Annotated in this window: 104 protein-coding genes and 1 riboswitch (1 of these 105 only partly in view); of the genes, 55 read left to right on the top strand and 49 right to left on the bottom strand. The window is 66.3% G+C overall.

The window, feature by feature from the left end; translation table 11 throughout:
- From LRK53_RS04640 to LRK53_RS04610, 7 genes are all read left to right on the top strand, one after another.
- Positions 1-108, top strand: the 3' portion of a protein-coding gene (locus LRK53_RS04640) for an HVO_A0114 family putative DNA-binding protein (protein WP_008434569.1). It extends 243 nt beyond the left edge of the window; 108 of the gene's 351 nt are visible here — the last part of the coding sequence; its start codon lies off the left edge, out of view; the stop codon is at positions 106-108.
- The gene (locus LRK53_RS04635) at positions 87-911 is read left to right on the top strand and encodes a M20/M25/M40 family metallo-hydrolase (protein ID WP_338109855.1); all 825 of its coding nucleotides are present in this window, start codon (positions 87-89) and stop codon (positions 909-911) included. The genes LRK53_RS04640 and LRK53_RS04635 overlap by 22 nt, the downstream gene beginning before the upstream one ends.
- A 183-nt stretch (positions 912-1,094) precedes the next feature.
- The gene (locus LRK53_RS04630) at positions 1,095-1,964 is read left to right on the top strand and encodes a hypothetical protein (protein WP_027492833.1); all 870 of its coding nucleotides are present in this window, start codon (positions 1,095-1,097) and stop codon (positions 1,962-1,964) included.
- Between the two features lie 499 nt (positions 1,965-2,463).
- Positions 2,464-4,065 (top strand): peptide chain release factor 3, encoded by a 1,602-nt coding sequence (locus LRK53_RS04625; protein WP_008434581.1) that lies wholly within the window; start codon positions 2,464-2,466, stop codon positions 4,063-4,065.
- A 52-nt stretch (positions 4,066-4,117) separates the two neighbouring features.
- A complete protein-coding gene (locus LRK53_RS04620) occupies positions 4,118-5,014 on the top strand; it encodes a CPBP family intramembrane glutamic endopeptidase (RefSeq protein WP_008434583.1) in 897 nt (298 codons plus the stop codon).
- 69 nt (positions 5,015-5,083) lie between these two features.
- Entirely contained in the window at positions 5,084-7,924 is a 2,841-nt protein-coding gene (locus tag LRK53_RS04615) for a response regulator (protein ID WP_027492831.1), read from the top strand.
- 74 nt (positions 7,925-7,998) lie between these two features.
- Positions 7,999-8,991: a diguanylate cyclase domain-containing protein gene (locus LRK53_RS04610; protein ID WP_027492830.1), complete on the top strand. Its 993-nt coding sequence runs from the start codon at positions 7,999-8,001 to the stop codon at positions 8,989-8,991.
- 18 nt (positions 8,992-9,009) lie between these two features.
- Here LRK53_RS04610 and LRK53_RS04605 read toward each other — a convergent pair whose 3' ends face one another.
- From LRK53_RS04605 to LRK53_RS04595, 3 genes are read right to left on the bottom strand one after another with little or no spacing between them, the layout of a single operon-like run.
- Complete coding sequence (locus LRK53_RS04605) at positions 9,010-9,483, bottom strand: hotdog fold domain-containing protein (protein ID WP_027492829.1); 474 nt, start codon at positions 9,481-9,483, stop codon at positions 9,010-9,012.
- Between the two features lie 51 nt (positions 9,484-9,534).
- Positions 9,535-11,985: an acyl-CoA dehydrogenase gene (locus LRK53_RS04600; RefSeq protein ID WP_027492828.1), complete on the bottom strand. Its 2,451-nt coding sequence runs from the start codon at positions 11,983-11,985 to the stop codon at positions 9,535-9,537.
- Positions 11,976-12,914, bottom strand: coding sequence for an alpha/beta fold hydrolase (locus tag LRK53_RS04595; protein ID WP_027492827.1), 939 nt, complete (start codon positions 12,912-12,914; stop codon positions 11,976-11,978). Before LRK53_RS04595 ends, LRK53_RS04600 begins: the two co-directional genes overlap by 10 nt.
- A gap of 139 nt (positions 12,915-13,053) precedes the next feature.
- Between LRK53_RS04595 and LRK53_RS04590 the strand changes: the two genes are divergently transcribed.
- The 5 genes from LRK53_RS04590 (at position 13,054) to LRK53_RS04570 (ending at position 17,595) form a co-directional block, all read left to right on the top strand.
- A complete protein-coding gene (locus LRK53_RS04590; protein ID WP_008439619.1) occupies positions 13,054-13,632 on the top strand; it encodes a TetR/AcrR family transcriptional regulator in 579 nt (192 codons plus the stop codon).
- A gap of 127 nt (positions 13,633-13,759) precedes the next feature.
- On the top strand, positions 13,760-15,544 hold the full coding sequence (locus LRK53_RS04585) for a phosphoenolpyruvate carboxykinase (GTP) (protein WP_027492826.1): 1,785 nt from the start codon (positions 13,760-13,762) through the stop codon (positions 15,542-15,544).
- A gap of 130 nt (positions 15,545-15,674) precedes the next feature.
- A complete protein-coding gene (locus tag LRK53_RS04580) occupies positions 15,675-16,220 on the top strand; it encodes an RNA polymerase sigma factor (protein WP_008439617.1) in 546 nt (181 codons plus the stop codon).
- A complete protein-coding gene (locus tag LRK53_RS04575) occupies positions 16,217-16,675 on the top strand; it encodes a hypothetical protein (RefSeq protein ID WP_027492825.1) in 459 nt (152 codons plus the stop codon). The genes LRK53_RS04580 and LRK53_RS04575 overlap by 4 nt, the downstream gene beginning before the upstream one ends.
- Before the next feature lie 17 nt (positions 16,676-16,692).
- Positions 16,693-17,595 (top strand): DUF4097 family beta strand repeat-containing protein, encoded by a 903-nt coding sequence (locus tag LRK53_RS04570; protein ID WP_008437139.1) that lies wholly within the window; start codon positions 16,693-16,695, stop codon positions 17,593-17,595.
- Positions 17,596-17,669: 74 nt separating this feature from the next.
- Here LRK53_RS04570 and LRK53_RS04565 read toward each other — a convergent pair whose 3' ends face one another.
- Entirely contained in the window at positions 17,670-18,578 is a 909-nt protein-coding gene (locus LRK53_RS04565; protein WP_027492824.1) for a hypothetical protein, read from the bottom strand.
- Between the two features lie 237 nt (positions 18,579-18,815).
- Here LRK53_RS04565 and LRK53_RS04560 point away from each other — a divergent pair, with 237 nt between their 5' ends.
- Positions 18,816-21,716 carry a bifunctional diguanylate cyclase/phosphodiesterase gene (locus LRK53_RS04560; protein ID WP_235642530.1) on the top strand — a complete coding sequence of 967 codons (2,901 nt, stop codon included), beginning with the start codon at positions 18,816-18,818 and terminating at the stop codon, positions 21,714-21,716.
- 18 nt (positions 21,717-21,734) lie between these two features.
- Here LRK53_RS04560 and hslO read toward each other — a convergent pair whose 3' ends face one another.
- On the bottom strand, positions 21,735-22,634 hold the full coding sequence (gene hslO, locus LRK53_RS04555) for an Hsp33 family molecular chaperone HslO (RefSeq protein ID WP_027492823.1): 900 nt from the start codon (positions 22,632-22,634) through the stop codon (positions 21,735-21,737).
- 108 nt (positions 22,635-22,742) lie between these two features.
- Here hslO and mtgA point away from each other — a divergent pair, with 108 nt between their 5' ends.
- From mtgA to LRK53_RS04540, 3 genes are all read left to right on the top strand, one after another.
- Entirely contained in the window at positions 22,743-23,483 is a 741-nt protein-coding gene (mtgA, locus tag LRK53_RS04550; RefSeq protein ID WP_027492822.1) for a monofunctional biosynthetic peptidoglycan transglycosylase, read from the top strand.
- Between the two features lie 62 nt (positions 23,484-23,545).
- Positions 23,546-24,484: a glycosyltransferase family 2 protein gene (locus LRK53_RS04545; protein WP_027492821.1), complete on the top strand. Its 939-nt coding sequence runs from the start codon at positions 23,546-23,548 to the stop codon at positions 24,482-24,484.
- Positions 24,485-24,579: 95 nt separating this feature from the next.
- Positions 24,580-25,008 carry a CBS domain-containing protein gene (locus LRK53_RS04540; protein WP_027492820.1) on the top strand — a complete coding sequence of 143 codons (429 nt, stop codon included), beginning with the start codon at positions 24,580-24,582 and terminating at the stop codon, positions 25,006-25,008.
- 54 nt (positions 25,009-25,062) lie between these two features.
- Here the strand turns inward: LRK53_RS04540 and LRK53_RS04535 are convergent, their stop codons facing one another.
- A complete protein-coding gene (locus tag LRK53_RS04535) occupies positions 25,063-26,295 on the bottom strand; it encodes an NTP/NDP exchange transporter (protein ID WP_037089748.1) in 1,233 nt (410 codons plus the stop codon).
- Positions 26,296-26,439: 144 nt separating this feature from the next.
- Between LRK53_RS04535 and LRK53_RS04530 the strand changes: the two genes are divergently transcribed.
- Positions 26,440-28,038: a GMC family oxidoreductase gene (locus LRK53_RS04530; protein ID WP_027492818.1), complete on the top strand. Its 1,599-nt coding sequence runs from the start codon at positions 26,440-26,442 to the stop codon at positions 28,036-28,038.
- Positions 28,039-28,150: 112 nt separating this feature from the next.
- On the opposite strand, the gene LRK53_RS04525 is transcribed toward LRK53_RS04530, so the two are convergent.
- Positions 28,151-30,034, bottom strand: a complete 1,884-nt coding sequence (locus LRK53_RS04525; protein WP_027492817.1) for a M48 family metallopeptidase — start codon at positions 30,032-30,034, stop codon at positions 28,151-28,153.
- A gap of 44 nt (positions 30,035-30,078) precedes the next feature.
- Positions 30,079-30,666, bottom strand: coding sequence for a LemA family protein (locus LRK53_RS04520; protein ID WP_027492816.1), 588 nt, complete (start codon positions 30,664-30,666; stop codon positions 30,079-30,081).
- A 57-nt stretch (positions 30,667-30,723) separates the two neighbouring features.
- Between LRK53_RS04520 and LRK53_RS04515 the strand changes: the two genes are divergently transcribed.
- Positions 30,724-32,043, top strand: a complete 1,320-nt coding sequence (locus LRK53_RS04515; RefSeq protein ID WP_027492815.1) for a serine hydrolase domain-containing protein — start codon at positions 30,724-30,726, stop codon at positions 32,041-32,043.
- A 72-nt stretch (positions 32,044-32,115) separates the two neighbouring features.
- Here the strand turns inward: LRK53_RS04515 and LRK53_RS04510 are convergent, their stop codons facing one another.
- The 7 genes from LRK53_RS04510 to LRK53_RS04480 form a co-directional block, all read right to left on the bottom strand.
- Positions 32,116-33,144, bottom strand: a complete 1,029-nt coding sequence (locus LRK53_RS04510) for an energy transducer TonB (protein ID WP_235642529.1) — start codon at positions 33,142-33,144, stop codon at positions 32,116-32,118.
- 327 nt (positions 33,145-33,471) lie between these two features.
- On the bottom strand, positions 33,472-34,005 hold the full coding sequence (metJ, locus tag LRK53_RS19345; protein WP_027492813.1) for a met regulon transcriptional regulator MetJ: 534 nt from the start codon (positions 34,003-34,005) through the stop codon (positions 33,472-33,474).
- A 609-nt stretch (positions 34,006-34,614) separates the two neighbouring features.
- Positions 34,615-35,010 (bottom strand): glycine cleavage system protein GcvH, encoded by a 396-nt coding sequence (gene gcvH, locus LRK53_RS04500; protein WP_027492812.1) that lies wholly within the window; start codon positions 35,008-35,010, stop codon positions 34,615-34,617.
- 91 nt (positions 35,011-35,101) lie between these two features.
- Positions 35,102-36,202 carry a glycine cleavage system aminomethyltransferase GcvT gene (gene gcvT / locus LRK53_RS04495; RefSeq protein WP_027492811.1) on the bottom strand — a complete coding sequence of 367 codons (1,101 nt, stop codon included), beginning with the start codon at positions 36,200-36,202 and terminating at the stop codon, positions 35,102-35,104.
- 88 nt (positions 36,203-36,290) lie between these two features.
- Complete coding sequence (gene cysC, locus LRK53_RS04490) at positions 36,291-38,183, bottom strand: adenylyl-sulfate kinase (protein WP_027492810.1); 1,893 nt, start codon at positions 38,181-38,183, stop codon at positions 36,291-36,293.
- On the bottom strand, positions 38,183-39,100 hold the full coding sequence (gene cysD / locus LRK53_RS04485) for a sulfate adenylyltransferase subunit CysD (protein ID WP_235642528.1): 918 nt from the start codon (positions 39,098-39,100) through the stop codon (positions 38,183-38,185). Before cysD ends, cysC begins: the two co-directional genes overlap by 1 nt.
- A gap of 434 nt (positions 39,101-39,534) precedes the next feature.
- On the bottom strand, positions 39,535-40,932 hold the full coding sequence (locus tag LRK53_RS04480) for an amidase (protein WP_027492808.1): 1,398 nt from the start codon (positions 40,930-40,932) through the stop codon (positions 39,535-39,537).
- A gap of 166 nt (positions 40,933-41,098) precedes the next feature.
- On the opposite strand from LRK53_RS04480, the gene LRK53_RS04475 reads away from it, so the two are divergent.
- The 13 genes from LRK53_RS04475 to wecB all read left to right on the top strand — a co-directional run bounded on the left by LRK53_RS04475 (position 41,099) and on the right by wecB (position 54,590).
- Positions 41,099-42,709, top strand: coding sequence for an electron transfer flavoprotein-ubiquinone oxidoreductase (locus LRK53_RS04475; RefSeq protein ID WP_037089743.1), 1,611 nt, complete (start codon positions 41,099-41,101; stop codon positions 42,707-42,709).
- A 102-nt stretch (positions 42,710-42,811) separates the two neighbouring features.
- Complete coding sequence (locus LRK53_RS04470; RefSeq protein ID WP_027492806.1) at positions 42,812-43,090, top strand: type II toxin-antitoxin system RelE/ParE family toxin; 279 nt, start codon at positions 42,812-42,814, stop codon at positions 43,088-43,090.
- Entirely contained in the window at positions 43,090-43,383 is a 294-nt protein-coding gene (locus LRK53_RS04465) for a HigA family addiction module antitoxin (RefSeq protein WP_027492805.1), read from the top strand. The genes LRK53_RS04470 and LRK53_RS04465 overlap by 1 nt, the downstream gene beginning before the upstream one ends.
- A 124-nt stretch (positions 43,384-43,507) precedes the next feature.
- Positions 43,508-45,487, top strand: a complete 1,980-nt coding sequence (locus LRK53_RS04460) for a glycosyltransferase (RefSeq protein WP_051257573.1) — start codon at positions 43,508-43,510, stop codon at positions 45,485-45,487.
- A gap of 157 nt (positions 45,488-45,644) precedes the next feature.
- Positions 45,645-45,932 (top strand): toxin-antitoxin system TumE family protein, encoded by a 288-nt coding sequence (locus LRK53_RS04455; RefSeq protein ID WP_037089741.1) that lies wholly within the window; start codon positions 45,645-45,647, stop codon positions 45,930-45,932.
- Positions 45,929-46,270, top strand: coding sequence for an HVO_A0114 family putative DNA-binding protein (locus LRK53_RS04450; protein ID WP_068098599.1), 342 nt, complete (start codon positions 45,929-45,931; stop codon positions 46,268-46,270). Before LRK53_RS04455 ends, LRK53_RS04450 begins: the two co-directional genes overlap by 4 nt.
- A gap of 143 nt (positions 46,271-46,413) precedes the next feature.
- On the top strand, positions 46,414-48,474 hold the full coding sequence (locus LRK53_RS04445) for a glycoside hydrolase family 99-like domain-containing protein (RefSeq protein ID WP_235642527.1): 2,061 nt from the start codon (positions 46,414-46,416) through the stop codon (positions 48,472-48,474).
- A gap of 111 nt (positions 48,475-48,585) precedes the next feature.
- Entirely contained in the window at positions 48,586-49,332 is a 747-nt protein-coding gene (locus LRK53_RS04440) for an electron transfer flavoprotein subunit beta/FixA family protein (protein WP_027492977.1), read from the top strand.
- Positions 49,333-49,448: 116 nt separating this feature from the next.
- The gene (locus LRK53_RS04435; RefSeq protein WP_027492976.1) at positions 49,449-50,393 is read left to right on the top strand and encodes an electron transfer flavoprotein subunit alpha/FixB family protein; all 945 of its coding nucleotides are present in this window, start codon (positions 49,449-49,451) and stop codon (positions 50,391-50,393) included.
- 145 nt (positions 50,394-50,538) lie between these two features.
- The gene (locus LRK53_RS04430) at positions 50,539-51,585 is read left to right on the top strand and encodes a glycosyltransferase family 2 protein (protein ID WP_051257578.1); all 1,047 of its coding nucleotides are present in this window, start codon (positions 50,539-50,541) and stop codon (positions 51,583-51,585) included.
- A complete protein-coding gene (locus LRK53_RS04425) occupies positions 51,582-52,436 on the top strand; it encodes a dTDP-4-dehydrorhamnose reductase family protein (RefSeq protein ID WP_027492974.1) in 855 nt (284 codons plus the stop codon). The genes LRK53_RS04430 and LRK53_RS04425 overlap by 4 nt, the downstream gene beginning before the upstream one ends.
- Positions 52,437-52,453: 17 nt before the next feature.
- Positions 52,454-53,470, top strand: a complete 1,017-nt coding sequence (locus LRK53_RS04420; protein WP_027492973.1) for a polysaccharide biosynthesis protein — start codon at positions 52,454-52,456, stop codon at positions 53,468-53,470.
- A gap of 4 nt (positions 53,471-53,474) precedes the next feature.
- Positions 53,475-54,590 (top strand): non-hydrolyzing UDP-N-acetylglucosamine 2-epimerase, encoded by a 1,116-nt coding sequence (wecB, locus tag LRK53_RS04415; RefSeq protein ID WP_037089808.1) that lies wholly within the window; start codon positions 53,475-53,477, stop codon positions 54,588-54,590.
- Positions 54,591-54,806: 216 nt separating this feature from the next.
- Here the strand turns inward: wecB and LRK53_RS04410 are convergent, their stop codons facing one another.
- Genes LRK53_RS04410 through LRK53_RS04400 form a run of 3 tightly spaced genes read right to left on the bottom strand, consistent with a single transcriptional unit; the run spans position 54,807 to position 59,025 of the window.
- Entirely contained in the window at positions 54,807-55,184 is a 378-nt protein-coding gene (locus tag LRK53_RS04410) for a DMT family transporter (protein ID WP_027492971.1), read from the bottom strand.
- Positions 55,181-56,374: a glycosyltransferase gene (locus LRK53_RS04405; protein WP_027492970.1), complete on the bottom strand. Its 1,194-nt coding sequence runs from the start codon at positions 56,372-56,374 to the stop codon at positions 55,181-55,183. The genes LRK53_RS04410 and LRK53_RS04405 overlap by 4 nt, the downstream gene beginning before the upstream one ends.
- On the bottom strand, positions 56,371-59,025 hold the full coding sequence (locus LRK53_RS04400; protein ID WP_185754643.1) for a DUF7657 domain-containing protein: 2,655 nt from the start codon (positions 59,023-59,025) through the stop codon (positions 56,371-56,373). The genes LRK53_RS04405 and LRK53_RS04400 overlap by 4 nt, the downstream gene beginning before the upstream one ends.
- A gap of 262 nt (positions 59,026-59,287) precedes the next feature.
- Here LRK53_RS04400 and LRK53_RS04395 point away from each other — a divergent pair, with 262 nt between their 5' ends.
- Positions 59,288-59,863, top strand: a complete 576-nt coding sequence (locus tag LRK53_RS04395) for a hypothetical protein (protein WP_185754642.1) — start codon at positions 59,288-59,290, stop codon at positions 59,861-59,863.
- Between the two features lie 84 nt (positions 59,864-59,947).
- Here the strand turns inward: LRK53_RS04395 and LRK53_RS04390 are convergent, their stop codons facing one another.
- The 6 genes from LRK53_RS04390 to LRK53_RS19200 all read right to left on the bottom strand — a co-directional run bounded on the left by LRK53_RS04390 (position 59,948) and on the right by LRK53_RS19200 (position 67,745).
- Entirely contained in the window at positions 59,948-62,281 is a 2,334-nt protein-coding gene (locus LRK53_RS04390) for a glycosyltransferase family 2 protein (protein ID WP_221174211.1), read from the bottom strand.
- A 119-nt stretch (positions 62,282-62,400) separates the two neighbouring features.
- Positions 62,401-64,287, bottom strand: a complete 1,887-nt coding sequence (locus LRK53_RS04385) for a class I SAM-dependent methyltransferase (protein ID WP_221174210.1) — start codon at positions 64,285-64,287, stop codon at positions 62,401-62,403.
- The gene (locus tag LRK53_RS04380) at positions 64,277-65,626 is read right to left on the bottom strand and encodes an ABC transporter ATP-binding protein (protein WP_027492966.1); all 1,350 of its coding nucleotides are present in this window, start codon (positions 65,624-65,626) and stop codon (positions 64,277-64,279) included. Before LRK53_RS04380 ends, LRK53_RS04385 begins: the two co-directional genes overlap by 11 nt.
- Positions 65,616-66,473: an ABC transporter permease gene (locus LRK53_RS04375; protein ID WP_081666618.1), complete on the bottom strand. Its 858-nt coding sequence runs from the start codon at positions 66,471-66,473 to the stop codon at positions 65,616-65,618. The genes LRK53_RS04380 and LRK53_RS04375 overlap by 11 nt, the downstream gene beginning before the upstream one ends.
- Entirely contained in the window at positions 66,470-67,636 is a 1,167-nt protein-coding gene (locus LRK53_RS04370) for a cystathionine gamma-synthase (protein WP_027492964.1), read from the bottom strand. Before LRK53_RS04370 ends, LRK53_RS04375 begins: the two co-directional genes overlap by 4 nt.
- Positions 67,611-67,745 (bottom strand): hypothetical protein, encoded by a 135-nt coding sequence (locus LRK53_RS19200; protein WP_255324876.1) that lies wholly within the window; start codon positions 67,743-67,745, stop codon positions 67,611-67,613. Before LRK53_RS19200 ends, LRK53_RS04370 begins: the two co-directional genes overlap by 26 nt.
- Positions 67,746-67,908: 163 nt before the next feature.
- Here LRK53_RS19200 and rfbB point away from each other — a divergent pair, with 163 nt between their 5' ends.
- The 7 genes from rfbB to LRK53_RS04335 all read left to right on the top strand — a co-directional run bounded on the left by rfbB (position 67,909) and on the right by LRK53_RS04335 (position 74,090).
- Positions 67,909-68,979: a dTDP-glucose 4,6-dehydratase gene (rfbB, locus tag LRK53_RS04365; protein ID WP_027492963.1), complete on the top strand. Its 1,071-nt coding sequence runs from the start codon at positions 67,909-67,911 to the stop codon at positions 68,977-68,979.
- Positions 68,976-69,866, top strand: a complete 891-nt coding sequence (rfbA, locus tag LRK53_RS04360; protein WP_027492962.1) for a glucose-1-phosphate thymidylyltransferase RfbA — start codon at positions 68,976-68,978, stop codon at positions 69,864-69,866. Before rfbB ends, rfbA begins: the two co-directional genes overlap by 4 nt.
- On the top strand, positions 69,863-70,420 hold the full coding sequence (gene rfbC / locus LRK53_RS04355; protein ID WP_027492961.1) for a dTDP-4-dehydrorhamnose 3,5-epimerase: 558 nt from the start codon (positions 69,863-69,865) through the stop codon (positions 70,418-70,420). Before rfbA ends, rfbC begins: the two co-directional genes overlap by 4 nt.
- Positions 70,417-71,367: a dTDP-4-dehydrorhamnose reductase gene (rfbD, locus tag LRK53_RS04350; protein ID WP_027492960.1), complete on the top strand. Its 951-nt coding sequence runs from the start codon at positions 70,417-70,419 to the stop codon at positions 71,365-71,367. The genes rfbC and rfbD overlap by 4 nt, the downstream gene beginning before the upstream one ends.
- Before the next feature lie 190 nt (positions 71,368-71,557).
- Positions 71,558-72,970, top strand: coding sequence for a mannose-1-phosphate guanylyltransferase/mannose-6-phosphate isomerase (locus tag LRK53_RS04345; protein WP_027492959.1), 1,413 nt, complete (start codon positions 71,558-71,560; stop codon positions 72,968-72,970).
- A gap of 317 nt (positions 72,971-73,287) precedes the next feature.
- A complete protein-coding gene (locus LRK53_RS04340) occupies positions 73,288-73,566 on the top strand; it encodes a type II toxin-antitoxin system TacA family antitoxin (RefSeq protein WP_027492958.1) in 279 nt (92 codons plus the stop codon).
- Complete coding sequence (locus tag LRK53_RS04335; protein ID WP_027492957.1) at positions 73,563-74,090, top strand: hypothetical protein; 528 nt, start codon at positions 73,563-73,565, stop codon at positions 74,088-74,090. The genes LRK53_RS04340 and LRK53_RS04335 overlap by 4 nt, the downstream gene beginning before the upstream one ends.
- Positions 74,091-74,885: 795 nt before the next feature.
- On the opposite strand, the gene LRK53_RS04330 is transcribed toward LRK53_RS04335, so the two are convergent.
- The 7 genes from LRK53_RS04330 to LRK53_RS04300 all read right to left on the bottom strand — a co-directional run bounded on the left by LRK53_RS04330 (position 74,886) and on the right by LRK53_RS04300 (position 81,078).
- Positions 74,886-75,053: a type II toxin-antitoxin system RelE/ParE family toxin gene (locus LRK53_RS04330; protein ID WP_235642526.1), complete on the bottom strand. Its 168-nt coding sequence runs from the start codon at positions 75,051-75,053 to the stop codon at positions 74,886-74,888.
- Positions 75,050-75,334, bottom strand: coding sequence for a type II toxin-antitoxin system ParD family antitoxin (locus LRK53_RS04325; protein WP_027492956.1), 285 nt, complete (start codon positions 75,332-75,334; stop codon positions 75,050-75,052). The genes LRK53_RS04330 and LRK53_RS04325 overlap by 4 nt, the downstream gene beginning before the upstream one ends.
- A gap of 301 nt (positions 75,335-75,635) precedes the next feature.
- The gene (gene glmS, locus LRK53_RS04320) at positions 75,636-77,465 is read right to left on the bottom strand and encodes a glutamine--fructose-6-phosphate transaminase (isomerizing) (protein WP_027492955.1); all 1,830 of its coding nucleotides are present in this window, start codon (positions 77,463-77,465) and stop codon (positions 75,636-75,638) included.
- Positions 77,466-77,765: 300 nt separating this feature from the next.
- Positions 77,766-79,136, bottom strand: coding sequence for a pyridoxal-phosphate dependent enzyme (locus LRK53_RS04315; RefSeq protein ID WP_235642525.1), 1,371 nt, complete (start codon positions 79,134-79,136; stop codon positions 77,766-77,768).
- A 146-nt stretch (positions 79,137-79,282) separates the two neighbouring features.
- Positions 79,283-79,510, bottom strand: a complete 228-nt coding sequence (locus LRK53_RS04310) for an HP1242/YdcH family protein (protein ID WP_027492953.1) — start codon at positions 79,508-79,510, stop codon at positions 79,283-79,285.
- 363 nt (positions 79,511-79,873) lie between these two features.
- On the bottom strand, positions 79,874-80,515 hold the full coding sequence (locus tag LRK53_RS04305; protein WP_027492952.1) for a hypothetical protein: 642 nt from the start codon (positions 80,513-80,515) through the stop codon (positions 79,874-79,876).
- Entirely contained in the window at positions 80,512-81,078 is a 567-nt protein-coding gene (locus LRK53_RS04300; protein ID WP_037089804.1) for a DUF4398 domain-containing protein, read from the bottom strand. The genes LRK53_RS04305 and LRK53_RS04300 overlap by 4 nt, the downstream gene beginning before the upstream one ends.
- 85 nt (positions 81,079-81,163) lie before the next feature.
- Here LRK53_RS04300 and LRK53_RS04295 point away from each other — a divergent pair, with 85 nt between their 5' ends.
- Entirely contained in the window at positions 81,164-82,270 is a 1,107-nt protein-coding gene (locus tag LRK53_RS04295) for a PilT/PilU family type 4a pilus ATPase (protein WP_027492951.1), read from the top strand.
- 125 nt (positions 82,271-82,395) lie between these two features.
- On the opposite strand, the gene maiA is transcribed toward LRK53_RS04295, so the two are convergent.
- Entirely contained in the window at positions 82,396-83,058 is a 663-nt protein-coding gene (gene maiA / locus LRK53_RS04290) for a maleylacetoacetate isomerase (RefSeq protein WP_027492950.1), read from the bottom strand.
- 171 nt (positions 83,059-83,229) lie between these two features.
- Here maiA and LRK53_RS04285 point away from each other — a divergent pair, with 171 nt between their 5' ends.
- On the top strand, positions 83,230-84,414 hold the full coding sequence (locus LRK53_RS04285; RefSeq protein WP_027492949.1) for a phosphoglycerate kinase: 1,185 nt from the start codon (positions 83,230-83,232) through the stop codon (positions 84,412-84,414).
- On the top strand, positions 84,414-85,052 hold the full coding sequence (locus tag LRK53_RS04280) for an HAD hydrolase-like protein (RefSeq protein WP_027492948.1): 639 nt from the start codon (positions 84,414-84,416) through the stop codon (positions 85,050-85,052). The genes LRK53_RS04285 and LRK53_RS04280 overlap by 1 nt, the downstream gene beginning before the upstream one ends.
- 133 nt (positions 85,053-85,185) lie before the next feature.
- Here LRK53_RS04280 and djlA read toward each other — a convergent pair whose 3' ends face one another.
- Positions 85,186-85,992, bottom strand: a complete 807-nt coding sequence (djlA, locus tag LRK53_RS04275) for a co-chaperone DjlA (RefSeq protein ID WP_027492947.1) — start codon at positions 85,990-85,992, stop codon at positions 85,186-85,188.
- Complete coding sequence (locus LRK53_RS04270; protein ID WP_027492946.1) at positions 85,989-86,297, bottom strand: c-type cytochrome; 309 nt, start codon at positions 86,295-86,297, stop codon at positions 85,989-85,991. The genes djlA and LRK53_RS04270 overlap by 4 nt, the downstream gene beginning before the upstream one ends.
- 127 nt (positions 86,298-86,424) lie before the next feature.
- Between LRK53_RS04270 and LRK53_RS04265 the strand changes: the two genes are divergently transcribed.
- The 3 genes from LRK53_RS04265 to LRK53_RS04255 all read left to right on the top strand — a co-directional run bounded on the left by LRK53_RS04265 (position 86,425) and on the right by LRK53_RS04255 (position 88,383).
- Positions 86,425-87,321 carry a phosphoribosylaminoimidazolesuccinocarboxamide synthase gene (locus LRK53_RS04265; RefSeq protein ID WP_027492945.1) on the top strand — a complete coding sequence of 299 codons (897 nt, stop codon included), beginning with the start codon at positions 86,425-86,427 and terminating at the stop codon, positions 87,319-87,321.
- A gap of 166 nt (positions 87,322-87,487) precedes the next feature.
- Positions 87,488-87,979, top strand: a complete 492-nt coding sequence (locus LRK53_RS04260; RefSeq protein WP_027492944.1) for an Mpo1 family 2-hydroxy fatty acid dioxygenase — start codon at positions 87,488-87,490, stop codon at positions 87,977-87,979.
- A complete protein-coding gene (locus LRK53_RS04255; protein WP_027492943.1) occupies positions 87,976-88,383 on the top strand; it encodes a hypothetical protein in 408 nt (135 codons plus the stop codon). The genes LRK53_RS04260 and LRK53_RS04255 overlap by 4 nt, the downstream gene beginning before the upstream one ends.
- A 45-nt stretch (positions 88,384-88,428) precedes the next feature.
- Here LRK53_RS04255 and LRK53_RS04250 read toward each other — a convergent pair whose 3' ends face one another.
- The 3 genes from LRK53_RS04250 to LRK53_RS04240 form a co-directional block, all read right to left on the bottom strand.
- Positions 88,429-88,857: a hypothetical protein gene (locus LRK53_RS04250; protein ID WP_027492942.1), complete on the bottom strand. Its 429-nt coding sequence runs from the start codon at positions 88,855-88,857 to the stop codon at positions 88,429-88,431.
- A gap of 118 nt (positions 88,858-88,975) precedes the next feature.
- Positions 88,976-91,111 carry an alpha-amylase family protein gene (locus LRK53_RS04245; protein ID WP_027492941.1) on the bottom strand — a complete coding sequence of 712 codons (2,136 nt, stop codon included), beginning with the start codon at positions 91,109-91,111 and terminating at the stop codon, positions 88,976-88,978.
- A 109-nt stretch (positions 91,112-91,220) separates the two neighbouring features.
- Positions 91,221-92,552, bottom strand: coding sequence for an APC family permease (locus LRK53_RS04240; RefSeq protein ID WP_027492940.1), 1,332 nt, complete (start codon positions 92,550-92,552; stop codon positions 91,221-91,223).
- 173 nt (positions 92,553-92,725) lie between these two features.
- Positions 92,726-92,801, top strand: a riboswitch (S-adenosyl-L-homocysteine riboswitch).
- Between the two features lie 17 nt (positions 92,802-92,818).
- Here LRK53_RS04240 and LRK53_RS04235 point away from each other — a divergent pair.
- The 4 genes from LRK53_RS04235 to LRK53_RS04220 all read left to right on the top strand — a co-directional run bounded on the left by LRK53_RS04235 (position 92,819) and on the right by LRK53_RS04220 (position 96,231).
- Positions 92,819-93,733: an ATP-grasp domain-containing protein gene (locus LRK53_RS04235; protein ID WP_027492939.1), complete on the top strand. Its 915-nt coding sequence runs from the start codon at positions 92,819-92,821 to the stop codon at positions 93,731-93,733.
- Positions 93,723-94,685, top strand: coding sequence for a putative bifunctional lysylphosphatidylglycerol flippase/synthetase (locus LRK53_RS04230; RefSeq protein ID WP_051257577.1), 963 nt, complete (start codon positions 93,723-93,725; stop codon positions 94,683-94,685). The genes LRK53_RS04235 and LRK53_RS04230 overlap by 11 nt, the downstream gene beginning before the upstream one ends.
- Positions 94,686-94,731: 46 nt before the next feature.
- Positions 94,732-95,826 carry a DNA polymerase IV gene (gene dinB / locus LRK53_RS04225; protein ID WP_235642524.1) on the top strand — a complete coding sequence of 365 codons (1,095 nt, stop codon included), beginning with the start codon at positions 94,732-94,734 and terminating at the stop codon, positions 95,824-95,826.
- A 126-nt stretch (positions 95,827-95,952) separates the two neighbouring features.
- Positions 95,953-96,231, top strand: a complete 279-nt coding sequence (locus LRK53_RS04220; RefSeq protein WP_027492936.1) for a hypothetical protein — start codon at positions 95,953-95,955, stop codon at positions 96,229-96,231.
- A gap of 77 nt (positions 96,232-96,308) precedes the next feature.
- Here the strand turns inward: LRK53_RS04220 and LRK53_RS04215 are convergent, their stop codons facing one another.
- Entirely contained in the window at positions 96,309-96,935 is a 627-nt protein-coding gene (locus LRK53_RS04215) for a trimeric intracellular cation channel family protein (RefSeq protein ID WP_027492935.1), read from the bottom strand.
- A gap of 57 nt (positions 96,936-96,992) precedes the next feature.
- Complete coding sequence (locus LRK53_RS04210; protein WP_027492934.1) at positions 96,993-97,319, bottom strand: DUF6249 domain-containing protein; 327 nt, start codon at positions 97,317-97,319, stop codon at positions 96,993-96,995.
- Positions 97,320-97,442: 123 nt separating this feature from the next.
- Here LRK53_RS04210 and LRK53_RS04205 point away from each other — a divergent pair, with 123 nt between their 5' ends.
- Both LRK53_RS04205 and LRK53_RS04200 read left to right on the top strand, forming a co-directional pair.
- Complete coding sequence (locus LRK53_RS04205; protein WP_027492933.1) at positions 97,443-98,021, top strand: RNA polymerase sigma factor; 579 nt, start codon at positions 97,443-97,445, stop codon at positions 98,019-98,021.
- Positions 98,018-98,494, top strand: coding sequence for a hypothetical protein (locus LRK53_RS04200; RefSeq protein ID WP_027492932.1), 477 nt, complete (start codon positions 98,018-98,020; stop codon positions 98,492-98,494). Before LRK53_RS04205 ends, LRK53_RS04200 begins: the two co-directional genes overlap by 4 nt.
- Before the next feature lie 78 nt (positions 98,495-98,572).
- Here LRK53_RS04200 and dapB read toward each other — a convergent pair whose 3' ends face one another.
- The 3 genes from dapB to aceF are packed head-to-tail and all read right to left on the bottom strand — an operon-like array spanning position 98,573 to position 102,668.
- Positions 98,573-99,373 carry a 4-hydroxy-tetrahydrodipicolinate reductase gene (gene dapB, locus LRK53_RS04195; RefSeq protein WP_027492931.1) on the bottom strand — a complete coding sequence of 267 codons (801 nt, stop codon included), beginning with the start codon at positions 99,371-99,373 and terminating at the stop codon, positions 98,573-98,575.
- 49 nt (positions 99,374-99,422) lie between these two features.
- Positions 99,423-101,237, bottom strand: coding sequence for a dihydrolipoyl dehydrogenase (lpdA, locus tag LRK53_RS04190; RefSeq protein ID WP_235642523.1), 1,815 nt, complete (start codon positions 101,235-101,237; stop codon positions 99,423-99,425).
- 15 nt (positions 101,238-101,252) lie between these two features.
- A complete protein-coding gene (gene aceF / locus LRK53_RS04185) occupies positions 101,253-102,668 on the bottom strand; it encodes a dihydrolipoyllysine-residue acetyltransferase (RefSeq protein WP_027492930.1) in 1,416 nt (471 codons plus the stop codon).
- 227 nt (positions 102,669-102,895) lie between these two features.
- Between aceF and LRK53_RS04180 the strand changes: the two genes are divergently transcribed.
- On the top strand, positions 102,896-103,780 hold the full coding sequence (locus tag LRK53_RS04180) for an ABC transporter ATP-binding protein (protein WP_027492929.1): 885 nt from the start codon (positions 102,896-102,898) through the stop codon (positions 103,778-103,780).
- Positions 103,781-103,927: 147 nt separating this feature from the next.
- Positions 103,928-107,545 carry an ABC transporter permease/M1 family aminopeptidase gene (locus LRK53_RS04175; RefSeq protein WP_037089796.1) on the top strand — a complete coding sequence of 1,206 codons (3,618 nt, stop codon included), beginning with the start codon at positions 103,928-103,930 and terminating at the stop codon, positions 107,543-107,545.
- Between the two features lie 160 nt (positions 107,546-107,705).
- Here LRK53_RS04175 and LRK53_RS04170 read toward each other — a convergent pair whose 3' ends face one another.
- The 7 genes from LRK53_RS04170 to LRK53_RS04140 all read right to left on the bottom strand — a co-directional run bounded on the left by LRK53_RS04170 (position 107,706) and on the right by LRK53_RS04140 (position 112,109).
- Positions 107,706-108,572: a mechanosensitive ion channel family protein gene (locus LRK53_RS04170; protein WP_027492927.1), complete on the bottom strand. Its 867-nt coding sequence runs from the start codon at positions 108,570-108,572 to the stop codon at positions 107,706-107,708.
- A 70-nt stretch (positions 108,573-108,642) separates the two neighbouring features.
- Positions 108,643-108,951: a DUF2845 domain-containing protein gene (locus tag LRK53_RS04165; protein WP_027492926.1), complete on the bottom strand. Its 309-nt coding sequence runs from the start codon at positions 108,949-108,951 to the stop codon at positions 108,643-108,645.
- Positions 108,952-109,072: 121 nt separating this feature from the next.
- Entirely contained in the window at positions 109,073-109,648 is a 576-nt protein-coding gene (locus LRK53_RS04160; protein ID WP_235642522.1) for a DUF924 family protein, read from the bottom strand.
- A 12-nt stretch (positions 109,649-109,660) separates the two neighbouring features.
- Positions 109,661-110,101 carry a ferritin family protein gene (locus tag LRK53_RS04155; protein WP_027492925.1) on the bottom strand — a complete coding sequence of 147 codons (441 nt, stop codon included), beginning with the start codon at positions 110,099-110,101 and terminating at the stop codon, positions 109,661-109,663.
- A gap of 97 nt (positions 110,102-110,198) precedes the next feature.
- Complete coding sequence (locus LRK53_RS04150) at positions 110,199-110,951, bottom strand: DUF2884 family protein (RefSeq protein ID WP_027492924.1); 753 nt, start codon at positions 110,949-110,951, stop codon at positions 110,199-110,201.
- A gap of 67 nt (positions 110,952-111,018) precedes the next feature.
- Complete coding sequence (locus tag LRK53_RS04145) at positions 111,019-111,492, bottom strand: hypothetical protein (RefSeq protein WP_027492923.1); 474 nt, start codon at positions 111,490-111,492, stop codon at positions 111,019-111,021.
- A gap of 158 nt (positions 111,493-111,650) precedes the next feature.
- Positions 111,651-112,109 carry a hypothetical protein gene (locus LRK53_RS04140; RefSeq protein WP_027492922.1) on the bottom strand — a complete coding sequence of 153 codons (459 nt, stop codon included), beginning with the start codon at positions 112,107-112,109 and terminating at the stop codon, positions 111,651-111,653.
- A gap of 221 nt (positions 112,110-112,330) precedes the next feature.
- On the opposite strand from LRK53_RS04140, the gene LRK53_RS19195 reads away from it, so the two are divergent.
- Both LRK53_RS19195 and LRK53_RS04130 read left to right on the top strand, forming a co-directional pair.
- Complete coding sequence (locus tag LRK53_RS19195; RefSeq protein ID WP_275113423.1) at positions 112,331-112,789, top strand: glycine zipper 2TM domain-containing protein; 459 nt, start codon at positions 112,331-112,333, stop codon at positions 112,787-112,789.
- 49 nt (positions 112,790-112,838) lie between these two features.
- On the top strand, positions 112,839-113,255 hold the full coding sequence (locus tag LRK53_RS04130) for a universal stress protein (RefSeq protein WP_027492921.1): 417 nt from the start codon (positions 112,839-112,841) through the stop codon (positions 113,253-113,255).
- The last annotated feature ends 117 nt before the right edge of the window (positions 113,256-113,372 follow it).

The raw sequence follows: 113,372 nt of genomic DNA, 5'->3' as shown, positions 1-113,372 counted from the left end.
CGGACGCTCAAGACGATGGAACGGTATGGCCTGGTCGAGATGCGCCGCACGCTGCGCAACGTGCAGCCCATCGCCACGGCCAGCGAATTCGTGATTCAGGCGGCGTAGCTTGGCTTGTTAAAAAGTCGACTCTGACCCCTGGCCCTAAAATCCAGGCCGCCGAGAAGACCTACGCGGACTTTCGCATCAGCCTCACCTCACCTGGCGGCCACTCCAGCGAGCCCACCGCGGACAACGCGATCTACCGCCTGGCGCGCATCATCGACCGCGTCGCCGGCTACCAGTTTCCGCCGCAGAGCAACGAGATCACGCGCGCCTCGCTGCGTGCGCTCGGCGCGCACACGCCCGGACCGCTCGGTGCGGCGATGACGCAGTTCGCCGCCCACCCCGACGATGGCGCCGCCGCGGCCACCATCTCGGCCGACCCCGCCTACGTCGGGCAGATCCGCACCACCTGCGTGGCTACCATGCTCAACGGCGGCCACGCGCTCAACGCGCTGCCGCAAAGCGCCAGCGTCAACATCAACTGCCGCATCTTCCCCGGCACGCCGGTCGACAGCGTGCGCGACACCCTGGTCAAGGTGATCGACGACCAGTCCGCCAGCGTGACCGTACTACAGCCTCCGCCGGTGGCCAGCCCCGCCTCGCCGCTGCGCCAGGACGTAATCGCCGCCGTCACCGACGCCGTGCACCAGCGCTACCCCGGCGTGGACGTGGTGCCCGGCATGTCCGCCGGCGCCTCCGACAGCATGTACTTCCGCAACGCCGGCGTTCCCAGCTACGGCATCGACGCCGCCTTCACCAAACCCGACGACACCTTCGCCCACGGCCTCAACGAAAAGCTGCCCGCGTCGGAAGTCGAGGCGGGGCTGGAGTTCTGGCATCGGGTGCTGGTGCAGTTGGCGAAGTGAGGCAGATGGCCGAGCCGCTGTAACGTCTGTTCTCCTCCCGAAGTAACCGCTCAGAAGTGCACTCTGACCCGGGTTTTGGAGCAAACTTCATTGCGGCTGCTAAGCGTGTGGGGCTCCTGCCTAACAACTCGTTCAAGGCGGACGGCTTCGCCGCCGCCTAACTCCAGCGTCAGGCGTCGCACCATGACAAAGAAGATCGTCCTCACCTTCAAAGATGATGCAAAAGACGAACTCTTCGCCCGCTCGGAGAGAATGGTAAGAACAGGACCGCCATTCAAACTTGCGGGCACTGGCCGTTCCGTCCAATTCCTAAGAGGCGTATTTTCTCGCGCCTCTCTTTGTGTCCCAGCTTTCTACTATTTCCTTGGCGCCGCTTCCGCACATGACGCCGCAAAAGAATCGAACGATTACCCGTTCAAGGTTGCTCAGAGCTACTCCGCATTCTCGGATCTCAACACGCTGACTCTTAGCTGTCGAAAGCTCTTTGATAGCGCCTCAAAACCAGACCTCACCGGCGCCAATTTTTCCAAAACATCTGATGTCACTCTTACTGAGCACGCAGAGTACTGGGCAAAGATTTCTACGCGCAGCATGGAAGAATGCTATACGGCCCTAAGTTTTCTGCGTCGATTCTTCTCTGAGTGCTCAAAAAGCGAAACGGAACTGCTTCGATCCGACGGTCAGCTCCAGAAGCGAATTGGACTTCTAGTTCAACACGCCAACCGCGCTGCCGCGCACCTTTCACTGGAAGATTACTCGCTGGACATAATTGACCTCGCGCATTTCGCCGCAGCGTGTACCGTCATTGGCGAGATCGTGAGAAGTTTCGATAGCCCAGACCTGGGGCCGGACTACTTCAACAAGCTGGACACCGCCTCATATCAGGCCGCGCAGCGCGTCTTCCCACAGATCGCCAAGTTTCAGATGTTCGTATCCTGGAATATCGAGCAACAAGCACGTCTTTATTGGCAGTGGGGGGAGGACAATGGTCTGCACATGCTGCTCAATCAGATTCAACACGCTATCGGCGGCGAACCCAAAGGCGACGCCTAACATGTCGTTCAGGCCGAACCCGCTTCGCGGGTCGGCTTAATTCTGGTGTTGACCGTCCGCTTCTGGCCGAACTGAGACATTCGCACGCTCGGGGAATGGCACTCAAGAAACTGAACTCTGGCAACCGGCTCTTTCGCCACCGCGCAGCGGTGGCGTACCGAGTGCGCGCCAGGATGGCGCGCTGCTCTACCCGGGGCCCCTGTGCGGCGGTGAGGCGGGGACGACAGGCCGCCTAGCGGGCGTTGCCAGGGATGGCAACGCCTTTTCGCACGGGCAGGATGCCCGTTCGAAAAGTCCGGCCCCGCCTCACGGACTTGCCGGGCAGGATGTCCGGCAAGCGCCAAGCGGGGTGGCCTTTCTCTTTGGTTACTTTCTCTTTGGCCACGCAAAGAGAAAGTAACTCGGGCGCCAACGGCGCACGAAAGCTCTTGCTTTCAGCAAGGGCCACCCCTGATCCACGCTACAATTACCGGTTCGCGCTCAAGCCGACCCACTCCCCATGCCCTCGCATCTGCAAGAAACCCGCCGCCGCCGCACCTTCGCCATCGTCAGCCATCCTGACGCGGGCAAGACCACGCTGACCGAGAAACTGCTCCTGTTCGGCGGCGCGATCCAGATGGCCGGCTCGGTGAAGAGCCGCAAGACGTCGCGCAGCGCCACCTCGGACTGGATGGCGCTGGAGAAGGAGCGCGGCATCTCGGTGACCTCGTCGGTGATGCAGTTCCCGTACGAGGGCAAGATCGTCAACCTGCTGGACACGCCGGGACACGCGGATTTCTCCGAGGACACCTACCGCGTGCTGACCGCGGTGGACTCGGCGCTGATGGTGATCGACTGCGCCAAGGGCGTGGAGGAGCGCACGATCAAGCTGATGGAGGTGTGCCGCCTGCGCGACACGCCGATCATGACCTTCATCAACAAGCTCGACCGCGAGGGCCGCTCGCCGATCGAGCTGCTGGACGAGGTGGAGTCGGTGCTGGGCATCGCCTGCGCCCCGCTGACCTGGCCGATCGGCATGGGCAAACGGCTGAAGGGCGTGTACCACCTGGCGCTGGACGAGGTGCACATCTTCGAGCAGGGCAAGAATTTCACCCGGCAGGATTCGACCATCTTTCAGGGGCTCGACGCGCCCGGTCTGGCCGAGAAGATCGGTGCCGAGGCGATGCGCGAGCTGCGCGAGGAACTGGAGCTCGTGCAGGGCGCCGCACCTTCGTTCGATATCGACGAGTACCTGGCCGGCCGGCAGACGCCGGTGTTCTTCGGCTCGGCGGTGAACAACTTCGGCGTGCAGCTGCTGCTGGACTTCTTCGTCGAACACGCGCCCAGCCCGCGTCCGCGGGCCACCACCACGCGCGAGATCCAGCCGGAGGAAGAGAAGCTCTCCGGCTTCGTGTTCAAGATCCAGGCCAACATGGACCCGGCGCATCGCGACCGCGTGGCGTTCATGCGTGTGTGCTCGGGCACCTACGCGGCCGGCATGAAGATGATCCAGACCCGCACCGGCAAGGAAGTGCGCATCGCCAACGCGCTGACCTTCATGGCCAGCGACCGCGAGATCGTGGAGACCGCCTACCCCGGCGACGTGATCGGCCTGCACAACCACGGCACCATCGCCATCGGCGACACCTTCACCGAGGGCGAGAACGTCAGCTTCACCGGCATCCCGAACTTCGCTCCCGAACTCTTCCGCCGTGCGCGGCTGCGCGACCCGCTGAAGATGAAGGCGCTGCACAAGGGCCTGGCGCAGCTCTCCGAGGAAGGCGCCACCCAGTTCTTCCGTCCGCTGATGTCCAACGACCTGATCCTGGGCGCGGTCGGCGTGCTGCAGTTCGAGGTGGTCGCCTACCGGCTGAAGGACGAATACAACGTGGACGCCAGCTTCGAGCCGGTGACGGTGACCACCGCGCGCTGGGTGCACTGCGACGACCCGAAGAAGCTGGAGGAATTCCGCGAGAAGAACGCGATGAACCTCGCGCTGGACGCAGCCGGCGAACTGGTCTACATCGCGCCGACGCGGGTCAACCTGCAGCTGGCGCAGGAGCGCTGGCCGCAGGTGCGCTTCGCCGCCACCCGCGAGCACGCGGCGGCGGTGGAGCTGTAGCCGCAACGCCACCGCACTGCTAACGTGCGGGGCTTTGCCGGGGGAGCCACGCATGCACGACCACGCCATCGCCTTCACCACGCCGCCCGGAGCGCCACGCCAGCGGCGCTGGCTGCTTTCCCCGCCGGGGCGGATTGCGATCTTCGTGGCCTGGCTGGTCGGCCTCATGGTGATGCTGCGGTTCGGCTTCCTCGCGCTGGGCATGGGCCAGGGCACGCCGATCCTGCAGCAGAACCTGGCGCAGTTCGTCGCCCGTGCGCTGGTGCCGCTGGCGGCTTACCTGATCCTGGTGAAGCTGGTCGAGCGCCGGGCGCTCATCGAGCTGGCGCCACGCTCGCTGTTGCCGCAGGGCCTGCTCGGGGCGCTGGGCGGGCTGCTGCTGTTCAGCGCCGTGGTGGCCGTGCTGTGGCTGGTCGGCAGCTACCACGTGAGCGCGTTCCAGCCGCATGCGCCATGGTTGGGCGCGTTGCTGGTGGTGGGTCTGGGCGCGGGCATCGGCGAGGAGATCGTCTTCCGCGGCGTGCTGTTCCGCATCGTGGAGGAAGGCCTGGGCACCTGGTGGGCGCTGGGCATTTCCGCGCTGCTGTTTGGCGCCATCCACGCTGCCAACCCCGGCGCCACGCTGTGGAGTTCGGCGGCCATCGCGATCGAGGCCGGTCTGCTGTTCGGCATGGTCTACCACGTGACCCGCTCGCTGCCGGTGTGCATGGGCCTGCATGCAGCATGGAATTTCGCCCAGGGCACGATCTACGGCATTCCGGTTTCCGGCACCGCGGCCGACGGCTGGCTGGTCTCCACCCGCAGCGGCCCGGACTGGCTTACCGGCGGCGCGTTCGGTGCCGAGGCATCGGTGGTGGCACTGGCGCTGTGTACCTTGGGCACGACCGGCCTGCTGGTCGTGGCGCGGCGGCGCGGCTCGATCGTGCCGCCGGTCTGGCGCCGCCGATGAGCCGGTGACTGCCCATGCCAGCCCTGGCGCCAGCCATGCAACAGGCGCGCAAACTGCGATGATTCCTGCATGCCCGTGAACCGAACACCCAATACGTGGCTGGCCAACCAGCCGCTGCAGCACAAGATCATGCTGGCCATCGGCCTGCTGCTGGGGCTGTTCCTGCTGGCCAACGCGCTCACCCTGCACTCGCTGCGCCAGCAGGAGGACGACCGGGGCTGGGCGACGCATACCTACCAGGTGCTGCTTCAGCTGGACCACGTGCTGCAATCGATGCAGGCCAGCCAGGTGGGCGCCCGCGGCTACCTGCTGACCCAGGATGCCGCACAACGCTACGCCTTCGAGAGCGCCAACCGGGATCTGGGCACCGATCTCGCGCGGCTGCGTGGACTGATGTCGGACAGCCCACTGCAGCTGTCGCGCATCGACAAGGTGGAGGAAACTGCACAACTGTGGCAGCGCGAGTTCCGTAGTGGAGTGATCGATGCTCTTGCCGGTCTGGGCACGCTCGACCCCGCACAGGCCGCGCTGCAGCGGCAACGCATCCAGTCCGACTACCTGAAACACCGCAGCATCAGCGCGAAGGAGATCGAGGACGTCATCGCGCAGATGACGCTGGACGAGGAGGCGCTGCTGTCCACGCGCAACCAGCGCCTGGACCGGACCATCGCCATCACCCGCACGGTCGACATCGTGGCGGCCGTGCTCGCCATCCTGTTCGGCCTGGCGGTGATCCGGCTGACCCTGCGCCTGGTCACCCGGCCGCTGCGCGCCCTGACCAACCAGCTGACCCGGCTGGCCAACCACGACCATGATTTCGAGATCCGTCGGCTCGAACGCCGCGACGAGATCGGCGAGATCGCCCGTGCACTGCAGGTGTTCAAGCAGATGTCGGTGGACAACCAGACGCAGAGCTGGATCAAGGAGCAGGTGTCCGACGTGGCCCACCTGCTGCTGCAGGCCACCACGCACAAGGAGTTCGCGCAGTGGCTCACCAGCGCGCTGGTGCCGTTGTGCAAGGCCGGTGTGAGCCTGTTCTATTCCTACGACGACGCGCGCCAGCGGCTCGACCTGATCGGCAGCTACGGCCTGCGCCTGAGCAACCGTTCGGCCGACCAGTACCTGCCGGGCGAGGGCCTGGTCGGCCAGTGCGCGCTCGAACGCAAGCCGATCATCCTGGACGACGTGCCCGCCGACTACCTGCACATCGACTCCGGCAGCGGCGCGGCGCTGCCCGGCCATCTGGTGATCCTGCCGGTGCTGTACCGCGACACCCTGATCGGCGTGCTGGAACTGGCCGGCTTCACCCCGCCGAGCCCGGTGGTGCACCAGCTGCTGGACGAGCTGCTGCCGCTGGTGGCGCTGAGCCTGGAAAACCTCAACCGCACGGTCAGCGTGCAGGGTCTGCTGCTGCGCACGCAGGAACAGGCCGACGAGCTGCGCGTGTCCGAACTGGTGATGCGCCAGCAGAAGGAGGTGCTGCGCGACAACAACGACGCGCTGCAGGCGAAGACGGAGGAACTGGAGGAACAATCCCGGCGGCTGATCGCCTCCGAAGAGGAGCTGCGCATCCAGGCCGACGAGCTGCAGGCGTCGAACGAGGAACTGCGCGAGATGACCGAGAGCCTCAACCGGCAGAAGTACGTGCTGGAGGACCTGCAGCAGGAAACCGCGGACAAGGCCGCCGAACTGGCGCGCGCCAGCCAGTACAAGTCCGAGTTCCTCGCCAACATGTCGCACGAGCTGCGCACGCCGCTGAACAGCCTGCTGATCCTGTCGCGCGACCTGGCCGGCAACGCCGGCGGCAACCTGGACGCGGATCAGGTCGAGTCGGCACGGATCATCCACGACGCCGGCAACAGCCTGCTGCACCTGATCAACGACATCCTCGACCTGTCCAAGATCGAGGCCGGCAAGATGGAGTTGGTGATCGACGAGCTGCCGCTGGCCGAGCTGGCGCAGCGGCTGCGCCGCACCTTCGGCCATGTCGCTGCGCAGAAATCGCTGGCGTTCGCGCTGACGATCGGGCCCGACCTGCCGGCAGCGCTGCGCACCGACGGCGCGCGGCTGGAACAGATCGCCAACAACCTGCTCGGCAATGCCTTCAAGTTCACCACCGAAGGCGCGGTGAGCGTGCACGTCGGCCGCCCCGATGGCGAGGTCGACATACCCGAGCTGCTGCATGGCCAGCCGCTGCTCGCGCTGACCGTCAGCGACACCGGCATCGGCATCCCCGCCGACAAACTCGAGCGCATCTTCAACGCGTTCGAGCAGGTGGATGCCGGCACCAGCCGGCAGTTCGGCGGCACTGGCCTGGGCCTGGCCATTTCGCGGCGGATGGCCAGGATGCTGGGCGGCGACCTGGTGGTGCGCAGCGAACCGGGCCACGGCAGCCGCTTCACCGCGCTGTTGCCGGAGGAGCCGCCGGCGGCCGCGTCGATGCAGTCGCAGGCCATGTCCGAACAGCAGGCCACCGCGCCGTTCACCGCGGTCGTCACCACCCCTGACCTGCCAGCAGCGGCAGCCGGCGGCGAGCTGGCCGGCCGCCGCGTGCTGCTGGTGGACGATGACATGCGCAACCTGTTCGCGCTGTCCAGGGTGCTGCGCGGCTGGGGCATGCAGGTGAGCCTGGCGCAGGACGGCGCCAAGGCGCTGCGCATGCTGGCCGAGGAGGCCGCGCCGGAACTGCTGCTGATCGACATCATGATGCCGGGCATGGACGGCTACGAGATGATCCGCACGATCCGTGCGCAGCCGCACTACGGCGCCCTGCCGATCATCGCGCTGACCGCCAAGGCCATGCACGGCGACCGCGAGAAATGCCTGCAGATGGGTGCCAGCGACTACCTGTCCAAGCCGCTCGACCTCGACCGCCTGGCAGTCACCCTGCTGGCCTGGCTGCGGCGCTGAGTACGCCGGGGTTCATGCCCGTGGTAGGTGGCAAGGGTTAAGGTAAGCCCATGCCTGCCGGTCTGGTGAACACGATGCTGCCGAAGATCCTTGTCGTCGACGACACCGTCGCCAACCTGGTCGCCATGCGCCGGCTGCTCGCCGGCAGCGGCGCGGAGCTGTTCGAGGCGCGCAGCGGCAACGAGGCGCTGGCACTGTGCCTGGACCATGAGTTCGCGCTGATCCTGCTCGACGTCAACATGCCGGACATGGACGGCTTCGAGGTGGCCGCCCTGCTCGGCAGCGCCGAGCGCCTGCGCGACACCCCGATCATCTTCGTCACCGCCGCCTACGCGGACGACATGAACCGGCTCAAGGGCTACCGCTCCGGCGCGGTGGACTACATCGCCAAGCCGATCAACGACACGATCCTGCAGTCGAAGGTGCGCGTGTTCCTTGATCTGTACACGGCACGCATGAAGCTGCAGCAGGCGCTGGACGAGCTGGCCGAGCGCAACGAGCAACTGACCCGCGAGATCGCCGAACGCAAGCTGATGGAGACGATGGTGCGCCATCAGGCCCAGCACGACCCGCTGACCGGCCTGCCGAACCGCATCCTGTTCCAGGATCGCCTGTACGGCGCGATCCAGCGCGCCAACCGCCACCACGGCAGCTTCGCGCTGGCCTGCATCGACCTCGACGGCTTCAAGCAGGTCAACGACAGCCACGGCCATGCCGCCGGTGACGCCCTGCTGCAGGAGATCGCCGCGCGGCTGTCGACGCAACTGCGCAGCAACGACACGGTGGCGCGACTGGGCGGCGACGAATTCGCGCTGCTGCTGGAGGACATCGAGGATCCCCGGCTGGCGCTGCAGCTGGGCGAGAAGTTGTGCGCGGCGCTGAGCGAGCCTTGTGCGCTCAGCGTTGGCGGCCAGCCGATCGAGGTGCGTGTCGGCGCCAGCATCGGCATCGCGCCGTACCGGCCGGATGCGGCCGACGATGCCGACGAGCGGCTGATGCAGGCGGCCGACCACGCCATGTACGCAGCCAAGCGCGGCGGCAAGGGCCGCTGCGTGCTGGCGGACTGAGCCGCGCGGACTGCCGCTTCAGCCGCGCTTGCGCGGCGACACCCACATCAGCACGCGGGCCCGGAACACCGTCTCGCCGGCATCGTCCGCCACCTCCACCCTGACCGGCCATTCGCCGCCATCGCCCGCACCGGGCATGGCGGCTTCCGGCGTGGCGATACCATGCATCGTGCCCCGGGCTTTCTTCAGGTACTCGACGCTCATGCCTTTCGGAATCCAGCGCATGTCCGCTGGAATCGTCGCGTCGGTCATCACCCCGGCGGCCAGTTCGGCCAGGTTGCACAGCGCGATCGCATGCACGGTGCCGATATGGTTGTGCACGCGGCGACGGTCGCGGATGCGCACCTCGCAGCGCCCCGGCTCCAGTGTCACGAAGCGCGGCGCAATGGTGGCGAAGTACGGCGCCTTCAGGCAGATCAGCCGCGAGAAGATCCAGTGGCCTGCCGGCCAGCGCGTGATGCGGTGGTACAGCGACAACACCGAAGCGCTCATCGATTGCCCCCGGGAAAAGAACCGGCCCGCAAGGCGGGCCGGTCGATCGATTTACGCGGCGTCCGCCCGCGTCTTGAACGCGCGCAGCTCGTCGGTATCGAAGTCGTCCACCGAGATGAACTCGAACACGCCTTCGCGCACGTGCCTGAGCAGGTTTGCCTCGGCTTCGGAAATCACCCCGGCCTGCTGCGCCTCGGCCAGCTGGTCCAGGTAGTCGTGTGCCTTGAACTGCCCCGCCTTCTGCGCCTTGCCGAACTTGCGATCGACCGGCTCGGCGGCGATCACGTCGGGCAACAGCGCCTTCATGCGGCCGATCGTGTTGTTCGCGGTGGGCGTGGTGTAGACCCAGTCGGTGAGGCGATCGAGCGCGTCGTTCGGCGCGGTGAGCAGCGCGGCGACGCGGCGGCCGAGGCGATCGGACGGCGGCACCTCGCGCCGGCCCAGCGGGAACACCAGCCCACGCAGCAGCCACGCCACCGGACGCACCGGGAAGTTGCGGATCGCGCCATCCAGCGCGTTCTGGATCAGCCACATGCACTGGTGGAAGCCCCAAGCCAGGAACGGGCGATCTGCCTCCGGCCGGCCGGTGTCCTCGTAGCGCTTGAGCATGGCGCTGGCGATGTACAGGTAGCTCAGCACGTCGCCCAACCGCGCGGAGAGCTTCTCCTTGAACTTCAGCTTGCCGCCGAGCACGCCCATGAACACGTCGGCGGTGAGCGCCAGCGCGGCCGAGTAGCGGTCGAGCTTGCGATAGTAGCGGCGGGTGTAGGCATCACCGGCGGTCTCGCCCAGGCGTGCACCGGAGAAGCCCATGGCGAAGCTGCGCACCGCGTTGGAGATGCCGAAGCCGATGTGGCTGAACAGCAGCCGGTCGAACGTCTTCAGCTGCTCGCCGCGATCGGCGATCGACAGCGCCTGCATCTCCTTCAGCACGTACGGGTGGCAGCGGATCGCGCCCTGGCCGAAGATCATCAGGCTGCGCGTCATGATGTTGGCGCCCTCCACCGTGATCGCGATCGGCACCGCCGACCAGCCGCGGCCGGCGTAATTCTTCGGACCCAGCTGCACCGCCTTGCCGCCGTGCACGTCCATGGTGTCGGCGGCGATCTGCCGCGCCCACTCGGTGGCGTGGTACTTGGCGATCGCCGACGGTACCGCCGGCTTCTCGCCGCGGTCGACCGCCGCCGCGGTGGCGCGCGACAACGCGGCGGTGGCGTAGGTCAGGCCACCGATGCGCGCCAGTGCTTCCTCCACGCCCTCGAAGCGGGCCACCGCCAGGCCGAACTGCTTGCGCATGCGTGCATAGGCGCCGGTGGCCAGCGCCGAGGCGCGCATGCCGCCGGTGGCGTTGGACGGCAGCGAGATCGCGCGGCCCACCGACAGGCATTCGACCAGCATGCGCCAGCCGTGGCCGGCCATCTGCGGACCGCCGATCAGCACCGACAGCGGCGCGAACACGTCCTTGCCGCGCACCGGCCCGTTCTGGAACGGGATGTTCAGCGGGAAGTGGCGGCGGCCGATCTGCAGCCCCGGCGTGGAGCGCGGCAGCAGGGCCAGGGTGATGCCGAGGTCTTCCTTGTCGCCCAGCAGGTGCTCGGGGTCGTACATGCGGAAGGCCAGGCCGACCACCGTGGCGATCGGCGCCAGCGTGATGTAGCGCTTGTCGAAGCTGAGCCGGATGCCGAGCGTTTCGACGCCGTCGACCACTTGCCTGCAGACGATGCCGATGTCCGGGATCGAGGTGGCGTCGGAGCCGGCGTACGGACCGGTCAGCGCGAAGCAGGGAATCTCCTCGCCCACCGCCAGGCGCGGCAGGTAGTGGTTCTTCTGCTCCTCCGAACCGTAGTGCAGCAGCAGCTCGGCCGGACCCAGCGAGTTCGGCACGGCCACCGTGGAGGACAGCGTGGCCGAGACGGTGGACAGCTTCTGCAACACCGCCGAATGCGCCAGAGCGGAGAACTGCAGGCCGCCGTACTGCTTCGGGATGATCATGCCGAAGAAGCGGTTCTTCTTGATGAACTCCCACACGTTCGGCGGCAGGTCGGCCAGCTCGTGGGTGATCTGCCAGTCGTCGATCATCCCGCAGAGCTGTTCCACCGGGCCGTCCATGAAGGCTTGCTCCTCCACCGAAAGTTCGGGCTTGGGCTGCTTCAGCAGCTCGTGCCAGTCCGGCTTGCCGGAAAACAGCTCGCCCTCGAAACCGACCGTGCCGGCCTCCAGCGCAGTCTGCTCGGTCTCGGACAGTTTCGGCGTGACCTTGGCGAACAGCTTCAGGATCGGCAGGCTGATCTGCTTGCGGCGGAAGTCCACCAGCAGCAGCGGCAGCGCGATCGCCAGTTCGATCACCAGCAGGATTGCCGTGGTCCACGGCGCATGCACGACCAGGCCGACCACCAGCGTGGCGGCGATGGTGGCGATCGCCCAGGTGCGCAGGCTGCTGCGGTGGTAGGCACAGGCGCCGGTGGCGACGAGCGCCGCCAGCAGGGTCAGTATCACGGACATCTCAACACCTCATGGCGATGGAACGGCGCCGGCGACGCGCCGGCCGGTGGGTCAGGGGCAAGGCTCTGCGCGAAGCGGACCACCTCGCGCGTAAAAGCGTCATTCGCGTCGCCGGCCACCATGTGCGTGGCGTGCGGCAACTCCACGTGCTGCGCGTGCGGCACCAGTTGCAGGAATTCGTCGACGGTGGCGCGCGACACCACGTCGCTGCGCCCGCCGGACAGCAGCAGCACGGGCAGTTCGATCTTCCTTGCGGCGGCCTGCAGGCGTGGCTGGTAGCGCTCGCTCTCCTGCACCAGGTCGCCGGCCAGCAGGGCCGGATCCCAGTGCCAGCGCAGCCGGCCGTCGGCGCCTTCGCGCAGCAGCGGGCGCAACTGCTGCTCGCTCTTGCGTTCGCGCCGCTGTGGCAGGTAGGTGGCGATCTGCTCGGCAGCCTCGGCGTAATTGGCGAACCCGTGCGGGTGCGCCTGCATGAAGGCGAGGATGCGTTCCACCCCGGCGGTTTCCCAGCGCGGCGTGATGTCCACCAGCACCAGCGCACGGAACGGCGAGGGCCGCACTTCGCCGGCGAGCACGATGCCGAGCAGTCCGCCCATCGAGGCGCCGACCAGGATCGGCGGCTGCGGCTGCGCCGCGGCCAGCCGGCGCAGGTCGTCGGCGAACTGGTCCATGTGGTAGCCGGTGCGCGAATCGGCGCCAGCTGCCATCCACTCGCTCTGCCCGTGGCCGCGCGCGTCGAAACTGACGCAGCGGCAGCCCGCCTGCGCCAGCGCCGCGGCTGTGCTGTTCCAGGCGCCACGGGTCTGACCGAAGCCATGCGCGAACAGCAGGGCCGGACCGCCCTCCGGGCCACGCGTTTCCACCGCCAGGCGCAAGTCGGCGGTGGGGAAGTGGCTGACGGTCGGGGACAGCGGGATATTGCTCACCATACGGATGAGTATGGATTGCCCCGGCAAGCGGCGTCAACCGTGCCCTCGAGGCTGCGGCAGCGGGCTTGGTCCGCCCGGAGATTCCGCCGAGCGGCTTGCCGCATTACAAAAATGCGCGGGCTGCCGCTACCATACGCAAATGAATGTCAGCAGCAAGCCAGAACGTACCCGGCTGTCGGCCGAGGATTGGGAACTTGCCGCGCTGCAGCTGATCGCCGAGCACGGCGTCGGCGCACTCGCGGTGGAAGCGCTGGCACGCCAGCTGGGCGTGACCAAGGGCAGCTTCTACTGGCACTTCCGCACCCGCGAAGCACTGCTGCATGCCGCGTTGGAGCGCTGGGAGCAGTACGGCGAGCGCGAGGTGCTGGGCCAGATCGAACAGATCAGCGACCCGCGCCAGCGCCTGCCCGAGCTGTTCCGCCGCGTCGCCCACGAGCTGCAGCCGCACCGCGTCTACGCGGCGCTGCTGAAAGCATTGGACCATCCGCAGGTGGTGCCGGTGATGGCCCGCGTGTCGCAGCGGCGTATGGAATTCCTCACCACCGCCTACCGTGAAGCCGGCCTGCCGCCGGCCGAGGCGCTCAACCGCGCGCGGCTGACCTACGCCGCCTATGTCGGCTTCCTGCAGCTGAACTTCACGCTGGGGCTGCCGCGGATCAATCTCGAAGAGTTCGACGCCTATGTCGAACACATGATCGCGACCCTGATCCCGGCCTGAACCGGCCCCCGCGCAACACCCCGAACGGCGCCATCCGGCGCCGTTTTTGCTGCGCCAAACCTTGCAATACCAGTGCGCGCAAACTAGCGTTCCAACTCTTTTTTTCCACAAGACCTTAGAGGACATGATGGCCAGCACGCTGGAAGCGCTTGATCGTTGGGTCGCCGAAGTGGCGGCGCTGACCCGCCCCGACCGGATCCACTGGTGCGACGGTTCGGAAGCCGAATACCAGACTCTGGTGCAGCAGATGCTGGCCGACGGCACCCTGATCGAACTGAACCAGCAGACCCATCCAGGCTGTTACCTGCACCGCTCGCACCCGCAGGACGTGGCCCGCGTCGAGCACCTCACCCTGGTCTGCCACCCGAATCGGGAAGATGCCGGCCCGAACAACCACTGGATGGCCCCGGCCGAGGCGCACGCGAAGATCGACGCGCTGTTCGACGGCTGCATGGCCGGCCGCACCATGTACGTGATCCCGTACTGCATGGGCCCGATCGACTCGCCGCTGGCGCGTTGCGGGGTGGAGATCACCGACAGCCCGTACGTGGTCGCCAACATGAAGATCATGACCCGCATGGGCGCGGACGCGCAGGCGAGGATCGAGCGCGAGGGTTCGTTCGTGAAGGGCCTGCACTCGATCGGCGAGCTCGACCCCGAGCAGCGCTGGATCATGCACTTCCCGGCCGAGCTCAGCATCAAGTCCTACGGCTCCGGCTACGGCGGCAACGCGCTGCTGGGCAAGAAGTGCCATGCGCTGCGCATCGCCAGCAATCAGGCGCGCAGCGAGGGCTGGCTGGCCGAGCACATGCTGATCGTGGGCATCGAGAATCCGCGCGGCGAGACGCACTACATCGCCGCGGCATTCCCTTCCGCCTGCGGCAAGACCAACCTGTCGATGCTGATCCCGCCGGAAGGCTACCGGCGTGACGGCTGGAAGGTGTGGACGATCGGCGACGACATCTGCTGGATGCATCCCGGCCCGGATGGACGGCTGTACGCGATCAACCCGGAGGCCGGCTTCTTCGGCGTGGCGCCGGGCACCAGCGACGTCACCAACCACAATGCCATGCGGAGCATCTCGCACGACACCATCTTCACCAACGTCGCCGTCACCGCCGACAACCAGCCGTGGTGGGAAGGCCTGCCCGGCACGCCGGTCACCGACTGGCAGGGCCGACCCTACGACCCGGCCAATGGCCCGGCCGCGCATCCGAACTCGCGCTTCACGGTCAGCGCGAAGCAGTGCCCGACCTGGTCGGCGCAGGCCGAGGCGCCGCAGGGCGTGCCGATCAGCGCGATCGTGTTCGGCGGCCGCCGGCCCTCGCTGCTGCCGCTGGTGATGGAAGCGCGTGACTGGAGCCACGGCGTGCTGATGGGCGCCGCGATGGGCTCGGAAACCACCGCCGCGGCCACCGGCGCGGTGGGCGTGCTGCGTCGCGATTCGATGGCGATGAAGCCGTTCTGCGGCTACCACTACGGCGACTACTTCGCGCACTGGCTGTCGTTCGACCGGCCCGGCGCGAAGCTGCCGAAAATCTTCCACGTCAACTGGTTCCGCAAGGGCGCCGACGGCAAGTTCCTGTGGCCGGGCTTCGGCGACAACCTGCGCGTGCTGCAATGGATGATCGACCGCGCCGAGGGTCGCGTGCAGGGCGTCGAGACGCCGATCGGCATCCTGCCCGGCGAGGGTGAACTCCAGCTCGACGGGCTCAAACTCGAGCGCAGCCGGCTCGACGAACTGCTCGACGTGGACAACGCCGGCTGGCAGGCCGAGCTGTCCGCCATCGACGACTATCTCGCCAGCTTCGCCCCGCGCCTGCCCGAACGCCTGCGGCGGGAGCAGCAACGCGTGGCGCAGGCATTGGAGAGCGACGCCGGCCCGTCGCGCCGCGAGGCCGCCGCCTCCTGAGCCAACCGCACCGCGCGCAGGTCGTCGCGACTTGCGCGCGGTCCCCGCAGGCCGCCGTGCAAACCCTTTCGTGCCACGGCGCATCCAAGCTGGCAAGATGATCGCCGCCTGCCCCGCCCCTGGAAGCTCCATGTCGCCTGCCCCAGCGGGAGCCAACGACAGCGATGACGTGCGCGCGGCGGCCGCTGGCGACCGCCAGGCCTTCCAGCGGCTGTACCGGCTGCACGTGGGCCGCGTGCACGGCGCGGTATGCCGGCTCGCCGGCTACGACCATGCCCGCGCCGAGGACCTCACCCAGGACGCGTTCATCCGCGCCTGGCAGAAGCTGCCGGGCTTCCGTCACGAGAGCGCGTTCGGCACCTGGCTGTACCGGCTCGCGGTGAACGTGGCGCTGATGGACATCCGCGCGCGTGGCGCCGACCCGGTCAGCATGCTCGACGACGAGCATCTGCCGGATACCGGCCAGACCCCGTTCTGCGCCGCCGAGCGCGAGGAGCTGGAACGCGCCATCGCCCGACTGCCGCCGCGCGCCCGCGCCGTGCTGGTGCTGCACGACATCGAAGGCTGGCGGCACGAGGAAATCGGCGGCGAGCTGGGCATGGCCATCGGCACCTCGAAAGCGCAACTGCACCGCGCACGCGCGCTGCTGCGCAAGATCCTGGGAGAAAGCTCATGAACGAATTCGAATGGCGCCGCCAGCTGCGCGACCTGCGCCAGCCGCTGACGCCACGGCGCGACCTGTGGGCCTCGATCGACGCCATGCTGGAAGACGCCGGGCGCACGCAGGCGCCCGCGGCGCCGCACCCACGCGAGCCGCGCCCGGCGCCGCGCCATCGCCGGCTGCTCGCCGGCGCCGGGATCGCCGCCTCGCTGCTGCTCGCCGCCGGCATCGGCTGGCGCCTGTGGCAGCAGCCCGTGGCCGCGCCTGTGGCGGAACCCACGCAGGCCAGCGTCCACTGGAAACCTTCCGACCCCCGTTTCGCCGGTGCCGCGATCGAACTGGATGCCGCCCGCATGGAACTGCAGCTGGCCCTGCAGCAGGCTCCGGATTCTCCGGCGCTGCAACGCCTGCTCGGCCGCACTGAACAGCAACAGACGCAACTGCGCCAGCTGGCCCATCAGGCCGGCTGAGATCACCAGGAACCACCATGAAACCCGTCCGCTATCTTCCCCTGCTGCTGTGCCTGTGCATCGGCCAGGCGCTCGCCGACTCGCCGATCCAGCTGCGCCACGACGCCACCCCGACCGCCCGCATCGGCATCGGCAACGTCGCCGGCACGGTGAACGTGACCGCGTGGGACCGCAACGAAGTGGAGGTCAGCGGCCGACTCGGCGACGGCGCCAAGCCACTGGCGATCACCGGCAGCAACGGCGACCTGGAGATCCGGGTGGAACCGCAAGGCGGCTCCGGCTGGTTCAACCGGGGCGGCGACAGCAGGATGGCGCCGACCACGCTGGAGCTGCGCGTGCCCAGGGCAGCCTCGCTCGACGTCAACGTGGTCAGCGCGCCGCTGGTCATCGACGGCATGGACGGCGGCAGCATCCAGGTCAGCACGGTCAGCGGCAAGGCGCGCATCAATGCACGCACGCCCTCGCTGAAGGTGCACAGCGTCAGCGGCGGCATCGAGCAGGCCGGGCATGCCGACCAGGCCGACCTGCAGACCGTCAGCGGCGAGATCCTCGCGCCGGCGCTGGGTTCCGAGGTCGAGCTGCAGACCATTTCCGGCCACATCCAGGCCAGTGGCGGGCCGTGGCGCAAGCTCACCCTCAGCACCGTGTCCGGCGACGTGCAGCTCAGCGGCGGCGTGGCCGCCGGCGGCAGCATCGGCATCGACAGCATGAGTGGCGACGTGCAGCTCCAGCTGCCTGCGACGACTTCGGCCAGCCTGCATGCCAGCAGCTTCAGCGGCGACCTGCGCAGCGATTTCGGCACGCCGAAGAAACCCGAGCACGGCCCCGGCAGCTCGCTGGACGTCCGTCTCGGCGACGCTGCCGGCAAGATCAACATCGAGACGTTCAGCGGCGACCTGCGCGTGCGCAAGCGGGACTGAACGCACGCGCGAACGAAAAACGCCGTCGCATGGCGACGGCGTTTTTCCTCATGGGACCGGCGGAAGAAAACCGCTCAGAGATCCTGGTGGTACTGCACGTACGGCGTGCGCGACTGATCCGGTTCCGGGCCGGCCGGCGTATTGGTCGAGGTGCCGGACGACCACAGGTTCTGCGCGCCGACGCTCAGCGAGCCGCGCCACGGCAGGCGCCAGGTCACGCCCAGGTCGATGCTGTTCCAGCGCCGGTCGGCGTTCAGGCCACCGGGGATGCCCGCCTGCGGCTGCATCGTGCGGCCGGTCACCACGCCGCTCAGCGGGCCATGGTCGACGCCAAAGCTCAGCGCCTTCTGGTCCAGCGTGTCGACGCCGAGCAGGTTGCCCGGCAGCAGGTGGACGCGGCCCACGCTGGCGCCAAGGTCGATGCCGCTCTTGCTGCCCAGGGCCAGTCGACCGTGCGCATTGAGCTGGGCGCTGCTCTCGAAACTGGACAGGCCATCCACGCCCGGCGCGGCGCCCGGCAACACGCGCGGCAACGCGTTCCTGTTCGGCGTGGTGGTACTGCCGACGCTGACGCCCACGCTGTAGCTGCCGGCGTCATAGGTGGCACCCACTTCACTGCCGAACACGCGCAGACCCGGGTTCGTCCAGGTCTGCTCGCTCACCGCCGCGTGCGCCTGCAGCCGCGGGCCCAGGCCGTATTCGACGCCGGTGGTCATCACCGTGGAGGCGTCCACCACCCGCAGCGTCAGCGGCGCATTCTTGCGCAGCGCTTCGGCACCGGTGCTGCGATCCGCCTTGATCGCCAGCAGCCGGCCATCGGCGCCGCGCCAAAGCGGCACCACGACACCCGGCTCGACCTCGGCCGTCTGCTCCGGCGGTTGCGTCAGCAGACGCTGCGCCAGGCTGTTGTCGCCGCCCACGGACTGCCCGGCCGCCGCAAGCGGCAGCGAGAGGGTCAGCAGCAGGACGGACAGGCGACGCATGGGGACGGACCGAAGACTCGTTCGATGGTGGATACTTGGCGCGCAGTATACCCTGCTTTACGTTTTGCTAACACCCTGAAAACCCGCGCCAACGCACAAATGCGGGCACCCGGCACAGCTTCGACCCCCGGGCCCGTCACGGGTTCCCACCCCGGCAGGAAACTGGCGAGGGGGCAGACTTACACGATATAAAGACGCGTCAACCCGCCAGATCGCACCGGAACCAGTCGCAGCCCCATGAGCGCCACACCGACGATCCGTTCATCCCAGCCGCCGCCGGTGGCCAAGGATCTTGCGGCCCTGCATGCGGCGGTCGAAAGATTGTTCGAGGCTTCCGACGCCGCCGGCGTCATGGAAGTGTGCGAGCTGATGCTGGACAACCTCGGCATCCACGGTCGCCTGCGCTGGCGGCGCATGGATGAGCAGCCCGGTCATCTGGCCGGGCAGCTGGTGCTGGCCGAAGATCCGCAAGGCCCGCGCAGCCTGGTGCTGGAATGGGCCGACCTGCCGCTGCCCGAACCCCTGCGCGAGCGCCTGGACTGGCTGGGCCGGCTCGCCGACGTCCGCCTGCACCAACTGGCCGAGACCAGCCGCCTGTACGAGGCCATCTCGCGGCTGGCACAGGCCGAGCGACTGCAGCGCGCGCTGTACGCGATCGCCGAGCAGGCCGGCGCCGAACACGACATGCCCGAGATGATACGCTCGCTGCACGCCATCGTCAGCAGCCTGATGTACGCGGAAAACTTCTACATCGTGCTCTACGACGCGGTCACCGAGACGGTGCGCTTCCCCTACTACGTCGACATCAAGGACACCGATCCGCCGCCGCCGGAGCAGAGCGTGCCGCTGCAGGACATGCTGCACAGCCTGACCTGGAACCTGCTGCAGGAAGGCAGGCCGCTGATGGGTTCGATCGACGAGTTGCGCCAGCAATTCAGCAACCGGCTGGTGCCGCTCGGTCCCAGCTGCGAGCACTGGCTGGGCGCGCCGCTGCTGCGCGCCGGCCGCGTCGTCGGCGGCATCGTGATGCAGAGTTACCGCGCCGATACGCACTATTCCCGGCACGACCTGGAGCTGCTGAACTATGTGGCCCAGCACGTGCAGACCGCGCTGGAGCGGCGCGAGGCGCACCTCGAACTGGGTCGCCGGGTGACCGACCGCACCGCCGCGCTGCGCGAGGCGAACCGCGTGTTGCGCCAACAGGTGCTGCAGCGCCAGCGCGGCGAGCGCCTGCAGGCGGCGCTGTTCCGCATCGCCGAGCTGTCCAACACCTCGGACAGCCTGGACAAGTTCTACGCGGCCATGCATCAGGTCATCAGCGGCCTGCTGTACGCGCGCAACTTCTACATCGCGCTGCTGGACGAGGAGAGCGGCCACCTCACCTTTCCCTACTCGGTCGACGATGTCGAGAACGTGCGCCCGTCGCGCGCGCACGGTCGTGGCGCCACCGAATACGTGCTGCGCCATGCCAAGCCGCTGCTGGCCACGCCGGCGGAGATCGACCGCCTCAGCGCGCAGGGCGAGATCAGCCATTTCGGCGCGCGCTCGGTGTGCTGGCTCGGCGTGCCGCTGATCTGGGGCGGCAAGGCGATGGGCGTGCTGGCGCTGCAGAGCTACTCGCCCGAGCACACCTACAACGAGCGCGACCAGGAACTGCTGACCTTCGTCAGCTACCACATCGCCAACGCGCTGCAGCGCAAGCAGGCCGCCGCGTCGCTGAAACACGCCTATGCCGGGCTGGAACGCCGCGTCACCGAGCGCACCCGCGCGCTGGCGCTGGCCAACCGCGACCTGCGCGAACAGATCGCCGAGCGCGAGCGCGTCGAGCGTCGGCTGAAGTACGAGACCCTGCACGACTCGCTGACCGGCCTGCCGAACCGCACCCTGCTGCTGCAACGGCTGGAACAGGCCATGCGGCGCTATGCTGACAACCCCGACGAGCAGTTCGCCGTGCTGTTCATCGACCTGGACCGCTTCAAGGTCATCAACGATTCGGTCGGCCATCTGGTCGGCGACGACCTGCTGTTCCAGGTCGGCGGCCGCATCCGCGCCTGCCTGAAGACCCGCGACGTGGTCGCGCGGCTCGGCGGCGACGAGTTCGCGGTGCTGCTGGAAGGCATCGTCGAAACCGACAAGGCCACGCTGATCGCCGAACGCATCATCAGCGAGCTGCAGACGCCGTTCCGGCTCGGCACCAAGGAGATCTTCACCTCCGCCTCGATCGGCATCGCGCTGGCCCGCCCGCATTACCGCCAGCCGGAGGAACTGCTGCGCGACGCCGACGCGGCGATGTACAACGCGAAGGACGGCGGCCGCCATCGCGCGGCCATGTTCGACGACCGCCTGCGCCGCGAGGCGCTGTCGCTGCTGGACATGGAGAGCGACCTGCGCCACGCGCTCAGCCGCAACGAGTTCGAGCCGTTCTACCAGCCGATCGTGGAACTGGCCGATGGCCGCGTCACCGGCTACGAGGCGCTGCTGCGCTGGCACCATCCCGAGCGCGGTCTGCTGCCGCCGCACGACTTCCTGCTGATCGCGGAGGAATGCGGCTGCGCCGAGGCGATCGACTGGCAGATCTTCGAGCAGGTGTGCACCCAGGCGGTGCGGCTGATCGGCACGGACGGCTTCATCAGCATCAACGTGTCCGGTCGGCATTTCCGCTCGGCCGACCTCGACCAGCGGCTGCTCGCGCTGTTCGAACAGTACGCCGTGCCCACGCGCTGCATCCGCATCGAGGTCACCGAGCACGCGCTGCTGGAGAACCCGACCCAGGTCAAGCAGATGCTGCAGAACCTGCGCAGCCACGGCGTCGGCATCGCGCTGGACGATTTCGGCACCGGCTATTCCTCGCTCAGCTACCTGCACCAGTACCCGTTCGAGACGCTGAAGATCGACCGCTCGTTCATCACCGAACTGCCGCCGGACGACACCGAAACGCAGGGCCTGGCGCTGGTGCGCGCAATCCAGGTGCTGGCCGATTCGCTGCAGATGAAGGTGATCGCCGAAGGCATCGAGGACGAATCGCAGCGACAGGCGCTGCTGCGCGTGGGCTGCCGCTACGGCCAGGGCTTCCTGTTCGCCGAGGCGCAGCCTGCCGCCACCTGGCTCGGTGCCGGCAGGCCGCTGCTGCTCAACTGAACGGGGAATCCGCGCGCCTTACTGCGCCGTACCCGGTGCGCCGGGAGCCGCACCTTCGCTCAGCAGGTGCTCGGCATCGATGCGGTCGAAGTGGTAGCGCTGCGCGCAGAACTCGCAGACCACCTCGATCTCCCCGTCGCGCGCGGCCAGCGCCGCCTCCACCTCGTCGCGACCGAGCGAGCGCAGCATCGCGGTGACCCGCTCGCGGCTGCAGCTGCAGCCGAACGCCAGCGGGCGCGGCTCGAACAGGCGCACCGATTCCTCGTGGTAGAGCCGGTACAGCAACTGCTCCGGCGCACTGGCCAGCAGTTCCTCCGCGCCCAGCGTGGCGGTCAGGTGCACCACGCGGTTCCAGGCATCGTCGTCCTGCACGACGGCATGGCCACCCTCGCCCGGCATCTTCTGCAGCATCAGGCCGACCGCGCGCTCGCCATCGGCGGCCAGCAGGATGCGCGCCGGCAACTGCTCGGACTTGGTGAAGTAGTCTTCCAGCGAAGCGGCCAGGTCGGCGTGGCGCAGATCCACCAGGCCCTGGTAGCGCTGGCCACGATCGACGTTGCCGATGGTGATGGCCATGATCGCGTCAGCCAGCGCATCCAGCGCCAGCGGCGCGGGCAGCGGCTCGTTCCAGCGCGCCAGCCCGCGCAGGCGGCCCTGGTCGCTGCATTCGGCGAACAGCAGGCGCAACGCGCCGGCGCTCTTCAATTCGATCGACAACGCGCCGTCGAGCTTGATGCCGCCGGTCAGCAGCGCGCTGGCCGCCAGCGCCTCGCCCAGCAGGGCGTGCAGCGCCGGCGGGTAGTCTGCGCGGCCGGCCACTTCGCGCCAGGCCGGCCCCAGCCGCACCAGGGTGCCGCGCACTCCGGCGCGCTCGAGCAGGAAGCGGTGCAACACGTCATCCACAGGCAGTTCGTCCACGGCAAAACTCTCTTCGGGTCAAGCGCCACAGATGGGGGCACCGCGGCGTCCGGACAACGTCCCGGCGGCGGGCCCCTATACTGCCTGCCTCCTTCCGCGCGTACCGCCATGCCTGTTCCGTTCCGCCGCGCCCCGCTGACACGCCTGCTGCGCCTGCTGGCGATCGCGCTGCTGGCCTGGCTGGCGCTGAGCTGGCTGGTGGTGCTGGTGCTGCGCTTCGTGCCGCCGTGGACCTCGGCGGTGATGCTGGAGCGCCAGCTCGGCGCGTGGATCCACGGCGAGCACGACTTCCGGCTGCGCCAGCACTGGGTGCCGTGGAGCCAGGTGTCGGGCTGGGTGCCGCTGGCGATGGTGGCCGGCGAGGACCAGAAATTCCCCTACCACCACGGCTTCGACCTCCATTCCATCCAGGACGCGCTCGACGCGGCCGATGACGGCGGGCGCCTGCGCGGCGCCAGCACGATCAGCCAGCAGACCGCCAAGAACCTGTTCCTGTGGAACGGCCGCAGCTTCGTGCGCAAGGGGCTGGAGGCGTACTTCACCGTGCTGATCGAACTGAGCTGGCCGAAGCAGCGCATCCTCGAGGTGTACATGAACATCGCCGAGCTGGGCGACGGCGTCTACGGCGTGGGCGCGGCCAGCGAGGCGTACTTCCACGTTGCGCCGGCCCAGCTCGGCCCGGCCCAGGCCGCCCGCCTCGCCGCGGTGCTGCCGAGCCCACGTCGGCTGCACGCCGACCGCCCCAGCGCCTACCTGCAGCGCCGCGCCGGCTGGATCCAGCAGCAGATGGTCCGGCTCGGCGGCCCCGGCTATGTCGAGGGCCGCGCGCCGCTGCATCCGCCGCATTGAGCGCGGCTCGCCTCGCCGCAGCCAGTTGGTTAGCATGACGCCGACTTTCGCAGGTTCCACCCATGCCGCAGCTCACCGTCGTCGTTCCCGCCTACAACGAATCGGCCGTGCTGCGGTCGTTCCACGAGCGCCTGTGCAAGGTGCTGGACGGCCTGCCGCTGGCGTGTGACGTGCTCTACGTCGACGACGGCAGCCACGACGACACCTGGTCGATCATCGAGTCGCTGGTCGCCGCCGATCCGCGCACCGGTGCGCTGAAGCTGTCGCGTAACTTCGGCAAGGAGGCGGCGCTGACCGCCGGACTCGACGCCGTACTCGCCGATGCCGCGGTGGTGATCGATGCCGACCTGCAGGACCCGCCCGAACTGATTCCCGCCCTGGTCGAGCAATGGCAGGCCGGCTACGACGTGGTCTACGCCACGCGCAGCGCGCGCGAAGGCGAGAGCGGTTTCAAGCGCCTCACCGCGGCGGCGTTCTACCGCAGCATGGAGCGCCTGTCCGAGACCGCGATCCCGCGCGACACCGGCGACTTCCGCCTGCTCTCGCGCCGGGCGCTGGACGCGCTGCAGCAGTTGCGCGAACGGCAGCGCTTCATGAAAGGCCTGTTCAGCTGGATCGGCTACCGGCAGACCGCCGTGCACTACCAGCGCGAACCGCGCCAGGCCGGCACCACCAAGTGGAACTACTGGCGGCTGGGCCAGCTGGCGATCGAGGGAATCACCTCGTTCTCCACCGCGCCGCTGCGGCTGGCCACCTGGGTCGGGCTGGCCGCGGCCGGGGTGTCCTTCGCCTACGGCGCCTTCGTGCTGCTCAAGGCCCTGCTCTACGGCGACCCGGTGCGCGGCTACCCCACCCTGATCCTGGTGGTCCTGTTCCTCGGCGGGGTGCAGTTGCTGGCGCTCGGCGTGATCGGCGAATACCTCGGCCGCAACTACGCCGAGAGCAAGCAGCGGCCGCTGTATTTCATCGAGGAACGACGCCCGCCACGCACGCCGCGCTGAACCCGGCAGGGCTTCACAACTTCGCTACACGCCAGCCCGGCCGCGGCGCTAGACTCATTGCGGGCGGCCCGTCCGGGCCGATGGGAGAGTCCAGCATGAGCCAGGTCAAGCATCTGCTGCAGGGCAAGGGCAACGCGGTCTACAGCATCGCGCCGGAAGCGCCGGTACTCGATGCGATCAAGCACATGGCCGAGCATCGGATCGGCGCGCTGCTGGTGATGCGCGGCGAGCAGCTGGTCGGCGTGATGTCCGAACGCGACTACGCGCGCAAGGTGATCCTGCAGGGCCGCTCCTCGTCGCGGACCGCCGTGTCCGACATCATGAGCGGCACCCCGCTGACCGTGAGTCCGGACACCGACGTGTTCGACTGCATGCGCCTGTGCACCGACAGCCGCATCCGCCACCTGCCGGTGGTGCAGGGCGGCAAGGTGGTCGGGGTGATCTCGATCGGCGATCTGGTCAAGGCGGTGATCGACGCGCAGGCCGAGCAGATCGAGCACCTGCAGCGTTACATCACGAGCTGAGATTCGGGATTCGGGATTCGGGATTCGGGATTCGGGATTCGGGGAAGCATCGGCTCAAACCGGTGCTTGCGTATCCTTGTCCGCTGGCGCACGGTCGTCCGGCGTCAGATCCGGCGACCAGCCGGCACGCCGCGCCACCACGGTCGCCAGCGCAGCGACGCCGGTACCGGCCAGGGCCAGGCCGGCCACGCCCCAGCCCAGCAGGCGCAGGCCGCTCACCGCGCTGGTCACCACCAGGTCGCCGAAGCGCCACACCGCGGTCTCCACGAAGTTCTTGCCCTTGTAACGCGTCTCGCGCGGCACCCGCGTGTACAGCGCGTCCACCGCCGGCTTGGTCATGCCGTAGGCGAAGCCGCGCGTGATCACCTGCATCACAGCCAGCAGCGGCACGCTGTAGCCGAAGAACGCAAAACTCCCGCCACCGATCAGCGCCACCCCGGCCAGCAAGGCCAGATTCACCAGCGATGGGACGACCAATCCCCAGCCCGCGCCGCAACGCACCAGCAGCCACGGCGTCACGCTCAATTGCAACACCGCACCGAGCAGGTTGGTGGCCAGGTCGAGGTCGTTGTAGAACGCCGTGCGCGACACTGCGTCGGCAAAGTGCGCCTTGGCATAATCGGCCACCAGCGCATAGGCCAGCGTGCCGATGCCGTCGCCGAACAGCATCAGCAGGGCCATGTAGCGCAGGAACGGACGCGACCACAGCTCCCTGATGCCGGCCCACAACGAACCGCCGATGGCCTCATCACCATGACCGCCCGGTTGGCGTTCATGGTTCGTCGAAAGCCGCAGCAACAAGGCCAGCGACAGCGACAATGCCAGCGCCGAGACCAGCAGCAGCGGCGCCACCCCGATCGTCCGCACCAGCAGCTTGGTCACCAGCGGCCCGAACAACGCCCCGCCCATGCCGCCGAGCGCAATCAGCGAGAACACTCGCCGCGCCTGCCCGCTGGAGAAGATGTCCGCCATGAAGCTCCAGAACAGCGACACCACGAACAGGTTGAACACGCTGACCCAGACGAAGAACAGCACACCCAGCTCGCGCGCGCCGATGCGCTCCTGCGCCATGAATGCGGGCACGAACGCGAGCAGACAGACGATGAAGAAGCCGTAGCTCCAGGCCAGCAGCGGCCGGCGCCGGAAACGCGCCACCAGCATGCCGAACAGCGGCGTCAGCAGCAGCATCACCACGAACACCGCGCCGTAGAACAGCGGCAGCGACTGCGAACCGACCGCCCCGCTCAGCTGGTCCCGGACCGGCCGGATGATGTAGTACGAGGTCATCACGAAGAAGAACGCCAGCGCGGACAGCGCCGGCGCAGCGGCTTGTTCCACTGGCGATGAACGGGGCAAACTCACGGGGGCATCCGGCGTGGGGCGCGGCAAGCCTAGCACGCGGCCACATCGAGCCAGCCAAGCGGGGACGTCTTGAAAAACTTCGACTACATCATCGTCGGCGCCGGCTCGGCCGGCTGCGTGCTGGCCAACCGGCTAAGTACCGACCCGGGCAAGCGCGTGCTGCTGCTGGAAGCCGGCCCCGCCGACTGGAACCCGCTGATCCACCTGCCCGCCGGCATCGCGCGGCTGGCCACCAACCGCGCGCTCAACTGGAACTACCGCACCGAACCGGAGCCGACGCTCGGCCAGCGCCGCCTGTGGTGGCCGCGCGGCAGGACGCTCGGCGGTTCCAGCTCGATCAATGCGATGTGCTACGTGCGCGGCGTGGCGGCCGACTACGACGGCTGGGCCGAGGCCAGCGGCGACCCGCGCTGGTCGTGGCGCGAGGTACTGCCGTGGTTCCTGCGCAGCGAGGACAACAGCCGCGGCCCCAGCGCGCTGCACGGCGTCGGCGGCCCACTGGGCGTCGCCGATCTGCGCCACCACAACGTGCTGTCGGAAGCGTTGCTCGACGCGGCCGCGAGCGCCGGGTTCGCGCGCAACGACGACTTCAACGGCGAACCGCAAGCCGGCTTCGGGCTGTACCAGGTGACCCAGCGCGACGGCGCCCGCTGCTCCAGCGCCACCGCCTTCCTGAAGCCGGCGCGCCGGCGCGCAAACCTGCACGTGCGCACGCACGCGCTGGTCGAGCGCGTACTGCTCGAGCACGGCCGCGCGATCGGCGTGCAGCTGCGCCGCGGCCAGCACGGCGCCGAGCGGATCGAGGCGGGCGAGGTGATCCTCGCCGGCGGCGCGATCAATTCGCCGCAGCTGCTGATGTTGTCCGGCATCGGCCCGGCCGACCACCTGCGCAAGCACGGCATCGCCGTGCTCGCCGACCTGCCCGAGGTCGGCGCCAACCTGCAGGATCACCTGGACGTCTGCACGCTCGACGGCAACCCGAACCGGGTCAGCTACGACCACCTCAACGAGCTGGCTGCCGGCTGGCGCTGGCTGCGCCACCGCGACGGACCGGGCAGCTCCAACGTGGCCGAGGCCGGCGGCTTCGTGCGCAGCCGCCACGCCGCGGACGCGCGCTGCGACCTGCAGTTCCATTTCGTGCCCGCGCTGCTCGACGACCACGGCCGCCATCGCCTGCCCGGCTACGGCTACACCCTGCACGCCTGCTACCTGCATCCGCGCAGCCGCGGCCGGCTGCGCCTGCACTCGGCCGACCCGGCGCAACCGATCGCGATCCACGCCGGTTACCTGAGCGATCCGGAAGGCCACGACCTGAAGCTGATGATCGAGGCCGCACGGCTGTCGCGCGAGATCCTCGACCAGGCCGCGTTCGCGCCGTACCGCGGCGCGCCGGTGTTCCCCGAGCGGCGCATCACCAGCGATGCCGAGTACGCCGACTTCATCCGGCGCAAGGCGGAAACCATCTACCACCCGGTCGGCACCTGCCGCATGGGCCGCGACGGGCGCGCGGTTGTCGACAGCGAGCTGCGCGTGCGCGGCGTGACCGGCTTGCGCGTGGTGGATGCCTCGATCATGCCGAGCCTGCCGACCGGCAACACCAACGCACCCACGATCATGATCGCCGAACGCGCGAGCGCGTTGATCCTCGACGAAGGACGAACCCTGTAGGAGCGCACCCCCGGATCGAGTCCGGGGCAGGCTCTGTGCGCGATGCTTTCCGTCACGTGACCAAGAGCATCGCGCGCGACCAAAGGAAGTCCCTTGTGGACAAGGCGCGCTCCTACAAAGGCAGCGGGGAATGCAGGCTGGCGCAGATCACCCGCAGCAGTTCCACCTCCTCCACGCTGACCTGGCCGTCGGCGCGGATCGCGCGCAGCAAGGCCTGGATCACCCGTTCCTTGGCCATCGGGCTCAGGCCGTCCAGATCGTCCAGCGCGCGCTCGAACGGCGCCTGCCAGGCCGCCGGCGGCGGCGTCCACTCGATGGCCTCGCCGGGGAACGCCTGCTGCATCGCGAACAGCCATGCGCGCCTTGCGCCGGCCTCGTCCGAGCAACCGGCCGCGGCGACGATGGTGCACACCAGGACCACGCTGTCGCGCACAGCCGGGAGCTTTTTCACGCCATCGACCGGCGCGCGGCGCGGCGCGCGCGCCTCGCTCAGCTGAATGCGCAGCAGCCGCGCCAGGCAGTACTCGTTGATGTCGACCCGGCCGTCCACCTTGACCAGGTCGTCGAGAGCGCGCAGCAAAGTCTGCTGGCGTCCGTCAGGCAGTTGCCTGAGTGCAGGAAACGCCAGCGAGACCAGCGGCAGACGCGCAACCGGCGTCAATGCGGCCAGGGTGGAAGCCTGCGCCTGCACGGCGCGCTGCACGTCGTCGCCAAAGGCATCGGCGACGATCCGGCGCTGCGCCGGCTGCAGCTCTGCCTCCAATGACAGCGCCAGCGCCAGCATCACCGTCAGTGCGGACTCGGGCTGCTGCACGGCTACGCTCAGGCTCGGCGGTATCGCCTGCTGCACGGCCGCGGCACGCTGGAACGCTGGCGCAGCCGCGGCAACGCCGCCGGCCAGCACGCCCGTCGGTATCGGTGGCAACGGCAAGCCCGGCATGCCGGAGGAGGCGGCCGCGGCGTTCGCCCGCACAGGCGGTGGCGACGCCGCTTCGCGCGGCATTCCTGCCGCCATGCGGGTCAGGTCAGCCTCGTTGAAGCCAGGCTCCAATGCGCGGATGCGCTCGAGCAGGGGCGGATGAGTGGCGAACAACGCGTTGAACCGCCCGGCTTCGCCGAACAGCATGTGCGCCACCTCCTGCCGGTTCGCCACCTGCAAGGCGGAGCCCTCGACGTCGATCGCGATCTTCTTCAGCGCGCCGGCGAGACCGTCGGTCTGGCGGGTGAACTGCACCGCCGAGGCATCCGCCAACGCTTCGCGCGAACGCGCCACCGCGGCCTGGATCAAGCGCGCGAAGAAATAGCCGATGTAGCCGACCACCATCAGCGCCACACCGATCAGCAGCACCTGGCTGCCGCCGCGACGACTGCCGCGGCCGCCGAACTGCAGCAGCCTGCGCCCCGCCACCGCCAGCACCAGGATGCCGAACAGCAGGCCCATCAGGCGGATGTTGAGCCGCATGTCGCCGTTCAACACGTGGCTGAACTCGTGCGCGAGCACGCCCTGCAACTCGTCGCGGCTGAGCTTGTCCAGGCAGCCCCGGGTCACGCACACCGCCGCGTCGGAGCTGGAGTAGCCGGCGGCGAACGCGTTGATGCCTGCTTCGTCGGCCATCAGGTAGATGTCCGGCACCGGCACGCCGGAGGCGATCGCGACTTCCTCGATCACGTTGCGCAGCCGGCGCAGCTGCGGGTCGCCGGTGTCCGGCGGCACCGCCACCGCGCCGACGCTTCCGGCCACGGCCTTGCCGCCGCCGGACAGGCTCATGCTGCGGAACAGCGAACCCAACCCGATCCCGACGACCACCGCGGCGCTGCTGACCAACAGCAGCGGCAGGTTCGACGCCGCCGGCTCGCCGTCGGCCGGATAGCGGCCAAAGGCAAGCCACACCGCCGCGTCGATCGCCGCCACGATCGCCGCCACGGCCAGTGCGAACAGCAGCACCAGCCGCCGGCTGCTGCTGCGTACGCGCGCCTGTTGCGCAAAGAAATCCATGCAAGCTCCCGGAGTGCGCCGCGGCGCGCGCCGCGACGCCGCGATCAGCCGAAGGAAACCTTCGGCGCGTCGCGCACGGCCGGGTTGTCGATCGCCAGCGGTTCGGCGGCGGCGAAGCCTAAGCCGTTCGCCACCAGCGCGGCGGGAAAGACCTCGCGCCGGTTGTTGTAGGTCAGCACCGCATCGTTATAGGCCTGGCGCGCGAATGCCACCCGGTTTTCCGTGGAGGTCAGCTCTTCGGAGAGCTGCATCATGGTCTGGTTCGCCTTCAGGTCGGGGTACGCTTCCTGCAGCGCAAACAAATGCCCCAGGGTCTGGGTCAGGGCATTTTCGCTGCTGGCCAGCTGCTGCATCGCGGCCGGGTCGCCCGGGTTGGCCTTCGCACCGGCCAGCCCGCTGACCGCCGCGTTGCGCGCCTGCACCACCGCCTCGAGCGTGCCGCGCTCGTGCGCCAGGTAGCCTTTGGCGGTCTCCACCAGGTTCGGAATCAGGTCGTGGCGCCGGCTGAGCTGCACGTCGATCTGCGCAAACGCGTTCTTGTAGCCGTTGCGCGAAGTGACCAGTCCGTTGTAGATCGCCACGAAGTACAAGACAATCAGAATGATGACTATCAGAAAAATGATCAGGCCCATCATCACGCTCCCCTTTCCCAAGGCGCATCCCCCGCGCCGGAACCACGCCAGAATACCATGCAGTTTCAGAACATCTTCCTGCTGATCGCCGGTGCGCTGGGGCTGGCTTGCACGCCGCTGCCCGCCGCCGCATCGCTCGCCCCGCCGGCATCCGCCGCGCTGTCGACCAGCGTCGACAATGCGCCGCAGAAGCTGCCCGCGGCGCGCGTCAAGCAGACTCTCGCGGACTACCAGCACTGGCTGGATCGCCTCGCCCAGCGCGATGCCGTGGCCGGCCTGGCCACGGCGGTGGTGATCGACGACAAGGTGGTGTTCGAAGGCACCGTCGGCTATGCCGATGCCGCCACCAAGCAGCCGATCAAGCCGGACACCGTGTTTCGCCTCGCCTCGCTGTCCAAGGCGTTCGCCACCGCCATTGCCGGCCTGCTGGTCGACGACGGCAAGCTGGACTGGGACACCAAGCTGGTCGACGTGCTGCCGTACTTCAAGCTGAAGGACATGCAGGCCGCCTCGCAGGCCACCGTCGGCGACATCCTGGGGCAGCGGCTGGGCCTGCCGCGCAACACCTACGACAACATGCTCGAAGGCGACACTTCGTACGAAGAGCTGGTGCGCAAGCTGGACGAGGTCAGCATGGTCTGCGGCGTGGGCCAGTGCTACGGCTACCAGAACGTCGCCTTCAGCATGATCGGCGACGTGGTGCTCGCGCGCACCGGCGACTTCTTCTATCGCCAGGTCGACAAGCGCATCTTCTATCCGCTGGGCATGACCACGGCCAGCTACGGTCGCGCCGCGCTGGAATCGAGCAAGAGCTGGGCGCGTCCGCACCGCGCCACCAGCCGGGGCTGGGTGCCGTTCGATCCGAACGAGACCTACTACCGGGTTGCGCCGGCGGCCGGCGTCAACGCCAGCCTGCGCGACATGGAAAAGTGGCTGATCGCGCAGATGGGCGGCCGCCCGGACGTGCTGCCCACCGCGCTGCTGGACACGCTGCACAAGCCCGGCGTCGCCACTCCCAGCGAACTGCATGCCACGCCCTGGCGCCGCGAGCGGCTGAGCGGCGCGTACTACGGGCTCGGCTGGCGGGTGTACGAATACGGCGGCGAAACGCTGATCTACCACGCCGGCGCCGTCGCCGGCTACCGCACCATGATCGGCTTCTTCCCGAAGTACCGCACCGGCGTGGTCACCCTGTGGAACTCCACCGGCCCCATGCCAAGCGGACTGATGCCGATGGTGTTCGACGACCTGCTGGGCCTGCCGCATGTCGACTGGGCCAATCTCGACAGCGCCGCCAAACCGGCAGTGCAACCGCGCGCAAAGGCAAAGGCCAGGACCAAACCACGCACGCATCGCCGCATGCCGCGGCAGCGCTGAGCAGCCTTGCCCAAAGAAAAAGGCGGCGCATGCGAAACATGCGCCGCCCGGCTTGCCGCGCTTACGCCACGATCAGAGCTTGAACTCGATCCGCTGCTGCTTGACGCTGGAAACCGCCACGCCGTCCTTCATCGCCGGATTGAAGCGGTAACGCTCCACCGCGTCGACCGCGGCACGGTCGAAGACATGCCGCGGCTGCGACTCGACCACCTTCACGTCGCTGGTCGTGCCGTCGGGATCGACCGTGAACGACACCACCACCCAGCCTTCCTGGCGGGCACGCATCGCGGCCGTGGGGTAGCGCGCGGGTGCGCCCTTCACCAGCACCGCCGCCGTGGTCCCGCCAGCCGCATTGCTGCCGCTGTCCGCCGCCGCGGTGGCGTTGCCGCCGGTCGCCGCCGGTGCCGAACCGGACTGCTGCGCCGCGCGCGACTGTTCCGTCTTCTGCTGTGCGGCCAGCTGGGCCTTCTGCTGCTCGGCCAGCTGCTCTGCCGCCTGCTTCTCCGCGGCGGCCTTCTGGGCGGCCAACTGCGCGGTCTTCTCCTGACCGACGGCGAGCTGCTGCTGCTTGTCCTGCGTCTTGCGCTGGGCATCCAGCTTGGAGCGCAGGATGGTCAGGGTGAAGTTGGCCGGATCGGCCTTCGCCAGCAGCTCGATCTGCCGCTGCGCCTCGCCGAGGTCACGCGAGTTGATCGCCTGCTCGGTCGAGTTGGCCGCGAACGGGAACGTCTCGCGCAACGCATCGGAAGCCACCTTGTTGCCGGGGTCCTTTTCCAGCACGCGCAGGTAGAACTCGAAGGCGTTGTTGCCGGTCGGCGCCAGGTAGCGCTGCTCGTTCATGGCGGTACGCGCCTCGGCCAGCAGCTGGTTGAGATCCATCGCCGCCACGTTGGCCGGCGGCGGCGCCGCCTGCGTCGCGGTGGAAACCGGCGTGGACGGATGGCCGCCCGCGTCGGCCATGATCAGGTCCTGATGCGGCTTGATGATCAGGAACCACGCGCCCACGGCGAGCAGGACAAAAATGGCGATGATGGCAATGACCAGCGGCCGAACGGCCCCACGCGCACGCCGGCGCGTATCGAGTATGTATCGGGTATCCATGGTCTCTCACTGAGTATCGACAGATACCCGCGCTTTTTCCCCCTGTCCATCCAGGAGCGGCGAATCCCCCGGATTCACCGCGGCGCGGATATGCAGAAGGTAACTCCAACGGCGCAGCACGGCAAATCATGCGCGCTGTCACGGCAACGGCCGGAAACCCGGTGCAGGCGAGCGTGACCGGGCGCATCAGACGAGGATTTTCCCGCCCCTGAAACGAAGCGTCCCGGCCAGGCCGGGACGAAGGCTTCTCGAAGTGCTCTCCCCGCGCTGGGCACCGCGGGGAGAGAAGTCGATGGCTAATCTTATTGTGGGGTGTCGCGTGTCGCCTTACTTCTTCGCTTTGGTCTTCGCGGTCTTGGTGGCCTTCACCACCTTGGCCGGTGCAGCTTTCTTGGCGGCGGCCTTCTTCGGCGCAGCCTTCTTCGCAACCTTCTTCACCGCGGCTTTCTTGGCGGCCGCCGGCTTCTTGGCGGTGGCCTTCTTGGCCGACTTCCTGGCGGCAGCCTTCTTGGCGGCCGGCTTCTTGGCAACCGGCTTCTTGGCGGCGGCCTTCTTCACGGCGGGTTTCTTGGCGGCGGCCTTCTTGGCGGCCGGTTTCTTTACAGCGGATTTCTTGGCAGTGGCCATGGTTCGTCTCAGCTCCTCATCAGTTGGCAGTGGTTGCCCAGTAAAAGCGTGCAGGAACGCCTCGACCAACAAATCGCTGTTGGTGGCGTGCCGAAGATTGTTCACTTGGCGGTGGGTGCGCAAATCAGAAAGCCGCCGCAGCACGTGCAGCGGAATCGAGACGGTGATCTTGCGTACTGCGTTGGCCTTTTCACCGTGCTCGACATACGGCTTGATGTACTTCGTTGTCGCCATGAAAACCCATTCCCTGTGATCTGTTGCGAAAGCTATCCCCGAAGATTTCGGCTGTCAATTGATTTCAATCATCAAATCAACCCTTTTCCAACCATTCCAAATCGGCCCGAGGCCTTCCGCACCAAGGCTTGCGGGGTATCATGCGGATTAATCAAATAGACGTCTGGACGTCCATAGTATTTTCTTCAATAAATCGGCCTTACTCCCTAAACCGTTGGTACACAACGATTTCAAGGCCAATCCCCGCAGTGGCCATTGAAACGGCCGCTACACGAAGCCTTCAGCACGAAGCACTTTCCGGGTCGCCGACAAGCTGCCTGCAGATGAACGGAACACGACCGGAAGCGGTCCGGTCCGCGTCCCGGCCAGGCGAAAAATATTTTTCGCGATCGCCCCGTCCGGGCTCGGGCGACGCGAACGGAAGGCGTGACATCGGCGGCGGCGACCTCGCGCAAGACGATCGCGCGAAGTCATCGCTGGCACCACCGCGTCGACGAGATGCGCTTGCGCAACGCCTGCCGCGCGCACCACGCGGGCACGGATCACTGCGACAAAACGACACCGGCCGCACTGGGCGGCCGGCAGGGTCGGGCATGCTCGCGCGCGACTTCAGTGGTCTTCGTTCTCGACCAGTTCCGCGTAGTCGTTGGCGTCGAGCAGCTCGTCGAGTTCGACGCGGTCGCTCGGGCGCACCAGGAAGATCCAGCCTTCGCCGAAGGCGTCCTCGTTGATGGTCTCGGGCTTGTCGTTGAGCAGCTCGTTGACCGCGACGACCTCGCCGGACACCGGCGAGTAGATGTCCGAGGCGGCCTTCACCGATTCCACCACGGCGGCGCCGCTCCCCGCTTTCACGGCGGAGCCGACTTCCGGCAGCTCGACGTAGACCAGGTCGCCGAGCTGGTCCTGCGCGTGGTCGGAGATACCCACCCGGACCAGGCCGTCGTCTTCGGCGCGGGCCCACTCGTGGGACTTGAGGAATTTCAGATCGCCGGGAATCTCGCTCATGATCGGGGTCCAGTCGTTGGGTTGGGTCGGGTTGCCGGCGGTGATTCTAGCGATATCCGCCGGGGAAGAATGTACTGCGGCGCGATGTCGCTCAGATCCCTTCGCAGGGCTTGCCGTCGCGCACGAACGGGTATTTCACCAGGCGCACCGGCACTTCGCGGCCGCGGATGTCCACGCGGATGGCGCCCGGCTCGCCGACGGGGATGCGCGCGAACGCCACCGCCTTGTCGAGGGTCGGTGCGAAGCTGCCGGAGAGGATTTCGCCCTCGCCGTTGGCGGTGAGCACCTTCTGGCCGTGGCGCAGCACGCCCTTCTCGTCCAGCACCAGGCCAACCATCACGCGCTTCACGCCGGCGGCCTTCTGCGCCTCCAGCACCTTGCGGCCGATGAAATCGCGGCCCTCGTCCAGCGCGATGGTCCAGCCGAGGTTGGCTTCCCACGGCGAAACCGTCTCGTCCATGTCCTGGCCGTAGAGATTCATGCCGGCTTCCAGCCGCAGCGTGTCGCGCGCGCCGAGGCCGGCCGGCTTCACGCCGACGGCGGCCAGCGCCTCCCACAGCGCCACGGCATGCTCGGCCGGCACGATGATCTCGAAACCGTCCTCGCCGGTATAGCCGGTACGCGCCACGAACAGCGGCATGCCATGCGGGCCCTGCGCGGCGGCGGCGGCGAACTTGCCCAGCTTCTCGATGCGCGGGCGATCCATCTCGTGCAGCACGCCAAGCACCTTCGCGCGCGCGTGCGGACCCTGTACCGCGATCATGGCGAACTCGGGACGCTCCTTCACCTGCACGTCGAACGCCTTCGCCTGCTGCTCGATCCAGGCCAGATCCTTGGCGCGGGTGGCGGCGTTCACCACCAGCCGGTAGAACTCGTCGCCGAGGAAGTACACGATCAGATCGTCGATCACCCCGCCCTGCTCGTTCAGCATGCACGAGTACAGCGCCTTGCCGTGCGCCTTGAGCTTGTCCACGCTGTTGGCCAGCAGATGGCGCAGAAAGTCCTTCGTGCGCGCGCCATGCAGGTCGATCACGGTCATGTGCGAGACGTCGAACATGCCGGCGTCGCGGCGCACCGCGTGATGTTCCTCGATCTGCGAGCCGTAGTTGATCGGCATGTCCCAGCCGCCGAAATCGACCATGCGCGCCCCGAGCGCGCGGTGGGTGGCGTTGAGTACGGTTTTCTCGGTCATCGCGGGGTCGCCTGGCGGGAGGAAGTCCCGCATTATCGCCGCCGGCCCCGGGCAATCCAAGCGGTGCGCGGCCGTTGGCCGCGGCGCGTCAGTCTTCCGCGCCGCCGTCCAGCGTGGCCGCGATCCGCGCCACCACCTGTTCGGCCAGTTCCTCCGGCCGCCGCCCCGCGCCCGCCAGGTGGATGTCCGGCGCCTCGGGGCGCTCGTACGGCGCGTCGATGCCGGTGAAGTTGCGGATCGCGCCGGCACGGGCCTTGCGGTACAGCCCCTTGGGATCGCGCCGCTCGCATTCCTCCAGCGGCGTGTCGACGAACACCTCCATGAATTCCGAGGCCGCGAACAGCTCGCGCGCCGACTGCCGCTCGCTGCGGTACGGCGAGATCACGCTGACCAGCACGATCAGCCCGGCGTCCACCATCAGGTGCGCCACCTCGGCGATGCGGCGGATGTTCTCCACGCGATCCTCCGGAGTGAAGCCCAGGTCGCGGTTGATGCCGTGGCGCACGTTGTCGCCGTCGAGCAGGTAGGTGTGGCAGCCCAGCGCATGCAGGCGGCGCTCGACCAGGTTGGCGACGGTGGACTTGCCGGCGCCGGACAGGCCGGTGAACCACAGGCACAGCGGCTGCTGCCCCTTGCTGGCGGCACGCACGGACTTGTCGATGTCGACATGCTGCCAGTGCACGTTGGCCGAGCGGCCGAGCGCGAAGTCGAGCATGCCGCAGGCCACCGTGGCGTTGCTCTGGCGGTCGATCAGGATGAAGCCGCCAAGCGTGCGGTTGTCCGCGTAGGCCTCGAACGCGACCTCCTCGTCCAGGCCGAGCGTGCAGTAGCCGACCTCGTTGAGTTCCAGGTTGCGCGCGGCCAGCCGGGCCTGGCTGTTGACGTCCACCTTGTGCTTGATCGCCATCACCCGCGCGTTGACCGTGCGCGTGCCGAGCTTCAGCCAGTAGGCGCGATTGGGCAGCAGCGCACTGTCGCCCAGCCACAGCAAGTGGCAGGTGAACTGGTCGGCCACCGGCGCGGGGCGCAGCGCGTCGGCGATCACGTCGCCGCGGCTGGCGTCCAGCTCGCGGTCCAGGCACAACGTCACCGCCTGGCCGTCGCCCGCGCTCTCCAGTTCGCCGTCGGCGGTGACGATGCGCTCGATGCGTGCCCGCTGCAGGCCGGGCTGCACCACCACCTCGTCGCCCTTCGCCACGCGGCCGCCGCAGATCGTGCCGGCGTAGCCGCGAAACGACTGGTCGGGCCGGTTCACCCACTGCACCGGCATGCGGAAATCCGCTGCCCGGGCCGGTGCCGCATCGGCCGATTCCAGCAGCTCCAGCAGGCTGGGGCCCTGGTACCAGGGCATGCGCGCGGAACGCGTGCCCACGTTGTCGCCGCCCGGCGCGATCACCGGCAGGCATTCCACGCGGGCGATGCCCAGCCCCTGCGCCAGCGCCCGGTAGGCTTCGCTGATCTCGCGGTAGACGGCCTCGTCGCCATCGACCAGGTCCATCTTGTTCACCGCCAGCACCACCTGGCGGATGCCCAGCAGCGCACATATATATGTATGTCGACGGGTCTGCGGCAGCAGGCCCTTGCGCGCGTCCACCAGCACCACCGCCAGCTCGGCGTTGGAGGCGCCGGTGGCCATGTTGCGGGTGTACTGCTCGTGGCCGGGGCAGTCGGCCACGATGAAGCTGCGCCGCGCGGTGTGGAAGTAGCGGTAGGCGACGTCGATCGTGATGCCCTGCTCGCGCTCCGCGTCCAGCCCGTCGGTGAGCAGGGCGAAGTCCAGCGTGTCGCCTGCATCGGCATGCAGCCGGCGGCTGTCGCGCGCCAGCGCGGCGAGCTGGTCGTCCGGCACCGTGCCGGCGTCGTACAGCAGACGCCCGAGCAGGGTGCTCTTGCCGTCGTCCACGCTGCCGCAGGTGATGAAGCGCAGCAGGCTCTTCTCGGCGCCTGCAGGCGTGATGGCGGAAGCAGTCGGCGCGGCCATCAGAAGTAGCCCTCCAGCTTCTTGCGCTCCATCGAGGCGTCGGGGTCCTGGTCGATCACCCGGCCCTGCCGCTCGGAGCTGCGAGAGTCGGCCATCTCGGCGATGATCTTGTCCAGCGTGTCGGCGGACGATTCCACCGCGCCGGTGAGCGGGTAGCAGCCGAGCGTGCGGAAGCGCACTTCGCGCATTTGCACCGCTTCGCCCGCGCGCAGCGTGAGGCGCTCGTCGTCGGCCATGATCAGGGCGCCGTCGCGCGCCACCACCGGGCGCGGTCTGGCGAAGTACAGCGGCACCACCGGGATGCCCTCGCGGCGGATGTAGAGCCACACGTCCATCTCGGTCCAGTTGGACAGCGGGAACACCCGCACGCTCTCGCCCTTGCGGATCTGCGTGTTGTACGTATGCCAGAATTCCGGGCGCTGGCGCTTCGGGTCCCAGCGGTGCTGCCCGTTGCGGAAGGAGAACACACGTTCCTTCGCGCGCGACTTCTCTTCGTCGCGGCGGGCGCCGCCGATCGCCGCGTCGAAGCCGTACCGGTCCAGCGCCTGCTTCAGTGCCTGGGTCTTCATCACGTCGGTGTGCACGGTGGCGCCGTGGGTGAGCGGCGAGATGCCCTGGCGCACGCCTTCTTCGTTGATGTGCACCAGCACCTGCACGTCGCCGGCCGCGGCCACCTGGTCGCGGAACGCGATCATCTCGCGGAATTTCCAGGTGGTGTCCACGTGCAGCAGCGGCAGCGGCGGCTTCGCCGGGTAGAAGGCCTTGCGCAGCAGGTGCAGCAGCACCGAGGAATCCTTGCCGATCGAATACAGCATAACCGGGTGGCGGAAGCTGGCCGCCACCTCGCGGAAGATGTGGATGCTTTCCGCCTCCAGTTCGTCCAGATGCGAATGCGTCGGCGCGTTGTCTGTGCTCATGCGTGGAACCCAAGCTGGTCTTGCGCGGACGCGCCATCGCGCGCCGGTCATCGAAGCATGTTACGCGATCGCCGGCGGGGTTCCGAAATAACCTCGGCGCGCCGTGGGGCACGTACAGGGCATATGCTTTTCAACGAAATCACGGGCGAGCCCGCCTCTCGAGAGCATCAAACAACCGGTTTCTTGTTCGTCATCCCGGCATAAGCCGGAGGAGCCTTTCAACGGCGAACGCCGGTCATCCAGCGTCTCCAAAACCCATGAGCATCCAGTGCACTGGATGACTCGCTGCACTCGCCCCTTCGGGGCCGTCCTTCGGACGTTCTGCGTGCTTCGCACTGGTCCAGCTTGCGCTGGAATGACGGACGTTGGAGGTTTCCTCTACGGACGTCCCGTTGCGCGGCCGGGCGGTGCGAGCGGGAGTTGCCGGGATGCCCTCAGGCGATCGCCGGATACACCGGCTCGGCATCCAGCGTGGCCGCGCACACCGCGGCCAGTTCCAGCAGACGCAGGTCCGAGCCGCGCGCGCCGACCAGTTGCAGGCCCACCGGCATGCCGTTCGGCAGCGTGCCCATCGGCAGGCTCACCGCCGGGCAACCGGCCAGGCTGGCGAAACTGGTGAGGTCGGCCTGTGAATCCGGCACCGGGCCGTCCAGCGGGAATGCACCCTGCGGCGTGGTGGGCAGCACCAGCACGTCGACCTGGGCGAACAGCCGGCGCATCTTCAGCGTGGCTGAGTCGAGCACGCGGTCGGCCCGTGCATAGTCGGCGGCGCTTTTGCCGGCGGCGTAACCGAGCAGGCGGTGAAAACGCCCGGAGACCGGGCGTTCGGTGCTGGCCAGGTCCGCGGCGAAGGTGCCGAGCATCTCCGCCTCCATCAGCAGCAGGCCGGCGCGGCGGGTGCGGGCGAAATCCCAGTCGGCGAAGTCGACCGTGCGCAAGTCGCCCAGCGCGTGCGGCAGCTTCGCCAGCGCCGCCTCGAACACCTCGATCACGTCCGGCTGCACGCCCAGCGCGGCGAGATCCGGCAGCAGGCCGGTGCGCAGGTTGCCCGGCTCCCAGTCCGGCAGCGCGAACGCGACCCGGCGCCGGCGCGAACGCGCATCGTCGGCGTCGTAGCCGGCGAGCACCTGCAGCAGCACGGTGAGGTCCTCCACGCTGCGCGCGAGCAGGCCGACCGCGTCGAGCCGGCGCGCGGCCGGCAGCATGCCGCGGGTGGAGATCTCGCCGTGGGTGGGCTTCAGCGCGTACACGCCGCAGTAGCTGGCCGGGATGCGGATCGAGCCGAGGCTGTCCGAACCGACCGCGGCCACCGCCAGCCCCGCGGCCACCGCGGCCGCGGCGCCGCCGGAAGAGCCGCCGGCGGTGTAGCCGTGGCGATACGGGTTGTGGGTGGCGCCGAAGTGCGGGTTGTCGGTGACCGCGCCCAGCGCGCCCTCGTCCATGTTGGTCTTGCCCAGCAGCATCGCGCCGGAGGCGCGCAGCCGCGCCACCACGTGGGAATCCTCCTGCACCGGCCGGCCGCGGCCGGGCAGGCCGCCCCGCGTGGGCCAGCCGGCGATGTCGAAGTTGTCCTTCAGCGCGATCGGGATGCCGTCCAGCCGGCCGATCACGCCGTCGCGGCGGCGCCGGTCGGCCAGTTCCGCCTGGTCCTGCAGCAGGCCGGAGCGCTGGTCGACATAGGCATGCAGGCCGGGATCGATCCGCTCGATCGCCTGCTGGTAGACATCCGCCAGCGCCTGCGGCTGTACCCGGCCCACCGCCAGCCAGTGCAGCAACTGGCACAGCGATGCACGGCGCAGGTCGAGGTCGGCGATCGGCGGCATCGAATTCATGGACACTCCTCGGGTTGCCCGATTATCGCCGCCTCCGGTGAATCGATTGCAAGCGGTAGCGCAGCACGCGTTGCCGGCCGCCGCCCGAAAACGGACAATGGCGGCCTGGGTCCATACCCGCACGCACGGCAACACCGGCACCTTCAACCGCATCAGGAATTCCGCCATGAGCGAACGCGAAACCATGGAATACGACGTCGTCGTGGTCGGTGCCGGGCCGGCCGGCCTGTCGTTCGCGATCCGCCTGAAGCAGATCAGGCCGGAAGCGAGCGTGTGCGTGATCGAGAAGGCCTCGACGGTCGGCGCGCAGATCCTCTCCGGCGCGGTGATCGAGCCGCAGCCGCTGGACGCGCTGCTGCCAGGCTGGCGCGACAACCCACCGCCGATCTGCGTACCCGCTGGCGAGGACGAATTCTGGCTGCTGTCGAAAACCGGCGGGCGCAGGATGATGGTGCCGCCGGGCATGAAGAACCACGGCAACTTCATCGTCTCGCTGGGCGCGATGTGCGCGTGGCTGGCGCCGCAGGCCGAGGCGCTGGGCGTGGACGTGTTCCCCGGCTTCGCCGCCGCCGACAACATCTACAACGAGGACGGTTCGGTCGCCGGCGTGCGCATCGGCGACATGGGCGTGGCGAAGGACGGTTCGCACAAGGCCGGCTACACCCAGGGCATCGACATCAAGGCCAGGGTCACCGTGCTGGCCGAAGGCGCGCGCGGCAGCCTCACCAAGCAGCTGATCAAGCGCTTCCAGCTGGACAGGGACAGCGACCCGCAGGGCTACTCGATCGGTATCAAGGAGCTGTGGCAGCTGCCGCCCGGCCGCGTCACCCCGGGCAAGATCGTGCACAGCTTCGGCTGGCCCGCCGACACGCATACCTACGGCGGCAGCTTCATGTACCACCTGGACCAGGACCGCATCGCGCTCGGCTACGTCAGCGGGCTCGACTACAGCGACCCTGCGTACCAGCCGTGGGAAGCCTTCCAGCAGTGGAAGAACCACCCGATGAACCTGCCGCTGCTGGAAGGCGGCACCATCCTTTCCGCCGGCGCACGCGCGATCGTCACCGGCGGCTGGCAGTCGCTGCCCAAGTGCGAGATGCCCGGCGCGCTGCTGATCGGCGACACCGCCGGCCTGCTCAACGTGCCGAAGGTGAAAGGCACGCACCAGGCGATCAGGAGCGGCATGCTCGCTGCCGAGCACCTGGCCGCGAACGGCCTGGACCCCGCCGGCTTCGACGCGAAGCTGCGCGGCTCGGACGCGATGGCCGAGCTGAAGAAGGTGCGCAACATCAAGCCCGCGTTCAAGAAGGGCTTGTGGTTCGGCATGCTCAACGCCGCCTGGGAAACCGTCACCGGCGGCCTGTCGCCGTGGACGCTGAAGAACAAGGCCGACTGGTCCAGCCTGCACAAACTCGGCCAGCAGGAGGAACCCAGGCGCGACTACGTGCAGCGCCCGCTGCCCCCGCGCGATCGCCTCGCCGGCGTGTACTTCGCCGCCACCGAGCACGACGAGGACCAGCCCGTCCACCTGCACGTGGCCGACACCGACATCTGCGCCACAAAGTGCGTCGAGGAATACGACAACCCCTGCACCCGCTTCTGCCCGGCCGCGGTCTACGAAATGGTGGAAGACACCAGCGCCCCGCACGGCAAGCGGCTGCAGGTCAACGCGGCCAACTGCGTGCACTGCAAGACCTGCGACATCAAGGACCCGTACGAAATCATCACCTGGGTCACGCCGGAAGGCGGCTCGGGGCCGAATTACCAGAATCTTTGAAATGGCGTGGAGACACGGCGGCCGGCATCTGGACAACGGCATCACCGCCCAGTCACGCGTCGATCGCTTGTTGCGTGATGCGCAACATGCTAATGTCGACAAATGATCAAGTCGTTTCGGCACAAGGGCTTGCGCAAGCTCTTCGAAACCGGAAGCACGGCCGGCATCCAGACAACCCATGCCAAGAGGCTGCGAATGCAATTGGCCGCCCTGGATACCGCGCAGTCCATTGACGACATGGATTTGCCAGGCTTCGCCCTGCACCCGCTCAAAGGCGGGATGCAGGGCCGCTGGGCTGTCTCGGTCAATGGAAACTGGCGGCTGACGTTCGAGTTCCAGGACGGGAACGCCTACGTCCTGAACTACGAGGACTATCACTGATGGCCATGCACAACCCTCCCCATCCCGGCGAGTTCATCACGAACATCTACCTTGAGCCCAACGGCATCAGTGGTCGCGAGCTGGCGGCCAAGCTCGACGTGGCCGCCTCCACCCTCAGTCGCATCCTGAACGGCACGAGCCGTGTCACTCCGGAGATGGCACTGCGTCTTTCCAAGGCGATCGGCCGCACCCCCGAGAGCTGGTTGCTGCTGCAGGACAACCATGATCTCTGGGTTGCGCGCCAGCACGTGGATCTGAAGCGCGTGGCCAAGCTTCGATTGGCAACAGCGTGACTTCGGCATCGAGGGCAGTCCGCTGATCGGCCACCTGCACTGGCGACTCAGGCGCCTCGGCTACCTGTGGCAGCGCACGCGCGGCAGCATCGCGCTGCGCGGCTGGCGCGGCACGCTGGCGCGCATGCGGCAGGAGTTCCAGTCACGCCCCGAACTCGATGAGGCCCTGGCGCTGCTGCCGCTGGACGAACCCTTCGCGCCGTTCGCGCTGCCGGTCAGCGAGCAGCCGCAGGTGTCGGTGATCATCCCGGTCCACGGCAAGCTCGCCTACACCCTCGCCTGCCTGCGCTCGCTGGCGCGGCACGGCGCGCAGGCGCCGTTCGAGGTGATCGTGGTGGACGACGCCTCGCCGGACGCCAGCGCCGCCGCGCTAGCACAGGTGGGCGGCCTGCGCCTGCTGCACAACGCCGCCAATCTCGGCTTCATCGGCAGCTGCAACGCCGGCGCTGCAGCCGCCAGCGGCGAGTTCCTGCTGTTCCTCAACAACGACACCCAGGTCACGCCCGGCTGGCTGAACGCACTGCTCAACTGCTTCGCCGAACACGCCGACTGCGGCATCGCCGGCAGCCGGCTGGTCTATCCGGACGGGCGCCTGCAGGAAGCCGGTGGCCTGGTGTTCGCCGACGGAAGCTGCTGGACCACGGGCCGCTTCGAACCGCGCGACGTGCCGCTGTTCCGCTGCCGCCGCGAGGTCGACTACGTCTCCGGCGCATCGCTGCTGATCCGCCGCGAGGTGTTCGGCCGCGTCGGCGGCTTCGACGCGCGCTACGCGCCGGCCTACTACGAGGACGCCGACCTGGCATTCGCCGTGCGCCGGCTCGGCCTGCGCGTGTATTACGAACCAGCCAGCACGGTGATCCACTGCGAGGGCATCAGCGCCGGCACCGACCTGGACCGCGGCATGAAGCGCCACCAACGGCCCAACCGGGCGAAGTTCGTCGGCAAATGGACGGCCGAACTCGCCGCCCAGCCGCCTGTCGGCACGCCACTCGAGCGCGCGATCCGCTGGCGCCGGCGCGGCCGCGTGCTGGTGGTGGATGCGATGACGCCGGAGCCTGCCCGGGACTCCGGCTCGCTGCGCCTGTGCGCGATCCTGCGCCTGCTCGACGAGCAGGGCTGGAGCACCGCCTTCCTGCCCGACGACGGCCGCGCCAGCCTGGCGGAGATCGACGCGCTCGGCGCACTGGGCTGCGAGGTGTTGTGCAAGCCGTGGGTGGCGGACTTGCCACACTGGCTGCGCGAGGACGGCGGCGGACTGCACGCGGCGATCCTGTGCCGCCACACCGTGGCCGGCCAGTACGCCAACCTGGTACGCCGGTACGCGCCGCAGGCGAAGCTGCTGTTCGACACGGTGGACCTTCACTTCCTGCGCGAACGGCGCGCGGCCGAGCTCGGCGGCAGCAGCAGCATGGCCCGCCAGGCCGAAGCCGCCCGCCGCAGCGAGCTGGCGCTGATCGAGCTGGCCGACGTCAGCTTCGTGGTCAGCCCGCACGAACAATCTCTGCTGGCCCGGCTGCTGCCGCAGGCGCGGGTGGAGCTGCTGTCAAACATCCACGAGGTGCACGGCTGCCGGCAGCCGCACGCGGGGCGGCGCGACCTGGTCTTCATCGGTGGCTACGGCCACCCGCCGAACAGCGACGCGATCCGCTGGATCGCCGGCGAGATCCTGCCGCAGCTGCGCGAGGCGCTGCCCGATCTGCGCGTGCACGTACTCGGCGACATGCCGGACACGGTACGGCACGAGCTGGCCACGCCGGGCCTCGAATTCCACGGCCGCGTGGCCAAGCTGACGCCCTGGCTGGACCGCTGCCTCGCCACACTGGCGCCGCTGCGTTTCGGCGCCGGCGTGAAGGGCAAGATCAATATGTCGATGAGTCATGGCGTGCCGGTGATCGCGACCACGATCGCGGTGGAGGGCATGCGATTGACTGACGGCGCGAACGTGCTGGTGGCCAACGACGCCAGCGCCTGCGTCAACGCCGTCCAGCGGCTGCAGCATGACGAGGCACTTTGGCGGCAACTGTCCGAACATGGTCTGGACAACGTGCGCCAGCACTTCTCCGCCGCCGCCGCCGCCGCGACCCTGCATCGCGCGCTGGATTGACTGCGCGTACCAGCGAGGTCGATCAGCCGTATCGCTCCGCCATGATCAGTGTTCCGTTGGTGATCAGAACCGCGGACGCTGGCCGATCCCACGATCTTGCCCGCCTCGGTGTTGGTGTATTTGACAACACCTTGTGTGTGTTGGTATGTTCTCCAACATGAAAGCCAAATTGCTGCTCCGCGAGCGCCAAAGCCTGACGGAAACAGCGTTCATTGAGGCTGTCATTTTGCACGTGCCCAGGCCAGTGTCCGGCAGTGACCATGACTACAAGTACAGCTTGGCGCTGGTTGCTGAAGGTGTCTGCGTACTGCGATATGACAACGAAGCCGGCAAAGGCGACCACAAGCATGTTGCCGGTCACGAAGTGACCTATCGCTTCATCGACTTGTCCACGCTGCAAACCGAATTCTGGAACGACGTTGAAGCTTGGAGGGCAGAGCAATGAAAACAGTGACGCTCGGTGTTTCTTCAGTTGAGGCAACCAAGCGGCGAATGGCCGCCGCTTTCCAGGGCGAGGCGCAGGGCACGTTCATTTCATTCACGTCGATTGAACTGCTCTGGAAAGTGCTGACCGCCAAACGATGGGAAATCCTGCATGCCATGACAGGTCAAGGTGAGCTGGCGATCCGCGAGGTGGCCCGCCGTGTCGGCCGCGATGTCAAAGCTGTTCATGGCGATGTGACGGCCCTCGTCCATGCTGGCGTACTTGAACGATCGGGCGATGGGGTATCGTTTCCCTACGACGCCGTGCATGTCGATTTCACTCTGCGCAAAGCAGCGTAGCCACACACGTTTTCTGACGATCCGGCTGGCAGTGCGGTGGGTGATCACGGTGCATCGGAATTGTGATCATTTCTCACCAGCACACGCAATTGACCACCGTCGTGCCAACCGCGATGCTCCGGCATCACCACTGACAGACCGCCATGCCCCTCCGCGACTTCGCCAAGCGCTGTCTGTTCGCCGTACTGCGCACCGGTTTCCGGCTCACCCCGATGCCGGGCGCCACGCGTGACCGCCTGCGCCAGCGCTTTCTCGACCGGCACGCGTACCTGCTGCCACGCGGGCCGCGCGGCCAGGCGGCCGCGGCAGCGCAAATCGAGCACCGATCGCGCCGCCAAGCCGCCGGCCGCGCGATCGGCTTCGTGACGCGACGCGAAGGGATCCTGCCGACGCCGCTGCCCGCCACGCTGGTGGCGTTCTACCTGCCGCAGTTCCACCCGATCCCCGAAAACGATGCCTGGTGGGGCGAGGGCTTCACCGAGTGGCACAACGTCACCCGCGCGCTGCCGCAGTTCGAGGGGCACCAGCAGCCACGCCTGCCCGGCGAACTGGGCTTCTACGACCTGCGCCTGGCCGACGCCATGCGCAAGCAGATGGCGCTGGCCCGCGAGTACGGCATCGGTGCGTTCTGCAGCTACTTCTACTGGTTCGGCGGCAAGACGTTGCTGGAACAGCCACTGCAGCAATGGCTGGCCGACTCCACGCTCGATCTGCCGTTGTGCCTGTGCTGGGCCAACGAGAACTGGTCGCGGCGCTGGGACGGCCGCGCCGACGACATCCTGATCGGCCAGCGGCACAGCGCCGAGGACGACCTCGCCTTCATCGCGCATGTGGCGCCGTACCTTGCCGATCCGCGCTACCTGCGCGTCGACGGCAAGCCGCTGCTGCTGGTCTATCGCCCCGGCCTGCTGCCCGACGCTGCCGCCACCGCACGGCGCTGGCGCGATTGGTGTCGCGCCAACGACATCGGCGAGATCCATCTGGCCTACGTGCAGAGCTTCGATCGCGTCGACCCGCGCGCGATCGGCTTCGACACCGCGGTGGAATTCCCGCCCAACAACACCACGCCGGCGCCGATCACCGCGCACCAGCGGCTGCTCAACCCCGACTACCGCGGCGACGTGCACGACTGGCGCGAGCTGGCGCGGCAATCGATGTCCCAGCCTGAGCCCGCCTATCCGCGCTACCCCGGTGTCAACCCCGGCTGGGACAACGAACCGCGGCGCAGCGGCGGCGGCCGCGTGTTCGCGCATGCCTCGCCACGGGGCTATCGCGACTGGCTGCGCCATGCCGTCGGCGTGGCGCAACGGCGCTTTCCAGCGCAGCCGCTGGTCTTCGTCAACGCCTGGAACGAATGGGCCGAAGGCGCCGTGCTGGAGCCGGACAGCCGGCTCGGCCACGCCTGGCTGGAAGCGACCCGCACCGCGCTGCAGCCGGTGCCGACCGCCGATGCGCGGCCGTGCGCGGTGATCCACCTCTGGTATCCCGAGCTGCTGGACGAACTGGCGGCAGCCTTGCACGCCAGCGGCATCGACTGGCGCATCGTGATCACCACCGGCCACGAGCGCGAGCAGGCCGTGCGCGAACGGGTGGCGCAGCTCGGCCTCGCCGCCGAGATCGAAGTGTTCGAGAACCGCGGCCGCGACATCCTGCCGTTCCTGCACGTGGCCAACCGCCTGCTCGACGAAGGCGTCACCACCGTACTCAAGCTGCACGGCAAGCGCTCCACCCACCGCCAGGACGGCGAGACCTGGCGCCGCGAACTGCTCGACAAGCTGCTCGCACCCGAACGTGCCGCGCGCATCGCGGCCGCCATGCGCGAAGACGCCACGCTGGGCCTGGTGCACGCCGAAGGCCACCTGCAGCCATTGGACTACTACTGGGGCGCCAACCAGGCCAACGTCGACTACCTCACCCGCCGGCTCGGCATTCCGGCACCCGACGTGGAGCGCGACAGCTTCACCGCCGGCAGCATGTTGTGGCTGCGCCCGGCCGCGTTGCGGCCGCTGCTCGATGCCCACCTCGGCGTGGAGGAATTCGAGCCCGAGGCCGGCCAGCTCGATGGCACCCTGGCCCATGCCGTCGAGCGCGTGCTCACCCTCGCCGCCGACGCCGGCGGCTTCCACACCGCCGACGCCGCCACCCTGCTCGGCCTCGCCGAAACCCGGCCCCAGCCCTATTCCTACGCGCGGCGCAGTGGCTGAACGCCGCGACGCCACGCCGCGGCGGCGCCCGGTTCGTACGAATGTTTGATGCCGGGTAGAATGAGAGTTCCCGCACCCCGGCAGGGGCAGCCTCGAGTCAAGGAATCGCAGATGAAAATTCTGGTCGGCTACAAGCGCGTCGTGGACTACAACGTGCGCATCCAGGTCAAGTCCGACGGCAGCGGCGTGGTCACCGACGGCGTCAAGCTGTCCGCCAACCCGTTCGACGACATCGCGCTGGAAGAGGCCCTGCGCCTGCGCGAGAAGGGTGTGGCCGAGGAAGTCGTGGTGGTCGGCATCGGCCCGGCCGATCTCACCGCGCACCTGCGCAACGGGCTGGCGATGGGCGCGAACCGCGCCATCCACGTGGTCACCGGTGACGCCGTGCAACCGCTGACCGCCGCACGCGTGTTCCTCAAGCTGATCGAGAAGGAACACCCCAGCCTGGTGATCCTGGGCAAGCAGGCGATCGACGACGACGCCAACCAGACCGGCCAGATGCTGGCCGCACTGTGGGATCGCCCTCAGGCCACCTTCGCCAGCAAGGTGGAGATCGCCGACGGCAAGGCCACGGTGACCCGCGAGGTCGACGCCGGCCTGGAAGTGATCGAGGCCGAGCTGCCGGCGGTGATCACCACCGACTTGCGCCTCAACGAGCCGCGCTTCATCAAGCTGCCCGACATCATGAAGGCCAAGAGCAAGCCGATCGACACGATCGAGTTCGGCACGCTCGGCGTCGATGCGCACGATCAGCTGAAGACCACGCATTACGCCGCGCCCGCCAAGCGCAGCAAGGGCGTGATGGTGAAGGACGCCGCCGAGCTGGTCGCCGCATTGAGGCAAAAAGGTTTGCTGTAGAACGCGGCCTGTAGGGCGGGCACTGCCCGCCGCCCTGCAAAGACCCGAAAGGCCGGCGGGCACTGCCCGCCCTGCAAGTGCCAAAGCCCTAATCGAGACGGAAGGTTGTCCACATCATGAGCAAGATCCTGGTCATCGCCGAACACCTCGGCGGCAAACTGAACTCCTCCACCGCGCGCGCGGTGAGCGCCGCCGTCGCGGTGAAGGGCGAGGCCATCGACGTGCTGGTGCTGGCCGACAACGTCGACGTGATCGCCGCCGAAGCGGCGAAGATCGACGGCGTGAGCCGCGTGCTCACTGTCGCCAAGCCCGAGAACGCCCATCCGCTGGCCGCCGTGCTGGCGCCGCAGATCGCCAAGGCCGCCGCCGGCTACAGCCACGTGTTCGTGCCATCCACCACGTTCGGCAAGGACGTCGCCCCGCGCGTCGCCGCCCTGCTCGGCGTGGCCCAGGTAAGCGACGTGATGAGCGTCGAGGCCACGCACACCTTCAAGCGCCCGATCTACGCCGGCAACGCGATCATCACGGTCGAAGCCGATGCCGCCCACACTGTCGTCGCCACGATCCGCTCGGCCTCGTGGCCGGCCGCCACCACCGGGGCCAACAGCGCGCCGGTCGAAGCGATGGCCATCGACGCAGCACTGCCCACGCATACCCGCTTCGTCGAACTGAAGCAGGGCGCCAGCGACCGCCCCGACCTGCAGAGTGCCAGCAAGGTCGTCTCCGGCGGCCGCGGCGTCGGCTCCAAGGAAAACTTCGACATCATCTTCAAATTTGCGGACAAGATCGGCGCCGCCGTCGGTGCCTCGCGCGCCGCCGTCGACGCCGGCTACGTCCCCAGCGACCTGCAGGTCGGCCAGACCGGCAAGATCATCGCCCCCGATCTGTACATGGCCATCGGCATTTCCGGCGCCATCCAGCACCTCACCGGCATCAAGGACGCCGGCACCATCGTGGCGATCAACAAGGACGGCGAGGCGCCGATTTTCGAGGTGGCGGATTTCGGCTTGGTGGGGGATCTGTTCCAGATACTGCCTGCCCTCGGAGAGGCCTTGCGTTGAACGAATCGTGCCAAGTGATGTATCAATGGCGCAACGCAGCGTTTGACCTGGTCAGCACGCTGATCTCATCGGCAATAGGACGATGAAGCCCCTAGACCGCAATGTCACCTCCTAAATGCCCACGCTAACGGACAGCAGTACGCCAATGAGTGATGGAAAAGAGCAGGCGCCTCAACAAATTGTTGACCAAGCACCCGTCATAGCGGCGGTTATTCCGTGCTATCGGGTCACCCAACACATCGTTGACGTTATCAAACGCATCGGCCCAGAATGTCATCAAATCTATGTTATCGATGATTGCTGCCCTGATAATTCCGGCGAGTACGTGCAAAAGCACTGCGCAGATTCTCGCATTCGAATACTTCGCAACTCGCGCAATCTAGGCGTCGGTGGAGCTGTGATGGCAGGCTACCGAGCCGCTCTCAAGGGAGGTGCGAACATCCTGGTCAAGATCGATGGCGATGGTCAAATGCCGCCCGAACTCATCAATCGTTTCATCGCACCGATCTTGGATGGTGCTGCGGACTACACCAAGGGGAATCGCTTCTACGATTTGTCCAACCTTCGATCAATGCCGTCGCTGCGCCTATTCGGCAATGCTGCACTGTCGTTCTTGTCGAAATTCTCAAGCGGCTATTGGGATGTGTTCGACCCCACCAACGGATACACAGCAATCCACAGCCGTGTGGCAGCGCATCTTCCGCTAGACCGCATCAGCTGTCGCTATTTCTTCGAATCCGATATGTTGTTTCGATTGAATACATTGCGTGCAATGGTCGTCGACATTCCTATGGCTGCAAGATACAACGACGAGGTCAGTCACCTGAAAGTGTCGCGTATCTTCGGCGAATTTCTGTTGGGGCACGCCCGCAATTTCATCAAACGGATCTTCTACAACTACTTCTTACGCGACTTGTCCGCAGCCTCACTGCAACTGGTGCTCGGGACTTTGCTGATGACCACAGGCACGACATTCGGCTTGCTGAAGTGGCTCTTCAATCCCGCCCACCCGGCGACCGCGGGTACCGTCATGCTTGCTGCACTCCCCATCATGCTCGGCCTGCAACTCGTGCTTGCCTTTCTGATGTGGGACATGCAGTCGGTACCCCGTATACCAATCCATCCACGGCTGTCAGATGAACCCGACGTTGTTACCGACCTCTTGCATATATCCGGAGATTCACGCAAATGAGGCTATTGATCGTTGGCATCACGGGAATGCTTGGCAATACCCTGTTCCGCTATTTCAACCAACGATCAGGCGTCGAGGTCTTTGGTACCGTCCGGGATGGCCGGGCCAAGTCGCGTTTCGACCTGGCATATCACGATAATATTATCGGCGGCGTTGACGCCGATCATTTCGATTCGGTCACCTCGGCATTTGCACAGGCCAAGCCAGACACAGTTATTAACGCCGTCGGCCTGATCAAACAACTTCAGTCATCCAAGGATCCACTCAGCGCGTTGCCGCTAAACGCCCTGTTCCCCCATCGCCTTGCCCGGCTGTGTGCGGTGGCTGGAGCACGCTTGATTCATATCAGCACAGACTGCGTATTCACAGGCGCCATCGGCAACTACGTCGAGAAGGACATTCCGGATGCCATCGACCTATATGGTAGGTCGAAGCTGCTTGGTGAAGTTGACTATCCCCATGCCATCACCTTGCGTACTTCGATCATCGGCCACGAGCTTGATTCCGCCAACGGATTGATTGGCTGGTTCTTATCCCAGCAAGAAACCATTCGCGGATATACGCGGGCAATCTTCTCGGGTTTTCCAACAGTCGAACTAGCACGTATCATCGAGCGTCATGTACTTCCAAGGCCCGAATGTCACGGCCTTTATCATGTCGCGTCTTCGCCCATCAGCAAATATGACCTGCTACAACTGACGGCCGCGGCGTATGATAAAGACATCGAGATGATACCGGATGACACGTTGGTTATCGACCGATCTCTCAACGCGGACCGATTCAACAAAGCCACGGGATACCAGCCTCCCTCTTGGCCTGAATTGGTTCGTACCATGAAGAACTTTGGCTGATTAAACGGAACTCATCTATGGAATCCGCATTCGACGGAAAGACTCTGCTCATTACCGGCGGCACTGGCTCGTTCGGCAATGCTGTCCTGTCTCGCTTTCTTGACACCAGCATCAAGGAAATAAGGGTATTCAGCCGCGATGAGAAGAAGCAGGATGACATGCGCGTCGCCCTTCAGAATGATAAGGTCAAGTTCTACCTCGGTGACGTGCGCGACTACGGAAGCATCTACGACGCACTGAAGGGCGTCGACTACGTTTTTCATGCGGCCGCGCTCAAGCAGGTGCCCTCATGCGAGTTCTATCCGCTTGAGGCAGTCAAAACCAATGTGCTCGGCACTGAAAACGTTATCAACGCGTCGATCGAGCTTGGCATATCCCGTGTCGTCGTGCTCAGCACCGACAAAGCGGTCTATCCAATCAATGCCATGGGCATGTCCAAGGCCTTGGCGGAAAAAATCGTTGTTGCAAAATCCCGCAATTGTGATCCCAGCCAGACGGTCTTGTGTGCCACTCGGTACGGTAACGTCATGGCCTCACGCGGTTCAGTGATCCCACTGTTCGTGGCACAACTGCTCGACGGCAAGCCGCTCACCATTACCGACCCGAACATGACGCGCTTCCTGATGTCACTGCAGGATTCCGTTGACCTTGTTTTGCACGCATTTGATCACGCTCATCCGGGCGACATCTTTGTGCAGAAATCTCCCGCTTCCACCGTCGCGATGCTAGCGGAGGCGCTCAAGCAGATGCTTGCCCGGGACAACGAGATCCGAATCATCGGAACGCGCCACGGCGAGAAGCTATTCGAGACACTCGTGTCTCGTGAAGAGATGGTTCGTGCCGAGGATCGTGGCCGTTACTACCGTATTCCGGCCGATGCCCGTGACTTGAACTACAAGCAGTATTTTGAGGAAGGGGAACTTGAGATTTCGACGATTGACGACTACACCTCGCACAACACCGAGCGCCTCGACGTGGAAGGGATCAAGCGAGTAGTCGGGCAGCTGGGCACGCTGGAGAAGCTTCGTGCTTAAGGTCATGACTATCGTCGGGACCAGGCCGGAGATCATCCGGCTGTCCCGTGTCATTGCCAAACTCGACCTGCACTGTGCCCACACGCTGGTGCACACCGGGCAGAACTACGACTACGAGCTCAACGAGGTGTTTTTCGAGCAGCTCAAGGTGCGCGCGCCGGATCGCTACCTCTCCGCTGCCGGTGCAACCCCCGCGGAAACCATTGCCCAGGTTATCGCCGCTGCCGACAAGGTGCTGGCTGAGGTCAGCCCGGACGCTGTTCTCATCCTAGGGGATACCAATTCGAGCCTGGCTGCTATTGCTGCGAAACGCCGCAAGATACCGATCTTCCACATGGAAGCTGGCAATCGTTGCTTCGATATGCGCGTGCCAGAAGAGATCAATCGGCGCATTGTCGATCATATTGCCGACATCAATCTGACCTACAGTCAGATCGCGCGGGAATATCTGCTCAGGGAAGGTCTGCCACCCGATCAGGTGATCTGGACAGGCAGTCCAATGCGTGAAGTGTTGGACCACTACGAGGCAGGCATCGAAACGTCGCCGGTGCTCGCCGAGCTCGGTCTCGTGCCAGGCAGCTATTACGTGGTTAGCGCGCACCGCGAGGAAAATGTCGATTCCGACGAGAACCTTCGCAAGCTCTTCATCATCCTCGATCATCTTGCAACGACCCGAGGCGGCACTGTGGTTGTCTCGACTCACCCCCGCACCCGCAAGCGCATCGAGGCGCTCGGCCTTTCCGCCGACCCACGAGTAATCTTCAGCAAGCCGTTCGGGTTCCTCGACTACGTACATCTGCAAGTAAACGCCCGTGCCGTGCTGTCCGACAGCGGCACGATCACCGAGGAATCTTCCATTCTCAACTTCCCTGCACTCAACATGCGTGCAGTGCACGAACGACCTGAAGGTTTTGAGGAAGCAGCCGTGATCCTCAGCGGACTCGAATTGGCACAAGTCGTACAAGGCCTTGATGTCCTCGCCTCCCAACCACGTGGCGAGCGGCGCCTCCTGCGCCTTGTCGACGACTATGCGCCTGCCAATATTTCCGACAAGATCCTGCGAATCATCCTTAGCTATACGCCGTTCGTGAACCAGCGGGTTTGGCGGAAAGGCTCATAAGAAATACATCAGCGACGCGCCGGCCCTGACTCTCCGCAGCATGCTTGGGCATTCCAGAATGGCGTTAATACATGTAACGGTATAATAACATGATTACCTGGTATTCCATGCGCCTGGGGCGACAGGACTGTGAGATGGTCCGATTTCTATACCGGACCCGGAAAGATCCAGACATTCGTGTAGCTTCTCCCTGCGATCCATTCCATCGTCTCCGATCTAGGCTTTGGTTGCGAGAGTCATCAGTAAAACTCCTGCCGTGATAAGAGCTAGTCCGGCCCACTGGACGAGTGCCAGCTTTTCGCCATATAGAAGCCAACTGGAAATCGCGATAAGAAAATAAAAGAATCCACCAGAAATGGCGAATGCGACTCCCAGCTTCACCCTGCTTACGACCACCACCCACACGAGAAAACCAACACCCTGAATCACGACCGCGGTAATAATGCTTGGCGATAGAACTACTGCCATCAACCATTGCACACCTTTGAGATCGGGCATATTTTTGGCGATATTGTTCACCCCATTCTTGACCAGCAATTGACTGGCCATGGTCGAGAGGGTGACAAAAGCGATCATCAAAATTTCACGGATCATGCTACGCGTTCCCGGATTTGCTTGAAAGTCGTCTCGATGTGGTCTACCGCCCGATCCACAGAAAAGTGCTCAGTAACGAAATCAAGCCCGCGCCGGCCGATGCTGCGCAAGTGATCCGTATCACGCAAAAGCTCCGCCATGCGAGACACAAATACGTCTGGATTATCCGAGTCACTGTACTCGACTCCGGAAGTCCCGGCGGAATGCTTGCGCAAAAGGTCAGGCAACGGTGTGGACAGTACCGGTAGTGCCGCCGCCTGGTATTGGAGGATCTTGATCGGAATGATGTCACGCGTAATGTCATTGAGCTCAAACGGATTGAGGGCGAGTGTTGCCAGGGACAGATAGCGGGGCACCTCCTGGTACGGGACCATGCCCGTCAGCACCACACGCCCTTTCAGGCCGAGTGCCTCAACGAGGGAAGCAAGTTCCTGATCCTGTTCACCGCCGCCGACGATTACCAACTTCAGCGAGGAACACTGCTGCAAGGCGGTCGGCATTCGACGCACCAGATTGGCCAAGCCGCTGAATGCGTAGGTCGTCCCCAAAAATAGCGCGATGGTATCGTGGCCGGAAAGGTCATAACGCAGCATGAGCTCGGGGTCGGGTGAACGCGGAGCGAAGTGGATGCTGTCCACGCCGTGGTCGACCACCACAGTGCGCGCAGAAACGTCGGTGCCTGCGATCTGAGAGACGTACTGGCCCATCTGTTCGTTGGTCACCAGCACTCGGTCCGCACGACGATAGATAAAGCGCTCTCCCAGGCGCAGGATTGTTTGCGCAAGGAACCCAGGTCGAAGGCGGTGGTAGGCATCGAGTACCCGGTACACCACCGGTACACCAAACTTGCGGCTGAGTCTGACCGTCTGGGTGCCATTGATGAATATCGAATACACGAACACGGCATCGATATCACCACGACGCAAGCGCTCGATAAGCATGCGCCGGAACTGTCCACGAGCCTGGATGTATTTCAAGCCGGGCCGATTGTCGTGCGGGATCGTCGTGAGCATCACCGTGCCCTCTCCCGTGCGGCTCACGGGCATGCGGTTGGCGATTCCTTCACCCGATTCGCTGAAGTCGATGACTTCGACGTCGTGGCCTCGTGCGGCAAGTCGTTCAGGAAAATCCTGGTACTCGTAAACAGGTTTGTCGAGGTAGCTGACCTCGTGACACCAAAGAATTTTCATGGTGTTGCTGCTGCACTCTGCGAGGAAAGACGAAACAAGCGCACACCACTGTCAGCAGGGGCGTCCAACGGTATCAGGCATTTGAGATCACTAGCAGGCACAGGGTCGGTATACGCAATATTAGTCACACCAAGCTGACGCATGGCACCGCCGCATACATTCAATTCGATCACGTACAGGTCGGGTGTGCCGAGTTCGTACTCTGGGCTGATCTTCTCAGGATTTGAGCGCAGCACGACATGCGCATAGCGATTCCATATGTTTTTGTACTTTTCCTGCGGATCCAATAGATGCGACAGCTTGCGATCAGGAATCATCTGTGACCCGGTAATAACTTCCAAGCCCTGTGCTTTGAGCCCTTGGGAAAAAACAAAAGCCCCCACCACGGCCCAGCGGTCATTGACGGCGCCACCCTGATGCTTCGCCGCCAACAGAACCGGTTTATCTTCTATAGCTGACAGGCCGCTAACCAACGGGTTAACCATCAATGCTGGAGCAACTGCCACTACGAGGCCTGCTGCGAAGAGTACAGTACGTCCGAAAACGATACCCGCCGTCATCACGGCCACCACTGCCGATGCCATCAGCACGAGCGCGGGAGTAAAGAACACCGGATCCATGCCATGTAGGACCCAGCCGAACAACAGCAAGCACGACAACACCAGAATCGGCACCATACCCCGTGCTGCCGCAGGATGTAGTTCAATCGTACCGTCGTGGACACGTGAAAACAAAACTGTCGTAGCGACGATCGATCCCATACCCAAGCCCAGCACCGAACGCAGCGGTGGAGACCAGGACCAGCCAATGACCTGCATTGCCGTCTCCACAACCCGCGGCAATGGCACACTGATCCACAACCCCACCACAAGACAGTAGAGAACTAGTGCGGTCAACAACGCGTTCTTCCGCTTGACAAAAGCCACGAATGGCAGCGAGAGCAACAACAACGGCACCAGAATGATGAAGCTGCTGGCTTCCGATGCATTTGCCGGCGGCAACGGTACATTCTTTTCACCTACACGGAACACTTCGAAGAAGCCGTATAAAAGTCTGGTCAGCGGAAAATCACCACCCCCAGAGACACGGTGGCCGGGATAAATGGTGTCAGCCATTGCCACCATCGTTGGCATGGCTTCCCTCAGGTAATTGCCGCCAATCAGGCTCACGACCAACACAGCTGCGATGAGGCACGAAGCGCGCCACCCCAGTCTCTCCCTGATCTGCGCCAACCGACCAGGCTCCAGCATCAGGCCGGCCAAGATCGCCGCGCCCAGATACGCTAAAGGCACGATGAACGGCGGATATAGATGCAGCAGCAGATTCAGGACGGAGTACGCCACCAGTGCAGCGCCAGCGCCAATCATGATCCGGCGACGTGCGAACAACAAATACATACTGCCGATGGTGGCGAGCGCAAATGCGATCAGCAATTCGGGCAAGTTGCTCGACAGCCACCACTGGGTAAAAGACGAACCATAGACCCACATAGTGCCCAGCGCGGCGGCGGCAATGTTGCCGCGCGTCAGGAGCAGAAACAACCAGAAAAACGACAGAGCCAAGCCGAAGGTTTTGTAGGCCCACCACCATGAAAACCCGGTTGCGGGATCAAAAAGGTAAAACCCGTAGAACTGCGCCTGCGCGATCGCCGAGAAGTCCAAGACAGGCACCGCCGCGAGCAACGGGGCCTTCTCACCCCCAATGCTCAGGTTATGAGTCCTCTTGCCACGCAAGACTTCGTTCAGCACCCAGGGTGTCTGGGTATTCCATTCATCCGAACGGATGTGTTTCGGCGTCCCCAAGTCGACCAGTTGATTAGCCGGTTTCGCAGGAAAGAGCTCCTCCCATACACCAATCGATGACTGATGCAGGTTTAGTACGATGTAAAGCACACTGGCACATAGCACCCCGATGGCAAGCGCCAACGCTCGTGGCGCCACGATCAATGTACCGGGATCACTCGAATACGCAGCCAACCTGTGAAACGCCCGCGGGAGACTCAGATGGGGGGCGACACGTCGCATGAACAAAGGCCATGCGAGTTCAGCCAGCAACAGCCAGAGAAGTGCCGCAGCTATCGCCGTAACCAGCCAATTTACGAATTGTCCGCCGTGTGAGAGGACACCCGTCCCGGCAGGAAGCCTGAAACTCACGTACGGATCCGGGGCTTGCGCCATGAAACGGAGATCAGCCAGATCACCCACCTCTGCGCGCAGATCGTTCGTCAACTCCATCGCAGTGGAGAGTCGACCTCCTGAGAGATTAACCGAGCGGTCCGGGCCCGATACCTCGACTGCGACACGACGTATTCCGACGATGCCCGAAGTACTCCCTGGATCGACTCGAACCCTGCTCAGACCACGAGTTTCGGGAATTTTGACGTGATATGTATGCCATTCGCCATCTGGATTGATGGCGAATTCCACGCGCCGATCGGGCTGATATTCCTGACCGGCCCTTGCATAAAAAATTTCGCCGTCAGCGCCCGCCCGTGACTGCATCTCCACCACCACTTGAACAACAGGAGTGGTCCATCCGAACAATTGCAGCATCGCGAGGGCGAACAAAACCGCCACCAAGGTGCGAAACCAGCGCCTGCTGATTAGCCGCGACCGCGACCGGTCACGACCGGAAAACAACACTGGATTCATGAAACAATTTCCATTGTGTATATTGCAATAGCAGAGGATATCGAATCAGATGGAAGTAGAAGCTGATGAGACATCACATTAATTAAGTTATATGGTTTCATCATCATGAATTGTAACTTCTTCGTCTCTGTGGTGTAGGCGCCAAAAAACTTCAAAGTTTGTCATAAATCGATCTCACAAAACCCAATGCAGCGTAACGAGTGCGTATTGGTTAGACTAGACTATGCATGCCATAGCACTACCAACTACCCGGAGAATTTCTATGTTCATACGTTCTGCATACCGCTCGGCTGCCCTTGCCGCCACGATCCTTGCGCTTTCTGCTTGCGGTAGCCATTCAGATGACGCCGCGCAACCGGCTACGACTACCGCACCAACTCCTGTCACTCAGCCCTCCGCTCCGCCTACCATCGTAAAGTCAGTTACTGCGAACACGCTTCCTGCAACTGTTCTTGAGGCAGCAAAGCAAGGAGGGCACTGCTCGCTTGACGCCATCGACGGTGCAGGAAATCTGGCCCAAACCAACCCGAGCCCGATGAAAGCCAGCCAGAAGTTCACTGCCAGCGGCTGGGTGGTTGGCAGCGCAATGGGATCGCCCTCTCAGTTCGCCCTGATTCTGCAGGGGACAGATGCTTATGCTTTTGATGGCTCTACTGACAGTCCGCGCCCGGATGTGGCCAAGGCCCTGGGCCATGATGCAGCAAGCCAGTCAGGCTTCAATCTCAGCGTCAACCTTGGTAACACCCCTGCTGGCACCTACAAAGTCCTGGCCTTGATCAAGGGGCAAGACGGCAACGAGATCTGCGACATGCAGCACCAGTTGATCATTGGCAATTGAGACCTCGCTTTGAACGGTGCCTGCCGTCAACGGCAGGCACCGTTCGATCCCAGACGTGCTTGAAACCAGGCATGCGGAACCGTTTCAAGTCGCCAGGACGGATGCATTCCCCGCAATGATGTCGATCAGCCGCGCCGAACGTGGATCTATGGCCAATGCGAAATCGGTGGTCCCAAACGTCAGGTTCGGGTTGTATGCAGGATCCTTCAGCAGCTGATCTCCCCACCGTTCCGTCATGACCGCCACTTCGCGCGTGAAGCGCTCATGCTTGGCCGGCGTGTCCTCATAGCCACGACTTGCGGATTCATGGTGATAAAGCTCCGCATGCGGTGTCCACAGGTTGCGAAAACCTTTTTCACGCACGCGCAGGCAGAAATCCACGTCATTGAATGCCACTTGCAGGCGCGGATCGAGTCCGCCCACTGCGTCAAATGTCTCGCGTCGTATCAAGAGGCATGCCGCGGTCACGGCAGAGAGGTTCTGCACCAGCAATGCGCGTGACATCTGCCCGCCGTAACCTTTCAACATGCCAATGTAGGCGTGATTGGCTACACCGCCGACCCCCAGCATGACGCCGGCATGCTGGATAGTGCCGTTGGGGTAATAGAGCATGGCTCCAACGGCTCCAATTTCCGGGCGCACCGCATGGCTGACCATCTCGCAGAGCCAGTCGCCATTGATGACTTCGATGTCGTTGTTGATCAAGCCGACGATATCGCCATTGGTGGATGCAACAGCAACATTGTTCATCTCGGAATAATTGAAAGGCGCGTCGTATCCGAAGACGCGAACTTTGGGGTGCCCTTTCAATGAATCGAAATAGGTATGCGTCATCGGCTCAATAGACTGGTTATCCACGACCACAATTTCGTAGTTGTCGTATTCGGTCTTTTCGAGAATGCTGTCGACACACATGCGCAGCAGATCCACGCGATCCCGAGTCGGCACAATCAGGCTGACCTTGGGCTGGCATCGGTTGTCAACCGGGCGTTGTGCGCGATACCCGTGCTCGGCGGCATGAACGATCACGCCTGACACACCCGTACGCGCAAAATGATCCTCCAGCGCACGGCCGCCAGCGATGGCTGCGTAATTTTTCTCACCCTTCGCCAGCGCCGTGGATCCTTCAATGGCACGCCAGTGATAGAGCACGTGCGGGATATGCACGATCTGCTCGGGGCGCAACCTTTCAATGCAACGCAGGGCCAGATCATAGTCTTGGCTACCCTCATAGCCTTTGCGGAAGCCTCCGACATCACGCACCAGGTCAGTGTGATACGCACCGAAATGCGAGACCATGTTCTGGCCGAGGAACAGATCCGGGTTCCAGTCAGGCTTGAAATAGGGGTCGAATCGCCGCCCGTACTCATCGATCTTGTCTTCATCGGAATAGATGAGCCGAGCGTCCGGACGCTCATTGATCGCCTTGGCCACCATGTAGAGCGCATGCACCGGCAACTCGTCATCGTGATCGAGCAGTGCAACCCATTCGCCCGTGGCCAGCGCGAGTGCGGAATTCGAAGCTTCCGAAATATGGCCGTTGGTTTCGCGGAATATCACCTTGATGCGCGCGTCTCGCGCCGCATATCCCTTCAGGATCGTTTTGACGTGCGGCGCGGTCGACGCATCATCGGCTACACATAGCTCCCAATGCGGGTAAGCCTGTTGCAATACGCTGTCCAGGCACCGCCGCAGCCAGACTTCCGGCGGATTGTAGACAGGCATGATCACTGAAATCGTGAGCCGACGCCCCCGCGCTTTGGATTGTCGTCGCATGGCCCGAATGTCGCTTCTGCTTACTGTGTCGTGCCGTTCGATCCAGGCAGGGTAGTCCAGCAATCCACTCATTGTCCGCGGCGTGTAACGACTGTACAGCCAGTCGCCAAACTTTCTGGCACCGTGCCGGCGGTGCTCGGCCCATCCCTGCCGGAGCAACTCAATCGGATGGTGCTCACGCTGCACGATGGCTCTGTACATGAACCATGCCGCTGCCCACTTCGACAACCTGTGCAGTGAAACGCTCTCCAACGAGAACTCACAAGGTGCAACGGAGGGGTCGAAACGCAATCCAGTAACAGCTTGCTCAAAACGCACCAGCCCAACGAAGCCGCGGCTGGTGCGCATCGGAGCCAAGGCAAAGGTGAAGGCTTCGGAGAAGCCGACTCCATAATAGTCAACGTACAGTCGTGGCGTATCCAGGCTCCCGCTGCGTTCCTTCACGAGAATTTTAAACAAATACCAGCCACCCGACAGCTCAACCGATTGCCCAGTGCTGCTCAACAAATGAAAATACGGATCGTTTCCCGTAGCCTTCCATGCTGATGGCACGCCATCCAATGCCGACAGCTGGTGAACAGCACGAGCCTGCAACGCGAACGCTCCATTCGTCACGCCTGCTTTTCCCTGAAACAATTTCACTCTCTACTCCCCTAGAGTCACCACACAGCAGATACTTTGATACATGATCCCAGCACTGAGCCATTTATCGATCAATCATGGGCAAGTCGAAGCTTGACCTTGATGCCCTGAAATCATACTTAGGCTGGTTTAGAAAACTTACGCCTGATACGCCCGAAGAATGAGCGTTGCTGGAGTTCGATCAGGGTATCCAGCTGTTCTTTCAGGCCATGCAGTTCGAGAGCATGTTGCGCGTTACCCGCCTGTGACTGAGCTGAAGTCGTCTCATGCAAGGCGGCAAGCGCATCAAGTCGCCCCCCTACCTCGGTCAGGTGGCAGTCCGTCTGCTGTTGCCGCTCCTGCAAACCGGCAAACTGTTGATCCCGGATTGCCTGAATCCTCTCCTGTGCTGACCCGACCTGCTGCAGGCTAAGCGCAAAAGATGACAGATGATCGCTGATATCGCTGCTCTGCGAAGCATGCTGTTGTGCCAGATCAACCAGCCTTGCGCCGATCGTCTGAACAATACCGGCAAGCTCCTCAAGCCGCGTATCAAGCGCATCCAGTCGCTCGTTTGACATCTGCTGCTGCGGCAATAGTGAGCTGGTATACCGCTCTTGCAGGGCGTGAATGTCCTCTTGCCTGCTGCGAACAGTGGCCATGCGCTGCTCGACCACGCCGGTCAAGGCGGTAGTCATGCTGGCGTGCAGTTCGTCCGACTGTCGCCAATAGTTAGCATGCTGCTCATTGTGAGCACTCAGCAAACTCTGAATTTCACGCGACAACACCCGAATATCAATCTGTGTCTGAGCGATTTCGCGCAAGGGACCCAGCGAGCTCAGTTGCGCCGCAGCGATCTTCCAGAGTCGAGGGTCCCTCAGCAGAATCTCGACACGAAGAGAAATCTCAATGATAAGCGGGTTCTCTTTGGGGATATTCCTGACAACATCGGCGATACTCAACTCGACATAAGGATCGTTATCTGAGCCAACGAGCCCAATCGATGTGCCATCGCCAGGAAGAATCTGCCCACTCACATGACCTAGGCGCGCACTTATGGCGTCCAGTGGCACCAGTACATTGTCTGTTCCACCAATGGCGATTCGATCGATATGAAAGACGCCAGGAACCTCTGCAGGGTCGAGGCGGATGTAATCTGGTCGCACGCCGTCGGCCAATGCAAAGTGCAACAGGAACGTTCCTTCATCGCCGGACATCCGTTTCGTTAAAGTGCGCTGATCATCGAACGACTCGTTTTCAAGCCGGTAATAAAGGCTGGATACAACATCCACATCTACCACTTCTCCGGCAACTGGCGTCGTACCATCAGGCTGAACGATCGTTCCGGCGAGAGCCTCGAAGTAGCCCCGCACGGCATACGGCGACGCCAAGGCATATTTCATGAACTGGGAAAACACAGCCGGAATTTCCGCACCCACAACCACCACTCCCAAACCGTTGCTATGCTGGAAATTGAACGTCGCATAACGCTCCGACAGCTCCTGCAGGAACTGTGCAACGCCAAAGCCACGCTCGCGCACCTCCGTGTCGTGAAGGAGCACGACCGCACGATTACTCAATTTGGGCAACCATGTTTCGAAATCATGCCTGACTGCTTCGTACGAATGCAGGCCATCGATATGTAAAAGATCGATACTTCCCTCATCGAATGAATCTACGGCCTCATCGAAATAGCTGCGAAAGAGGCGCGAAAACGTACCATAACGTGGATCGTGATAGGCCCTGAGCGTGTCATAGACCTCATTACCATAGTGTCGAGCATGGGCATCACCTTCCCAGCAATCGACGGCTACGCAGGTGGTATGACTACCGAGCTTGCTTATCGCTTGGCAGAAGGCCAGATACGAATTGCCTGAGTCAGTACCTAGCTCAACCAATGATCGGGGGCGCAGGAGATCGATCGCCAAATAAGCAAAAGGAATGTGTCCTGCCCAGGCATAAGGGAAGGTTAAATGCGGCCGAAGAAAGACGATCGGATGTTCGTCGGCGCGGAACTCAGTCTTCACGTGAAACGTGCTCCAACTTGATATCCAGCATGGGTAATCCTATCAATCCGGAGGGCGATCCCGGATGAGCGTGAGACTCGAATATCAGTGCCTCATGCAGCCAATGCTGAATCACATGGTTTTCCTGGGTACCATCCGCGATACCGGCGGTAATGAAGTAGCTCCCCATTTGCAGTCGTGGCATGTCGAACATGAAATGCGCTCTGAAGGATTCTTTGGCTTTGAGGGGATAGCCCGTTCGATGGGAATAGCTCAGAAAGGTGTTGTCACCGAACAGAAGTTGACCGAGTCGATCCTTCAAATAGAATCCGACGATGACGTTATCGATATCCTGCTCGGCGATGCCGGTGATCTCCAGCGTGACTCGCTCACCCCCGATGATGCAGGAAATGGCCTTACCAGCCTCGTCCAACATGGCTACATCGAGTACGCGCGCATTGAACTCTCCAAACCCGTCGAGATCGGGATGAAAAGGAAGCACTTGTATGTCGTTGCGCAATATAGAGCGGTCCAGCAGATCTCGCCGCGGGTCCGGTTGCCGTGCCGGGGGAGCTACCGCAAGTGATGGGCCGTTGGCGACGCGGGTGATTTCCCCACCTTGTCGCTCAGCTATCTGGCTCTCAATATAAGTCTGCATGACTGCTTTGGCCGCACCCTCCATTTTCAGCCGCCCTTTGTCCAACCAGATGGCGCGGTCGCAGAGCCCAGTAACCGCGCCACCATCGTGACTGACGAAGAGCAATGTTCCTCGTTCCTTGAAGGCACGCAGATACCGCATGCACTTCTGCACGAAAAAGGCATCGCCGACAGCAAGCGCTTCGTCAATAATCAGAATGTCGGCATCGACATGAGCCATCACCGAGAACGCCAGTCTCATGATCATGCCGCTCGAGTAGCTCTTGACTGGCTGTTCAATGAATTCGCCAATATCAGCAAAGGCGGCGATCTCGTCGAAGCGTTCGTCAACCTCACTGCGCGTCAAGCCCAGCACCGACCCGTTCAAATAGACATTCTCACGACCGGTGAATTCGTGGTTGAAGCCGGCGCCGAGTTCCAGCAAGGCGCCCACGCGCCCACGCACATAGACCTCGCCGGACGATGGCGCCAAAGTACCGCAGACAATCTGTAGCAATGTCGACTTGCCCGAACCGTTACGGCCAACAATGCCCACGGTCTCGCCACGACGGACGCTGAAATCGATATCGCGCAAGGCCTCAAACTCACGGTACCAGCGTCGATTTCCACCTGTCATCATCTGCATCAGCCGATGATGGGGCTTGTCATACATTGGATAGACTTTGCCCATGCCGCGCACTTCAATGATCGGCTCAGAGGACATCAGCGAACCCCCGCTGCGTCGCCACGAACCAGGCATGCCCTAGCCACGCCGTCAGCAATCCACCTACAGTCGCCAACGCCAGCCCACCCCAGTTGGGCAACTCTCCCATGAGCACGACCATACGAGCCTCGTCGATGAAGAAGGTCAATGGATTCAAGTGAAACAGGGTCTGCAAGGGGGGCGAAAGTATGCTGACGGGAATAATCGCGGAGGACAGAAACAGCATCGCCGTGGCTACGACCGGCATCACTTGACTGATGTCCCGAAAGTACACACCCACTGCAGCCAAGAACCAGGACAGGCCTACTGTCAACAACATCAGTGGGACGAAGATCAAGGGTAGAAGCAGCAAGGTGGGGCGCAATTGATGCTCCAGCACCAGTATCAGTACAGCCAACACGACTGAATTGATCAAAGCATGGAACAACGCCGAGAACATCATCGGCCATGGCAACACGTCTAGCGGAAATACCACCCGCTTGACGAAATTCGGATTACCTACCACCAAGGTCGGTGCGCGGGTGAGGCATTCGGCTAAGAAACCGTGCACGATCAATCCCACAAAAAGGATCACTGCGTACGGATGATCGCCACCGGTCTGATGTGGCCAACGGCTTTTCATCACCGTTCCGAAGGCGAAAGCGTAGACGCCCAGCATCAGAAAGGGACTGATGACCGACCATGCCAAACCGAAGCTGGCTCCACGATAGCGCCCAAGTACTTCGCGCTTGCTCAGCTCCCACGTCAACGACTTGTTCCGGAGCAGCGCAGCAAACGGATTCTCCCACCGACGACGATCTTGAAGCGCCGTGGTGTCGCTGCGTCCCTGTTGCGGCACTAAACTCATCGCAACGCACCCTCCAGTTCATCGCGCAGATCGGCATGGTCCTCCACCCCTACCGAAAGCCGGACCAGCCCGTCGCTGATGCCCAGTCGTTTGCGATTGGCTGCAGGCACCGAGGCATGCGTCATGATCGCCGGGTGTTCGATCAAGCTCTCGACGCCGCCGAGCGACTCGGCCAACGCGAACAATTCGCAGCGTTCCAGCATGCGCCTGGCTTTTTTCAGGCCACCCTTCACCTCGATCGTGATGATGCCGCCGAAACCATGCATCTGGCGCTTCGCCAGAGCGTGCTGCGGGTGGCTCTTCAGGCCGGGGTAGATCACCCGCTCGACCGCCGGGTGTTTCTGCAGCCACGTCGCCAGTTCCAGCGCGCTGGCACAGTGCTGACGCATGCGCAGGTGCAATGTCTTCAGGCCGCGCATCGCGAGGAAGGCGTCGAACGGGCCGGCCACCGCACCCACTGAGTTCTGCAGGAACGCCATCTTCTCGGCCAACTCCTTGCTATTGGCAACCACGATGCCGCCCACCATGTCGGAGTGGCCGTTGAGGTACTTGGTGGCCGAGTGCAGCACCAGGTCGGCACCGAATTCCAGCGGGCGCTGCACCATCGGCGAGCAGAACGTGTTGTCGACCACCAGGATCAGGCCATGCTTCTTCGCGAAGGCGGCGACCTTGGCCAGGTCGACCAGCTTCAGCATCGGGTTGGTCGGCGTTTCCGCCCAGATCATCCGCGTGTTCGGCCTCAGTGCTGCCTTCAGCGCCGCTGCGTCGTTCAGGTCGATGAAGCTGAAGTCCAGCCCGGCCGAGCGACGCCGCACCTTCTCGAACAGGCGGTAGCTGCCGCCGTACAGGTCATCCATCGCGATCACGTGGCTGCCCGAGTCGAGCAGGTCCAGCACGGTCGCCGCCGCAGCCAGGCCGGAGGCGAAGGCGAAACCGGCCACACCGCCTTCCAGGTCCGCCACGCAGCGCTCATAGGCCATGCGCGTAGGATTCTGCGTGCGCGAGTACTCATAGCCCTTGTGCTTGCCCGGGCTCTCCTGCACGTAGGTCGAGGTGGCGTAGATCGGCGTCATAATGGCGCCGGTGCTGGGATCGGGATGCTGGCCGGCGTGGATCGCACGGGTGCCTATTCCCTGTTCACTGCGTTGCTTGCCGCTTTTCATCGCTCTGTTTCTCCCGACCCGCCGGACGGATCGCCTGGATGCTGATCAAGCCACTGATTCTAGCCGTTAAGCAGCAACTGTCGGGCATGCCGATCAGGATGTCGTTCATGTCGAAGTGAACAAACCGTCGGTTTTTCGGCATCTTTCCCGCTCCGGCGTCTCCACAACCGCGCCTGCCGCTTGGCCCTCGCGCCCGAAACCGGCATCATTTGCTGCCCACCCGGCGCTCGAACCGCGTGCAGGCCCACTCAGCTGAAACCCAGGACTATTAGATGAACGAATCATCCACGAGGAGCAAGACCTTGCTGATCACCGGCGGGGCCGGCTTCATCGGCGCCAATTTCGTGCTGCAGGCGGTGGCCGACGGCCTGCGCGTGATCAACCTCGACAAGCTCACCTATGCCGGCAATCCGGACACGCTGGCGTCGCTGCAGGGCAACGGGCGGCATGTGTTCGTGCATGGCGATATCGGCGATCGCGCGCTGGTGGCGAAGCTCCTGGCTGAGCACCGGCCCGATGCCATCGTGAATTTCGCCGCCGAGTCGCACGTGGACCGTTCGATCGACGGCCCGGCCGAGTTTGTGCAGACCAACGTGGTCGGCACGCTGGGCCTGCTGGAATGCGCCCGCGACTACTGGCGCGGCCTGGAAGGCGGCGCCCACGAGGCGTTCCGTTTCCTGCACGTGTCCACCGACGAGGTGTACGGCTCGCTTGGCGCCGAGGGCAAGTTCACCGAGACCACGCCATACGCGCCGAACTCGCCGTACTCCGCGTCGAAGGCCGCCTCCGACCATCTGGTGCGAGCGTTCCACCACACTTACGGCCTGCCGGTGCTGACCACCAACTGCTCCAACAACTACGGGCCCTACCAGTTCCCGGAGAAGCTCATCCCGCTGGTGACCGCCAAGGCGCTGGCTGGAGAACCACTGCCGGTGTACGGCGACGGCCTGAACGTCCGTGACTGGCTGTTCGTCGGCGACCACTGCAGCGCGATCCGTCGCGTGCTGGATGCCGGCCGCGTCGGCGAAACCTACAACGTGGGCGGCAATGCCGAGCGCGAGAACATCACCGTGGTGAAGACTATCTGCAGCCTGCTCGATGCATGCCGGCCGCTGGCCGACGGCCGCCCACGCGAATCGTTGATCACCTACGTGAGGGATCGCCCCGGCCACGACCGCCGCTATGCGATCGATTCCAGCAAGCTGCAGAACGAGCTGGGCTGGCGGCCCTCGCAAACCTTTGAAACCGGCATCGCACAAACGGTGGATTGGTACCTCGCAAACCAGCCGTGGGTGCAGCGCGTGCTCGACGGCAGCTACCGCATGGAGCGACTCGGTTCATGAGCAGCATGCAGAAAGGCATCATCCTTGCCGGCGGTTCCGGCACCCGGCTGCATCCGATCACCCGTGCAGTCAGCAAACAGCTGCTGCCGGTGTACGACAAGCCGATGATCTACTACCCGCTGGCCACCTTGATGCTGGCCGGCATCCGCGAGGTGCTGGTGATCAACACCCCGCACGAGCAGGCGATGTTCCAGCGCCTGCTCGGCGACGGCTCGCAGTGGGGCATCGACATCCGCTACGCGGTGCAGCCCTCGCCCGATGGCCTAGCGCAGGCATTCACCATCGGCCGCGACTTCGTCGACGGCAAGCCGAGCTGCCTGGTGCTGGGCGACAACATCTTCTACGGCGTGGGCCTGACCGAGCGGCTCAAGCGCGCCGCTTCGCGCGAACGCGGCGCCACCGTGTTCGGCTACTGGGTGAAGGATCCCGAACGCTATGGCGTGGCCGAATTCGATGCCGCCGGCAAGGTGATCGGGCTGGAGGAAAAGCCGGCCCAGCCGAAGTCGCATTATGCGGTGACCGGCCTGTACTTCTACGATGCCCGCGTGTGCGACTACGCCGCCTCGCTGAAGCCTTCGCCGCGCGGCGAGCTGGAGATCACCGACCTCAATCGCTGCTACCTCGACGACGGCTCGCTGCACCTGGAGCAGCTCGGCCGCGGCTTCGCCTGGCTCGACACTGGCACCCACGAGTCGCTGATGGAAGCGGGCAACTACATCGAGACCATCGAGAACCGGCAGGGCCTCAAGGTGTGCTGCCCGGAGGAAATCGCCTACGTCAACGGCTGGATCGACACCGAGCAATTGCTGGCGCTGGCCGCGCCGCTGGCCAAGACCGGCTACGGCCAGTATCTGCAGCAACTTGTCCGCCAGGGCCACGTGCGATGAAAGTGATCGAAACATCCCTGCCCGGCGCGCTGATCATCGAGCCGCAGGTGTTCGGCGATGCCCGCGGCTTCTTCTACGAGAGCTACAACGAGGCGAAGTACCGCGCGGCCGGCGTCGACCATCGCTTCGTGCAGTCCAACGTCTCCCGCTCGGCTCGCGGCGTACTGCGCGGCCTGCACTACCAGTGGCCGAACCCGCAGGGCAAGCTGGTCAGCGTGCTCGAAGGCGAGGTCTACGACGTGGCGGTGGATATCCGCCACGGCTCGCCCACGTTCGGGCAATCGGTCGGCGTGATGCTGACCGCCGACAACCATCGCCACTTCTGGGTACCGGAAGGTTTCGCGCACGGCTTCTGCGTAGTCTCAGAGTTTGCCACCTTCACCTACCAGTGCACCGCGCTATACGACCCGAAGGCCGACGCCGGCATCCGCTGGAACGATGCCGCTCTCGGCATCGACTGGCCGCTGAGCGAACCGTTGCTGTCGGACAAGGACGGCAAGACGCCGCTGCTCGCGGATGTTCCACTCGAGCGGTTACCGGTCTACGTGCCGTGAAGGTCCTGCTGCTCGGCGCTAACGGCCAGCTCGGCCGCAGCTTCATCGCGGACGGCGGACTGGCCGCGCGCGGCGAATTGATCGCAGCGAGCCGTGACGGCGTACTGGCTGTCGGCGGCAACGGCGAGATCGCCGACCTATCGATGCCCGCATCGCTGCCCGCGCTGCTCGACCGCGTGCGGCCCGACGTGATCGTCAACGCCGCCGCCTACACCGCGGTCGATCGTGCTGAGCAGGAAGAGGCGCTGGCCACTCGCGTCAACGGCGAGGCGGTCGGCGTGCTGGGGCGCTGGGCGGCGGCGCACGTTGCGCTGGTGATCCACTACTCCACCGACTACGTGTTCGACGGCAGGCAGTCGCAGCCGTATGCCGTCGACGCACCGACCGTTCCGCTCGGCGCCTACGGCCGCAGCAAGCTGGCCGGCGAGCAGGCGTTGCGCGGCAGCGGCGCCGACCACCTCACGTTCCGCACCGCCTGGGTCTATGCTGCGCACGGCCACAATTTCCTGCGCACCATGCTGCGCCTGGGCGCCGAACGCGAGGAGCTGCGCGTGGTGGCCGACCAGCACGGTGCGCCCACCGACACTGGCCTGATCGTGCGCGGCACGCTCGCCGCGCTCGACCGCTGGTTGCAGGCCGATGGCGCGCAGCGCCACGCGGTGGCTGGCACCCACCACCTGGTCGCCAGCGGCATGACGACCTGGCACGGCTTCGCCGAGGCGATCTTCGCTGATGCCGTCGGACGCCGGCTAATCGCGCGCGCGCCGCGGGTGACGGCGATCACCACCGCCGACTACCCCACTCCAGCCGAACGCCCGGCCTGGTCGGTGCTGGACAACACGGATTTCCAGCGGCAATTCGCCGTGTCGCTACCGGACTGGCGCGATGGGCTGCACCGGGTGATGGCCCAGCTCGGCAGCAAGCCCGACGATCCCCGATCGCGATAATCCGGTTGCCACCGGCCCGCTATCGCGTAGGGCGGACACTGTCCGCCGCTTTTGCCCGGGCCCGCGAAGGGAAAACGGCGGGCAGTGCCCGCCCTACGCTGCCATACCGTTGCGGCATAATGGCCTATCCGCGCAGCCCTCCTACACGCAACGGGTTGGAGACTTTCATCCAGCCAAGGACGTCGATCTCATGTTGATCCCCCTGATCCTGAGTGGCGGCAGCGGCACCCGGTTGTGGCCGGTGTCGCGCAAGAACCTGCCCAAGCAGTTCCTGGAACTGGCCGGCAAGGGCACGCTGTTCCAGCAGACCATAGCGCGCACCCGACAGCTGCCGGGCGTCGCCGCGCCGATCGTGGTGGCGAGCGACGACCACCGCTTCCTCGCTGCCGACCAGCTGCTGGAGGCGGGCATCACGGATGGCACCATCGTGCTGGAGCCGCTGGCCCGCAACACCGCGCCGGCCATCGCGCTGGGTGCGCTGCAGGCCTTGCAGCGCGACGCCGACGCCACGCTGCTGGTGCTGCCGGCCGATCATCTGATCGGCAATACCGCCGCTTTCGTCGAGGGCGTAAAGCAGGCAATGCCACTGGCGGCACAGGGTTGGCTGGTCACCTTCGGCATTCGCCCGGATCGCCCCGAGACCGGCTTCGGCTACATCCGCCGCGCCGAGGCGATCGACGGCCACGGCTTCCGCGTGGAGCAGTTCGTCGAAAAGCCCGACCTGGCCACGGCCGGGTCGTACCTTGCCCACGGTGGCTACGACTGGAACTCCGGCATGTTCCTGTTCAAGGCCGCATGCTACCTGGAAGAGCTGGCCGCGCATGCACCGGCGATGCTCGCGGCGGTGCGCGAAGCCCACGCGAAGGCATCCGCCGACCTCGACTTCGTGCGCATCGACCGCGACGCGTTCGCGCAGGTGCCCGACGACTCGATCGACTACGCGGTGATGGAAAAGACCCGCCGCGCGGCGGTGATCCCGGTCAGCTGCGCGTGGAGCGACATCGGCTCGTGGTCGGCGCTGTGGCTGACCGGCGACAAGGACCCCGACGGCAACCTGCGCGAAGGCGACACCATGGCCGTGGACACGCGCAACTCGCTGCTGCGTTCGCACGACCACCACCTGATCGCCACCGTCGGCGTCGACGACCTGATCGTGGTGACCACGCCCGACGCCACCCTGGTGGCGCACCGCGACGCCGCGCAAGACGTGAAGAAGATCGTCGAGCAGCTGAAGGCTGCCGGCCGCAGCGAGCACTCGCTGCACCGCGTGGTGTACCGGCCGTGGGGCAGCTACGACTCGCTGGAAACCGGCGATCGATTCCAGGTCAAGCGCATCGTGGTCAAGCCCGGCGCATCCCTGAGCCTGCAGAAGCACCATCATCGCGCCGAGCACTGGATCGTCGTCTCCGGCACGGCCGAGGTCACCTGCGACGACAAGGTGTTCCTGCTCGGCGAGAACCAGAGCACCTATATTCCGCTGGGCAGCAGGCACCGCCTGCGCAATCCCGGCAAGGTCGCGCTGGAACTGATCGAGGTGCAGTCCGGCAGTTATCTGGGCGAAGACGACATCGTGCGTTTCGACGACGTGTACGGAAGAGCCTGACCCATTACGCATGAAATCGTAGGAGCGCACCTTGTCCACAAGGGACTTCCTTCGGTCGTGCGCGAAGCTCTCCGCTCCGGCTTCGTAGGGCGGGCACTGCCCGCCGCCTTGGCCGTGACGCATCGTCGAAGAACCAGCGGGCTGGTGAGACCGAATAGAGGTTCCAACCGCACCCAAGTGCGAAGCCTGATTGCGACCTCGCTGTCGGCGCTGCTGCCCTTGTCGACGCTCGATAGCTGTACGGATTGAATACTCACGGATTGATATAAGGGCATTTCAGATGTACTCTTTAAATGAGTACATAGGAGTAAAGAGCCATGCCCCGAGTCGCTGTCGATGACAACAAGCGGATGAATCTGCGGGTCTTGCCCGAACAGAAGGCCACGCTCGTGCGGGCGGCCGCGCTGCGGCACACGGATCTGACAGATTTCGTGCTGCAACCAGCCTTGCGCGAAGCCAAGGCGGTGATCGCGGAGGCCGAGCGCATCGTCCTGTCGGAAAGGGACAGTGTTGCGGTGCTGAGGATGCTCGAAAACCCGCCGGCGCCGAACGCCAAGCTGCGCAAGGCTATCGCAGCGCTGCCCAAGCAGGGATGAGCGTCCCCGCCTGGCACGAGGAACCGATCTCCAAGAAACATGATCGCAAGTTGTTCGACTGCGGCGATTCCGCGATGAACGAGTTCCTTCACAAGTACGCGCGTCAGAGTCACGAGGCCGGCGGCGCGAAAACCTTTGTCGCCGTCGACGACGCGGACGGCAAGACGGTTCTCGGCTTTTACAGCTTGGCGCCTGGGGCGCTCGCTTACGCGGATACGCCCGAGCAGGTGCGCAAGGGCTTGGCGCATCACGACGTGCCGGGTTTTAGGCTCGCGCGCATCGCGACGGACAAACGGCTGCAAGGCGGTGGTCTCGGCGGTCAGCTCCTCGCGATGGCCGCACGGCGCTGCTTGCGCGCCGCCGACGTTGTGGGGGGGGTCTTGCTCATGATCGATGCGAAGAACGGGAGCGCAGCCGCGTGGTACGCCAGCTATGGCGCCATGACACTCCCCGACAAGCCGCTCACGCTGGTGATGGCCCTCGCGACGTTCGAGGCGGAACTGAAGGCGAAAGATCTTCTGTAGAAATCATGCCGTCTTGGAACGTCGCTGCCGGCGCCGCGCACGTCGAAAGATTGCAACAAGGCCGACATTCGCCTCCACGGCAAGGTCGGCCGGCACATCAGAAACATCAACTGGCAGCGGTCAATGCAGCCGTTTCCAGCCTTTTGTCTGAGCAGAGCCAGGCCGTGGCCGACCTGTAGTTGGAACTTCTATTGCCCAGTTGGAACCTCTATTCGGTCTCACCACCTGGTGCGACCGAATAGAGCTTCTAACGCACATCCAGTACCCGCGCGGCTCGCACCTGCACAAGCGGCGCAGCGTGCTCTAAATACGCGCCAAAACGTGCGGCCCCAGCACCGGGCAATACGCGGCACGCACACGAATAGAACCTCCAACTGGGCTCCCGTGGCGGCCTGATCGAGGGTTGGCAGGGATTCGGCCAAACACCAGCAATTCGACGCGCAAGTGCCTGAGCGGCAAGCGTCGCCGCGCACGTTTGCCGGAGCTGCATCTACTTCGTGCCGCGTTACGTAATACGTAATTACGTAATGCCTGACAGCGTGCGTTCACCAGCGAAGCTCGGGTTATAAGGCGGAATAATGCTGCGTTATCCCGCTTTACCCCCGGCGAGAGGGACTACCCGAGCGGATGGGCATACAGCACGGCCGCGCCTATGCCTCCCGCAGGATGCCCTCGTAATCCTGCCCGCCGTAGAAAACACCGACGATGCCGACGGTCATGACCATCTCGTTCACTACGAACGCGACTATGGTGTTGCCGCGGTAGTTGGTGATGCGCAGTCCAGGCAGTAGGTCGTCACGCCTCGTGCCCCGCAGGGGGAAAGTAGCCAAAGCTTTGGCAGAACGCGAAGATGGCATCCACGTAGTTGGCGCCGGCAACGGGTGCGCCGGCGTCGGCGATGTACCGTTCAATCGCATCGAGGCGTTCGATGGCCTCGGGCGCGAAAATGACGGTATAGATCACGCGACCGGGCCGCCGCGTTCGGCTGACCGCTTCCGAGCGAGATGCTCGCGCACCTGGCCCACCGAAAGCCCGCGAGACGGGTCCGCCTGCAACGCCTGGGCGGCCGGCACCACCTGGTCGCGCAGCCACGCCTCGACCGCCTTATCGCGTGCCGCGAGCGTGCGCAGTCCGTCGCGGATGACCTCGCTTTCGGTGGCGTATTCGCCCGCCGCCACCTTGGATCGCACAAGGTCGGCCATCTCGTTGGGAAGGGTGATGCTGAACTGTTGTGTGGAGCGCATACGCAGCCCTCTCGTGGCGTAGGATTTAATCCTACACCTTTGGCGCCGCCATGCAAGAAGCCGACAGTCGATCCCCAGGCAAGACAGCGGCTTGGGGCGGGATTGCCGGTGTTTGGCCGAATCCCTGTCGACCCTCTGATCGTGCGGTTCAGCATGCGCCTGTGCGCCGACTTGCCAGGCAATGCCGTTGGAATCTCTTTTGTGCCGATGGCCGCCCTAGCGGCTCCCCTGTTGGAACCTCTATTCCTCAGTTGGAACTTCTATTCTGTCGCACCACCACGGGCGGTGCCCGCCCTGCGGGTCATTCGACCGTCACGGATTTGGCGAGGTTGCGCGGCTGGTCGACGTCGGTGCCGCGCATCACGGCGACGTGGTAGGCGAGCAGCTGCAGCGGCACGGTGAACACGGCCGGGGCGATGAAGGAACCGCCGGATTCGACGCGCAGCATGGCGCCGTGGCCGGCCATGTCGTCCATGCCGGCGGCGCCATCGGCGAACACGATCAGGCGGCCGCCGCGGGCGCGCACTTCCTGCAGGTTGGACTTCAGCTTGTCCAGCAGCGGGCCGTTCGGCGCTACCGCGATCACCGGCATGTTCTCGTCGACCAGCGCCAGCGGGCCGTGCTTGAGCTCGCCGGCGGCGTACGCCTCGGCGTGGATGTAGGAGATCTCCTTGAGCTTCAGCGCGCCCTCCAGCGCCACCGGATACTGCACGCCGCGGCCGAGGAACAGGGCGTGCTGGCGGTGGATGAAGTCGGCCGCCAGCGCAATGATCGCCGGCTCCAGCTGCAGCGCGTTCTCGACCGCCCGCGGCAGGTGCTGCAGCTCGGCGCACAGCGCCGCGTAGCGCTGGTCGTCGAGCCCGTGGCGGCGGGCCAGCTCCAGCGTGAGCAGGGCCAGGCCGGCCAGCTGGGTGGTGAAGGCCTTGGTCGAGGCCACGCCGATCTCGGGACCGGCGCGGGTCATCAGCTTGAGGTCCGCCTCGCGCACCACCGAGGACTCGGGCACGTTGCAGATCGCCAGCGTGCCGAGGTAGCCGCGCCGGCGCGATTCGCGCATCGCCGCCAGGGTGTCGGCGGTTTCGCCGGACTGCGAGATAGCGACGAACAGCGTGCCCTCGGACACCACCGTCTCGCGGTAGCGGTATTCGCTGGCCACCTCCACGCTGACCGGCAGGCGCGCGTACTCTTCGATCCAGTACTTCGCCACCAGGCCGGCGTGGTAGCTGGTGCCGCAGGCGATGATGTGCAGGCCGCGGACGTCGCGCAGCAGCGCCTCGCTGTCGATGCCGAAGATGTTCGGCAGCACGCCGTGCGGGCCCAGGCGCGCCTCCAGCGTGTCGGCGATCGCACGCGGCTGCTCGAAGATCTCCTTCTGCATGTAGTGGCGGTATTCGCCGCGCTCGACCGCGTCGGTGGACAGCTCGCTCTCGTGCACCGGGCGCGCCACCGGCGTGCCGTCGAGGGCGAACACCTGCACGCTGTCGCGGGTGATCTCGACCACGTCGTTCTCGTCCAGATGCAGCATCTTGTTGGTGACCTGGATCAGCGCCTGCGCGTCGGAGCCGAGGAAGTTCTCGCCGATGCCCAGGCCGACCAGCAGCGGCGCGCCGCGGCGCGCGCCGACCACGCGGTCGGGCTCGTCGCGGCTGACTACCGCGATCGCATAGGCGCCTTCCAGCTCGCGCACGGTGGCCAGCACCGCCTCGCGCAGCTGCATGTCCTGACCGAGGTGTTCATCGATCAGCGCCGCCATCACCTCGGTGTCGGTCTCGGAGGTGAACACGTGGCCGCGTGCCTGCAGCTCGGCGCGCAGGCCGACGTAGTTCTCGATGATGCCGTTGTGCACGATCGCCACGCGGCCGGCGATGTGCGGATGCGCGTTCGCCTCGTTCGGCACGCCGTGGGTGGCCCAGCGGGTATGCGCGATGCCGGTGCTGCCGGGCAGCGGGTCGGCCAGGTACATCGCCTCCATCTCGCGCACCTTGCCCTTGGCGCGCACGCGGCGGATCGCGCCGTGGTCGAGCACGGCCACGCCGGAGGAGTCGTAGCCGCGGTATTCGAGCGCCTTCAGGCCGGCGATCAGCAGCGGCGCGACATTCCGCTGGGCAACGGCAGCAACGATTCCACACATCGGGACGACTTCCTTTGATGGGTGGCGGAGCCTTCGGCTCCGCCACGGACAGGCGAATTCCTGATTAGCGCTTGAAGTTCAGCTCATAGAAGCCGTTCGTGCTGAGCGTAGCTTGCGTCAGCAAGCGAAGTCGAAGCACCTTACTGGCGATACCCTTCGACTTCGGCGCTACGCGCCTACGCTCTGGGCGAACGGTACCTCGGCGGCTGAGATTCGACACTAATCAGTAGCTATGTTGACTGGGCTGCATTAACCCAACCTTTCGCGGACGATCGCCATCAAGGCGCGCGTCCGTATCGCTCAATCCACCTTGCGGCGCAGCCAGTTCAGCAGGTCGATGCGGGTGATCAGGCCGAGGAAGTCATCGCCGTCGACCACGATCGCGACGTGGCCACGCTCGAACACCGGTAGCAGCGATTCGATCGGCGAGCGCACGTCGAGCTTCTGCAGGCTGGTGATCATCGCGGTCGACACCGGGTCGCGGAAACGCGTCTCGTCGGCGTGCACGTGCATCAGCACGTCGGACTCGTCGACGATGCCCACCAGCTTGCGGCCGTCCATCACCGGCAGCTGCGACACGTCGTACAGCTTCATGCGGTTGTAGGCGGTGACCAGCAGCTCGTTGGGGCCGACCACCACGGTGTCGCGCCGGGCGAACGGGCGCAGCAGCAGGTCGCGCAGGTCGCCGTGCCGCTCGCGCTCGAGGAAGCCGTTGTCGAGCATCCAGTAGTCGTTGTACAGCTTGGACAGGTACTTGTTGCCGGTGTCGCAGACCAGGGTCACCACGCGTTTGGGCGCGGCCTGCTCGCGGCAGTAGCGCAGAGCGGCAGCCACCAGCGTGCCGGTGGACGAGCCGCCCAGCACGCCCTCCTTCGCCAGCAGCTCGCGTGCGGTGAGGAAGCTCTCCTTGTCGGGGATCGCATAGGCCTTCTTCACCCGGGTGAAGTCGCTGATCGAGGGCAGGAAATCCTCGCCGATGCCTTCGACCATCCAGCTGGCTGACTTGGTCGAGAGCGTGCCCTCGTTGATGTACTGCGCCAGGATCGAACCGACCGGATCGGCCAGCACGAATTCCGTCTGCGGCGAGTGCCCGGCGAAGAACTTCGACATCCCGCTCAGCGTGCCGGACGAGCCGCAGCCGACCACGATCGCGTCGACCCGGCCGTCCATCTGTTCGAGGATCTCCGGCCCGGTGGTGGCGATGTGCGCGGCCGGGTTGTCGGGGTTGCCGAACTGGTTGATGAAGTACGCGCCGGGCGTTTCGCGGGCGATCCGCTCGGCCATGTCCTGGTAGTACTCGGGGTGGCCCTTGGCCACGTCGGAGCGGGTCAGCACCACCTCGGCACCCATCGCCTTGAGGTTGAAGATCTTCTCGCGGCTCATCTTGTCCGGCACCACCAGGATCAGCCGGTAGCCCTTCTGCTGCGCGACCAGGGCCAGCCCAAGGCCGGTGTTGCCGGCGGTGCCCTCGACCAGGATGTCGCCCGGGCGGATGCGGCCGTCCTTCTCGGCGCCCTCGATCATCGACAGGCCGATGCGGTCCTTGATCGAGCCGCCGGGGTTGGTGCTCTCCAGCTTGAGGAACAGCTCGCACATCCCGGTATCCAGGCGCTGCGCGCGCACCATGGGGGTACGTCCGATCAGTTCGAGGACACTCTGGTGGACCGTCATGGGGGCTCCGTCGCTGGGAAGGCAGCCGGGCGATGCCGCTGCTGCGGGATCGCCATGATAACCGCTGGGCCGCCATTGACGCGGCGGCCCCGGCATCCTCCCGATGCATCAGGGAGGACCCGGGGCCGCGATGGCGTGAAACAGGGTCAGTGGATGAGATGCGCCCGATCCGTCCACATGCGTTCGAGTCGTGCCTTGGCCAGCAGCTTTTCCTTCTTCATGCTGGCGAGGGTGACATCGTCGATGGGAAGGACGCCGATGTCGGCGTCGTGCACCTTGCTGTCGAGTTCGCGGTGATGCTGGTAGAGCCGCCGGAATTCGGCGTCGGCCTTCATCAATGCCTCGACATCATCACGCTGCTGGTTTTCAAACATGATCCGACCTCCTCGCGAGTTGGCATGCGGATGCGACAGGAAGCATCCGCAGACGTTGAATGCATGCACGCACCCACGACCCGCGCCGGCCTGCCGGAACGCGGGTGACGCATGGAAACGTGGAATAAGCGCATGATTCGGGTCAGTGGCCCACGCGGCCTGGATGCCCCGTGGGACTTCGACCCTACTCCCCCGGTCAGGGGGGTGCAAGCCTAGCGGAGGGGCGCCGCGAAGCACCGCGGTTTCCTGTGAAACAGCTGTCAAAACAGCCTTTTACGTTTATCTAACCCAAGCTCCGGACAAGTCGCCGCAAGGCGCGGATGCGGGCGCGGCGGAGCGCCGCAGCGCGCCGCCGGGAACAGGTCAGGGGTGCTTTTTCGAGGCGTCCGAAGCCGCTTCGGCAGGCTGCTCGCCTTCGCTCATCTGCGAACGCATCGCCTTGGCCGCCTGCGCGGCCAGTTCAGCCTGGCGCTTGGCCGCCCTGGCCACCTTGCTCTGCGCCGCCGCCAGCTTTTTCGCCCGCTCGGCTTCGGCACGCGCCTGGTCGGCCGCCTGCGAGTATTCCTGCCCCTGCGCCTGCAGCCGGGCAGCCTCTTCCTGCGCCAGCTGGTACTGCAGGCGCTGGCGCTCCAGTTCGCGCCGCGCCAGCTCGGCATCGCGCCGGCTGTTGTCGAGCAGGATCTGGTCGTGCTCGCGGTCGAGCTGGGTCAGCTTGACCTGGGCATCCTGCAGCTGCGCGGCGGTCTTGGCCAGGTCGACCCGGCGTTCGGCCAGGTACAGCGCGTGCGGCCGCTCGCGCGAGCCGGCCTGGGCCAGCCGGTTGATCGCGTCGCGCGCGCGCGCCTGCTCGGCCTGCGCGTAACGGCCCAGACTGGGATCGTTGGCGAGCTGGTCGAGGCTGCCGCCGAGCCGGGCGATGTCGATGTCGTCCTTGCGGGCATGTGCCGAGCCGGCGGCGGCCAGCGCCAGCACGATCGCGGCCAGGGTGAAGGTGGAACGTTTCATGGCTGGCCTCCGTGGGAGTTGGAAGCGGGTGGCTGGTTGGCGTCCGGCACGGTCTGGAAACCGGCACCGGCCGGTGCGGACAGCACGCTCGAGGCCGGCGCCGGCATGTCCTGGGTCAGCGGGCCGGACGAGGCCACGGGTGCCGGTGCCGGCGCGTTGTCGTGCTGCTCCTGCTGCTCGCCCTCCTGGCGCAGGCGGGTGTTCTCCTGCACCTTGTTCTGGATCTGCGCCCGCGCCGCGCCCAGCCTGGCCTTGGCCTGGGCCAGCTCGGCGTCGGCGCGCGACTCCTCCGCCAGGCTGGCCGCATCGGCGTACTTGCGGTCGGCCATGGCCGTCTGCGCCTGCTGGAACTTGTCCTGCGCGAAGCCCAGGTCGACCGGGGCGTAGTCGGCCGCCCCCGCGTCGCGGGCCATCTGCAGCTGCGACTGCGCCATGTTCATCGAATCGTTCGGCGGCGGCGCCGAGGCACAGCCGGCCAGCAGCAGGGTCAGGGCCAGGGCCGCCATCGCCATGGCCGCACGGGTACGGCGTGGAGAGCCGGCCGGCAGGGAAAAGATGTACATCACATTCCTCGTGGTATGTCGCAGCGTATTGTGGGCGGGCATAATCCGACTTTGCAACGCGCCTTGCGCAAACAGGGATCAATCCGTGGATATCGGCTACTTCCTCAAGCTTATGGTAGACAAGGGCGCCTCGGACATGTTCCTGTCCACCGGCGCCCCGGTGAATATCAAGGTCGAGGGCAAGCTGTATCCGCTGGGCAACACCGGCCTGCCCGGCGGCATGGTCAAGAAGATCGCCTATTCGCTGATGGACGAGGGCCAGGTGCCGCAGTTCGAGCGCGACCTGGAGCTGAACATGGCGCTGGCGGTGAAGGAAGCCGGCCGTTTCCGCATCAACGTATTCAAGCAGCGCGGCGAAGTGGGCATGGTGATCCGCGCGATCAAGAGCGAGATCCCCAGCATCGAACAGCTGCAGCTGCCCAGCATCTTCCGCGACCTGATCATGGAGCCGCGCGGGCTGATCCTGGTGGTCGGCGCCACCGGCTCGGGCAAGTCGACCACGCTGGCGGCAATGCTCGACCAGCGCAACTCCCATTCGCCCGGCCACATCCTCACCATCGAGGACCCGATCGAATACCTGCACCGGCACAAGAAGTCGATCGTCAACCAGCGCGAGGTGGGCCTGGACACCCACAGCTACCACGAGGCGCTGAAGAACGCGATGCGCGAGGCGCCGGACGTGATCATGATCGGCGAGATCCGCGACACCGACACCATGGAGGCGGCGATCGCCTTCTCCGAGACCGGCCACCTGTGCCTGGCCACGCTGCACTCCAACAACGCCGACCAGACGCTGGAGCGCATCCTCAACTTCTTCCCCGAATCGGCGCACAAGAACGTGCTGATGAACCTGGCGCTGAACCTGCGCGCGGTGATCAGCCAGCGCCTGGTGATCGGCAAGGACGGCCGCCGCATCCCGGCCACCGAGGTACTGCTGAACACCCCGTTGATCCGCGACATGATCCGCCGCGGCCAGATCCACGAGATCAAGGAAGCGATGGACCGCAGCCTGCAGGAAGGCATGCAGACCTTCGACCAGTCGTTGTACAAGCTGTACAAGGAAGGCCGCGTGGAACTGGAAGAGGCGCTCAACAAGTCCGATTCGCGCGACGGCCTGGCGCTTAAGATCCGCCTCGCCGAAGGCGGCAACAGCGACGAGGCGATGGCCGATCCTTACGGGATGGGGTTTTAGGGCCGGGATTCGGGATTCGGGATTCGGGATTCGCCAAAAGCCGCCCGCCTTTGCGCTCCCGCAACCAGCGGAAGGTAACACCGTCGGCTCACGCCCTATCGAATCCCGAATCCCGAATCCCGGCTCTAAGGCGCATCCGGCTGGGCCTCCGGCGCGGCGCGGCGGAATGCTTCCAGCTCGTTGCATGACTGGTAGATGCGCGCGATGGTCGGGTAGTCGTCCAGCGGCAGCTTCCAGCGCAGCGCGTTGTAGACCTGCGGGACCAGGCAGACGTCGGCCATGCTCGGCGCCTCGCCGTGGCAATAGCGTCCGGTCGCCACGTTGTCGCCCAGCATCGTCTCGATCGCCTGGAAACCCGCGCCGATCCAATGCCGCGACCACGCCGCGCGCTGCTCCTCGCTGGCACCGAATTCGGCTTCCAGCTGCTGCAGCACCCGCAGGCTGCCCAGCGGGTGGATGTCGCAGGCCACCACCTGCGCCAGCGCCCGCACCCGGGCCCGCCCGCGCGCATCGACCGGCAGCAGGGCCGTTTCCAGCTCCGGATGCATCTCGTCGAGGTATTCCATGATCGCCAGCGACTGGGTGATCGCGCGGTCGCCGTCGAGCAGGCAGGGCACCATTTCCTGCGGGTTGAGCGCACGGTAATCCGGCGCGTGCTGCTCGCCGCCGTCGCGCACCAGGTGCACCGGTCGCGTCTCGTAGTCGAGCCCCTTCAGGTTCAGCGCGATGCGCACCCGATACGCAGCGCTGGAACGCCAGTAGCCATACAGCACCAAACCGCTAGCCATGAGCCACCCCCCGACGGATAACCGCAGTTTGCCACAGTGTGGGCCGGGCACGTGGCGCGCCGCAACGTGCGGCGCCGGCCCGCCGCGTTTGCATCGACACCCGACGCGCCCGAGAATAAGCGGTTACCGCCCGTGCCGGGCGGCCCCTTGTCCATTATCCGGAGTGCCGCCGTGTCCGTCATCCGCATGAGTGACCTCGATTTGCGCGACCAGCGCGTGCTGATCCGCGAAGACCTGAACGTGCCGATCGACGACCACGGTCGGATCACCTCGACCCAGCGCCTCGACGCCGCGCTGCCCACGATCCAGGCCGCCCGCGACGCCGGCGCGAAGGTGATGGTGATGTCGCACCTGGGTCGGCCGAAGGAAGGCCAGTTCGACGCCGAATCCTCGTTGGCGCCGGTGGCGCTGTGGCTGAGCGCCCGCCTGCACCAGCCGGTGCGGCTGGTCGCCGACTACCTGGTCGACGGCGTCGAGGTGGCCCCGGGCGAGGTGGTGCTGCTGGAAAACTGCCGCATGAACGTCGGCGAAGGCAAGGACGACGACGCGCTGGCCCGGAAGTACGCCGCGCTGTGCGACATCTTCGTGATGGACGCGTTCGGCACCGCACACCGCGCGCAGGCCTCCACCCATGGCGTGATCAAGTATGCCCCGGTCGCCGCCGCCGGGCCGCTGCTGTGTGCGGAGCTCGATGCGCTGGGCAAGGCGCTGGAACACCCGGCGCACCCGCTGCTGGCGATCGTGGCCGGCTCCAAGGTCTCGACCAAGCTGACCCTGCTCGACAACCTGATCGGCAAGGTCGACCAGTTGATCGTGGGCGGCGGCATCGCCAACACCTTCGTCGCCGCGCTGGGCTATTCGGTGGGCAATTCGCTGTATGAGCCGGACCTGATCGACGCCGCCAGGAAGGTGCTGGCCGATGCGAAGCGCCGCGGCGCCGAGGTGCCGATGCCGGTCGACGTGGTGGTGGCACCGACCTTCTCGGCGCAGGCGCCGGCCACGGTGAAGCCGGTCGACCAGGTGGGCGCGGACGAGATGATCCTCGACATCGGCCCGCAGACTGCCGAGCTGTACGCCGCGCTGATCGCCAAGGCCGGCACCGTGGTGTGGAACGGCCCGGTCGGCGTGTTCGAGTTCGACACCTTCGGCAAAGGCACCGAGACGCTGGCGCGGGCGATCGCCGCCTCGAATGCGTTCTCCATCGCCGGCGGCGGCGACACTCTGGCCGCGGTCGACAAGTACGGCATCGCCGACCAGGTCTCCTACATCTCCACCGGCGGCGGCGCGTTCCTGGAGTTCCTCGAAGGCAAGGAGCTGCCCGCAGTGGCCGCGCTGAAGGCGCGAGCCGCGAAGTAATGCTCTGCCTGTTCGACCTCGACGGCACCCTGATCGATTCCGAACACGGCATCACCGCCTGCGTGAAGCATGCGCTGGCGCGGCTGGACGTGCCGGCGCCGGCGCATGCGGAACTGCGCCGCTGGATCGGCCCGCCGCTGCGGCACAGCTTCGCGCCGCTGCTGGACCACGACGCCGAGCGCGTCGAGGCGGCGGTGGCGTACTACCACGAGCGCTTCGATACGCTCGGCTGGCGCGAGCACGAGGTCTACCCGGGCATCGAAACGTTGATCGGGCGACTGCTCGGCGCTGGCCACCAGCTTGCGGTGGTCACCAGCAAGCCGCACCGCCACGCCGCGCCGATCATCGCCCACCTGCCGTTCGGCGACGCCTTCCTGCGCCTGTACGGCCCGCACCCGGGCAGCGCGCACAGCGAGAAGGCCACGATGATCGCCGCGGCACTGACGGACTTCGGCGCCGACCCGACCGATGCGGTGATGATCGGCGACCGCCATTTCGACATCGACGGTGCCGTGGCCAACCAAGTGCGCGGCGTGGGCGTGCTGTGGGGTTTTGGCGACCGCGCGGAACTGGAGCAGGCCGGCGCGCGTGCCGTTGCGGCGACGCCGGACGAACTGGCCGGACTGCTGCTCGGCTGATCCGACGCAGCGCCTTTGTCGCCTGATCCGACGCATCGCCTTTGCAGGAGCCCGCTCGCGGGCGATGCCCTTTCGAATCCCGAATCCCGAATCCCGAATCCCGGCTTTCAAAGCATCGCCCGCGAGCGGGCTCCTACTTGAAGCCGCGCTGTTCCTTGATCCGGTCGTACGCGGCGTTGATCTCGCTGGCGCGCGCCTCGGCGCGCTTGCGCATGTCTTCGGGCAGGTCGCCGAGGCGGTCGGGGTGGTGTTCGGAGATCAGTTTGCGGTAGGCGCGCTTGATCGCGCGGTCATCGGCGTTGCGGTCGATGCCGAGCACGGCATACGGGTCCGGTCCCTGCGGTGCGCGCTGCGGCGGCACGTAGCCGCCGCCAGTGCCGTAGGCCTGGCCGTGACTGCGCGATCCGCCGGCGTTCCAGGCGTAACCCTTCATCGCCATCAGCGCCATCAGCTCCATGTCGCTGATACGCAGCGCGAACGCCAGCTGGTGCAGGATCGCCATCTTCTCCGGCGGTGGGTTGCCCTCGGCCAGCACCGTCTCGATCACCACGTCGAGCACCGGGAAGGCGTGGTCGCGGCGCAGACCGACCCAGTTGCGCAGCGCGGCAATGGTCGGGGTGACGTCGAACTCCGGCTGCTTACCGACGTTGAAGCTGGCCACCGCCTGCCTGCGCTGCTCGGCGTCCAGGCCCATGCGCGTCATCAGCCGCTCGGCGATCGCGATCTCCTGCTCCGATACGCGGCCGTCGGATTTCGCCACCGCACCGAGCAGGGTGAACAGCGGGCCGATGAAGCCGCCGGCTTCCGGCGTGGCGTGCTTGCGCTGGCTGTAGCGCAGGTTGTCGAAGACGAAGCCGATCACCGCGCCGGTGACGGCGCCGGGCAGGTGACCGATGAGCAGGCCGAAGAAGGCGAACCACAGCGTGTAGGTGTAGCTCATGGTGTGCCCTGCGGCGCCTGAGCGCTGTACCAGCGGGCCAACGCGTCGAGGTCGGCGTCGCCGACCGGGCCGATCGCGGCGCGCATCACCGGGATGTTGCGGCGGCCGTCGCGGTATTGCTTCAGCGCGTCGCGCAGGTAATCCAGCCGCTGGCCGGCCAGGTGCGGCACGCCGGGCATGCTGGCGTGGCCGCCAGCACCGTGGCAGGCCGCGCACAGGCCCAGCCGGGTCGGCGACACCGGCGTCTGCGCACGGAGCGGGAAGGCGGCGAGCAGGCACAGCGCCGCGGTCAATAAGGTTCGCATCGGCAACCAATGGGGGCCACAGATCGCCAATTCTAGCAGCGCACCCGGATTCCCCGAGGCGGCGTTTCCGGCGCCACGGCCGCAGCGGCTAGAATGGGCGCTTGCCCGCCATGTGGAACCCGCCGTCGTGCCCACCACCCTGCCGCAATCGAACCTGCCCGGCCTCGAGCTGATCCACCGCGGCAAGGTGCGCGATGTATACGCGTTGTCCGACGATCGGCTGCTGATGGTCGCCACGGACCGGCTGTCGGCGTTCGACGTGGTGCTGCCCAACCCGATCCCGGGCAAGGGCGAGATGCTCACCCAGATCTCCAACTTCTGGTTCGGCAAGACCGCCCACCTGGTGCCGAACCACCTGCTCGACGTGCCGCTGGCCGAGGTGCTGCCGCCCGGCACCGACCTGAAACTGTATGAGAAGCGCGCCGTGGTGGCGCGGCGGCTGAAGCCGGTGCCGGTGGAGGCGATCGCCCGCGGCTACCTGATCGGCTCCGGCTGGAAGGACTACCAGGCCACCGGCTCGCTGTGCGGCATCGCGCTGCCCGGCGGCCTGAAGCAGGCGCAGCAGCTGCCCGCGCCGATCTTCACGCCCTCGACCAAGGCCGCGGTGGGCGACCACGACCAGAACGTCAGCTTCGATGCGGTAGTCGACGCGGTCGGCAGCGAGCTGGCCAACCAGGTGCGCGACGCCACGCTGGCGATCTACCAGTGGGCCGCCGCCTACGCGGCCGAACGCGGCATCATCATCGCCGACACCAAGTTCGAGTTCGGCACCGACGCCAGCGGCAAGCTGTACGTGATGGACGAGATGCTGACGCCGGATTCCTCACGCTTCTGGCCGGCCGACGAATACCGCGTCGGTATCAGCCCGCCCAGCTACGACAAGCAGTTCGTGCGCGACTGGCTGGAGACGCAGCACTGGAACAAGACCGCGCCAGGCCCGGTGATCCCAGACGAGGTGATCGCGCGCACCGCCGCCAAGTACGCCGAGGCGCTGCAGCGCCTGGCCGGTATCCGGCTGTCGTAGGAGCGCGCCCTGTGCGCGATGCTCTTCGTCACGTGACGAAAGAGCATCGCGCACGACCGAAGGAAGTTCCTTGTGGACAGGGTGCGCTCCTACACTTGCTCTCTGCTTGCGACGGCCGCCGCCGGCGTGCTGCTATTGCAGGCCTGACCCATGGGGGGAACGCACCATGACCACGCGAGCCGCAAACCAGCGCAGCATGCAGGACTGGCTCGACAGTTACAGCGGCGACCATCAAAACCCGACCAACCGGTTGTTCCACTGGCTCTGCGTGCCGCCGATCGTGTGGTCGGTGATCGCGCTGCTGTGGGCGATTCCGGTACCGGCCGCATTCGCCCGGCCCGGCGCCTGGGCGGTGCTGGTGATGGTGCTGGCGTTCTACTGGTACTGGAAGCGCTCGCACCGGCTGGCCATCGCGCTGCTGATCGCGTTTGCCCTGCTCGGCCTGCTCACCAACTTCCTGTATGGGCGACTCGGCCCCACGCAGCTGTGCTGGCTCGCGGTCGGCGTATTCGTGGTCGCCTGGATCGGCCAGTTCATCGGGCACAAGTTCGAGGGACGCAAGCCCAGCTTTCTCACCGACCTGGCCTACCTGCTGATCGGCCCGGCCTGGCTGATGGCCAAGCTGCTGCGCAAACTGGGATTCAAGCAAGTCACATGACCACCCTGCTTACCGTGATCAGCAGCCTGCTCTGGTGGGTGCTGTACAGCAGCATGGCTGCGCTGGTGTTCGCCCTGATCGGCTGGTCGGTGCTGCGCTGGGCCGAACGCTGCGCGGTGGTGTTCAACCGCATCTACCTCGCCTGCCTGCTGTGGACCCTGCTCGGCCTGCTGCTGGTGGTCGGCGTGGCCGCTTACGAAGGCCACCTGCATCCGCCCTACGGCGCGCTGCTGAGCTCCGGCCTGCTGCGCTGGATGCTGGTGCTGGACATGCTGATCGGCAGCGTGCTGTTGTGGCGGCTGGTGCCGCGCATCGACGCCCGCCGCATCCGCCCCGGCAGCGCCTGCATGGCGGTGGCGGTGATCATGGCGATCAGCTTCGGCGTGGCCACCAGCCTGGCCTGAGATCCGTGAAAACGCGCGGGGCGGATTGCCCGCCCCGCGCACGACTCATGCGTGCGCCAGCATGCTGCCGAAGAACACCGCCATGATGCCGAAGATGATCACCCCCAGCACGATGCCGATCACGCTGTAGACCAGCTGCACCATGCACGCCTTGCCGTAGCCGATCTGGCTGCCGTTCTGCGCCAGCAGCAGATAGTTCACCACGGCGGCGCCGACCAGGAAATTCACGATCAACGACAACAGCCCACCGGCGGCCCCATGCATCACCATGCCCACGACCACCATCGCAATGGCCACCGCAATCCAGGTCAGCACCAGCGCACCGATCGCGCGCAGGTAGGACGGCATGTAGCCGACCACCAGCCGGAACGACACGCTCAGCACCAGCGCCGCCAGCAGGATGCCGACGACGATCATCACCAGCATCCCGAACAACCCCATGCCGGCCAGTGCGGCCAACGAAGAAGTACCCATACAACCCCCTGGTCAGTGGAAGGAAACCGCCCGTCGGCATCCCCATGCCGTCCGCTCTCCCCGGCGGTCGCGCCAGCCTAACCGATGGCCACGCTGGCGTCTCCCGCGGCGAGAGTGTTCAGCGCCCTCCCCGCACCTGCTGGTTTGCCATGCGCACCGCCTCCACGAACCCGCCGAACGGGATGTCGGTGATCCCCACCAGCCCGAAGTGGCTGTTCTCGCCGTCGAGCAGGCGGCCGGTGACGGGCTGGTCGGCGTAGTCGAACCAGTGCGCACCAACGATGTTCGGATCGCTTGCCGCCGCGGCGACAAACTTCGCATAGGCTTCGCCGCGCTGTTGCTCGTTCCAGACGGCCACCGGTCCCGCACCGAATGGGCCGCGGTCGGTCGAGCCGAACGCGAATTCGCCGATCAGCACGGGCTTGTCGAGCGCGTGCAGCGCGGCGAGGTCGAGGCCGTGCTGCGGCAGGTCGGCGTAGACGTTGAAGCTGAGCACGTCGCAGTACGCGGCGCAGGCGGCGACGGCCTCGGGCGTACGCACCGCGAAGCGGCCGCCGAGGAACAGGTGGTGCGGGTCGTGGCGACGTATCGCTTCCGCAACGATACGGAAATAGGTGTCCGCATAGCGCCGCAGCCAGGCGCCGTAGTCACGGGTGATCGCCGGATGCGCCTCGTTCGGCGCAGGTGCGGCGAAGCCGGTGGCGTCGAGCGCGCCCCATGAGGCGAGCGCGATGCCCCACGCCGCGGCCAGCTGCGCCGGCGTGCGGTACTTCGCCCTGAGCTCGGCGATGAACGCCCGCTTGGCGGGGCTGTTCGCGTCGCCGGCCAGCGTGCCCAGCGCCAGCCCCCAGCGGCCTTGCAGGCCGCTGCCGGCCCAGGCCAGTTCGTTATCGGCGAAGTAGCCGAGCAGCCACGGATCGTCGCGCACGCCGGCGCTGGCCTTGATCACTGCACGCTCGGCGGCCTGCGCAAAGCGCGGATCGAACGGATCGGGCATGCGGCCCCAGTAGTCGTAACCGCTGGAAACGTTCGCATAGTCGCCGCCAATGTCGATCGAGCGCGTGTAGGCAAGGCGATGCGCCTGGCCCAGCGCGTCGTCGCTCCAGTTGCCGAGGGTGTTGAAGCCCCAGGCCGACAGGCGCTGCAGTGCGCGCGTGCGCCATGCGGCCAGCCAGTGCTTGCCGTCGACGCGGTACAGGTTCGCCGCGTAGAAGTCGAACCAGCGGCCGTGGTGGTAGCCGATGCCGCGGCTGGCGCCCTGCTCCGGGTTGCGGTTGTCGTCATGACCGTAGAACGCCGCCCATTCGCCGCCGTCCAGCGGCAGGTCGCGGAACATGAACTCACGGCCCTCGACGTAGCTGCGCCCACCGTCGGTGACCACCGCGTTGACGCCGAGCGAGAAGAACGCATGGCCGTCGGGTGTCACCAGATGCCAGCGGCCACCGCGTTTCTGTGCGTGGAACCAGCCGGTGCGTTCCAGGCTTTGGACGTCCAGACGTCCGCCGTAGCGATCCAGCCCCACCGGCTTCGACTCCGCCGTGGCCGCCCGCACGGCGGTGCGCAGCGCCTCGTCGGTGTCGATCTTCTCCGGCCCGCGCCCGCGCACGTACTGTCCGTAGCGGTCGACGATGCCGGCGTAGGCCTCGTGCAGGGTGACCTCGCCTGGCACGGCGTCGATCGTGCCCAGCAGCAGGGTCTGCGCGGCCTGCGGTGCCGGCATGGCGAGGGTGACCGCGCGCACCGCGCGCAGGTCGAGCGCGCCCTCTACCGTAGTCGCCAGTAAAATGCGTTGCCCGTGCGCGTCGTACGGCATCGGCGGCCCGGCCTGCATGCCTTGCGCGCGCGGCGAGGTGGCGTGCAACGGCAGCACCACGGTCTGCGCGGGGCCGGCCGGCACCCCCACACTGGCCTGCAGACGCTGGCCTGCCGCGGTACCGTCGACGGCGATCTGCAGCGTCACCGCCCACGGCATCGCGTTCTGCACGCGCAGGCGCAGCTCACCACGGCCCGACCAATCCCATGCACCGCTCGCTGGCGCGATCACGAGCTGCGGCTGCGCCGCCGGCTGGAACGCGTAGCGCTGTTGCGCCACACCGTCGGCGGCGCGTTCGGTGCCGCCGATGCGCTGCACGTGGTCGAGGCTGATGCGGACCCTGGCATTGCGCGCCGTCAGGTCGGCCACGCCCGGTGTTGTAGTGGCGTAGCAGGCACCGAGACCGCACAGGCCCAGCCAGATCCATGCATGACGTTTCATCATCGGCATCCTCGCGTGAACCGGCTTTGTAGGGCGGGCACTGCCCGCCGCTCCTGCATTACGGAGCCTGGAGCCGGCGGGCCGCGCCCGCCCTACGCAGCGTAATACCTCACGCCGGCTGGCGGCGCGTCCAGCGCTGCCAGCCGTAGTACACCGGCACACCCAGCGCGATGATCAGCAGGCTCATGCCGGCGTCGCCCGGCGCGTGGATGGCGCTGGCCACGATCACGCCGAACACGGTGATCACGAAGATCAGCGGCAGCAGCGGATAGAACGGCACCTGGTACGGCGCCGGCTGGTCGATGAAATGCTTGCGGTACCAGAACAGCGTGCCGATGCCGAACACGTGGCCCAGCCACTCACCCACCGTGGTGTAGTTGAGCAGCTGATTGAAGCTGCCGGAATAGGCCAGCACCGCCGCCCACGCGCCGAGCAGGACCAGCGCGACCTGCGGCGCGCGCGTGCGCGCATCGACGTGGCCCGCGGCACGGAAGAACACGCCGTCCGCACCCATCGTCTGCAGCACCCGCGCGCCGCCGGCGATCGCGATGGCGCAGTAGCCGAAGGTGGAGCAGGCGATGCCGACGGCGATCACGGTGGCGCCTTGCTCGCCGAACAGCCGGCGCATCAGGTCCGCCGCCGGCGCCTGGCTGGCGGCGAGGCCGGCATGGCCCAGGCCCGCCAGGTAGGCGAAATTGGCCAGCAGGTAGCAGATCACCACGCCGGCCATGCCCAGGCCCAGCGCATGCGGCAGCGTGTGCTGCGGGTTGCGCACTTCACCGGCAAGATCGTTGAGGTAGTGGAAGCCGCCGTAGGTGAACAGCACCGGCAGCAGCGCGCCGACGAACGACCACGGCGACACGGGCGGCGCCGCGTCCACCGCCAGCACCGACCCCAGCCGGCCATGCGCCAGCACCAGCCCGGCGACCACCAGCAGCGCGATCGCCGCCAGCTTCAGCACGGTGAATACATTCTGCATCCAAGCGCCGGCACGGATGCCGAACAGGTTGACGCCCACGATGAACACGATCGCACCCACCGCCGCGGGCTTCACGTACAGCTGCGGCAGGCCGAGCGCGGCGCAGAAATACTCGGCGAACATGGTGGCCACCGCGGCCACGCTGCCGGGATAGTTGATCAGCGCCATGGTCCAGCCGAACAGGAACGCCGGCAGCAAGCCGAACGCCTCGCGCAGGTAGACGTAGATGCCGCCCGCCTGCGGTCGGCGCGCGCCCAGCTCGGCGTAGCACAGTACGCCGGCCAGGGTCAGCAGGCCGCCGATCGCCCACAGCACCAGCACTTCCGTACCCGAGGAGGTGTTGCGCGCGACCGTGGCCGGGGTGAGGAAGATGCCCGCACCGATCACGCCGCCGATGACGATCATCGCGGCGTCCCAGGTGTTCAGGCGGCGGGCATAGGCGTTGGCGGGTTCGATCGGCATCCAGCTACCTTGCCATCGTCGATGCGGTCTCCACCAGTCCCGTCTGGCGCGCGCACGCTCCGGCAGCATGCCATCCGGTAAATTGACAAGGCGCGGCCGCACCGGAAAACTGTCGTGGTCGGCACGGCAGGTGCCGTCAGTTTTTGGCGTTGCGGCGATGCCGCCGCGCCATCGCCGTCGAGGGGTGCTGCAGCGGACGCCGTCCGCCACGCTCGATGTGCGAATCCGTCGCAAGGGCGCCCTTTCCGCACACTGGAGACGTCGCCATGCCCATTCCCGCCGCCCCTCGCCGGCTCGCCCTCGCCACTTCCGCGGACCATCCATCGGTTCAACCCGACGACGTGCATCTGGCCGCCACGCTGGAGCAGCTCGGCCTGCCGCCGGCGGTCTGCGTGTGGAATGACCCGGCGGTGGACTGGTCGGCGTTCGACGCGGTGCTGATCCGCACCATCTGGGATTACTTCAGGCACCATGCGGCGTTCCTGCACTGGCTGGACCGGCTCGATGCGCTGGGCGTTCCCACCATCAACGACAGCGCGCTGCTGCGCTGGAACAGCGACAAGCGCTACCTGCTCGAACTGGCACAGCACGGCGTGGCCATCATCCCCACCCGGCTGGCCGATGCCGCAGCGCTGCCCGATACGCTGGCGGCGCTGGCGGGGCAATCGGTGGTGATCAAGCCCAGCGTCAGCGGCAGCGCCTGGCACACGCTGCGCGGCACCGCCGGCGACGCGGCGTTCACCGATGCCGTGGCGCAGCTGCCGCGCGAACGCGACTACCTGGTGCAGCCGTTCATACCGGAAGTGGTCAGCGACGGCGAATGGTCGCTGCTGTATTTCGCTGGCGAATTCGGCCATGCGGTGATCAAGCGCCCGGCCGCCGGCGACTACCGCGTGCAGGGCGAATACGGCGGCAGCGCCGAGCCGGCGCAGCCCGACGCGGCGATCCTGGCCGCCGCCAATCGTGCGCTGGCCGCGCTGGCGGCGCTCGGCCACGGCAACCACGCTTACCTGCGCGTGGATGGCGTGGTCAGCGGCGGGCGCTTCCTGGTGATGGAGCTGGAACTGATCGAGCCGTTCCTGCACCTGGCCGGACATCCGGCGGCGGCACAGCGGCTGGCGCAGGAAGTGGCCGCGCGGATCGACCGCCCGGATGCAGTCGCGGTGGCCCATGCGCGCTGAGCCGCCGCAGCGGCAAGACGACGCCGCGCGTTCGCCGCCGCGCTGGCTGCGGCTGGCCTCGTGGGGCGGTTCGCTGGCGGCGTTCGCATTGGCGGCGTGGTTGCTGCAGCGCTACGTCACCGGGCTGTCGTGGCGCGAGGTGGTGGCCGCCTGGGCGCAGCTGCCGGCGCGGCACATCGCAGCCTCGGTCATCGCTGCGGCGGTGAGCCTGACGATGCTGGCGCTGTTCGACGTGCTGGCGGCGCGCACGGTGGTGGGCGATCGTGTCTCCGCGCGGCTGGCGGCGTTCGCCGGCGCGGTCACCCAGGGCATCTCGAACACGCTGGGCTTCCATGCGATCACCGGCGCGGCACTGCGCTACCGCATCTATGCGGCGGTCGGGTTGGGCGCCGGCGACGTCGCGCGCATCGTGGCCCTGGCCGGGCTCGGCGTGGGGTTGGGTTTCGCCGTGGTGATCACCGGTGCGCTGTGCTGGCAGCCGCAGATCACGCAAGGCTGGGGGCGCTGGCCGGGCATGGCGCTGGCCCTGTTGCTGCTCGCCCTGCTGGGCTGGCTGGCACGACCGCGCACGCTCGCGCTGGGACGGCTGACGCTGCCGCTGCCGGGCGCCAGCACCGCGGCGGCACAGATGCTGATCGGCGGCGTGGAGATGCTCGCCGCGATCAGCGCGCTGTACGTGCTGCTGCCGGCCGGTGCAGCGCCGCCGTTCGTCGATTTCCTGCCGATCTACGTCGGCGCGGTGCTGGCCGGCATCGTCAGCCACGCGCCGGGCGGCCTGGGCGTGTTCGAGACGATCATGCTGGCCTCGTTTCCGCCGGAGGCGCGCGCCGACCTGCTCGCCGCAATGCTGTGCTACCGGCTGACCTACAACCTGCTGCCGTTCGTGCTGGCCAGCGCGGCGCTGGCCGGCTTCGAATGGCGCCTGCGGCGATCGGCGCGGCATCACTGCTGACACCCACCGACGGCGCTCGCCTCTAGAATCGGTGCATCGCCCCGCCATGGTCGTCCGTGTGTCCGCCTCACCGCGCAAGATCCTCCACGTCGACATGGACGCGTTCTACGCGTCGGTGGAGCAGCGCGACGACCCCTCGCTGCGCGGCAAGCCGGTGGCGGTGGCCTGGCGTGGTGCGCGCTCGGTGGTGTGCGCGGCCAGCTACGAGGCGCGCGTGTTCGGCGTGCGCTCGGCGATGCCGGCGATCCGTGCCGAGCGGCTGTGCCCGCAGCTGATCTTCGTGCCGCCGGATTTCGTGCGCTACAAGGCGGTGTCGCGGCAGATCCGCGAGATCTTCGCGCGGCACACCGAGCTGATCGAGCCGCTGTCGCTGGACGAGGCCTACCTCGACGTCACCACGACGAAGAGCGCACTGGGCTCGGCCACCGCCACCGCCGAGGCGATCCGCGCGGCGATCCGCGAGGAAACCCGGCTCACCGCCTCGGCCGGGGTGGCGCCGAACAAGTTCCTGGCCAAGATCGCCTCGGATTTCCGCAAGCCGGACGGCCTGTACGTGGTGCGTCCGCAGCAGGTAGTGGCCTTCCTCACGCCACTGCCGGTGGGCCGCCTGCCCGGCGTGGGCAAGGTGATGGAGGCGAAGCTGGCCGTGCTCGGCATCGCCACCGTGGGCGAGTTGCGCGCGTTCGCGCCGGTCGAGCTGGAACAGCGCTTCGGCCGCTGGGGACAGCGCCTGCACGAGCTGTCACGCGGCATCGACGAACGTCCGGTCGAGCCGGAGCGCCCCACCTTGCAAGTCTCTGCCGAGGACACCTTCGAACACGATCTGCGTCTCGACCAGTTGGAGCCGCACATCCGCCGCCTCGCCGACAAGGCCTGGACGGCGCACCTGCGCGAGCGCGGCCGGGTGGCGCGCACGGTAGTGCTGAAGCTGAAGACCGCCGACTTCCACACCCTGACGCGCAGCCTCACCCCGACGCTGCGGCCAGCCTCGGCCACCGAGCTGGCCGACCTCGCCTGCGCCTTGCGCGGGCGCGTCGAACGCCCCGCCGACAGCCTGTACCGGCTGGTTGGCGTGGGCCTGGCCGGCTTCGTCGACGCCGACAGCTACCAGGCGCAGACCGACCTGTTCGAAGTCGGCTGACGCCGGCGCGTGACGCAGCTCTCACGCAATTTCCTGCGCATATCCGCCGTTCATCCTGCCGCCCTGACCCGGCCCTATCGTAATTTCGCCATGCGCCGCATGGCTCAACCCAACCGAGGTTATGTCATGACCAAGACCATCACCGCCGCCCTGATCGCCGCTGCCTTCGCCCTGCCACTGTCGTACGCCCTGGCGGCACCGCAGCACGGCGGTGGCCACACCCCGCCGAGCCCGCCGTCGGCGTCGATGAACCACGACGCGCACGGCGACGCGGTGTCCACCGCCGCGCACGAGGCGAAGGCGGACGACACTAACGTCGGCAAGGCCGTCAGCCAGGTCGCCAACGACAAGAACGAGGGCAAGCACGAGGCCAAGGGCCACGCCAAGACCCACCATAAGCACTGAGTATCTCGTGTCGCGAAGGGGCCGGATCGCGTGATCCGGCCCCTTCGTCTGTCCGCGCCTGCATGCAGCCGCGGGCGTCACGCCTGCGGGTCGCTGCCGAAGCGCGGCAGGTTCCAGTGGAAGTACAGCGACAGGATGCGCAACGCGAAGCACAACAGGATCGGCAGCCAGGTCGCCCACAGCACGGGCCAGTGCAGGTATTCGCCGATCACCGCCAGCGCGGCGCCGGCGAGCGCGGCCAGCGCATAGATCTCCTTCTGCAGCACCACCGACACGCGCGCCAGCAGCACGTCGCGCGCCACGCCGCCGCCGATCGCGGTGACCATGCCAAGCAGGATCGCCACCTCCGCGTTGTGGCCGAACGCCAGCGCCTTGTTCGCGCCGTACACCGCGAACAGGCCCAGCCCCATCGCATCGAACAGGCGCACCGGGTAGGTCAGCCGCTCCACCCAGCGGTACGCCAGGATGGTAAGCAGGGCCGCCACCACCGCGGTGAGCAGGTAGCGCCAGTCGGACAGGCCCGCCGGCGGGATCGCACCGATGCACAGGTCGCGCACGATGCCGCCGCCGCAGGCAGTGATATAGGCGATCGCCAGGATGCCGAACAGGTCGAGGTTGCGGCGCCGGGCCGCAGTGGCGCCGCTGATCGCGAACGCGAACGTACCAGCCAGGTCCACCAGGTTGAACATCAGCCGTTCGTTCATGTGGCCGAACGCTCGCGGGCATGCCGACGGTGCGGCGATGCCGCCATTGAACCAGCTTTAGCCAAGCCTGCGCGAGATCGCGAAGAACGCCAGGTTGCCCACGCCGGTGGCGCCGGCCAGCACGGCGATCAGGCCGGGGGTGACCTCGTGCCAGTCGAACCACTGGATCAGGCCGAAGCCGAGCGCCAGCGCCACCAGCACGATGCCCCAGCGCAGCGAGGAATGGCGCCGGCGCTGATCCTCGTCGCGCAGGATCGAATGGACCAGATCCTCCGAACCACCGGCATCGACCATGTGCCGGCGCACCATGGCGTCGACGCAGACCTTGATCGAGTAGGCGATGCAGACAAACAGGCTGATCGGGATGAGTTCGCCGAAATTCATGGTGCCCTCCTGGTGAATGGACGTCGTGATGGTGGCTGTCGGAAGCATAGATACAGCCGTCCCCACGCCGGTTGCAGCCGACCGCTTGCAACCGCCTGCCGCCTACGCGTATCCCTTGGCTCCATGGATGACATCCGCAGCGACCCCGACCGCGAGCTGGTCGACGCCGTGCTGGCCAACCGGCCGGGCGCGTTCGAACGGCTCGTGCGCGAGTACCAGGGGCTGTGCTGGCACATCATCCAGCGCATGGTGCGCAACCCGGAGGACGCGCGCGAGCTGTGCCAGGACACCTTCCTGCGCGTGCACCAGTGCCTGCACCAGTACCGCGGCGAGAGCGCGCTGAAATCCTGGATCGGCCGCGTGGCCTACACCATCGCGTTGCGCCACCTGCAGCACAAGCGCATTGCGCTGGTCGAACCCGGCGCGGACAACGACTTCGCGCTGGTGGAAAATCTCGGCGATGGCTTCGACCTGGAGGCGGCCTGCGCGGACGCCGAAACAGCGCGCCACCTGCACGCGGCGATCGAGGCCCTGCCGCCGCTGCAGCGCACGCTGCTGACCTTGTACTACCTCGAAGAAACTACCATCCCGGAGATCGCCCAGATCACCGGATTGGCCAGCGGTACCATCAAGAGCCACTTGTTCCGCTCGCGTTTGCGCCTGCGCGGCGCGCTCGAAGCGCGGACCGGAGTTGCAGCATGAACCAGCACACCGACGATGACATTCCTCCCTTCGACGACCCGGCGCACGAGCGCGAATGGCTGGCGCAGGAAAGCGCGATGCGGCGCGAGCGCCTGCAGCTCGATCCCGTCGACGACGATGCGCGCGGCCGGCGCTACCGGCTGCTCGCGCGCGTGCTGCGCGAACCGCTGCCGGAGGCATTGCCGGCGGATTTCGCGCAGCAGGTGGCCGCCCGCGTCGCCAGCGTTCGGCAGCCCACGTCAGTCATCCACTTCGAATTCGCGCTGCTGTTCGCGCTCGCCGCTGCCCTGGTCGCCAGCGCCGGCATCGTCACGGCGATCTACGGTCGCGCCTGGCTGCAGCAGTTCAGCGACCTGCTGCCGCCGTTCCACGCGCCGACGCTCGGCTGGCTGCTGGCCCTGGGCGGCTGCCTCGCCACGTCCTGGCTGCTGGGACGCTGGCATCAGCCACCAACAACCGCAACGCCGTTGTAGGAACGCGCTGGCGCGCGATGCTCTTGCGAATCCCGAATCCCGAATCCCGGACAGAGAGCATCGCCCGCGAGCGGGCTCCTACAGTTCCAGCACGACGTCCAGCCCGCGATGCAGGCCGAGCAAGCCGCCCACCTTGCGGATCGCCAGCAACGCGCCGTCCACGTAGGGCTTCGCGCTGTTGCCGGTGTGGTGGCGGATCGTCAGCGTCTGGTCCGGCATGCCGAAGATCGCCTCGGCGCCGATCACGAAACCTGGCAGGCGCAGCGCATGCACCTGGCTGCCGGCCAGCGTGCCACCGCGCGTCTCGCGCAGGCCGACGGTCCGCTCCAGCGGCACTTCAAGCTGCGGCTGGCGCACCTTGCCCATGCGCGTGGCCAGCTCGCGCACGGTGCCGCTGGGCGCATCCGGCTTGCCAGCGCTGGCGTAGTCGACAAGCTCCCACTGCGGGATCAGCTTTGCCGCCATCTCGGCGAACTTGATCAGCAGCACCGCGGTGAGCGCAAAGTTGCCGCAGGCCAGCACGCCGCGCCGCCGCTCGCGCGCCAGCGCATCGATTTGCGCGTAGTCCTCATCGCTGAGGCCCGAGGTGCCGACCACCACGTGTGCGCCGCGTTCCAGCGCAGCGAGGATGTTCGCCTTCGCGCTGTCCGGATGGGTGTACTCGACGAATATGTCGCAGGGCGCGGCCAACGCTGCGGCCGCACTGGCGTAGACCGGCGCGGCGATCGCCGCATCGCCCAGCGCCATGCCCAGGGGCTGTCCGGCATGCCGCCGCGACACCGCGGCGACCAGGTCCAGATCCGCACTCGCGGCGATACCGCGCGCCAGTTCCGAGCCGGCCCAGCCGGTGGCGCCGGCGAGACATACCTTCAGCGACATGGTCACCTCGTTTGGCGGGCGCACGCCGCGCCGGAGCGCGGCGCAACGATCATTTCTTCTTCGGCAGGTACAGGTCGGTGATGGTGCCTTCGTAGATTTCCGCTGCCATGCCGACCGATTCGCCCAGGGTCGGGTGCGGGTGGACGGTGAGCGCGATGTCGGCCGCCTCGCTGCCCATCTCGATCGCCAGCGCCAGTTCGGAGATCAGGTCGCCGGCGTGCACGCCGACGATGCCGGCGCCGACGATGCTGTGGGTTGCCTCGTCGAAGATCAGCTTGGTGAAACCCTCGGTGCGGTCGATGCCGATGGCGCGGCCCGAGGCGGCCCAGGGGAACTTGCCCACGCCGACCTTCAGCCCCTTTTCCTTCGCCTCGCGCTCGGTCACGCCGACCCAGGCGATTTCCGGGTCGGTGAACGCCACCGACGGGATCACCCGCGCGTCGAAGTGGCTCTTCTGCCCGGCCACTGCCTGCGCCGCGACGTGCGCCTCGTGGGTGGCCTTGTGCGCCAGCATCGGCTGGCCGACCAGGTCGCCGATGGCGTAGATGTGCGGCACGTTGGTGCGCATCTGCGTGTCGACGTTGATGAAACCGCGCTCGGTCACCGCCACGCCGGCCTTGTCCGCGCCGATCTTGTTGCCGTTCGGCGAGCGGCCCACCGCGACCAGCACGCGGTCGAACAGCGTGGTCTCGGGAATGCTGTCGCCCTCGTAGCCGACCTCGATACCCTTCTTGGTGGCCTTGGCGCTGACCACCTTGGTCTTCAGGTGCACGCCCTTGAGCTTGCCACCCAGGCGCTTGGCCAGCGGCTTGATCAGATCGGCGTCGGCGCCGGGGATCAGCTGGTCCATGAACTCGACCACGGTCACCGCGCTGCCCAGCGCCGAGTACACCGTGGCCATTTCCAGGCCGATGATGCCGCCGCCGACGACCAGCAGGTTCTTCGGCACGTCCTTCAGTTCCAGCGCGCCGGTGGAATCCATCACGCGTTCGTCGTCCCACGGGAACGCCGGCAGCTTCACCGACTGCGAACCGGCGGCGATGATCGCGTGCTCGAAGCGGAGCAGCTTCACGCCGTCCTTCGTCTGGACTTCCATTTCATGCGGCGACACGAACGTGCCGCTGCCTTCGACCGTGCGCACCTTGCGCGCCTTGGCCATGCCGGCAAGGCCGCCGGTGAGCTGGCCGACCACCTTGCTCTTGAAGCTGCGCAGCTTGTCGATGTCGATTTTTGGTGCACCGAACGTGACGCCGTGCGCGGCCATCGCTTCGGCCTCGTCGATCACCGCCGCGGCGTGCAGCAGCGCCTTGGACGGGATGCAGCCCACGTTGAGGCAGACCCCGCCGAGCGTGCCGTAGCGCTCCACCAGCACGGTGTCGACGCCGAGGTCGGCAGCGCGGAACGCGGCGCTGTAGCCGCCCGGGCCGGAGCCGAGCACGACCAGCTTGCATTCGATGTCAGCCTTGCGGCCGGTGCCGGAAGCCGCCTGCGACGCTTTCCCCTCTCCCTGCGGGAGAGGGTGCCCCGAAGGGGCGGGTGAGGGTTCGGTCGGAGCCGAAGACCTCGCTTCGCCCGTACCCTCACCCCCGGCCCCTCTCCCACTGGGAGAGGGGAGCGAAGCGCCGGCCACCTCCAGCACGGCAATCACCGCACCCTCGGAAACCTCGTCGCCCACCTTGAGCTTCAGCTCCTTGACCACACCGGCGGCGCTGGAGGGAATCTCCATGGTCGCCTTGTCCGACTCCAGCGTGATCAGGCTTTGTTCTTTCGCCACCGTGTCGCCGGCCTTCACCAGCACCTCGATCACCGGCACGTTGTCGTGGCCGCCGATGTCGGGAACCTTGATCTCGATCGTGTTCGCCATGGTCGTCACCTCCGGTCAGAGCAGCAGCCGGCGGATGTCGCCGAGCTGGTTGGCCAGGAAGCTGGCGAAGCGCGCGGCGAGCGCGCCGTCGATCACCCGGTGGTCGTACGACAGCGACAGCGGCAGGATCAGCCGCGGCGCGAATTCCTTGCCGTTCCACACCGGCTTGGTCACCGACTTGGAGACGCCCAGGATCGCCACCTCCGGCGCGTTGACGATCGGCGTGAAGTAGGTGCCGCCGATGCCACCGAGCGAGCTGATCGAGAAGCAGCCGCCGGACATCTCGGCCGGGCCGAGCTTCTTCTCGCGCGCCTTCTTCGAGATCTCGGCCAGGTCGCGGGCCAGGTCGAGCAGGCCCTTCTTGTCGCAATCGCGGATCACCGGCACCACCAGGCCGTCGGGCGTGTCCACTGCGATGCCGATGTGGAAGAACTTCTTCAGGATCAGCTTCTCGCCGGATTCGTCGAGCGAGGCGTTGAACTGCGGGAACGCCTTCAGCGCGGCCACCACCGCCTTGATCTGGAACACCAGCGGTGAGATTTTCAGATCCTTGTTCTCGGCGCCGAGCTGCTTGCGGAACGCCTCCATCTCGGTGATGTCGGCGTCCTCGTGCTGGGTGACGTGCGGGATCATCGCCCAGTTGCGCGAGAGGTTCGCGCCGGAAATCTTCTGGATGCGGGTAAGCGGCTTCTCCTCGATCTCGCCGAACTTGGCGAAATCGACCTTCGGCCACGGCAGCAGGTTCAGGCCGCCCACCGAAGCGGCGGCGCCGGCCACCGGACGCGCACCGGAAGCGAGCGCGTGCTTGACGTAGGTGCTGACGTCCTCGCGCTGGATACGGCCGCCGCGGCCGCTGCCCTTCACCTGCTGGATGTCCACGCCCAGCTCGCGCGCGAACGCGCGGATCGCCGGGCTGGCGTACGGCGCGTCGCCGGGCATCACGATGCTGGCGTCCATCGGCGGGCGCGCCCGCGGCGGCATGTCGCCCTCGGGCGCGTTCCCCGGCTGCACGCCTTGGCCGGCGATCGGCGCGGGTTTCGGTTCGGCGGGAGCGGGGGCGGGGGCGGGGGCTGGCGCAGGAGCGGGGGCGGCAGCTGGCGGCTTCACCGCTTCGGGCGCACCCTCACCCCTGCCCTCTCCCGCAGCGGGAGAGGGGGACGCGGAGACGGCTGCGCCGTCGGCTTCCTTATGGCTGTCGATTTCTATAAGGGCGATCACCGCGCCTTCGGACACCTCGTCGCCCACCTTCAGCTTCATTTCCTTCACCGTGCCGGCGAACGGCGCGGGCACTTCCATGGTGGCCTTGTCCGATTCGAGCGTGATCAGGCTCTGCTCCTTCTCCACCCGGTCGCCGGCCTTGACCAGCACTTCGATGACGGGAACGTCCGCGTGGCCGATATCGGGAACGCGGGCTTCTTTGAGGTCGGCCATGGTGACTCCTGCTGGCGATGGCGTACCGCTCGGGGATGGCGGCCGCATACAAGACCTCAATCATAACGAAGGCAGGCCCGATCCGTATCCCCGCAGGCGTTGATCCGGCCGACTTTTCGCCCACCATGCGCTCGCGTATGCATGACCTTGAGCGCACGCGGGACGGCCGCGCCTTCCCCTAGTCTGGTCGCATCACCCTGCCGCACGGGCGGCGCAGGAAACCCCCGATGCTGACCATACGCGAGCTGTCGAAGACCTACGCCAACGGCGTGCGGGCGCTGCGCGGGGTGTCGCTGGACATCCCCAGCGGCATGTTCGGCCTGCTCGGCCCGAACGGTGCCGGCAAGTCCTCGCTGATGCGCACCATCGCCACGCTGCAGGATCCGGACGAAGGCACGATCCGCATGGACGGGATGAACCTGCTGGCCGACAAGCAGGCCACCCGCCGCCTGCTCGGCTACCTGCCGCAGGAATTCGGCGTCTACCCTAAGGTGTCGGCCGAGGCGATGCTGGAGCACTTCGCCGTGCTCAAGGGCGTCACCACTAAGGCCGAGCGGCGCGAGCTGGTGGAATCGCTGCTGCGCCAGGTGAACCTGTGGGACGTGCGCAAGCGCAAGCTCGGCACCTACTCCGGCGGCATGCGCCAGCGCTTCGGCATCGCCCAGGCGCTGCTCGGCGACCCGCGCCTGGTGATCGTGGACGAACCCACCGCGGGTCTCGACCCGGAGGAGCGCAACCGCTTCCTCAACCTGCTGGCCGAGATCGGCGAGCGGGTGGTGGTGATCCTGTCCACCCACATCGTGGAGGACGTCACCGACCTGTGCCAGCGCATGGCGATCATCGGCCAGGGCCAGGTGCTGCTCAGCGGCGAGCCGACCGAGGCGATCCGCTCGCTGGAGGGCCGCGTCTGGCGGCGCACGATCGACAAGGCCGAGCTGGACGGCTACCGCGCCCGCATGAACATCCTGTCCACCCGCCTCGCCGGTGGCCGCACCCTGCTGCACGTGCTGGCCGATGCGTTGCCGGAAGAAGGCTTCGAAGCCGTCGCGCCCGACCTGGAGGACGTCTACTTCGGCCGCCTGCGCATGCAGGCCACCGCCCGCGCCGCCTGAAGGCGCCGATATTCCGCGGTAGGAGCCCGCTCGCGGGCGATGCCTTAGCTTTTGCGAATCCCGAATCCCGAATCCCGAATCCCGAATCCCGGCTTTCAAGGCATCGCCCGCGAGCGGGCTTCTACGACGATCAGACAGGGATCACTGATGTTCTCGCAGTCGACCTTCTTCGAAATACTCCACTTCGAACTGCGCCAGCAGCTGAAGGCGCCGCTGTTCTGGATTGTCGCGGCGGCATTCGGCGCGCTGGCCTTCGCGCTGGCCAGCACCGATGCAGTGCTCGTCGGCGGCGCCAGCGGCAACGTGCTGCGCAATGCGCCGCTGGTGATCGCGCGGCTGCTCGCCGTGCTCACCGTGCTCAGCGTGTTCCTGGTCACGGTGTTCGTGGTCGGCGCGGCGCTGCGCGACTTCGACCAGCGCACGTCCGAACTGTTCTTCAGCACGCCGATCAGTCGCGGCGCCTACCTCGGCGGCCGCTTCGCCGCCGGCTACCTCGCCGCGCTGGCGGTCATGCTGGCCTGCGCGCTGGGCCTGGCCACTGGCGGGATGATGCCGTGGATCGACGCGACGCGGCTGGGCCCGGCGAGCTGGCACGGCTATGCCTGGGCGTTCGGCGTGATGGTGCTGCCGAACCTGCTGTTCATCGGCGCGCTGCTGTTCCTGCTCGCCACCACCACGCGCTCGCTGCTGGCCACCTATATCGGCCTGATCGTCTACTTCGTGCTGAACGCCGTGGTCGGCCTGCTGAGCCGCGACGTCAACAACCACTTCATCGCCGCCATGCTCGACCCGTTCGGCGGCCGCACCCTGGCCCTGGTCACGCGCTACTGGTCGGCCGACCAGGCCAACCACGAGCTGCCCGCGCTGGACGGCGTACTGCTGTTCAACCGCGTGCTGTGGAGCGCGGTCGGCGTGGCCATGCTGGGCGCCGCTGCCGGGCTGTTCCGGCCGAACCGCGAAGGCCTGCAACTGCCGCGGCGCAGGAAGCGCAGCGAGCCGCCGCTGCTGCGCCCGCAGGCCGGCACCGCCGCGCTGGCACTGCCGAAGGTGCGGCTGGCCCACGGCCTGCGCGCACACCTGCTGCAGCTGCGCACGCAGTTCGCGTTTGACACGCTCGGCGTACTGCGCGGCGTGCCGTTCCTGGTCATGCTGGCGCTGGGGCTGTTCAACCTGATCTTTGCGCTGGAGCTGTCCGGACATATCTACGGCACCGCCACCTGGCCGGTGACTCACCAGGTGCTGGAGAACGTACGCGGCGGCTTCCAGTGGCTGCTGTACATCATCGTCACGTTCTACGCCGGCGAACTGGTGTGGCGCGAGCGCAGCCAGCGCTCGGCCGAGGTCACCGACGCGTTTCCGGTGCCGGACTGGGTGCCGCTGACCGCCAAGCTGGGCGCGCTGCTGGCGGTGATCGCTGCGTTCCTGCTGGTCGGCGCCGTGGTGGGCATCGGCTGGCAGCTGGGCCACGGCTACACGCAGCTGGAACCGGGGCTGTACCTGGCCACGCTGGCGCTGAATGCGATCCCGTTCGTGCTGCTGGCGGTGCTGGCGTTGTTCCTGCAGGTGGTCGCCAACAACAAGTTCCTCGGCTACCTGCTGACCATCGTGTGGCTGGTGCTGGGCACGATCGGCTTCGACCTGCTGCACTGGGAACAGAACCTGTACACCTACGGCAGTGCGCCGGGGCTGCCGTACTCGGACATGAACGGCTTCGGCCATTTCCTCCGGGCCGTGCTGTGGTTCGACTTCTACTGGGCCTGCTTTGCCGTGGCGCTGCTGGTGCTGGCCGCGCTGTTCTGGGTGCGCGGCACCGGGCAGTCGTGGCGCGAACGCCTGCGCGAGGCGCGCACGCGGCTGCATGCGCCGGCGAAGATCGTGCTGACGCTCAGCCTGCTCGCATTCGCCGCCAGCGGCGCGTGGATCTACTACAACACCAATGTGCTCAACCACTACCGGAGCAGCAGCGACAAGCTGCAGCAGCGCGCCGACTACGAGAAGAAATACGCGAGATACAAGCACCTGCCGCAGCCGCGCATCACCGCGGTGACGGCCGCGGTGGACATCTTCCCGTACCGGCGCCGGCTGGAGATCCGCGGCCGCTACACCCTGGTCAACAAGACCGCCGCGCCGATCGCGGAGCTGCATGTGAACTTCAGCGACGGCTTCACGGTGAAGTCGCTGGCGTTCGCCCCGCACGACACGCTCAGCGCGGACAAGGCGCTCGGCTACGCCATCTACCGGCTGAAGACGCCGCTGTCGCCAGGCGCGTCGATGGCGTTCGACTTCGCGCTGGAATACGCGCCGAAGGGCTTCACCAACAGCCCGGAAGGCAGCTTCCTTGCCCACAACGGCACGTTCTTCAACAACAGCGTGATGCCGCAGTTCGGCTATCAGACGCAGGCGCAGCTCACCGACCGCAACGACCGCCGCAAGTACGGGCTTTCCGCCGAAGTACCGCGGATGCCGAAACTGGGCGACGAGGAAGCTCGTGCGAACACCTACATCAGCAACGACGCGGACTGGATCGACTTCGACACCACCGTTTCCACCGCGCCTGACCAGATCGCCATCGCGCCGGGCACGCTGCAGAAGGAATGGACAGCCAACGGCCGGCGCTATTTCCACTACGCCATGGCGCAAGACGGGAGGGAGCAGCCGATGCTGCCGTTCTTCTCGTACCTGTCGGCGCGCTACGCGGTGAAGCACGAGGCGCGGAAGGGCGTGGACATCGCGGTGTACTACAACCCCGCGCATGCCTGGAACGTGCAGCGCATGACCCAGGGCGCGAAGGACGCGCTGGACTACTACGACGCGAACTTCACGCCGTACCAGTTCAAGCAGCTGCGCATCCTGGAGTTCCCAAACTACGCCAGCTACGCGCAGTCGTTCGCCAACACCATCCCGTACTCCGAGTCGATCGGCTTCATCGCCGACCCGCGCGACAAGAGCAAGATCGACTACGTCTATTACGTCACCGCGCACGAGGTGGCGCACCAGTGGTGGGCGCACCGGGTGATCGGCGCGAACATGCAGGGTTCGACCATGCTCAGCGAGTCGCTGGCGCAGTACTCCGCGCTGATGGTGATGAAGCACAAGTACGGCGCCGACCAGATGCACAAGTTCCTGAAATACGAACTGGACGGCTACCTGGCCGGCCGCGCCACCGAAAAACTGGCCGAGGAGCCGCTGGCGAAGGTGGAGAACCAGCAGTACATCCACTACAAGAAGGGCTCACTGGTGTTCTACGCGCTGCAGGACTACGTCGGCGAAGGCAGCTTGAACGCGGTGCTCAAGCAGTTCCTGCTCGACAAGGGTTTCCAGCAGCCGCCGTACACCACCTCGCGGGAGTTCATGAATGCACTCAGCAAGGCGCTCGGACCGAAATGGCAGCCGCTGCTGAACGACTTCTTCTGGAAGATCACTCTGTTCGACAACCGCCTCACCGACGCTTACGCGAGGAAGCTGCCCGACGGCCTCTACGAGGTGACCCTGAAACTGCATGCCGGCAAGGTCCACGTGGACGGCACCGGCAAAGAGACCGCGGCGAAGCCGGACATCCCGATCGAGATCGGCGTGTTCGCCGCATCAACGGGCGACGGCAGGGACGGTAGGCCGCTGTACCTGGGAAAGCGCCTGCTGCCCGACGGCGACAGCACGCTCACCGTCACCGTGGACGGCAAGCCCGCCGTGGCCGGCATCGACCCCTACAACGAGCTGATCGACAAGGTCTCCAGCGACAACCGCCGCACCGTCACGCTGCCCTAGGAACGTGGGCGGCAGAAACACAAGCGGCTGCGGCTGCGCCGTTTTGGCCACCTTCCGCGCCGATTTTTGGCCCATAGAACCACTATGGGCCGGCAAACCGTCACGCAAGCTGGCTCAAAACGGCTTTGCCTCGCCTGCTTGGTTTCTACCGCCCACGTTCCTAGGCCCCGCCGGGGCCGGGGTTGCCGCGCACCAGGGTGACCTGCTGCGGCCCCACCGGAATGCTGATCTGCTGCGCGTCGATCTGCCGCTTGATCGCGTGCAGCAGATCGGTCTGCGCGTCCCAGCCATCGCTGACGAGGGTCCAGCCGCGCAGCACCAGGTTCACCGTCTGCCCACTCAGGTTCTCGATCCACACGCCGGGCGCCGGGTCCTTCAGGATGCGCGGGTCTGCCGCCATCAGCTGCCTGATCGCGGCCATCACCTGCTCCGCATCGTCGCGATAGGCGATGCCGAGCTTCAGCTCGAAGCGGCGCGTACCCCGGCGGTTGTAGTTGATGATGGCGTCGCCGCCGACCTTCGCGTTCGGCAGGATCGCCTCGCGGTTGTCCGGCAGCAGCAGCTGGGTGTGCATCAGGTTGATGCTCTGCACGGTGCCCTCGGTGCCGCCGGCGCTGACGTAGTCGCCAACCCGGAATGGGCGGAACAACACCAGCAGCACGCCCCACGCCAGGTTGCTGAGCGAGCCCTGCAGGGCCAGCCCCACCGCCAGCCCGGCGGTGCCGAGCGCGGCGACCATCGGCGCCGACGGCACGCCCAGCACGCCCAGCGCGGTGACCACCAGCAGGACCACCAGCACGCCGTAGATCAGGTTGCGCAGGAAGCCGCTGAGGGTGGAATCCAGGTTGGCCCGGCCCAGCGCCGCGCGGGCGAAATTCGCCAGCCGGCGCGCCACCCACATGCCGACCAGCAGCACCAGCAGCGCACCGAGCAGGCGCAGGCCAAGCTGCATCGCCTGGTCGGTGTAGGCGGACGCGTCGCGCATCGCTGCAACGCGTGCCAGCGCTGCGGCGGAGATCTCGAACATCGCCTCGACTCCGGAAGGAACCGCAGCCAGCCTAGCAGGGCAGCGATGAAATCACCGCCAAGCAAGGGTTTCAGAGCCTGCGATCCTCGATCTCGCTGACCCGGCCGTCGACGATGGTCACCACCGTGACGTGGTCGCCGCGGCGATAGCGCCACTGTTCGCCGCCCTGGTGCTGGTCCACCACGCGCACGCCCCCGCGGCGACTGCCATGGCTGCGCGGCTTGCGCGCATGCGATTTCGAGGTGGGCTGGCCGAGCAGCTCGACCACCCGCTCACGGCTGTCGCCGGCGGTGAGCACCTGGTTGCCCACGCGCAGCGTGCTGGACGCCTGCACGGCGGCGCTGAACGCGAACAAGGCGACGACGAGACGAATGCGCATGACCTGCTCCCTGGTCCGGTTGGAATGATCCGGTTGGAATGATCCGGTTGGAATGATCTGGTTGGAATGATCTGGTTGGAACGATTGCCGTAGCGTCGCAATCCGCGGGCCGCTCCGTGCCTCAGAAACCGGCGTCCGGCTGCGCCAGGTAGTGCAGTTCTTCCGGCGTGCTGGGACGACCGAGCACGGCGTTGCGATGAGGGAAGCGGCCGAAACGCGCGATCACCTGATGATGGCGCCGAGCATAATCCAGGTAATCCTCGAAAAGCGGTCGCCGTTCGGGCTCCACTTCCGCCGCCAGCGCCTCGAACAACGCCACCGAACGCCGCTGCAACGCCAGGTCCTCGGCATGCTCCAGCGGCAGGTAGGCGAACACGCGCTGCACGGCGGGCAGTTGCCGGTCGTCACCACGAGCCAGCCCCGACAGCGCCACGCGCCGCGCGCCGGCGTCCACCGCCCAGGCGCGCGGGTCGTTGCGGTACAGGTTGCGCGGGAACTGGTCGAGCAGGATCAGCAGCGCCAGCCAGCCCGGCGGGGTGTGCGCCCAGTCGTCCAGCCGCCCTTCGGCGGCGGCTTGTGCGACGGCGCCGAAGCGTTCGCGGATCTGTACGTCGAAGGTGTCATCGGCAACGAACCAGCGGGTGGCATTCGCCTCGGCGAACCAGAAATCCAGCACGTCCTGCGCGATCGTCGGCATCAGCAACCTCGTTCAATAGCGTGCGCTACCGCCCAGACTGTGCATGTCCAGGTGGATGCCGCGCAAGCGCGGCAATTGCCGGCGCAGCACCAGCACCGAGTCCGCCGGCGCCGCGGCGATGGCTTGCTCGAAGCGGCGCAGCAGCATGCTCTCGTCGTGCGCCAGCAGGTGGATCCAGGCATGGTCGCGGCGTGCGGCGGTACGCATCAGCCAGCCGGCCAGATGGCGGCGTACGACACCACGCCAGCTGCCGCGCCGGCACGGCCGGGCGCCACGGTCGGAGAGCGGCGCCTGCAGGTCGGCGACCAGCAGGTCCAGCGTGTGCGCGTTGTCGTTCAGCACCATGCGCAAGCCCGGCTCGCAGGCCGTCGCGGCATGCCGGTAAAGCTGGCGCAGGTCGATGCTGCGCCGGATCAGGGCATTGCAGGTGGAAGTAGGCAACTGCGGCGGCATGCGGGATCGGGGGCCATGGACGGTGCGCCATCCTCGCCCCGGCCCACTTAGCCGCAGATTAACCCCGCGCGAGCAAGCGCCCGCCGGTCAGCCTCGCTCATTGTCCGACCTGCAGCAGATTCAGCGGCTGCCCGTTGCCGCCGCGCACGCCCTGCTGCAACGCCGCCAGCCGCTGGATCGACGGGCACAGCGCCTCGACCTGCGGGCGCAACACCTGCAGGCGTGCTTGCAGGCGCGGGCGCAACGCGGTGGCGAGGTCGGCGGCGCGGTCGCGCAGGCTGGCGGCGGCCTGCAGGTCGCCGGCCAGCGCGGCGTTGATCGCCTGCTGGCCGAGGTCGGCCGCCAGCAGCGGCAACAGGTCGCCGGCAATCTGGTTCATCGCCTGGGTGGCGGCGTCGCCCTGCCAGTCGTGCGTGCTCTGGCTGACCGAGATACGCCGCTTCAGCTCGGCCACATGCGCGTCCAGCCGGCGGTTGAACTCGGCGCGGGTATCGGCGCCCAGGCCCATGCCGTCGGCTTCCGCACGCAACGCCTGCGCGGCGATGTCCACGCCGTTGCGCGCCACCGTGCGTACCCGCGGCGCCAGCGCGCGCAGCTCGCGCTCGAACACGGCCAGGCGGTCCTCGTCCTCCGCATTCAACTTCACCACGGCGCCGTCGGTGCGCAGCGCACCGTGCTGCAGCTCAACGTGGAACGGCGCCGACGACGGTCGATCGAACAGCAGGCTGCCGGGCTTCAGGGTGACGTCGTAGCTGCTGCTGGCGTGGCAGGTGGTCGACAGGTCCTGTGCGTGCAGCGAGGCGGCGACGAGGGGCAAGGCGAGCAGCAACAGCAATCGTGGCAGGCGCATGGACGGCTTCCGGATGGATTTTCCCAGCGATAGCCGACGCCGACGCAACCGCTGCTGAACTGGCCGCTCAACGGCGCCACGGGCGGAACTGCGCGCGCACCGCCGGCCGGCCCAACGCCCAAGCCAGCCACAGCAGCAGCGGGATCGCGGCGGCCTTGAGCGCCAGGCCGACCTGCCAGGTGCGCTCGGCCCGCGCGATCATCCACAGCGCGACCTCGCCCAGTTGCGGCTGCGCCAGCGCGTGCTGTCTGGCAATGTCGAAATCACCCCATTGCCGCAGCATCAGCGCACCGGTCGCCAGCGCCCACGCGGCCAGCATCACGGCCAGCACCTGCAGCGCCGGACGCGCCCATGCCTGGCGCAGGATGCAGCCGGCACAGGTCACGATGACCAGCACGGCGGCGGCCAGGTAGCCGTATTCGGCGTGCCGCAGGTACTGCACGAAACCCAGCGCGGCGAACAGCAGCAGCACCCACGGGCCGACCGCCCATGCCGCGAAGCGCCGTGCCGGCGCGGCGTCGCTGCGCATCGCCGGCGGCATCAGGCGGCCACCTTCGGGCTGGCCGGGGCAAACAGACGGCGGGGACGGCACATCGCGGATTCTCCACTCGGGCAAGGGCACGGTTGCAGCCGTGGCAGTGTACCCGCGCCCGCGCAGCAGGGCGCGATGCGGCGCCCTGCTTCGTCACCCGGTGCGGATCAGCGCTTGCTGATGGTGAATTTGCCCACCGAGATGCCGAGATTCACGCCCTGGCCGGTACCGGCCAGCGCCAGCGAGGTGGTGCCCTTGGTCAGCACTTGCGCGGTGCCGCTCTTCACCACGCCAGCCTCGGCGCCGGCCTGCGCGTAGCTGCCGTACACCTCGTCGATGTCGTGCACCTTGCTGATCTCGCCCTTGCCGTTGTCGATGCGGTACTTGCCGGCGGTGAGGCCGCCGCCAACCACGGCGATCTTCACGTTCGCGCGCTGACCGTTGCTGCAGGTGATGGTGCCGCTGCCCTCGGCGTGCTTGTAGAGCAGCGACCAGCCGGACAGGTTGTAGGTGAGGTCGCATTTGACCGACGCTTCGGCGGCTTGCGCGCTGCCCGCGGGCCAGGCGGCCATTGCGCCGGCACAGGTCAAGGCCAGGACAGCCATTCCAAAAGTACGCTTGATCATTGTCGTCTCCTTGGGATTCATGGGATGACACGTATTGCACGATCAGTATTCTTTGTCTCAACTGAACGCAGCGGCCAGTTGGCGCCGTACCGTTCAGCATCAACATCCCCATGTGACGCATGCGTGCAAAAAAATGGAAAACGCCTCTTGAAGTTCTTGATGCTTCGCTAACAAACTACCGTGCACACTGAATCTAACCGAACCGTACCCAAGGTAACGCCATGAAACTGCCCATGCTGCTCGTTGCCGGTCTCTGCTTGCTGCTGGCAGGACCGGCCGTCTACGCACAGACATCGACCGCCGCCACGCCGGCCACGCCCACGACAACCACGCACCACAGCACCCAACATTCCACCAAGCACCATCCGCGCCAGACCACCTCGAAGTCGCATACCGGCACGAATGCCGCGGGCAGCAAGGTCGCGCAACCGAAAACGCGCACGGTGTGCGAGGACGTGGTGGTGCAGGACGCGCCGAAGGATTCGAACCAGATCGCCGGCATGGCGATCGGCGCGGTCGCCGGCGGCTTGCTCGGCAACCAGGTCGGTGGCGGCAAGGGCAAGACGCTGGCTACCGTGGCCGGCGCCGTGGGCGGCGGCTATGCGGGCAAGAAGATCGAAGAGCATCAGCAGGCGAAGAACACCCATACCGAACGCCGCTGCCACGAAGTCACCGACTGATTTCGAGCCGTCGGTCCGTCCGATTCCTCACCCAGGTTGCAGAGGCTGCATGCCGAAGTACGCGTTGGTCGGATATGACGGCTCCGATGCGTCGCGGCGTGCATTCCAGTTCGCGATGGATCTGGCCCGTGCCTGCGCCGGTCGGGTGCGCGTAGTGTCGGTGCTGCAGGTCACCGAGGGCGGCGCCGACGCCTGCGCCCTGCTGATGACCGACAACGGCGCCGAACGCGCGCGGGAACTGCTTGAGGAACTGACCGCAATCGTGCCCGACGCGGCCGACCTGATCGACGTCGAACTGACCCTGGGCAGCCCCGGCGACGTGCTGCTGAACCAGGTCGAGCAGCACGGCGTGGACCACATCGTGATCGGCCATACCGAACGCGGCGCGCTGGCGCGCTGGCTGCTCGGGTCGGTATCCGGCAACGTGCTGGCGCGCGCCCACGTGCCGGTAACAGTGGTGCGTTGAGCTGGAGCGCCAAGTCGGCCGGCGTTAATCCGTTGCCGCGACCACGCCGTATGCTTTGTCATCGTGCTGTCATCTCACGGGCCGTCAGGAAGCGCCTTGCCGCTGCCGCGGCCATCG

Origin of the sequence: Rhodanobacter thiooxydans (assembly GCF_021545845.1) — a bacterium.
Classification (GTDB): Bacteria; Pseudomonadota; Gammaproteobacteria; order Xanthomonadales; family Rhodanobacteraceae; genus Rhodanobacter.
This window is presented reverse-complemented; position numbering and strand designations above follow the sequence as displayed.

Excerpts from the sequence above, each read along its gene's own strand:
- LRK53_RS04410 (WP_027492971.1), bottom strand. The coding sequence starts at position 55,184 with ATGATCCGTGAAATTTTGATGATCGCTTTTGTCACCCTCTCGACCATG.
- LRK53_RS04345 (WP_027492959.1), top strand. The coding sequence starts at position 71,558 with ATGTTGATCCCCCTGATCCTGAGTGGCGGCAGCGGCACCCGGTTGTGG.
- LRK53_RS04600 (WP_027492828.1), bottom strand. The coding sequence starts at position 11,985 with ATGTCCGTGATACTGACCCTGCTGGCGGCGCTCGTCGCCACCGGCGCC.
- glmS (WP_027492955.1), bottom strand. The coding sequence starts at position 77,465 with ATGTGTGGAATCGTTGCTGCCGTTGCCCAGCGGAATGTCGCGCCGCTG.
- LRK53_RS19195 (WP_275113423.1), top strand. The coding sequence starts at position 112,331 with ATGAAACTGCCCATGCTGCTCGTTGCCGGTCTCTGCTTGCTGCTGGCA.
- rfbB (WP_027492963.1), top strand. The coding sequence starts at position 67,909 with ATGAACGAATCATCCACGAGGAGCAAGACCTTGCTGATCACCGGCGGG.
- LRK53_RS04460 (WP_051257573.1), top strand. The coding sequence starts at position 43,508 with ATGCGGCAGGAGTTCCAGTCACGCCCCGAACTCGATGAGGCCCTGGCG.
- LRK53_RS04155 (WP_027492925.1), bottom strand. The coding sequence starts at position 110,101 with ATGCCGCCGCAGTTGCCTACTTCCACCTGCAATGCCCTGATCCGGCGC.
- LRK53_RS04620 (WP_008434583.1), top strand. The coding sequence starts at position 4,118 with ATGCACGACCACGCCATCGCCTTCACCACGCCGCCCGGAGCGCCACGC.
- LRK53_RS04510 (WP_235642529.1), bottom strand. The coding sequence starts at position 33,144 with ATGGATACCCGATACATACTCGATACGCGCCGGCGTGCGCGTGGGGCC.
- LRK53_RS04455 (WP_037089741.1), top strand. The coding sequence starts at position 45,645 with ATGAAAGCCAAATTGCTGCTCCGCGAGCGCCAAAGCCTGACGGAAACA.
- lpdA (WP_235642523.1), bottom strand. The coding sequence starts at position 101,237 with ATGGCGAACACGATCGAGATCAAGGTTCCCGACATCGGCGGCCACGAC.
- LRK53_RS04465 (WP_027492805.1), top strand. The coding sequence starts at position 43,090 with ATGGCCATGCACAACCCTCCCCATCCCGGCGAGTTCATCACGAACATC.
- aceF (WP_027492930.1), bottom strand. The coding sequence starts at position 102,668 with ATGGCCGACCTCAAAGAAGCCCGCGTTCCCGATATCGGCCACGCGGAC.
- LRK53_RS04325 (WP_027492956.1), bottom strand. The coding sequence starts at position 75,334 with ATGCGCTCCACACAACAGTTCAGCATCACCCTTCCCAACGAGATGGCC.
- LRK53_RS04145 (WP_027492923.1), bottom strand. The coding sequence starts at position 111,492 with ATGCCGCCGGCGATGCGCAGCGACGCCGCGCCGGCACGGCGCTTCGCG.
- LRK53_RS04270 (WP_027492946.1), bottom strand. The coding sequence starts at position 86,297 with ATGCGAACCTTATTGACCGCGGCGCTGTGCCTGCTCGCCGCCTTCCCG.
- dinB (WP_235642524.1), top strand. The coding sequence starts at position 94,732 with ATGGTCGTCCGTGTGTCCGCCTCACCGCGCAAGATCCTCCACGTCGAC.
- LRK53_RS04220 (WP_027492936.1), top strand. The coding sequence starts at position 95,953 with ATGACCAAGACCATCACCGCCGCCCTGATCGCCGCTGCCTTCGCCCTG.
- LRK53_RS04160 (WP_235642522.1), bottom strand. The coding sequence starts at position 109,648 with ATGCCGACGATCGCGCAGGACGTGCTGGATTTCTGGTTCGCCGAGGCG.
- gcvT (WP_027492811.1), bottom strand. The coding sequence starts at position 36,202 with ATGACCGAGAAAACCGTACTCAACGCCACCCACCGCGCGCTCGGGGCG.
- LRK53_RS19200 (WP_255324876.1), bottom strand. The coding sequence starts at position 67,745 with ATGAACGACATCCTGATCGGCATGCCCGACAGTTGCTGCTTAACGGCT.
- LRK53_RS04165 (WP_027492926.1), bottom strand. The coding sequence starts at position 108,951 with ATGCGCATTCGTCTCGTCGTCGCCTTGTTCGCGTTCAGCGCCGCCGTG.
- rfbC (WP_027492961.1), top strand. The coding sequence starts at position 69,863 with ATGAAAGTGATCGAAACATCCCTGCCCGGCGCGCTGATCATCGAGCCG.
- metJ (WP_027492813.1), bottom strand. The coding sequence starts at position 34,005 with ATGGCGACAACGAAGTACATCAAGCCGTATGTCGAGCACGGTGAAAAG.
- djlA (WP_027492947.1), bottom strand. The coding sequence starts at position 85,992 with ATGAGCTACACCTACACGCTGTGGTTCGCCTTCTTCGGCCTGCTCATC.
- LRK53_RS04150 (WP_027492924.1), bottom strand. The coding sequence starts at position 110,951 with ATGCGCCTGCCACGATTGCTGTTGCTGCTCGCCTTGCCCCTCGTCGCC.
- LRK53_RS04585 (WP_027492826.1), top strand. The coding sequence starts at position 13,760 with ATGGCCAGCACGCTGGAAGCGCTTGATCGTTGGGTCGCCGAAGTGGCG.
- LRK53_RS04375 (WP_081666618.1), bottom strand. The coding sequence starts at position 66,473 with ATGAGTTTAGTGCCGCAACAGGGACGCAGCGACACCACGGCGCTTCAA.
- LRK53_RS04340 (WP_027492958.1), top strand. The coding sequence starts at position 73,288 with ATGCCCCGAGTCGCTGTCGATGACAACAAGCGGATGAATCTGCGGGTC.
- LRK53_RS04575 (WP_027492825.1), top strand. The coding sequence starts at position 16,217 with ATGAACGAATTCGAATGGCGCCGCCAGCTGCGCGACCTGCGCCAGCCG.
- LRK53_RS04480 (WP_027492808.1), bottom strand. The coding sequence starts at position 40,932 with ATGAATTCGATGCCGCCGATCGCCGACCTCGACCTGCGCCGTGCATCG.
- LRK53_RS04240 (WP_027492940.1), bottom strand. The coding sequence starts at position 92,552 with ATGCCGATCGAACCCGCCAACGCCTATGCCCGCCGCCTGAACACCTGG.
- LRK53_RS04255 (WP_027492943.1), top strand. The coding sequence starts at position 87,976 with ATGACCACCCTGCTTACCGTGATCAGCAGCCTGCTCTGGTGGGTGCTG.
- LRK53_RS04405 (WP_027492970.1), bottom strand. The coding sequence starts at position 56,374 with ATGAAAATTCTTTGGTGTCACGAGGTCAGCTACCTCGACAAACCTGTT.
- LRK53_RS04170 (WP_027492927.1), bottom strand. The coding sequence starts at position 108,572 with ATGTTCGAGATCTCCGCCGCAGCGCTGGCACGCGTTGCAGCGATGCGC.
- LRK53_RS04595 (WP_027492827.1), bottom strand. The coding sequence starts at position 12,914 with ATGGTGAGCAATATCCCGCTGTCCCCGACCGTCAGCCACTTCCCCACC.
- mtgA (WP_027492822.1), top strand. The coding sequence starts at position 22,743 with ATGCCTGTTCCGTTCCGCCGCGCCCCGCTGACACGCCTGCTGCGCCTG.
- LRK53_RS04440 (WP_027492977.1), top strand. The coding sequence starts at position 48,586 with ATGAAAATTCTGGTCGGCTACAAGCGCGTCGTGGACTACAACGTGCGC.
- LRK53_RS04535 (WP_037089748.1), bottom strand. The coding sequence starts at position 26,295 with ATGACCTCGTACTACATCATCCGGCCGGTCCGGGACCAGCTGAGCGGG.
- LRK53_RS04250 (WP_027492942.1), bottom strand. The coding sequence starts at position 88,857 with ATGGGTACTTCTTCGTTGGCCGCACTGGCCGGCATGGGGTTGTTCGGG.
- LRK53_RS04540 (WP_027492820.1), top strand. The coding sequence starts at position 24,580 with ATGAGCCAGGTCAAGCATCTGCTGCAGGGCAAGGGCAACGCGGTCTAC.
- rfbA (WP_027492962.1), top strand. The coding sequence starts at position 68,976 with ATGAGCAGCATGCAGAAAGGCATCATCCTTGCCGGCGGTTCCGGCACC.
- LRK53_RS04420 (WP_027492973.1), top strand. The coding sequence starts at position 52,454 with ATGGAATCCGCATTCGACGGAAAGACTCTGCTCATTACCGGCGGCACT.
- LRK53_RS04380 (WP_027492966.1), bottom strand. The coding sequence starts at position 65,626 with ATGTCCTCTGAGCCGATCATTGAAGTGCGCGGCATGGGCAAAGTCTAT.
- LRK53_RS04450 (WP_068098599.1), top strand. The coding sequence starts at position 45,929 with ATGAAAACAGTGACGCTCGGTGTTTCTTCAGTTGAGGCAACCAAGCGG.
- LRK53_RS04370 (WP_027492964.1), bottom strand. The coding sequence starts at position 67,636 with ATGAAAAGCGGCAAGCAACGCAGTGAACAGGGAATAGGCACCCGTGCG.
- LRK53_RS04520 (WP_027492816.1), bottom strand. The coding sequence starts at position 30,666 with ATGGGCCTGATCATTTTTCTGATAGTCATCATTCTGATTGTCTTGTAC.
- LRK53_RS04435 (WP_027492976.1), top strand. The coding sequence starts at position 49,449 with ATGAGCAAGATCCTGGTCATCGCCGAACACCTCGGCGGCAAACTGAAC.
- LRK53_RS04180 (WP_027492929.1), top strand. The coding sequence starts at position 102,896 with ATGCTGACCATACGCGAGCTGTCGAAGACCTACGCCAACGGCGTGCGG.
- LRK53_RS04545 (WP_027492821.1), top strand. The coding sequence starts at position 23,546 with ATGCCGCAGCTCACCGTCGTCGTTCCCGCCTACAACGAATCGGCCGTG.
- LRK53_RS04430 (WP_051257578.1), top strand. The coding sequence starts at position 50,539 with ATGAGTGATGGAAAAGAGCAGGCGCCTCAACAAATTGTTGACCAAGCA.
- LRK53_RS04175 (WP_037089796.1), top strand. The coding sequence starts at position 103,928 with ATGTTCTCGCAGTCGACCTTCTTCGAAATACTCCACTTCGAACTGCGC.
- cysD (WP_235642528.1), bottom strand. The coding sequence starts at position 39,100 with ATGAGCACAGACAACGCGCCGACGCATTCGCATCTGGACGAACTGGAG.
- dapB (WP_027492931.1), bottom strand. The coding sequence starts at position 99,373 with ATGTCGCTGAAGGTATGTCTCGCCGGCGCCACCGGCTGGGCCGGCTCG.
- LRK53_RS04205 (WP_027492933.1), top strand. The coding sequence starts at position 97,443 with ATGGATGACATCCGCAGCGACCCCGACCGCGAGCTGGTCGACGCCGTG.
- wecB (WP_037089808.1), top strand. The coding sequence starts at position 53,475 with ATGACTATCGTCGGGACCAGGCCGGAGATCATCCGGCTGTCCCGTGTC.
- LRK53_RS04525 (WP_027492817.1), bottom strand. The coding sequence starts at position 30,034 with ATGGATTTCTTTGCGCAACAGGCGCGCGTACGCAGCAGCAGCCGGCGG.
- LRK53_RS04560 (WP_235642530.1), top strand. The coding sequence starts at position 18,816 with ATGAGCGCCACACCGACGATCCGTTCATCCCAGCCGCCGCCGGTGGCC.
- LRK53_RS04615 (WP_027492831.1), top strand. The coding sequence starts at position 5,084 with ATGCCCGTGAACCGAACACCCAATACGTGGCTGGCCAACCAGCCGCTG.
- LRK53_RS04515 (WP_027492815.1), top strand. The coding sequence starts at position 30,724 with ATGCAGTTTCAGAACATCTTCCTGCTGATCGCCGGTGCGCTGGGGCTG.
- maiA (WP_027492950.1), bottom strand. The coding sequence starts at position 83,058 with ATGGCTAGCGGTTTGGTGCTGTATGGCTACTGGCGTTCCAGCGCTGCG.
- LRK53_RS04315 (WP_235642525.1), bottom strand. The coding sequence starts at position 79,136 with ATGACGGTCCACCAGAGTGTCCTCGAACTGATCGGACGTACCCCCATG.
- LRK53_RS04590 (WP_008439619.1), top strand. The coding sequence starts at position 13,054 with ATGAATGTCAGCAGCAAGCCAGAACGTACCCGGCTGTCGGCCGAGGAT.
- LRK53_RS04245 (WP_027492941.1), bottom strand. The coding sequence starts at position 91,111 with ATGAAACGTCATGCATGGATCTGGCTGGGCCTGTGCGGTCTCGGTGCC.
- LRK53_RS04300 (WP_037089804.1), bottom strand. The coding sequence starts at position 81,078 with ATGTACATCTTTTCCCTGCCGGCCGGCTCTCCACGCCGTACCCGTGCG.
- LRK53_RS04310 (WP_027492953.1), bottom strand. The coding sequence starts at position 79,510 with ATGTTTGAAAACCAGCAGCGTGATGATGTCGAGGCATTGATGAAGGCC.
- LRK53_RS04475 (WP_037089743.1), top strand. The coding sequence starts at position 41,099 with ATGAGCGAACGCGAAACCATGGAATACGACGTCGTCGTGGTCGGTGCC.
- LRK53_RS04235 (WP_027492939.1), top strand. The coding sequence starts at position 92,819 with ATGCCCATTCCCGCCGCCCCTCGCCGGCTCGCCCTCGCCACTTCCGCG.
- LRK53_RS04260 (WP_027492944.1), top strand. The coding sequence starts at position 87,488 with ATGACCACGCGAGCCGCAAACCAGCGCAGCATGCAGGACTGGCTCGAC.
- cysC (WP_027492810.1), bottom strand. The coding sequence starts at position 38,183 with ATGGCCGCGCCGACTGCTTCCGCCATCACGCCTGCAGGCGCCGAGAAG.
- LRK53_RS04215 (WP_027492935.1), bottom strand. The coding sequence starts at position 96,935 with ATGAACGAACGGCTGATGTTCAACCTGGTGGACCTGGCTGGTACGTTC.
- LRK53_RS04200 (WP_027492932.1), top strand. The coding sequence starts at position 98,018 with ATGAACCAGCACACCGACGATGACATTCCTCCCTTCGACGACCCGGCG.
- gcvH (WP_027492812.1), bottom strand. The coding sequence starts at position 35,010 with ATGAGCGAGATTCCCGGCGATCTGAAATTCCTCAAGTCCCACGAGTGG.
- LRK53_RS04140 (WP_027492922.1), bottom strand. The coding sequence starts at position 112,109 with ATGATCAAGCGTACTTTTGGAATGGCTGTCCTGGCCTTGACCTGTGCC.
- LRK53_RS04400 (WP_185754643.1), bottom strand. The coding sequence starts at position 59,025 with ATGAATCCAGTGTTGTTTTCCGGTCGTGACCGGTCGCGGTCGCGGCTA.
- LRK53_RS04630 (WP_027492833.1), top strand. The coding sequence starts at position 1,095 with ATGACAAAGAAGATCGTCCTCACCTTCAAAGATGATGCAAAAGACGAA.
- LRK53_RS04580 (WP_008439617.1), top strand. The coding sequence starts at position 15,675 with ATGTCGCCTGCCCCAGCGGGAGCCAACGACAGCGATGACGTGCGCGCG.
- LRK53_RS04470 (WP_027492806.1), top strand. The coding sequence starts at position 42,812 with ATGATCAAGTCGTTTCGGCACAAGGGCTTGCGCAAGCTCTTCGAAACC.
- LRK53_RS04570 (WP_008437139.1), top strand. The coding sequence starts at position 16,693 with ATGAAACCCGTCCGCTATCTTCCCCTGCTGCTGTGCCTGTGCATCGGC.
- LRK53_RS04130 (WP_027492921.1), top strand. The coding sequence starts at position 112,839 with ATGCCGAAGTACGCGTTGGTCGGATATGACGGCTCCGATGCGTCGCGG.
- LRK53_RS04230 (WP_051257577.1), top strand. The coding sequence starts at position 93,723 with ATGCGCGCTGAGCCGCCGCAGCGGCAAGACGACGCCGCGCGTTCGCCG.
- LRK53_RS04565 (WP_027492824.1), bottom strand. The coding sequence starts at position 18,578 with ATGCGTCGCCTGTCCGTCCTGCTGCTGACCCTCTCGCTGCCGCTTGCG.
- LRK53_RS04280 (WP_027492948.1), top strand. The coding sequence starts at position 84,414 with ATGCTCTGCCTGTTCGACCTCGACGGCACCCTGATCGATTCCGAACAC.
- LRK53_RS04625 (WP_008434581.1), top strand. The coding sequence starts at position 2,464 with ATGCCCTCGCATCTGCAAGAAACCCGCCGCCGCCGCACCTTCGCCATC.
- LRK53_RS04610 (WP_027492830.1), top strand. The coding sequence starts at position 7,999 with ATGCTGCCGAAGATCCTTGTCGTCGACGACACCGTCGCCAACCTGGTC.
- LRK53_RS04605 (WP_027492829.1), bottom strand. The coding sequence starts at position 9,483 with ATGAGCGCTTCGGTGTTGTCGCTGTACCACCGCATCACGCGCTGGCCG.
- LRK53_RS04210 (WP_027492934.1), bottom strand. The coding sequence starts at position 97,319 with ATGAATTTCGGCGAACTCATCCCGATCAGCCTGTTTGTCTGCATCGCC.
- LRK53_RS04305 (WP_027492952.1), bottom strand. The coding sequence starts at position 80,515 with ATGAAACGTTCCACCTTCACCCTGGCCGCGATCGTGCTGGCGCTGGCC.
- LRK53_RS04335 (WP_027492957.1), top strand. The coding sequence starts at position 73,563 with ATGAGCGTCCCCGCCTGGCACGAGGAACCGATCTCCAAGAAACATGAT.
- LRK53_RS04395 (WP_185754642.1), top strand. The coding sequence starts at position 59,288 with ATGTTCATACGTTCTGCATACCGCTCGGCTGCCCTTGCCGCCACGATC.
- LRK53_RS04445 (WP_235642527.1), top strand. The coding sequence starts at position 46,414 with ATGCCCCTCCGCGACTTCGCCAAGCGCTGTCTGTTCGCCGTACTGCGC.
- LRK53_RS04425 (WP_027492974.1), top strand. The coding sequence starts at position 51,582 with ATGAGGCTATTGATCGTTGGCATCACGGGAATGCTTGGCAATACCCTG.